The sequence below is a fragment of the Xenorhabdus anantnagensis genome (genome assembly GCF_028598555.1).
Lineage (GTDB): Bacteria > Pseudomonadota > Gammaproteobacteria > Enterobacterales > Enterobacteriaceae > Xenorhabdus > Xenorhabdus anantnagensis.
Map to the genome: position 1 here is coordinate 1 of NZ_JAQRFN010000011.1, position 115,343 is coordinate 115,343.

The following is a 115,343-nucleotide window of genomic DNA, read 5'->3' on the forward strand; positions in this document are numbered from 1 at the left end:
GTTTTAACAAATCAAAAGGGGTTTTTATAGCGGACTTAGAGCTGTAAGCTCTACGGAACCCCCAGCCTAGCTGGGGGTTTTCTATATACAAAAAACGGCTTCCTGATTGGGAAGCCGCTTAATACTAAGTTATCTTTCTTAGCCTTAACATCACGCTTGACTTACCCAGCGTGATATTTGAATTTGGCTCCTCCAGCTGGACTCGAACCAGCGACATACGGATTAACAGTCCGCCGTTCTACCGACTGAACTATGGAGGAATTGGGGTGTTCCTGAGAACGGAGCGAATATTAGCGATGAACTAGAACAGTGTCAACGCAAAAATTCTTTTTTCTTACCGTTTGCTCGTCATGTGAGCTTTCTGGTTTGTCGTTGTACTATTTTATTAAATCCCTGCGTTTTTATTAACCATATTAATAGGTTGAACATAAGGTGACTGTTCTGAGCAGGCAAGCATAAACACATCATAAAAACAAATACTCTGTTTTCTATGCATAATATGTTTTATGTCATCTTTGATTTCATTAGGTATTCTAGGATGAGTAAGTATCTTATTGATAGCTTTTTTAGAGACTTGCTCGTTGACAAACCACTCACCATTATAACAGACACGTAAATCGAGCATGTCAATATCTTCGAAATGATAGATTGGTTTGATATCAAATAGCAGAACGGCTGCCATAATGATAAAGGCTAGAGTAAAGGTAAAAAGAGACCACGTGCCAAAATAGGGCGCGTACCACATGAGCATAGCAAGAAAAGCATAAGCGATAACCATCGCCAGACACAGGTAGGGATGGTGGCGAATAAAAATGCTGTTGAAATGCACTTTACCATCACGATGCTCTTTAAGATTGATCCGCTCAAGATCCTGAATCAATATCTGTTTTATGATTTTCATAATACTAACCCACTTATTTATAGACTCATTTGTAGAAATAGTGTTGTAAAAAGTGCTGTAAAATTCGTAATCGAATTGAAAATTATGACATTTTCAAGGTTAGCATGTCCTGAACCAACATCTGTATAGCAATTGCTTTAATTTATTTGGCAAATTGTTATTGTTGGCGAGCAATATCCGTATTTTCGAGGAGACAAAAATTGAATATATCAAATAAAATTATAAAAACATCTATTTATTATGTTATTTTGTTCTAATATTGAGCATCTGAGTTTTTTTTAAAACGATAATACACAAAAAGGTTGCTATTCGTGTGCGTTAATGCGTTAATGCGTTTGGCCTGATTAACAGACCTACTTTATGTACGACATCTTGAGTTAATGAGTTATGTGTAAGTGCTATCCCTGGTAGCCTTTGTTGACCGTTTCCTTCTTAGTGCCTCCATAAGTAATAGCTGATAATGGCCAACACATGCCCGAGGTGGCGAGTTTTTTTTGATATATAGGAAAGTCAAATGTCTGACAAAATGAAAGGTCAAGTGAAGTGGTTCAACGAATCTAAAGGCTTTGGTTTCATCACTCCAGCTGATGGCAGCAAAGACGTATTCGTACACTTCTCTGCCATTCAAGGTAACGGTTTCAAAACTCTGGCAGAAGGCCAGGATGTAGAATTCACCATTGAAAGTGGTGCCAAAGGCCCAGCAGCAGCAAACGTAACTGCTATCTAATTTTGCCTTTATGCCTTACTAAGCTCGCCAGCACAAAATGCCGTGGCGGGCTTTTTGTATTTTTGTGCCATGAAATTTATTCCACGAAATTTATCTTACGTATTTGATTCTAAAGTTTTCTAAGTTTATTTATTATTGTGATAAAAATAACGGAATGAAAATAATAGAATATCAACCATGAATTAAAATCAGTTGTCATTGAGTGATTGAATATTTTACAATTAAAATTGTATGGGGCTGTTACTATTCAGTAAAATAGAAAACCATCACTGTTTTGCAAAAATCTCCCCGGATTAAAATCTTTACTTGGTAATTATAACTATACTCAAAAAATCTATCGGATATCGATTAATTAGACAGTCAAAGTTTTAGATTAAGTAAAAAATGATCCAGTAATCTGTTCATTTCCCTTTCAATTTTCTGCTTGCCTAAAATGGTGGCAGTACTACTTCAATTTCATGAGCCGTACCAACCCGAAGGAAAATTATCTGATATTAGGGATCTACTGAGCTGGGTTCTTAGTGAGATATTAACTGACGGTATATAGGGCATATATGATGTGGTCATAACTCATTCCTTATTCTCTCCGGGATAGTATAAATAAACGAATTAAATATTCGTCATCAGCATATTTTATGTACGATGAGGAGATGCTCTCTTTAGGCTATTCTTTGTCTGTTAGTTTTATAATGAATAGTTTTATAATAAATAGTTTTAGTGGTTGAATTTTTCATATGCAACAAATAGGGGGAATTTTCCTGCTTGTAGTAATAATATTATGGGTAGTAATAATCCTATGCGTAATAATTCTATTACGTGCGGAAACCATTGTAAAAACTAAGCCAATAAGAGATCAGTAGATAAAGTTAGCTGATCCAGCGTTTACATCTATGTACAGTACATGATTTTCTATATCTAATTAATTTCAAGTTATACATTAATCAATCAAGTGAAAAGTCAATAGGATTAGGTGATTAGAGTGTATTTATCCATTTGATGTAATGGAGGATGTCATGTTGTTAACATCCATTGCAATGAGTGCTTTTGAGGAAATTCCAATCAAATATCAGGTTCCGAGAGATATTATCTATCTACCGGAAAGGTGATCCCGACAGATTTGTTCTTAATCGAATCCAGAGATTTATTTGCCAGTCAGGCAGTTTTTGACGAGGGAAACGATCCTTATTGAGAAATATGATGTGATAGCTCATGTTAGTGCTAAAACGGCTCGTCCCACGAGCTTGATCCACTTAATTATCAGAAATCGCATTTGATCGTGGAATTAGTAGCGTTAGGATGCTTCTGTATTTCACTGAACTTGGTTAAGTAGCTTCTACCAAAGTGGTCCTAATAGCTTAATGGATCAAGCAATCGTTAGGTATGGATGAGGTGATTCAGATATTGATTATCTCCTCAGCTACAGAAAAATTGATGAGTCACCTTTTGATTTTGTTAGGCGCAGGTTGTCAATTTTCATACAGGATTTGTATGGAAATCATCAGTTGATCTGCAAGGGTGCCACGGAAGAAATGCTATCAATTTGCTCATCTATAAGGGCAAATGAGAAAACTATTCCTCTCACTGAAGAAAGCCGTAACAATGTAATAGAACTAGTTAAAAACTATAACGAACAAGCTTTCAGTGTGTTAATCATAGCAAGGAAGAGTTAAGTCACGATGAAGTGAAATCCCCACGTTCTGTTACTGACGAAAAGGAGATGGTACTACAAAGCTTATTAGCATTTTTAGAACTCCCAAAAGAAAGTGCTGTAATGGCAAGTCTGGCATTAAGGGAAAATGGTGTTTCAGTTAAGGTGTTTACCGGAGATAATCCTGTTGTTACCGCTAAAGTTTGTCGAGATATAGATTTAGATTCTGGAAATATTCTTATTGTCTCTGATATTTAACTAATGAGCAATGAAGACCTTTCAAAAAAAGTGGAATTAAGTTCGGTCTTTTGTAAGTTAACCACCCTGCAAAAATCACGCATTTTAAAGCCATTACAAAATAATGGTCATGCGGTTGGTTTTCTTGGCGATGGAATAAATGATGCGTCAGCATTACGGGAAGCTGATGTTGGAATTTCAGTTGATACAGCGCTGGATATTGCAAAAGAGTCATCAGATCATTCTGCTTGAAAAAAATTTGGTGGTATTAGAGGAAAGGGTGATTAAGGAAAGTGGAATGTTTGGGAATACCATCAGGTAATTAAATATGATGGCTAGGTCAAATTTTGAAAACGTATTTTCTGTATTGGTTGCCAGTGCATTTATTCTATTTTTACCGATGTTAGCCATTTATTTGCTTGTACAAAACCTAATGTACGATATTTCACAACTGTCTTTGCATGGGACAAAATGGGCAAGGAGTTTCTGAAAAAGTCTCGTAAATGGGATGCAAAAAATATGTGTTCTCTGTTTTGGATTGGCTTACATTATCTATCTTCAATATCACGATTTATGCTGTGATTTGGTATGTATTTGCAGCGAACAGCATAGAAAATCAAGTATTATTTTAATCGGGGGTGGCTTGTGGAAAGACTGTTGTCACAGACTTTGGTTGTACAAATGTTTTGCACACAAAAAATTCCCTTTGTGTAAAGTATGGCAATATCCCCTTTTTTATTAATGATAATAATAATAATTGCACTAGGCATTTACATTCCATTCTCCGCATTTTACTCCCTAATTGGGTTACAGCCACTACCATGGGAATATTTTTCATAGTTAATTGGGATAGTAATTAGCTACTGTATCATTGCCCAAATGATGAAGTGGTTCTACATTCATCGATTTGGTGGATGGTTGTAAATAATTCTCATTAATTTATATCTTATTCTGTATGGGTTAAGGAATGAGTCCATACAGAATGTATGTCTTTATGACTCTTATCATGGTGAACTTTTTTCAGATATTTAGAATAGGTCTTGATGTTATTCTTTGAACTTGAATCGTCTATCACAATATAAATGAATTTAAGGAGATAATAGAGTTATATTTACCTGTTATTTTTTTTATTTGAAACGCCAATTTAATCCATCTATTGTTGTTTTTTTAAAGTCAAATAGGGTAAATTACTTTTTTATATCTGTTTTTATATCTGTTTTTATATCTTTTTATTTCGGGTTTTATTATTCTTTTAATTGGGTTTTATGTAATAAGATATTGTTACCAAATTTGCATTTGGGAATTATTTTGTATTTATATTTTTTGTTATTTAAGCAAATTAATTTTTAGCCAATACACTACCTTGTTTTTGAGTTTGGTAGCCGGTTTGTTTGTTTTAGAAAGCTGGGAAAAACATTTGTTATTCTTATCATTAGAGAGGTGAGCGAGAAATAAAAGCATTAATTTAATTAATGTTTTGTGTGTATAAGCTAGGCAATGGGAGGAAATAATCAGCAAGAGTTGCTTAGTTAAATTTATGTCACAAACTGGCTATGTAAGCGTTTACTTTGTTTAGATAAACTTATTAATTGTAATGGTGCGGGATAGTCTGTATAGCTCTCAGGAAGCTTGAATTTTGTTTAATTAGCAAAGTATTGCTGATTTTTTTTGCTAGATGATAGAGATGTAGATGTTTTTTTATTTCAATATCATACTGTATTTTATCTTATTTTTGTGATCTGTGTGATGTTTGCGTTCAAAGTGAGGGTGAGAGCTTTCTTTCTTCTGTTTGAAAATAACACGATCATAAACTAAAAATGATCAGACTGATAGCTTTTTAATAACTAGTATTCACATATAATTAATAAATTAAGCATGACAATGATCTAAATCAAGTTATAGTGGAAGATGAGTGCCTACCCACATTATCAAGACGCAAATTTTACTAATATACTGATAATTTAGCTAAAGGAGATATTTTTTATCGTTATTTTAAATTTATAAGTTTAATAGATCGTATAAAATAAAAAACAGTCCCTAATATTTTTATTTAGATAATTTAACTTATTAATTGTAGACTATTTCTCGTTTTTTGTTGCTTGAATAGTTAATGAGCTAGAATCATAATAAAAAGTGTAAGTTTTGTGATCTTGATCACATAGTATTTAAAATGACATATATTCTCCGTTGTATAAGTTGATGATTCAGGAGTAAAGTTAATTAGCATTAAGAATATTCTTAATCAATTTTGGCAAGTGCATTACCCAGATGACGCAATAATACTTTCACAATCCATTACCGAAATATTTTAGAAATTGGGCGATCCCAAGAGTAATACAAAGGACAGTTACTGCTCTGGCTAAAGATGTATATTTCAGTTATGTCGGAGATTATTGAATCTCATGCTACTGGTAATTTTGTCGTGAGTGATTCTTTGATCACTTAATTTAATTTTTTCATGTAATCGGACGGGATATATAGAAATGAGTACGGTTGAATTGCTCAAACATATTTATGACATAAATTTATCGTATTTGCTTTTAGCACAACGGCTAATTAACCATGAGAAAGCATCTGCGATGTTCCGTTTAGGTATTAGTGAATCGATGGCTGATACGTTGGCCGAGCTGACATTACCTCAGTTAGTAAAATTAGCTGAAACAAACCAACTGATTTGCCATTTTCGGTTTGAAGACCACGAAACCGTGCAGCAGTTAACTAAGGAATCGCGAGTGGACGATCTGCAACAAATTCATACAGGTATCTTGCTGTCTACTCATCTTTTTCAGCAGTTATCTGCTCAGGGTGACACTTCAATCAAGAAAAGAGCGTAAAGATGGTTGAAAAAAGTATTGTTCAGGAAGCGAAAGATATTCAGTTGGCAATGGAACTCATCACTTTAGGCGCGCGATTACAGATGCTTGAAACTGAAACGAAACTAAGCAGAGGCCGACTGATCCGGTTATATAAAGAATTGCGGGGAAGCCCTCCGCCTAAAGGGATGTTACCTTTTTCGACGGATTGGTTTATGACTTGGGAACAGAATATTCATTCGTCAATGTTCTACAATGCTTATCGTTTTCTGTTGAAAAGTGGACATTGTGAAGGTGTAGAGGCTGTTGTCAAAGCTTATAGGCTGTACCTTGAACAATGTCCTCCAAATAGTGAAGAGGGGCCTATTTTGGCGTTAACCAGAGCTTGGACATTGGTTCGTTTTGTTGGTAGTGGGATGTTACAGCCAACACAATGTCGCTGCTGTGGTGGAACTTTCATCACACATGCTCACCAGCCCGTAAATAGCTTTGTTTGTAGCCTTTGCCAGCCACCTTCACGGGCAGTAAAAAAACGTAAACTTTCCCCTCAACTTGCCGATACTAATTCACAACTGCTGGATGGATTTGCTCAGCGAGCTATGTGAATTTAAATGGGAAAGTAAATGCAGGTTACAGGTTTGATAATAAACTCTGTGACCTGCTATCATATCCTTCTTCATTTGTCAATTCGCCCTGTTCAAATCCCATCTGCTCACCAATTTAGCTAAAGGATATCGCGTGTTAGTACTTTTAGGATATATAGTGGTTTTTGGTGCGGTAATTGGTGGCTACCTACTTGTCGGTGGTCACATGGGCGCACTTTATCAGCCAGCGGAATTTTTAATTATTGCAGGTGCGGGAATAGGCGCTTTTATCGTGGGCAATAATGGCAAGGCGATAAAGGCAACACTGCGTGTTTTACCAAAAGTATTGCGCAGATCAAAATACAATAAGGCGATGTATATGGATCTTATGGCGTTGCAATTCCGCCTATTGTCCAAGTCTCGCCAGAATGGGCTGCTGGCTTTGGAGCGAGATATTGAAAATCCACAGCAAAGCGACATTTTCACACAATATCCCCGTTTGTTGAAAGATCAGTATTTGATGGATTTCATCACTGATTATATGCGCCTGATCATCAGCGGTAACATGAACCCCCATGAAATTGAAGCCTTGATGGATGAAGAAATCGAGACTTACGAACAGGAAAGTGAAGTACCAGCAACCAGCTTGGCAATGGTAGGAGATTCACTGCCTGCATTCGGAATTGTTGCTGCCGTAATGGGAGTTGTTAATGCATTGGGATCTGCAGATCGTCCGGCAGGAGAATTGGGAGCGTTGATCGCACATGCGATGGTGGGAACATTCCTGGGGATTTTATTGGCTTATGGTTTTGTTTCTCCTCTGGCGACCCTTCTTCGTCAACGTAGCAGCGAACAGGTCAAAATGATGCAATGTATCAAAGTGACATTGCTTTCCAGTTTGCATGGTTATGCACCACAAATTGCGGTTGAATTCGGCCGTAAAACATTATTTCTTACAGATCGTCCTTCATTCACAGAACTTGAAGAACATGTTCGTCGGGTTAAATCTCCTGTACAACAGGAAGTTGAAGAATAACTATGAAAGCGAATAATGTTTCCGTCATCAGAATAAAAAAGCGTAAAAAACATGATCCAGGCCATGCAGGCGGATCATGGAAGATTGCTTACGCTGATTTTATGACTGCAATGATGGCATTCTTCTTGGTCATGTGGCTGATATCAATTGCCAGCCCACAGGAATTGACCAGCATTGCAGAATATTTCCGTACCCCTTTGCAGGTAGCGATCAACAAAGGACAGAAAAGCAGTGATAGCACCAACCCGATTCCTGGGGGAGGGGATGATGTTTTCCAACAGGATGGGGAAGTTTTCCGTCAATCCAAATCCGTTGAAACCAACGAAGAAACTCATCGCTTAAATCGATTACGCCAGCAACTTGATCAGTTGATTATTACCGATCCTCGTCTTAAAGAATTACGTCCTCATCTATTGATTGACATGATGGATGAAGGTTTACGCATTCAGATTATAGATCGGGAAAATCGCCCAATGTTCATGATTGGCAGCTCAAAGGTCGAAAGCCACATGAGCAATATCTTGCGGGCAATTGCACCGATCCTGAACGGTATTCCAAACAAAATTAGCCTTTCTGGTCATACCGATAGTTTACAGTATGCCAACGGTCAGCGAGGTTACAGTAACTGGGAGCTTTCTTCTGATCGTGCCAATGCGTCAAGGCGTGAATTGCTGATAGGTGGTCTGGATGAAGTCAAAATCCTGCGGGTTGTGGGTATGGCATCCACTGTCAGTATGCAGAAAGGTATTGATCCTAATGCACCAGTTAACCGTCGTATCAGCATCATTGTTTTGAATAAAGATGCAGAAAAAAGGATTGAGCAGGAAAATAGTGGCGGTAACGCCATAACCGCTAACAATAGTATGGATATGCAAGAAGTCATCAGAATGGATTCGAATGAGGGAACGACTGCTCAGCAACCCACCGAACAATCCCATGTGACCATAAAACATGAAATCATGAGATCGGAACAGCCATCGGCTGAACCGTTGAGTGATACTAAGATGACAGAGTAAGTAATGATGGATATTACCGCGTTTTATCAGACTTTCTTTGATGAAGCAGATGAACTATTGGCTGATATGGAGCAGCATTTATTGCTGCTCAATGCCGATGAACCTGATCGTGAACAGCTGAATGCAATATTTCGCAGCGCCCATTCCATTAAAGGAGGCGCTGCGACTTTTGGTTTTACTAAGCTGCAACAGACTACGCATGTTTTGGAAAATCTGCTCGATAGTGCCAGACGTGATGAAATACGTTTGACCATTGACATTATCAACCTGTTTTTAGAAGCGAAAGATATTATGCAGCAACAATTGGATGCCTATAAAAGTTCTCAGGAGCCGGATGAAGATACATTCAATTATATCTGCGAGACACTGCGTCAGCTTGCATTAGAACTACAGCAAGAGCAGCAGGAAGAAGCATTGTTTGTAGCAACATCTGCAATTCAGTCTGAACTTATTACAGAAGACGTTGTAAACGAAGTTGAGGAAAAACAACCGGTAGCATCAGCTCAGTCCAAAGAAAATCAGCCAGAAGAGAAACATGTCTCGGCAGAAAAATCCAATCATGGGCGGATACGTGTTCATTTATCTGGACTGAAAGAACGCGAAGTCAGTTTAATGAAGGATGAGTTGGGGCATCTTGGCGAGATTTATGATGTAGAACAGACTACAAACAGCCTTGAAGCATCATTGGTTACATCTGCGACAGAAGACGATATCACGGCTGTATTGTGCTTTGTTATTGAGCCTGAGCAGATAACTTTTTTACCAACAAATGAATCTCAATCGGAAAACACGGACATTGAGACGGAACAAGATGCTGTAGCAAAAAGTGATGCTGTAGTAAAAACTGTGGCAGAAAATAGTACAGCAGCCAGAGGTGCGGAAAATAATAATACGGAAAACAATCATGCAGTAAACAGCAGCACAGCAAAAAATACGGCAGCAGAGACTACCACAGCAGCAAATACAATAAATACAAATAATCCACAGCTGGCTAATATTCCGAAAAAAACAGATGTACATGAAGTCGGGCGTCCAGCTCCACGTCCAGCTGCGGGATCGCCACGTCAACGTGCGGAATCGTCCAGTATCCGTGTTGCCGTTGAAAAGGTTGATCAACTTATCAATCTAGTGGGTGAATTGGTCATTACCCAATCTATGCTGGCACAGCACTGTAACGGTCTTGAGCCGACAAAACACAGTGAATTACTCAGTTGCATGGCTCAATTACAGCGAAATTCCCGCGACTTGCAAGAATCTGTCATGTCAATCCGCATGATGCCAATGGAGTACGTTTTTAGCCGTTATCCACGCTTGGTGCGGGATTTGGCTGGGAAACTCAATAAGAAAGTGGAATTGACACTAATTGGTAGTTCGACAGAACTGGATAAAAGTTTGATTGAACGGATTATCGATCCTCTAACGCATCTGGTACGCAACAGTCTTGACCACGGTATCGAAAGTCCTGAAAAACGTCTCTCGGCTGGAAAATCAGAAACTGGTAATTTGACTCTGGCAGCTGAACATCAGGGTGGAAATATCTGTATTGAAGTTATTGATGATGGCGCTGGTCTAAACCGAGAGAAGATCTTGGCAAAAGCACAATCTCAAGGTCTTAACGTCAATGAAAACATGAGCAATGAAGAAGTGGCTATGCTGATTTTTGCTCCCGGTTTCTCTACCGCAGAAGTGGTAACAGATGTCTCCGGTCGCGGTGTTGGCATGGATGTGGTCAAGCGCAATATTCAAGATATGGGCGGACAAATTCAGATTAACTTCCAAGAAGGGAAGGGAACTGTTATTCGCATTTTGCTGCCACTGACATTAGCGATACTGGATGGCATGTCGGTCAAAGTTAATGGTGAAGTTTTCATCCTGCCATTGAGTGCCGTGGTCAGTTCATTGCAGCCACAGGATGAAGATATTTATCCGCTGGCGGGTGATGAAAAGCTATTGCAGGTACGTGGTGAATATTTACCGCTACTTGAACTGTATCGCATATTCGATATCCCGAATGGAGTGACTGATCCAACGAAAGGTATTGCTGTCATTGTGCAGAGTGCTGGGCGTCGTTATGCATTGCTGGTGGATAAACTGGTGGGACAGCATCAAGTTGTTGTTAAAAATATTGAGAGCAATTACCGCAAAGTACCGGGCATTTCGGCTGCCACCATTATGGGGGATGGTAGTGTTGCGCTCATCATTGATATTCCTGCTTTGCAGAAACTTAACCATGAGCAGTTGGCTGAGCGCAAAGCGGATTTGGTGAATAACAAATAAGATTATCCAATCACACTAAAAGGTAACATCATGTCAGCCATAGAAGAATTAAATAAATTATCGGGCGAAACGACCGGAAAGGAATATCTGGTTTTCACCTTGGGTGACGAAGAGTATGGAATTGAAATACTGAAAGTGCAGGAAATTCGCGGTTATGACCAAGTTACCCGCATTGCGAATACACCTGATTTTATAAAAGGGATCACCAACCTGCGCGGAGTGATTGTTCCCATCATCGATTTGCGGATCAAATTCTCGCAGGAAGATATCACGTATAACGATAATACCGTGGTGATTGTCCTGAACTTGCTTAACCGTGTTGTTGGGATTGTCGTTGATGGTGTGTCTGACGTGCTGGCCCTGAAAGAAGATCAGATTTGTCCTGCACCAGAATTTGCGGTTACTTTATCAACAGAATACCTAACAGGGCTTGGTTCTCTTGATGAACGTATGTTGATTCTGGTTGATATCGAAAAACTTCTCAACAGTGAAGAAATGGCGTTAGTTGATTCAGTCGCCAAAGTTTGATGTTTTGGGCTGCTGCAATAAAAAAACAGCAGTCCTTTTGTTTTAGATCAAAAAAATGCTGTAAAAAATCAATTTTTAGAATTACGCGTAAAGTTCCCTTTAAGCGTGCCGATAACACTGGCATAGCAATTTATTACAAAAGGGAAGTCATGTTTAACCGAATGAAGATAGTGACGGGACTCATCTCAGTCATCATATTGTTTGGTGCTTTGCAACTTATCTCCGGGGGATTGTTCTTCAAAGGGTTGAAGAATGATATAGAAGCTTTTGATTTAATAGATAAAATGCGACAGCAGCAAATCTATCTGGATGAAAGCTGGGTTAACCTGTTGCAAGCCCGTAATAACCTGAACCGTGTTGGCATTATGGCTGTGATGAAAGGCCGCGGTGTTGAAGGCAGTTATAAAGCTGAAGAAGCTCTGGCGGAAGCCAAAGCTAATATTGCCCGTGCCGAACGGCACTTCGAGCAATATGATCAGACTGAAAAACTGTCTTTTCATGATCAAGAACATCTTCAACGTTTGAAACAGACCCATCATGATTATCTCAATGCACTTAAAGAGTTAGATAACATGCTGGCGAATGAAAGGTTTGAAGAGTTTTTTCTCCAGAAAACGACTGATTATCAGAACGCTTTTAATGAGGAATTTAACTTTTATCTGTCCCAGAGCGCAAAATTTTATGATCAGGTGTCACAGGAAGCTGACAAGGCTTACAGCAATGTCATCGTTTCGTTGATCTTTGTGATGATTCTGCTGGTTGTGGCCATGATAATCAGCTGGGTTGGCTTACGTAAGGCATTGATCGATCCATTGAACCAACTGCTGGATAATATTAAGGCCTTCTCAAAAGGGGACTTGACCCAGACGATCACCGTATCTGGTAATAATGAAATGGGCATGTTAGCCGTTGGGCTTATGCACATGCAGACGGAATTGATCAATACGGTCAGAAGTGTCCATCAAAGCACCGAAACCATTTATACCGGTACTAGTGAAATTGCTGCGGGTAACAACGATCTTTCTTCTCGTACTGAACAGCAAGTGGCTTCTCTGGAAGAAACCGCTGCCAGCATGGAAGAGTTGACTGCAACAGTAAAACAAAATGCTGATAATGCTCGTCAAGCCAGTAACTTAGCTGATAATGCCTCTGAGATCGCCCGTCAGGGAGGTAAAGTGGTGTCCAATGTCGTTCAGACCATGCATGAGATTGCAGACAGCTCTCGCAAAATTTCCGATATCACCGGTGTGATTGATGCCATTGCTTTCCAAACCAACATTCTTGCACTTAATGCTGCTGTAGAAGCTGCCCGTGCTGGTGAGCATGGACGTGGTTTTGCCGTGGTTGCCGGTGAAGTGCGTAATCTGGCGCAGCGCAGCGCAGAGGCGGCCAAAGAAATCAAGGCACTGATTGAAGATTCTGTAAACCGTACTGATACAGGCTCTGAGCTGGTAGGAAGTGCTGGTGAAACCATGAATAAGATTGTCGATTCTGTGACTCGCGTGACTGACATCATGGGTGAAATTGCGTCGGCTTCTGATGAGCAAAGTAGGGGAATTACCCAAGTTGGTGTTGCTATTTCTGAAATGGATAGAGTTACCCAACAAAACGCGTCATTGGTTGAACAGTCTGCTGCTGCTGCTGCGGCATTGGAAGAGCAGGCCAAAATATTGACCAAAGCTGTCGCGTTGTTCCAGTTGCCGGAGCAGGCAGAAAGGATATCGCCTGAAAATAGAAAACATGAAGTTTTATTGACGAGAAAATCGTCAACTCCTCCAGCTAATAAAACGAATACTCCTGTACTGAAAAAAAACAGTAGCATGGAAGACCCATCTAATTGGGAAACATTCTAAAAAAATAATAGCGATAATCACGGCTGCATAATGCAGCCGTTAAACGAGGTGATTACATGTTAGGCAAGCTTCGCATATCAACCAGTTTGTATCTATTACTGATGATGTTTTGTGTTATGCAAATTATTTCGAGTGGTTTATCTCTGGGAATAATTCATACGGACCAGTCATATATTGAAAAAATTGATCTGGGCACTCAACGGAGAGATACCCTTGGCTTGAGTTGGGCGGCATTGTTACAAACGCGTAATACTTTGAACAAAATCGCAATTGCTCAGAAAGTGGGACAGCCACAGTCTCAAATAGATGCAATGGAAGCATTGCTCAAAAGCGCACTGAATGAGGCAGACAGGAATTTTGCCAAATTCAGTTCATTACCCCAGATGGAAAAAACTGACAATAGCGTAATTTTATTGTCTGCGGTTGAACGTTCTTACCAAGAATATGTCAACGCATTGAAAGAGCTAAAAACTTATCTCTATGAAGGTAATTTTCAGGCTTTCCTTGATCAATCTACAGAAGATTACCAGCGTGCAATGGAAGTTGCATATAACAATTATATGCAACACCTCGGCTCTAACATTAGAGAAGCGGTTTCTGATGGTGCGTTTTATTACAAAGTATCCATTGCCATGTTCTTTGGCGCTATCTTGATGGTATTTATTGTTTCCGCAGCGGCTCATTGGTGGATGAGACATAACCTGCTTAGACCGTTTTCGAATATGAGAGCTTGCTTTCAGGATGTGGCCGAAGGTCGCTTGGATAAAGAAGTTGCCGTGACCACCAATGATGAAATTGGTGATATTTTCCGAAAACTGCGTGATATGCAGACCTCATTAATCAAATCCATTGCCTCTGTGCGTGAGAATACCAACCAGATGTATTCTGGCATTCAGGAAATCACACAGGGCAATACAGACTTATCTTCACGTACAGAACAACAGGCGGCATCATTGGAAGAAACGGCTGCCAGTATGGAAGAGTTGACCGTTACTGTTAAACAAAATGCAGAAAATGCACGCCAAGCCAGTGAACTGGCAGTATCTGCTTCCCAGACTGCTTCAAAAGGTGGTGAACTGACCACAAGTGTTGTAGCAACTATGGATGAAATTGCCAAGAGTTCGAAGAAAATCAGCGCCATTATCAGTGTTATCGATGGCATCGCCTTCCAGACCAATATTCTGGCACTGAATGCAGCCGTTGAAGCGGCACGTGCTGGTGAACAGGGGCGTGGTTTCTCGGTAGTAGCTGGTGAAGTACGTGACTTGGCACAGCGTAGTGCTGAAGCAGCGAAAGAAATCAAAACCTTAATCGACGAATCTGTCAACCGTGTTAATCAAGGTTCAGAACTGGTTAACAATGCAGGACAGACTATGGATGCGTTGGTTAGATCGGTGAATCAAGTGACTGATTTAATGGCCGAAATTGCTGCTGCTTCTGATGAGCAAAGCCGTGGTATTCATCAAGTTGCCCAAGCCGTCAGTCAAATGGATCAAGTTACACAGCAAAATGCTGCATTGGTGGAACAGTCTGCGGCTGCGGCTTCTGCCCTTGAAGATAAGGCAGACATATTGGTGAAAACTGTCGCTCAATTCGAGCTGCCTAGCAGCTTGGGAAATGAGCACGATTATCAAACGCCTTCTGCATCAAACATGGCCGATGAGTATGTTGTAAGCCAAGTACGCTGAGGTCAGATGAAATCTAATTTAATAGCTTCAGATACTGATGCTACCGCACCGCTGAACTTTATGCTTCAGCGGCATGCTTTGTCGGATGCGCAATTTGAGCGCATCTGCCAGTTTATCTATCAACAGGCTGGCATTGTACTGGCAAAAAATAAACGTGAGATGGTATATAACCGCTTAGTCAGGCGACTTCGTGTATTGGGGTTTAATGATTTTGGTCAATACCTGTCAATTCTGGAACAAGATAGCCACAGTAAAGAGTGGGAACTGTTCATCAATGCATTGACTACCAATCTTACGGCATTTTTCAGGGAAGCCCATCATTTTCCCATTCTGGCGGCACATGCCGGCAGGAAAAATGGAGGAACATACCGCGTTTGGAGCGCCGCCGCTTCAACGGGAGAGGAGCCGTATTCTATTGCAATGACCTTGTGTGATGCGCTGGGGCATCGGTCAAATCGGATAAAAATCATTGGCAGCGATATTGATACCAGTGTGCTGGAAAAAGCCCGGCAGGGTGTTTATCGACTGGAAGAATTACAATATCTGAGTGAAAGCCAAAAGAAAAAATATTTTTTCAAAGGAGTGGGTCTTTTTGAAGGATATGCTCGAGTTCGCCCTTTACTGGCTGAATTGGTGAATTTTCAGCACTTGAATCTATTGGATTCTGATTGGGCGCTCGAAGGCAAGTTTGATGCAATATTTTGCCGTAATGTCATGATTTATTTTGATAAAAAGACACAGGAAAGGATCTTGCGCCGTTTTGTCAATTTCTTAAAACCGGATGGTTTGCTCTTTGCGGGGCATTCCGAAAACGTCACTCAAATCAGCCGAGAATTCTACTTGCAAGGACAGACTGTTTACGGTGTAGGTCGGGCAAGGAGGGGGTCATGAATAAAATAACTGTTCTTTGTGTGGATGATTCGGCGCTGATGCGTCAAATCATGCGGGAAATCATCAATAGCCACCCCGACATGGAAGTCGTGGATTGTGCACCAGATCCATTTGTTGCCCGCGATTTAATCAAAAAACACAGTCCGCAGGTATTAACATTGGATGTCGAGATGCCGCGCATGGATGGAATTGATTTTTTGGAAAAATTAATGCGATTACGCCCTATGCCTGTCGTGATGGTGTCTTCTCTGACAGCAAAAGGTTCAGAAATCACATTAAAGGCACTAGAGCTGGGTGCTGTGGACTTTGTGACTAAGCCCCAACTGGGTATCCGTGAAGGTATGTTGGCTTATAGCGAACTGATTGCCGAAAAAATCCGTGCCGCAGCCCAAGCCAAAGTCAGTATTGCGGCACCCGAATCTGTGAGTGCTGCCCCCTTGATTTTCAAGCCGCTATTATCCAGTGAAAAACTGATCGCAGTAGGGGCATCAACAGGGGGTACAGAGGCAATCAAAAATCTGCTGCAACCCTTGCCAGTTACTAGTCCGGCTTTACTGATCACTCAACATATGCCCCCGGGTTTCACTCACTCTTTTGCCGAAAGGCTTAATAAACTGAGCCAGATTACAGTAAAAGAAGCTGAGGATGGAGAACGAGTCCTGCCGGGACATGCTTACATTGCTCCAGGGGATCGCCATATGGAGCTTTGCCGCAGTGGTGCCAATTATCAAATCATGATAACTCATGCGCTACCAGTTAATCGCCATCGTCCTTCTGTTGATGTTTTATTTCGTTCCGTTGCCAAACATGCAGGACGTAATGCCGTGGGCGTTATTTTAACCGGTATGGGCAGTGATGGTGCTGCGGGGTTGCTGGAAATGAAGCAAGCAGGAGCTTATACGTTGGCCCAGAGCGAAAAAAGCTGTGTAGTATTTGGCATGCCACGCGCAGCAATCCAGTTGGGGGCAGTAGATGAAGTCATGGATATTCAAAAAATCAGTAAAACTATGCTGGCCAAAATCAGCGTGGGGCAATCGATTCGTATTTAATTGTTATATTTGATGTTAATTTTTGCAGCGCTGTGCTGCCGGGTAAGTGAAATTCCAAGGAGTTTTTATGGCAAGTAAGGATCTGAGATTTCTGGTAGTCGATGACTTTTCAACTATGCGTCGAATTGTGCGTAATCTACTGAAAGAGTTGGGCTTCAACAACGTAGATGAAGCACAGGATGGAGCAGAAGCGTTGACTAAACTTCGCACTACCGAATTTGATTTCGTTATTTCTGACTGGAATATGCCAAATATTGATGGCCTCGAATTGCTGAAAACGATTCGCAGTGAAGAAAAACTGGCTGCCTTACCTGTTTTGATGGTAACGGCAGAGGCGAAAAAAGAGAACATTATTGCAGCAGCACAGGCCGGAGCCAGCGGTTATGTTGTGAAACCGTTTACTGCGGCCATTTTGGAAGAGAAACTCAGTAAAATTTTTGAAAAACTGGGGCTCTAAGGAGACAAAATGAGTGAAAATCCAGTCATGCCGAGAGATACGGCGATCCCAACCAGCGAAATAATTAGTCGTATTGGGCAGTTAACGAGAATGCTGCGTGATAGTTTACGTGAACTGGGATTGGATCAAACTATTGCTCAAGCGGCTGAGGCGATCCCAGATGCGAGGGAGCGATTAAATTACGTTGTCCAAATGACGGCACAGGCGGCTGAAAGGGTGCTGAACTGTGTTGAAGTAGCACAGCCCCGTCAGAATGAATTGGAGGCATCTGCGAAAGACTTGACCCAACGCTGGGATGAGTGGTTTGCAAACCCGAACAATTTGGATTTAAGCAATGCCCGCTCATTGGTAACAGACACGAGAAACTACCTGAATATCGTGCCTGATCATGTCTCATTTACCAATACCCAATTGCTTGAGATCATGATGGCGCAGGACTTTCAGGATCTCACTGGGCAGGTAATCAAGCGGATGATGGAAGTTATTCAGGAACTGGAAAAACAGTTGGTTATGGTATTGATGGAAAATATGCCCTCTGACCAGATGGCTAAGGCGAAAAAAGAGAACGACAGTCTTCTTAACGGCCCTCAGGTTAACCAGAGTAGTGCTGGCGTTATTGCCAACCAAGCACAGGTTGATGATTTGTTGGATAGTTTAGGTTTTTGATAACGAGTGCGAGTGCTTTAACGAACAGAATTTTTATATTTTGAGTGCGTTTGGGTGAGCCAGATGGCTGGCCCAAACGTCTGCTCCGTCATTATTTTCCCCGTCACTTTTTTATACTCATTATTCTTGAATATATTGGAAATAAGATCAGATCACAGTGTTATTCATTTAGATTAGTGTATGTTTATACACTAATCTAAATTATGCAGAGGAAAACACTGTGAAGTCGATTGATAAGGTCATTAAGTTGAAAAATTCATTTATTTCTTATCATAAGGAATTTCAAGAAAATCAGCAGAGTAACAAAAATCCAGTCGTCTTCCTGCATGGCACAAATAGCAGTGGCAGCAGCTTTGGAGAAATAAAAACAGCTTTTGGCGGTGACCGAACCGTTATAATCCCTGATTATGCAGGATGTGGAAATTCTGGATTACCATCAGGAACGGTGACTATTGAGCATTTGGCGGAACAAGTTGCTGCTGTAATAGAAGATAGCAGTAGCACGCCTGTTGATTTAGTCGGCGTTTCTTTGGGGGCCGTGGTTGCGGCTGTTGTGGCAGCCAAATATCCAACTCTCATCAATAAATTAATACTGACAGCACCGTGGGCGACAAATAATGATCCTCGCCATCAATTAATATTTAATACTTGGTTGCATCTGGAGATGAATGATAAGGCATCAGCGATGGCTTTTGGTTTATCACATGCCTTGAGTGCAGAATTTCTCTCATCTCTGGGACATGAAACTATACAGCGAATCTGCTCTCAACCGGCAGAGAAAGAGATAGAAAAACGTATTGCTTTAGGATTAACCATAAATATAAAAAACTATCTTAATCAAATAGATAAAGACACGCTGATTATTGGATTAAGTAGAGATACGTTAATTCCACCTTATTTGGTACGTGAAGTTTATCAAAATGTGAAAAACAGCACATACAAAGAAATTAATAGTGGTCATGCAGTGCAAATTGAGAAGCCAAAAGAATGGATTGACTTAATCAAAGATTTCGCTTTTTCAACACCGATGCATTCTCATTAATTTATTAATGATGAAGTGGGAAATTAACCACTTTTCCTACCGGTAAATGCTTATAAATCGTTGATAACGACACATTGTAAATAATCGACAACTGTTTCCGGGTATGACCTTTATTCAGCAATCTGGCAGCTTGTTGTCGATCTTCCTCGGTAAATACCACTGGCCGACCACCAATTCGCCCCTGTTCCCGTGCTGCAGCCAGACCTGCATTGGTTCTTTCTACAATCAGTTCGCGTTCCATTTCTGCCAACGCACTCATTACATGAAAGAAAAATCGTCCCATTGCTGTGCTGGTATCAATGCTATCAGTCAGGCTTTGAAAATGAATTCCACGTTCATGCAACTCTGAAATGAGCGTCACCAGATTTTTCACACTGCGCCCTAGTCGATCCAATTTCCAAACCACCAGCGTATCACCGGACTTAAGATGTTTTAAAGCGCGTTTGAGCCCAGGGCGATTAGCTGTTTTTCCACTGATTTTGTCTTCAAAAATCAACTCACAGTTGATATTGACTAAGGCATTTCTTTGTAAGTCACTATTTTGATCATTTGTTGACACTCTGATGTAACCAACTTTTGCCATTGAAAATCCTTTAGTTATCTAAGAAACTATTTATTAGGAAATAATACCCATTTGCTCGATATAAAAAACCTTTAATTTTTCAAAAGGAGAGATAAAAGTTTGGTGAGAGAAGGTTAATATCATAATAAGTGATATTAAGGGATTGGATTGTTATTGATAAGATTGATAAAAAGTAACTAAAACGAGTGATTTAACTCACAGTATCAAATTTTTCTTACCAACAATAGCTAATTAGTCCTCGCTTATTTCCCCAAAATGCTCTTTATTTAATTGAAATGATTTTGTTGCCAATTTGTTATATAAACTGCCGAGGGTGTATATGGAACTGATTACACAATGGTTAGGTGCAATAAACGAAATAGTATGGGGAGTCCCCATGCTAGTTGGGCTTCTGGGTATTGGTATCTTCATGCAAATTCGCCTGTCCTTCTTACCAATCCGTAAATTGGGGACGGGGTTCAAATTACTCTTTCAAAAAAATGAACAACGGGGTGAAGGGCAAATCTCACCTTTTAACGCATTAATGACCGCCTTGTCAGCAACAATAGGGACAGGAAACATAGCCGGTGTAGCGACAGCTATTGTGATGGGTGGGCCGGGAGCGCTGTTCTGGATGTGGATGACCGCATTAGTAGGCATGGCGACAAAATATTCAGAAACGGTATTGGCGGTGCGTTTCCGTGAGACTGATAAAAACGGTAATTACGTTGGCGGCCCGATGTATTACATCAAAAATGGCTTGGGGAAAAAATGGGTTTGGCTGGGAACACTCTTCGCCTTCTTCGGCAGTATTGCGGGTTTTGGTATTGGCAATACCGTACAGGCCAACTCCGTCGCTGACGTACTGCAAAGTAACTTTGGTATTGAAAAAACCATAACTGCGGGAATTCTGGTCATTTTAGTTGGTGCAGTGCTGATTGGTGGCATTAAACGCATTTCTGATGTTGCAGGTAAACTAGTGCCTATTATGACAGTTGGTTACTTTGGTGCTGGAGCTATCGTTTTGGCATTCAATGTTACAGCTATTCCCGATGCGTTTGCTTTAATCATCAAATCAGCTTTCACTCCTGTAGCGGCACAGGGGGGATTTGCTGGTGCAGCAGTTTGGGCGGCAATCCGCTTTGGTATTGCTCGTGGCGTATTCTCTAACGAGGCGGGTATGGGCAGTGCGCCTATCGCTCACGCGGCAGCAAAAACCCAAAACCCGATTCGTCAGGGATTGATTGCCATGCTGGGAACCTTTATTGATACGATCATCGTTTGTTCTGTAACGGGCTTAACTATTATTATTACGGGTGGGTGGCTGACAGGCGAAACAGGTGCAACACTGACTGCGGCTTCCTTTTCATCCGTGATCCCGGGAGGTAACTATATTGTTGCTGTTGCCTTGGCGCTTTTTGCTTTCACAACTATTTTGGGATGGAGTTTCTACGGTGAGAAATGTATCCAATATTTATTGGGGCCAAAAGCTGTAGTACCTTTCCGTATTATCTGGATTATTGCGCTGCCGATTGGTGCTACTCAGTCGTTGACTTTTGTCTGGTTACTGGCAGATACCCTTAATGCCATGATGGCGATCCCTAACCTGATAGCGATTGCGTTGCTCAGTCCGGTTGTCTATCGTTTGACGAAAGACCATATCCGTGATGTTAATGCCGATAGTATTGATATTAAGCCGCTGGTTAAAACAGATTGAAAAACGATTGGTATGGAATGAATCAAAAAAGAATGAATAAAAATAGTGAAATGGCTGATGCCAGCCATTTCAGACTACTTTTTAAGTGATGGCTTTTTCAATTTATGGCCTTAGCCAGTTTAAGAAGCTTATGCTTCTTAAACATAAAACCACCCGCATAGCGGGGGGAGTTCAAGGGTTATACCAAGAAAAACACCTTTCCGTTACGATATAGATGTTCAAGCTAAGATATGTAACTAAAAGAAGGAAAGGTGTTTATGGGAATTAAAGCACAAAGCTCAGCCCATACAAAGTGGCTCTGCAAATACCATATCGTCTTTTCGCCGGAATACAGACGAAAAGTTATTTTTGCGAGTTTACGTTCAAGTATAGGTGAGATTTTACAAAGCCTTTGTAACCTGAGCTTCGCTTAAGAAGGGAACTAAAGTGCCTGAGGCACGAGCAAAGTTTTTGCTAAAGAAAACAAAATAGTGGAGATCCTCAGACATGGTTAATTTAGAAGAACTTTACTGCTGCGTCGATGACTTTTGCCAAAAATTTATCCCTCTCTGGCATCAGCAGCTCATGGAAAATGGATTACGTAAACGGCATCAAGAAGCTTCCCTCTCGCTCAGTGAAGTCATGAATGATCATTATTTTATTCCCTATGAGCCATTATCGTGATTTTAAAACATTTTATATTGAACATGTAAAACAATATCTTATGGATGATTTTCCCGGATTAGTCAGCTATACCCGCATGCTCACCCTGAAGAAAAGAGCTCTTATTCCTTTATGCGCTTTTCTTTCGTCACGCAAGGCGAAAACCCAAGGGATTGCTTTTATTGATCCCACCAAGATTGCCGTTTGCCACAACCTTCGTATTTCCCGTCATCGGGTATTTGAGGGAGTTGCACAACGAGGTAAAATGAGTACCGGTTGGTTTTATGGCTTTAAACTTCATCTGGTTATCAATGATTGTGGTGAATTGTTGGCAGTGAAGTTAACTGCCGGAAATAAGGATGATCGTCATCCAGTCAACGCGCTGACAAAAGGGTTAACGGGATGTTTGTATGGTGATAAGGGATATTTATCGCAGGCGTTATGCGATGAGTTGGAAGCGGAAGGCATCACGTTAGTCACTCATGTCCGGAGTAACATGAAGGCCAAAGCATTATCTCTCTGGGATAGGCTAATGTTAAGACGGCGATTTTTGATAGAAAGTGTGCCGCAGGCATACAAACTGGCAGCATAGGGAACGCAGCCAGTATGTAGCATAAGCGCAGGAGGAGATGGTGGCAGGCCCACAGAAGTCCGCTGTCGGAAGCCGGCTTCAAACCCCCTCAAGCGGCTGCCGTAAAGAGCGGTGATCGTGAGCGTTGAGGTCAAAGCGCGAACAATAGTTCGGCAGGTAGGGTACAAAGAGACGAGTAAAACCGAACCCATGTGGACGCGTCGTAAAGAAGAGATTTGACATCAAAACCGGGGGCGTTTCTATCTTCCAGGATAAATCTGTGAGTGAATTCCGCATGCTGCGCAGGTGGTGTCCGGCGTAGAGTGGGCGTGACTTTGTATCGGGCTCTTTCTGGGAACGGCGGGAACCCGTCATCACGATGTCAAGGGAGAAATGCCAGTCACTAAATTGACAAGTATGAGAGTACCGATGGGTGATACGGGGGCGGAGTGACTCGTAGTAGTGAGGAAATATGTGTAATGAATGTGGCGCGAAGGGGTCACGTCAGGCAGCCTTACCCGGTATCCAACTGTCAGGCAGGAGGAGATACGGAGGTTAAGGCAAAACCGTTTCTCATTGAGAAAAGGGCTGTGTATCCCCGGATTGCCTACTGCAAGGATGGGGACCGAAAGGGCAGGTATGAACACATCAGTTTCGATTTCCTTGGATACACATTCAGGCCAAGATTGGTGAAGAACCGCAAAAGGAACAGCCTGTTTGTGAGTATTACGCCAGCAGTCAGCAAAATGGCGCAAAAGGCCATGAGATTCAAAATTCGCAAGTTGAAGATCCGAATGCGGACAGAACTGAACTTAACACAGATGGCAAACTGGCTAAATCCCATGATAAGTGGATGGTTGAGCTATTATGGTCAATTTTGTCGTTCAGAGCTGTATAAGGTATTCAGGCAACTCAACAAAGCCTTAGTGCGCGGGGCCAGACGAAAGTACAAGGCACTGAGCAGGCATAAAACCCAGGCTTCAAAACTGCTTCAAAGGATTGCAAAGCAGCATCCGGGGTTGTTTGCCCATTGGCGGGCAGGAATGACAGGCACGTTTGCTTGATGGGAGCGGTATGAGTCGAGAGGCTCACGTACCGTTCTGCGAGAGGCTGTGGGGGGCAGTTCCCGCGGTCTACTCAACCAATTAATGGGCAATTAAAAATCATTTCTCAAATAGAACACTCGCGCCACCGAAGTATAAAAGGATTTCTGTTAACTGTTTTAGGGGGTGTGATTGCTTACTGCCTTAAATGGAAGAAACCGTCACTGAAAATTTTCTACTCAGAAGAAGGTTTCCTAGTGACGGCTTAAACGGAATTCGGGTTATTTACGTAAATGTTGTCGAACGGTTTTCATGTTTGCTTCGCTGTGAACGAAGATCCCCCACGGTGTTCTACGGCACTCCAGCCAAATTTTAACTTTTTCATTAAATTGAACCAGATAAGGCGCAATTTTAATTAATTCTGGCTGGAGAGGTTCACCATAGAGGCAGGTGGAAGGCGGATCATAATGTTCGAGCATCAAAAATAGGTCAGGCTCTGCTGCGCCGTCAATAATAGCATAAAGGGTTTCCTGACTCATTCCTGATTCTCCTTATCTTTCATTGGACAATGAGCAACGAACATTGAACCTTCACTCGCTGCTGCAAGTAAAATAGCGGGATTAGCGGGTGCCAGTAAATCACCGGGACTACCACCGGAATTCAGATTAATAGACGGGCCTTTGATATCAACACCGCCTGCATGAAGTACAACAAAACTCCCGCCAACACGTAGGGTAAGTTTGCTGCCACTTTGTAGTGTCAGATCTCCTTGCGCATCAACACTGACGATACCCTGAATTTTTTCAGCCAGATCGCCTTTAATTTGCAACGAGCGGTCACCGTCAATCTGCTCAAGATAGTTTCCTGTGGTTTTATGATCTTGTTGACCTTCTACTGTGATTTTACGATTGTTGGCGATAACCAATTCATTGTCATGCCCGATGCTGGTTGTACGGTCATAGTTAATGCGTTCGTCGCGTGAATTGAGCACCTTAATGGCAAGATTTTTTTGCGCATGAATAAAGACCTCTTCACGATCTTTCTCATCCTCAAAACGCAGTTCGTTAAACCCCTGGCCTTTATGCGTCTTCGAGCGGATTGACATCTGAGTTTTTGCCATCGGCAGGCGGTTTGGCGGAATATTATTGGCATGATATGCCCGCCCGACAATAATCGGCTGGTCGGGATCTCCGTGAATAAAATCCACTAACACTTCATGACCAATACGGGGAATGGCAATCACTCCCATCAGTTGACCCGCCCATACCTGACTGACACGCACCCAACAGGAGCTCTGATCGTTAAATTGACCATACCTATCCCAGTCAAATTGAACGCGAACGCGCCCATGCTCATCACAAAAAATTTCTTCGCCTTCTGGTCCGACAACGGTAGCAATATGCGAGCCTTCCATTTTAGGTTTTGGGTAAGGTGAGGGGCGATAAGAATTTTTACGGCTGGTGAAAGTAAACTGATTGGAAAGCCAAATGCCGCTACCGCCGAATTGAGTTTCATCGGCTTGTGGTTGTTGCCCTGAATGAGTTATCTGAATTAATTGCCATTGATCGTTAAAGGTTTCTTTTGGATGATCAGTTAGGTCAACCAATTGCCCAGGCCACATAGCAAAACAATCGCCCTGACCGTTGCCAAGTTGAGTATCTCGGCGCAGATATTCTAAGCGATACTGACTAGCTCGTTGCCCCAGCTCATCATCTTTAAAACGACTGGGAAAATCGTAATAGTGGTAGCTTTTCAGGATACGCTGGTTGGCAAGATTACGTCCTTCATACCAAAATTCCCGATTCCAATGTGGATTCTTGAAAGTCCGGTCTTTGGTGGTAATATTGGCCACCCCAACCTGTTCTGACCAATTTAACTGTTGGATACAGGTTGTCGCTCCTGTTACATCAGTTTCTGGACGATAGGCCACACTAATAACCTGATTGAGGGACAGACAGGAATCGTAAAACATGATGTGTTGTTCCTGATCGAAAGTGAAGTAATAAAAAATGCCTTCATCAGCCAGCAAACGCTGAATAAAAGCCAAATCACTTTCATCATACTGAACGCAAAATTCCCGTGATGGATGTTTATAACCGAGCGCAAAGGAAATGTTTCGGACGCTATTTTCTTTGAGCAGAGTTTCTACGATATCCACAACGGATTGGTTCTGGAATATACGGCTATTCACCTGTAATGAGGCACGCCATAAAGGGGGGATGAATGATGATAGGATAGAGGCTGGTGTGACGTCCGGTAGAAAGTTGCGAAAATTGTGTCACCATACCAGTAATTTGTCGTTCAACTTTTCCATTGCGATGCACGGCAAACGCGACATTGTTATCAAGAACATCAGAGAAGTCAATGTCAGGTGTTTTGCTGGTCAATGTGGCTTCCAACCGGAAAGGAGAGGACAGTGATTCATTTAGAGAAAAATCGACAATGGCAAAGGTTTGTTCAGGTAATTGTTCTGTAATGAGTGTAAATACCAAACCTGAGCGATCAACTAGTTGAGTCATTTTATCCATTATTCTACTCATTTGTTATCTCCATAATACTTAGGTATATCAAACCTTTAATTAACTATTTAACAATAAAAGTAGCTTTTAAAAATTTCAGGCAATAATGATTTTATTATTGTGAATTTAAAAGATTGAATGATGATGATTCCAAGAGGTTTTTTTAATTATTTTCTATATATTTTAAGCTATTGCAGTATCTGTGTCTTTGTTATTCGATTTGGTAAGGATTTTTTGCAATATAGTTTTTTTAGGGCGTTTATTGTAATGTTCTTTATTTAACTCACTCTTAGGAAATGGTGCTGGAACTGATTTTATATGAGGAATATTATTATCTACTTTCATATCACCCTCGAATGTTCCCATTGCTTTATTAATTGAGTTAATTTCGCTAAAATCATTCCACGTCGGTCCGGGATTCAAACCAGCACTACGCAGTGCTTTCCAAGTAAAATCAATACAGCTATTGCTTGTGCCAATATAATAAAGATTAAAGTCCGGATTATTTCTATTTCTTGCTAATTCTCCATATTTCATTAATTTATTATAATGTTCTTCTGAAATTTCTAACGTACGGCTATATCGAGGATTTTCATAATGTTCAGTATCATATATAGTTACCTCTCCTGGACCTAATGCGCCTGATTTTATGGGAGCAAATCCATAGGCATTATTAACTTTACCATCTGAAATTTCATACCACATATGCCCAGCGGATGAGGTTATTCTTTCTCCCGTTTCATTATCAAATTTAGGCTTTCCTGAATTATCATTAAGAGGAGTGCCTGGGTGAGCAGCATAAATAGTAACAGTATATCTTTTATCTAAAGATTTAATTAAATTTTCCACAAATTCAGGTCTTGCCTGTGGTGGTGGGCATACAGCACATGGTTTTCCCGCAGCATAATTTATATCTTGGTTTGGATAAGCCACTTCATTGATAACTATTTTTTTATTTTCTTTTGATCGATAATTATCATTAGCAATATCAACTAATAATCTTTCTGTAGCATTTTCTGGTGTCATATCATAAATATCCTTTTATTTTATTGCGTGCTGTCGAATATAAATGGAGTAGCTTAAATCATCCATTTTTAATTCTGGCCAATTGGCTAAAACTTCAATTACTAGTCGATATTGCCCATAATTATAAGAGTGACCAAAATCAATAATATCGAATAAAACTCCATCCATGCCACCATAACCAGCAATAAGTTTTGTGAATTCTTTTTCATATACTAACATTTCTGTTAAATTTTCATTGATCTTATAGATTTTTACATCTAAAACAGGTTCGCCTGTAAGTTTAGGTATAGGCCCCTTTCCTTCAAAAATATTACTAACATAGAAGCCTAAATTGGCTCCATCTCTCTCATTAATTTTCAGCATTATTTGAGGTGATGGAGTATTGGCAGGAAAAAGATAGAGAAGTTTAGGTTTGGGTTGAGGAACCTTCCAAAACACCAATTCTACTTTTTCCCCTTTTTTATACAGTTCAATCGGAGTTTCGATTGCGTGGTAACCACCAAATGTAGTTGGTTTAGGATTTAAAAAAAAGTAAGGATCATCTGTAGGCGGGCGCATCCATTGGATTAACAGTACAATGCCTGCTCCTAAAAAAGCAGCCAGAGATAATAAAATAGTGCTTTTCACCATAATTTTTTGTTCCATCAGAAGTAAAGAAAATGTAGGGTTCCGTTTCACAGCTAAGTTAAGGTGTATATAGAACAAGATATAACAGAATTATTTATCTATTCAAGTCTGGATATCAACACATCAAGAGAATTGTGATTAAGCTATACACTTAAATAAAATTCGTCAATTAATGAATTTTAATTTTGTGTAATGCAGAAGATTAAAGACAAGCGTAGCGCGTAAGCTTGTCTTCTCCGAACTACCGGGTTAATGTATTAACCCGGTAGTTCGGAGATCTGAAAAAATACCAACCAGAAAAAATTCTTATTTAGACCACCCTATAAAAGAATTAGTGATAAAACGGTTATGTATTAAATAGTTAGATCTCTTATTAAAAATAGTTCTCACGCTTAATGAAAGTGCCAATCACTTTATCGTGCATTTCCGCCGATTTAGAATACCCTATCGTTTTTCGATTCAGTCTTTTTATCCGGGTTCGATGCGTTAAATTATTTCTTTCTAAACGTTGGGTGAATGTCTTCCCAGTCAGGTGTTCTTCCTCTGGGAGGCTGTCATACACAGCATAATCATCCGTACAATAAAACCGGACATTAAAGGGCGATAAAAGGGTAAGCAATTTGTCTAATGTTTTCCGGCTGCGATCCCCAAAAACAGGCGCTACTATCCGTTTCAGGCGGGGTTCCCAAGCATACCTGAGCCAGCGTTGATTTTTCTTGTTCCCCGCAAACGACCATTGCTCATCTATTTCACAGATAAGCTGAATGTTATCCCCGTCAAGAGGAAGCGTCGTCACGTTTCGGGGGGTAAGTTTTTAGCGTTGTCATGACGGTACTTGTGGCCACTTTCAGGACACGGGCGGTATCGCGGATCCCTCCGTTATTCATTGCCATATCGATAATCTGTTCTTTAACACCGGGTTTACAGGCTTGATAGGTGTATTCCAACTGAAAGACCTTACAGCAGGCATAACAGCGATAACGGGGATGGCCGCCATTTCCTTTTCCATGTCCTTTGACCTGTTCTGATGTGTGACAATAACGACAATAAACGTCAACTTTAGCCATACTCCACCCTTAAAAAGTTAGAGCATATCACAATAACTAACTATTCAATACATGACCAGAAAACTAAAAGACATGACTAACATTTGTGTTGTTTTGATCAGTGATGATGCTAAACAATGGGATACTTTCTTTAAAATTAACAGTCAAAAGTAAATGATTTTTTTATCTAACCTCATGGCCAGAATAATAATTTTGGCTTTATTCTTTTTGTTACAAAAAATTTGATGGAAGAAAGAACAACGATTCTAAGTTTGAGGTCTCCCCAACGTCTGCTTCTGACACATAACCGATTACCAAGTTAAGTGTTAGCCACTACAGCTGATTTGTTGTGTGCGTAAGTGTTATTTTGCTCAGCAGTAATCTTTACCCTCAAACAGGCTACGATAATTTTACAGCGTATAAATGCAGGCTTGTCGCAGTGCAGGGCGACAGAGTCCCTTAAATCTTTCACCGAAAAGAAGGACCTCTTTCACTGGTTCATAGGTAAAAGGCTTTCGTCAGCCTATTCCGCTCAGCATGTTACAACGGCGGATGGCGTTGCGCTAACCCGATATGGAAGACCAAAAGCCGCACCGTACCAATCACCTTGTCCCTTTGGGGGGAGAGACAGGATGAGGGAAGAAAGAATGGAGCAATATTTTGAGGCAGTACAATGCTCTCTATTACTCAGGGTCAGTTACGGGGATTGGATATTTCAGCTCTATCACCGGCGCATCAGCCAGTTGCCTGCCTGATCTAACCATTAAATATCCGGCGATTTCTTCAGCTGTCAGCTCGACATGCAACATATCAGGGTCCTGGAACCACTCATTTGGCCAAAAGATAAGATCTGATGGATTGCCATCGAAATTTTTTTCAAGGAGTGCAAGAGCGAAATTTTGTTCTGATTCTTTCCCTTCCGCGTTACACAAACAGTTGATCGTTTGAACAAGCTCTTCCCAGGAAAAATCCTCATAGAATTTTTCCTGGTTGAAAGCAATTCGAGTAAATTCCTTAGCGTTGGTCCAGGAAGAGTAGTCCCTAAAATCTGAAAACTTACAGTGACATATAACCTGGCTGTTCCATTCCGAAATCATCATCTTTAATGTGTCGTCTTCTTCACTTACATCTTCATCAATTCTTGAAAGAATATCCTCAGCTTTTTCTGCTAGCTCTTTTATCTTCTGACGGCTAACTTTAGTGGGTCTCATGCGTTCTGGAAGAGGCATTTCTTGGTTCCTTATAAAAAAACAATTAGGAAAATCAGTAACAGCGAAACCAGATTACTTCAAATCCATTATTGACTCCATGTAAGTCATGGGATTAATCGATTATTGGTATTTGCGATAAACAATGCACTCTGCTTTATGAATATGGTTTCAAGTTGGCTTTATTTAAAAATCAATCTGAATTGCTCCGGGGGAGTCCAGGCACTTTTGAGTTGATGCTACTCACTATGGTTTTCCAGGTATCACTACCGCTGGCCTGCTCCCTGTTCACACACCGTGGTATTAGTGAAGCCCGCTTCTGGCACTATCCGGTTTTCAGAAATGCCAGGCACTCGCTGTCACGGGCACGACCACGGCTTAACTCCTGCTAACAGTGCCGCAATGATGTTGTCAGTTACGGACTGGTAAATATCAGTTCGGATTTTAGAAAATTTCGTTTTTGAGGAGCCTGACGGGTCCAGCGGGGATACTCTGGTTACCGCTTAATGCGACAGAACCCCCTGAGGTTATCGGCTCCATCCGATAAGAACGTAATTTATTGATTCACCTGCATTCCCTGTGAAAATAACTGGGCAATGAGTTTTCTTCGGGGATGATTCTCCAGACATTGCACAAAACCAAAACGTTTGGTCGGAACATTAGCCGCGAATGATTTTCCGGCGATGACTTCGAAATGATGTTTTCTGTCGTCCCGATTTCTGACGTAGCCTCCATCAATGCCAACCGGTCATCGGTTTTCCCGGTTTGGGTAATTTACCGTAAGGTTGAGCTTCATACCCAGTTCACAAGTACCATTTAAAAAATATTCTCAATACATAAGGGATGGCTCGTAGTAGCGAACCATCCCTCTTATTAAGTTTGGTTTTACCTTCCAAAACCGCTGAAAAATTAACTGTAAACATAGAGATCAATGCTAATATCTGCATTTAATGCATTAACTTTTCTGAGTAATACATTATCTAGGTGCATAGCTGGTGTAACTTCGTCCTTTACCTTGATCACGACATTGAACTGATATTCAAGCTCATACTGACAACCCATTTCTATTAAGGTATTTTCTTTACCTTGCAGGTAAGAAAATACCTTATTGAATTGTTCATTGATATCAAGGGATTTCTCATCGCCAGTACCTATAGACCAAAAACTATATTCTCTACGTCTATTTGTTTCGGGAATAAGATCTCCTTTCATCCAGCTCTGGATTGGTTGTAACGATAATTCATGTGTAATATCTGTTGGATTTATATCTTCTCCTGAAACCGCAAAATAAACTCGTACTGTTGATTTGTCCATACTACTTTAATCCTATTATCTATATACACCTGTTCGAATCCCATCACCTCTACCACCTTTGAGATAAATAATCAATTCCCCCGTTTTTTATCTCTGTAAATATCATAGTGCGCGATATTTGCCTTCTTACCTAGATATATTCATGTGCATCAATACCATTTTCTTCCAGATATTTATTATCTACCTTATTTATATTGGATTTTTTTGCTTTATCATTTTTCTTGTCTTTCTTCTTATTTTTTTCTTTATGTTTATGTTTTAAACTAAAATTTATTTGTTCATAATGCAGTTGATTTTGATTTTTATTATTTAACTGGTAGTTAAGCTCACCATCTTTTTGTTTAGCATGAGACAGTGAACCGAACGTCACGCAAAAGATTGTTAGGATGACAACGAATAACCTTTTCATTGATTACTTCCTCTTTTAAAACGAATGTTCATATCACTTTGATATGAGGTATTTATCAGAATATGCGTAATTCGCAGATGTGAGATTAAAAATTACGACATTAATTTAAATAAAGTAAATAGTTTTTTAGATTTGTTTTTAAATAACAACCTGAATTTAATTTATAATAAATTAAATTCAGGTTGATTTATAAATATTAATATTATGATTTATAATAATTTTAACTGCATTTAATAAATAAATTAACTCGGCAATTGATAGGAAATAAAATAACAGAGAAAGTTAATGCCTGTAGAAAAAATCCTTGGTATTACGGGTAATAAAGTTCTTGATAGTGATTTTTCCATCAATAGATGAAATAAAAAATATAAATAATTACCCTTTAACCTAAACCGATCCCTTTTCTGTGCTCTGTAACCAATTGACACAGTTGAACGTACACCTTAACTAAATCTGCGCAATAACTGTCATTTTCAGAAGACGACTGCACCAATTGACAAGGCTTAAAGTCGAGTGTGCATATGGCTTCTGATAAAATAATTTCAGAAATGACATTCCGTAGAAAAATTAGCACATTTAAATATCCATATACACTGTTTAGCATTAGGAAGTATGGATTTGACTAGTGCTGCGGGAAAAATGACAATGCAGGTTATTAGTGCTGTAGCTGAATTTGAACGTGATTTATTATTAGAACGCACTCATTCAGGTTTAGAGCGTGCCAGGGCAGCAGGCAAACGACTCGGACGTCCTCCAATTTTGGATACTCAACAAATTCAAAACGTACTTAATTTATTTTTTATTGTCATCTGGTTACCTGTATTAACTAAAAACAAAAATTAGTGGATTAATAATTTAAATAATTCATTTTGTCAGGTTCTGTCGCATTAACAGCGAAAGTCTGTGCAAAAGTGAGGTTGATTAATAATTGCGCATTCAGTTGGGGTTTTTACACAGGACCCCTAATTAATTCTTTTAAAATACATTTCCTTAATGTTAATTCTTTTTATATTAATATCTGTACTTATGACTATTAATCTAATCAATAAATATTAGTGGATAAAATTCACCTACGGCGTATTTCTCAAATGACTTAAGATATTAATTTATTAAAATATGGGGCTAGACACCTAGTTTCATGTTGATACTTTATTTCCATATTAACCCGTTAGTGTCTGTCTTTTGATCTTTCGTTCAAAAACAGGAGGATTATCAATTTATTAATCCGGTTTTGTTACATGTTGAAGGAAAAATGTAATGCAATATAAATTAATGGATATTGTGTCAAGGTGAATGTAATTAATAAAATAAAGCTTTCTAATTATGATGCAAGTAACTATGAACAGATTACAGGTTTTACCTCTTACTCAGTATCAAAAAGAAATCTACTATGAAGCTCAACGTAATCCAGAAAGTAGTCAATTCACTATCTCCATAGCAAGGATATTAAAAAAAGATATTAACTTTGAGCGATTTTTTCATTCAGTTAATAACTTCCTTAGTCATAATGTGACATGTCGATTGCGCATCATTGAACAAGCCGATGCGTTGAGTCAACAGATACAAAATATTCCTGCTAATCAAGTAGAAGTCATTGATGCTGAAGGTGAGGACGTTACTGTACTCTTCAAAAAATGGTCAAGGCGAGTTTTTAATCTAGATGATAAATCACTTCTTGAGGTTGCTCTGTTACGAAATCTGAAAGATGGTTGCGCGGCTATTTTTCTGCGCGCCCATCATATTGTTTGTGATGGTTGGGGAATAAATCAGTTAGCAGAAAAAATTTCCAAATATTATCAGGATAATGAGGTTAATCTGGGAATATTGTCTCACAATTCAGAGGAATATATCTCAGCAATCTTTGAGCAAGAAACAATTCTGTCACAACCAGAAATAGAACGGCAAATAACCGAGTTGGCTGTACTTACACAACGTCATGAACCCGTTTTTTTTAACCGGGGAAAGAAGGCTAATGCTTCTCGCTTTATGCAGCACCGGTATATCTTATCTAAGACTAAAGTCGCAAAAGCCTTGTCTCAAGGGATCAATCCCCACCAAGTCGTTATGTCTGCACTAGCTGTCTTATTGTCACGGATACATAATAATACCCAGCTAACAATAGGTGTTCCTTTGCTCAACCGCCGTATTAATCAACTTAATATTGCGGGCCAATGGGCTAATACGCTGCCACTGGCTGTTGCGGTCAATGCAGAGGATACCCTTATTGAACTGGCAGCTCGTATTAAAACAGAAATTAAAAAGCTAAAAACGTTTGAGCATATTCCTCTTGGGCGTTTGCTTAAGTGTATGGGAACAAAAAGGCGTCAATGGTTTGATGTCACGGTATCTTATAATTACTCATCTATAACTGATGCTTTCCGTGATACCTATAAAAGCGAAGATATTTATGCAGCGACTACCGCTCATGAAGATGATGCTATTGCGATCCATGTACATACTTATGGTAGCAATAATGATGTTGCTATTGATATCACCGGTGCGGTAGAAGTTTTCGATGAAGATTATCCATTCGAAACATTTACGGCTGCCTTAGCGCGTATTATCGAACAAGTTATTACTTTACCCACACAAACCGTCTCACAAGTGAATCTTTCTTCGGCAGAAGAAATGGCTCAACTGGCTCTTTTTGAGAAAGGGCCAATTGCAGAATTCTCGGCGCAAGAGACTTTATCAACGTTATTTGATACTCAGGTTTCATTACACGGGGAAGCAGTCGCTATCGCAAATGCTGGCGGGCAACCCGCTCTTACTTATATTCAGTTCCAAACCCGTATAGACAATATGGTGGCTGTTTTACTGAAGGAGGGAGTGAGGAAAGGGGACATAGTTGCGATTTTGATGGATCGCAGCACGGATATGTTAACCGCTATCTTTGCGGTATTGAAAGCAGGTGCTGCCTATTTACCCATAGACTCCAATTATCCGCAGGAGCGGATTGATTATATGTTGAAGGATAGTGGTGTCACGGTCATCATCTCCGACAAACTTAACCAGTCTTTAATCGCTCAGGCTTATATTGTCATTGACGGAAATAATATTGTCATTGACGGGAATAACATTTCAGCACAAGAGCAGGTAAAACAGCCCAATTTATCTACAGCAGATTCTCTGGCATATATGATTTATACATCAGGCTCCACCGGGCAGCCTAAAGGCGTGATGATCAATCATTACTCAGCGGTAAACCGGATTGAGTGGATGCAAGAACGTTATCCACTGGATAACACAGATGTAATATTACAAAAGACACCAATTTCATTTGATGTATCTGTCTGGGAATTATTCTGGTGGTCGATCTCTGGGGCATCTGTCCATTTATTACCCCCTGGTGCTCATAAGGACCCATTAGAGATAATAAAAGCAATCAGTACACATAATGTGACTACATTGCACTTTGTTCCCTCTATGCTCCAGCCTTTCTTAGACATTTTGGAAGCCGAACCTGAATTAGTGGATAAGTTAACCAGCTTGCGCCGTGTGTTCACCAGTGGTGAAGCGCTTCCTCCAGTACGGGTTAATCAGTTCCGTGAGATCTTTTCTAGCTTTGGCTTAAATGCACCCGCCCTGATCAATCTATATGGTCCAACAGAAGCCACTGTAGATGTATCGTATTTCGAATTTCTTTCTGAAAACAATGATGTGATCAACCGGGTTCCCATTGGTTTTCCGATCAACAATACCTCACTGAGAATTATGTCTCAGCATGACACTCGACAACCAATTGGCATTGCGGGTGAGTTGCAGATTGGTGGTGTTGGATTGGCGCGTGGTTATCACAATAAGCCAGAATTGACGGCAGAAAAATTCATTTTGGATGGAAGCGAGCGCTGGTATCGTACAGGTGATTTAGCAAGGTGGTTACCTGACGGTAGCATTGAATATTTGGGAAGAATCGATAATCAGGTGAAGATTAGAGGTAATCGCATTGAATTAGGAGAGATACAAAACACGCTTGAGCGCATTCAGGGAATTAGCCAGGCTGAGGTTTTACCACAAAAGAACAATAATGATGATACTTACCTTTGTGCATACTATGTAATAGCTCACCAGAATGTAACAAATAACCAGAGTTTTACTTCTGAAAAACTGCGTAAAACCTTACTGGAATCTTTACCTGATTTCATGGTTCCTCTGAAATTCTGCTGGGTTCCTTTTATTCCTCTTACTCCTAACGGTAAAGTTGATCGTAAGGCACTTAGTTCGTTGGTGAAAACAGAAGTTTCGAGTCTCCATGATGATGCTCAAACTGAAACGGAATATCAATTGGCAGAAATTTGGAAACGGGTATTAAAGATTGAACAACTTAGTGTGCAGGATAATTTTTACACATTAGGTGGTGATTCAATCTTGATGCTGAAAGTTCGCTCTGAAGCTGAAAAGATGGGAATGAATGTAACCCTTTCTGAGTTATCACAATATTTAACGATAGCCGAGTTGAGCCAACAAATTGACACCAGCCTTAAAGCCAAAAGAACCATTGAGTTATCTCCGTTTGCACTGATCAAAGAAAAAGAACGTGCAGTGCTTTCTCAATATGCGGATGCCTTCCCTGCGACCCAGCTTCAACTCGGCCTGATATATCACAGCCAGCAGAGTAAAGATTCTGCGACTTATAAGGATGTTTTCCGTTATACGCTGAAAGGAGAATGGAAACCTGAGATCTTTTGTAGAAGTACAGAAGCCATTATCCAACGTCATCCTGTTCTTCGCTCACACTTTAATCTGGCTGATTTCAGCGAGCCTTTGCAAGTCATTAATCACAGTATCGATATTGATGATGCCGTGGCGATTAAAGATCTTAGTTCACTGACATTGATTGAGTCTGAACAACTTATTAAAGGGCACATGAAAAAAAGAAGTCGTCAGGACTACCATTTTGATTGTGCGCCTTTGTATCACCTCTGTTTGTTCAAGACCGTAGATACGATAGAAATGGTATTTAGTTTCCATCATGCCATTCTGGATGGTGGCAGTGTGGCAAATCTGGTGCGTGAACTCTTCTCCCGTTATTTGAATGAGGGGCGGTATTTTTCTGAAACAGATGTACTTCCATCACCTGCTTTATATATACAAGATGAACTTCACGCATTACAACATCAGGAACACAGTGAGTTCTGGAAAGAAATGTTTAATGGACTTCCCCGAACACAATTCCCTGGTTACCGATTGTACGAAAGCCTGCCCCAAAATCGAATTTTCACAAAATGGGCCACTATTTCAGACGAAATTGAAACAAAACTGAAAACGCTGGTACAGCAAGAACATGTTTCGGTTAAGTCTGTTTTCTTGGCTGCACATTGTTTAACGGTAGCGATGTTTACGGGGCAGGATGAAATTGCGACGGGATTGGTGACTCATGGCAGGCCTGATGTACAAAACTCAGAGCAGATGCTGGGCTTGTTTCTTAACACACTACCGGTACGTTTCTCTGTATCTGACAAAACATGGAAAGCATGTATTCATGCTGTATTCAGTGCGGAACAGCATCATGCACCATACCGTAAATACCCGCTTAACGCTATCCAGCAGATGGCAGGCGAAGGAGCAAGAATAAGTTCCGCATTCAACTACGTTCACTTCCACGTATTATCTGACGTATTTAGCAGTCCTGATTTGTCTCTTATCGCGTTTGACCCGTGGGAAGAAACTAACTTTGAAGTACTACTCAATGTCATGACTGACTTCATCACAGGTCAGTATCGTCTGCGATGTGATTTTGACGGAAATATTTTCTCACAAGTGCAGGCTGAGACTTATATGGATATCTATATGTCCATATTGAACAAAATGGTCAGTCATGGTGACCAACCAGCAACCCTGAGCCAGCCACTCACACAGAGAAGCAAGGCAATACCCTCTCAGGGATTCATGTCAGCGCTGGCTATGATTGTGAAAAATGTACGGGAGCAACCTGATGCAATCGCGATTCGTTATCACAGTCTGCAATGGAGTTACGAAAAACTATGGTCAGAGTCTGGGAAAATTGCGTCCGCGTTGATTTCCGGGGGAATTGTTCAAAATACGCCTGTCGCTATTGCGCTTGAGCGTTCTCCTACACTGGTTGCATCACTGATTGGTGTGATGAGAGCAGGAGGAGTATGTTTGCCATTGGATCTGAGTTATCCGGCTCAGCGCATCGAAGCTATGCTGGAACAAGCTCAGCCAATACTGGCTATTGTTGATGATAAATCTGATAAATTACTCAACGTGATGGCAGTCCCGACAATGAGAGTGGACACGTTGATAAACGAAAATACGCGTGTACCAGATAGAGAAATAACCCCTGAACAATTGGCTTATTTGCTGTTTACCTCCGGTTCAACGGGTAAACCCAAAGGTGTGGCAATGCCGCATCGTAGCCTGTCAAATTTAGTTATCTGGCAGAATGAAACGCAGACTGGTAAGAATATTCGTTCTACCTTGCAGTATGCACCGCTGAGCTTTGACGTTTCATTTCAGGAAATCTTCTCTACGCTCACTTCTGGTGGAGAATTACACCTTATTAGTGAAGATGAACGGCGTGATCCTTTGCAGTTACTGCGTATTATCGCTAATTACCAGACAGAAAGAATTTACCTGCCTTATGTTGCACTTCAGCAATTGGCTGAAACAGCAGTCGCATTGGAAACTTACCCGAAAAAGCTAAAAGTTATTATTTCATCTGGTGAACAACTCCGGGTCACCGAAGATATTCGTCTGCTTATTGGGCAAATAAATAACGGCATCCTTGAAAATCAGTATGGGCCTACGGAAACGCATGTTATCACTGCATTTACTATGCAGGGTGATCCGGCGTCTTTCCCAGCACTTCCGCCTATTGGTAAAAGTATCAACAACTCAGATGTTGTACTCCTTAACAGTCAATTAGACGAAGTTACTCCGGGCGAACAAGGTGAAATTTATGCCCGTGGTTTACCTATCGCGCAGGGTTATTACCGTCAGCCAGAATTAACCGCTGAACGCTTTATTATGATCAAAGACAGCGATGAACCGCTGTATCGTACTGGTGATCTGGGCGTGAAGCTTAAAGATGGCAATATTCTCTGCTTAGGCCGCAAGGATACCCAGGTTAAAGTCCGTGGTTATCGTATTGAGCTGGCGGAAATAGAATTAGCGGTATCGGGTACTCCCGGTGCTGCCGAAATACTGAAAGACGTTGCTGTTGTCGTTCAACAGCACGGTGAAAGTGATGGTTTTCTGGTTGCATTCCTGATCGGAGAAAAAAACGAAGCATTTACTGTGCGCGTACAGCAACATTTGTCTGAAATACTGCCTAAACATATGCTGCCTTCCCAGATAGAGTGGTTGGGATCACTGCCTAAGACCCCGAGTGGAAAACGTGATGATGCGGCGTTACGCAGTATGCGGATCATGCAGGTGCGTAATGAGGTAGAGGATATTGCTCCGCGAGACAACTATGAGCAGGTATTGTGTGATTTGGCGGCGGATTTGTTGAAAATACCCAGTTTATCTGTTCATCAAAACTTGTTTGATATCGGTGGTACTTCATTGACAGCCATGAGAATGGTCGTTTTAGTAGAAAAATATTTCAGTACCAGCATTCCTCTGTCTCTTTTCATTAGTAACCCGACCGTTGCACAGTTAGCTGCACATATCAGAGAAAAGGGAGGATATCCAAAATTCAGCCCTGTTGTCCCCATGCGTACAACAGGTCATAAACAGCCCTTGTTTTTTGTCCACCCAATGGGGGGAAATGTGTTGTCCTATTTGCGATTAGTGAAGCATTTCCCCGAGGATCAACCGTTCTATGCGTTGCAGGCCCATGGCGTGGATGCGGGATCTATGCCATTGACCAGTGTGCAGGAACAAGCGGCAAATTATCTGGAAGCCCTGCGTCAAATCCAGCCACATGGCCCATATTCAATCGGCGGCTGGTCTTATGGCGGATTTGTTGTATTTGAGATGGCACGCCAGTTGAAAGAGCGTGGGGAAGAAGTTGCAGATCTTTTCGTCTTAGATACGGTTGTTCTTAACACGGAATCGCAGGGAAAAGCGAATGAGGAAGCAATACTGCGATGGTTTTTCTGGGAATTATTGTGGCTGAATGAAGGGGCTACCCTTCCTGAGCAAATTGTACCGGAACATATTACTTCTTTGCAGGAACGATTCGAATATATCACGGAGCATGCAATTGCCACAGGCGCAATTCCACAAGGCAGCTCGCGTGCTGTCGTCCAAAGATTATTTGATGTGTATAAGGCCAATTGGAAAGCGGCTGCGGATTATGCGGCTTATAAGGCAGATATCAATATGACGTTATTACATGCAACACGCCCATTACCTGAGGTACTACGCTCTATGCATGATGCGGTACGAAGTGAATACCGCGATCCTAAAAATGGTTGGGGGCATAAGACAACGGGTCGTATCAATGTCATTGATGTACCCGGTGATCATTTGGAAATTATGGAAGAGCCATATGTGGAGGAAGTTGCAAAAGTCATTCTTCAAGAAATGAATCAATCCTCTAAAAAACAAGTATTGTTAGCTTCGGAGGAAGTATGAGTCGTCCATTAAAAGTGATCATAGTTGGAGCGGGCATTGGTGGATTAACAGCGGCTGTCGTTTTACGGCAGATTGGCTGTTGTGTTGAAGTTTATGAACAAGCCCCCACTTTACGTACAGCCGGCTCAGGTTTGTCTGTCATGTCCAATGCTGTCGCTGCCTTATCTTCTATTGGTGTGAATCTGAAATTGGAGCATTTTGGTGCTCCGGTTAAATGCTTTGAAATCAGAAACGTCAAAGATCGACTGATACGCCGATTACCAATACCTGAAATCTCATCCTCTAATGGATTTGATAGTATTTGTATATCACGTAAGGCCTTGCAGGAAGCCCTGCTACAGCCGCTTGATCAGAATATTATCCATGTCGGGGCTAAGGTCACCGGGATTACCGAGAGTGATGATGGTGTTTCTGTCCGTTTTGCTGATGGCAGAGAAACACATGGAGACTTGCTTATTGGTGCTGATGGAATTTACTCTTTTGTCCGTGACTATATTCAAGGGAATAAGCCAACGCGTACCGCCGATTATATCTGTTGGCTGGCTATCACTCGCTATCAACATCCGCAAATCACGCCCGGTTACGTTGCTCACTATTGGGGGCAAGGAAAACGAATCGGTTTGATCGATATAGGCGGAGGTGAAGTATATTGGTGGGGAACGGCAAATATGCAAATTGAGCAGGCCCGTCAATGGCAAGGAAATAATCAAGATATCTTGTCCTATTATAAGGAATGGCCAGCGATTGTTTCCGATATTATCTTACAAACACCATCCGAAAATATAATCTCTGTTCCTGCACAAGACCGGCCTTTTTCGCCTCTTTGGGGAAAGGGAAGGATCACACTTTTAGGCGATGCCGCTCATCCTATGCTGACAAGCCTTGGACAGGGAGCGGGTATGGCCATTGAAGATGCCGCTGTTTTAGGGCATGTCATGAGGCAGCAGTCAGATCCAATTTCAGTTCTGCGTCAATATGAAAAAGCTCGTATTCCAAGAGCTGAAATGTTAGTGAATGCCTCAAGAGCACTGAGTGAGACTGAACAAGAGGATCGTTTCTTTCATTGTTTGAAGAGGGATCTGTCCTTACGGTTTGCGCCAACGAGAAAGCTTAGGGAAAACCTCGAAAAATCATTAAATTTTTCTATGGAAGACGTTGATCTCTAGGCGGTATGAGACCTTGTAACTAGGCGTTTAGCCATGTAAGCGGCTAATACGGTCTGAGCCCGCCTAAAGTTTTTGAACCCAAGCATAGGGCGTGTTCGCCGTTTGGCGTTGCGATGATCCTGTTCAATCAGGTTATTGAGATACAAGATAGCCATCCTCACCCTGCCAACATACGCCAGCAGGGTGAGGGTGACCATTAATAAACCGGAGTAATCATAAATAAAATTAATGTGATGAATGTCTAATTTATTTATGAATAACTTACTAATAATGTGATTATCGTCTAATTTATACATTGATACTATTACTAAATAGTCTTAACTGTTATATACATTATTATGAATAGTATACTGGTTCCAGAGTGGAAGGATAAAAGTATGTACTCATCTTATGATGTATTAATAGTATTAAGAGGTTTCTTCAATATGAAGAAATGGTTTAATATTGACACCGAACTCGCCTTCTTTTTCCCTCAGAAATAATACCTGCTTTATTTTACTCTATCTATTTTGATTTCGCTTTTTTTGTTCATGCAAAAAGAGTCAGAAATTTTCATTTAAATTATTTAATTTCATATTAAAGGTATTGTCATGGCTAAAAGAATTGTAGAACCGTTCCGCATTAAAATGGTAGAAAATATCCGTATTCCATCAAGAGAAGAGCGTGAAGCGGCATTAAAAGAAGCCGGTTATAACCCATTTTTACTTCCTAGCAGTGCGGTATATATTGATTTATTAACCGATTCCGGCACAAATGCGATGAGTGACCAGCAATGGGCTGCGATGATAACGGGTGATGAAGCTTATGCGGGTTCAAGAAATTATTACGATTTAAAAGATAAGGTAAAAGAATTATTTGATTACGACTATGTAATTCCTGCTCATCAGGGACGTGGAGCGGAAAATATTCTTTTCCCAATATTGTTAAAGACAAAACAACAAGAAGGTAAAGCAAAAAATCCCGTTTTTATTTCTAATTTCCACTTTGATACAACCGCTGCACACGTAGAATTAAATGGTTGCAAGGCAATTAACATTGTCACTGAAAAAGCATTTGACTCTGAAAATTATTATGATTGGAAAGGCAATTTTGATATTGAAAAATTAAAGGACATTATTGCTGAACACGGTGAAGATAATGTGGTTGCCATTGTATCAACGGTGACTTGTAATAGTGCAGGCGGTCAACCGGTCGCAATGAGTAATTTAAAAGAAGTCTATGAAATAGCCAAACAACATAATATTTTTGTAGTCATGGATTCTGCCCGTTTCTGTGAAAACGCCTATTTTATTAAAGAGCGTGATCCTCAATATAAAAACGCAACAATTAAAGAAATTATTCTTGATATGTACAAATATGCTGATGCATTAACCATGTCGGCGAAAAAAGATCCATTACTAAACATCGGCGGATTGGTATGTATTAAAAATGATGAAAATATCTTTACTTTAGCAAGACAACGTTGTGTTCCTATGGAAGGGTTTGTCACCTACGGTGGACTCGCAGGGCGTGATATGGCAGCAATGGTTCAAGGATTAGAAGAAGGAACGAAGGAAGAATATCTGCATTATCGTATCGGTCAGGTGAAATATTTGGGAGATCGCCTGCGGGAAGAAGGCATTCCTATTCAGTACCCTACTGGAGGACATGCTGTTTTTGTCGATTGTAAAAAATTAGTTCCCCATATTCCCGCTGATCAGTTCCCTGCACAGGCTATTATTAATGCACTTTATCTGGAATCAGGTGTGCGTGCGGTAGAAATTGGCTCGTTTCTTCTAGGGCGTGATCCGACAACAGGAAAACAGAAACATTCTAATATGGAGTTTATGCGTCTGACTATTGCTCGTCGGGTATATACCAATGATCATATGGATTATATTGCAGATGCGTTAATTGGTCTGAAGGATAAATTCCAATCCCTTAAAGGGCTTGAGTTTGAATATGAGCCTCCGGTATTAAGACACTTTACAGCCAGATTAAAACCTATCAAATAACCATTATTAATAACGGCTCTCGTTGGTTCTGTCGTATTAACAGAGAAAGTCTGTGCAAAAATGAGGTTGATTAATAATTGCGCAGACAGTTGATGGAAAAAAGCTGCCGGTGTGTTTGGGTTTCCTTCTTCTTGCGGATATTGCCCTTTGCGCAACATGTTGGTCAATTCAATCCCAGCCAACACGGTTTGTGCTCGCTAGAGATAGCGCCACTGGCCTTTGATTTTGATAGAGGTTTCATCCACTCGCCACTGACGGCTGACTACGCCGGTAGCAGGATGGATAACCTACGATGGTAGGTTTTATCAGTCGGCGCTGCATCCAGTGATGGAGCAAGTTGACCTGCATCTGACCAAGTGGTTGCGGTGGATACGTTGTGAGTGTCTGACTTTCATCGTTCAGTCTTAATTCACATCCCCTAAATAGATAGGAGAACCAGAGGAAAAACGCTTTTCTACAACCAAGGGACGTAGAGCCGCAGGAAATAATGGCAGGTTTATAACATCCCCTAAACTAACCCATTGAGCACCTATTTGATTCCTATCCGCATTGATATCTAGGTTATGAATATCGGGGTTCTTATCGGCAAGCGAGGCAAGAAACATCAATTCGATTTGATGGACGTCTTTATCAAATTCAGCGAATTTATGATTGCTTCCTATATATTCTCTAACAAATACCAGCTGTGCAGGTTCAATCTTGTATGTCGTCTCTTCAAGACACTCCCTAATCAATGTTTGAGTCAATGTTTCTCCAAACAGTTGTCCCCCACCTGGAAGGGTATACCATTCATCTGAATCAGATTTATATCTGACGAGTAGAATCTGGTCTTTGTGAATAATAATAGCTTTTGCTGAAATACGAATAGTGGCAATATTACTTTGATCCACGAATAATACTCCTATAAAAAGGTATTTTTGTATTCTGTACACATCGTCCATCTACTCCTTTATTCTTTTTTCCATGTCCTTTGACGCCCACAAAAAACCGTGCCACCAATGGTGTAGAAACTCTTGACTAAACCTATCATCTTCACTACGCCTTTTAAGCCGGATCAAAGAAATATCTGGAGGAGACATTATAAATATCATAAGAACGATAAAACTTATGCATCAACATAGAATTTTCGTTGAATTTCATGGAAACTGTCTTTGCTGAGGAAAGCAATTCGATATTGTCGTTATTCCAGTCATTGAAAACCTATTATTTGATTTAATGCTTAAAAAAACAGGTTTAAATTAATATAACAATATCTTGGACGGTTCTGTTAATGCGACAGAACCTTTTGTATTACCCATCCCGACATGTGCTCGATGTGCAGATTTAATGACCTGATAGGTAGGGGCACTATCTTCCTGAGTCTTAAAATCTTTCCTTTGGTTCTTGTCTATTTTATTAATACTGTCGGTGTTTTTCAGGCCAGTAGCCATAATGCCCCAAATATCCCCGCAAAGTCCGCAGTGTTCCTGCCATTGAATTTCTTGGCTTTTGTCATGCTTAGCATAATTTTATCTGTCTTTTTCCAAAGGCAAATTTTCTGCATGTAATCACGAATGCTCACCAAGGAAAGCTGTGGCTGAAGATAGCGATCTCGAAAAAACAGAAGAACCCACGCCCCATAAACGGGAAAAAGCCCGTAAAGATGGGCAAATTGCGCGTTCCAAGGAACTCACTTCCATCCTGATGTTAGCCGGAGGCGTAAGCCTGCTCTGGATGAGCGGGCAGTCGATCACCCATGAACTTTCATTGATGTTATTCGAAGGATTTAATTTTGACCATAACATGGTCAGCAATGACAAACAGATGGTGCAACAAGTCGGTCGATTACTGAAGCAGGCCGTTTGGGCGCTGTTGCCCGTATTTGTGGGATTGGTATTGATTGCCCTTAGTGCCCCCATCTTGATGGGAGGACTGATATTCAGCTCAAAATCCATCAAATTTGACTTGACTAAACTAAATCCTATTTCTGGCCTGAAGAAAATCTTCTCCATGAATGCACTGGCGGAGCTGTTCAAAGCTATTTTGAAAGCGTCGTTGGTGGGAGGTGGCGCAGCCCTGTTTATCTGGATGAACTGGCCTACCATGTTGAATTTGACCGCTCAACCTCTGCTGGTGGCATTGAGCGATGCCATGATGATGCTGATTTTTGCTGGCTATATCGTCTTATTTATGTTGATACCAATGGTCGCGTTTGATGTGCTTTATCAAATTCGCAGCCATCTGAAAAAATTGAGAATGACCCGTCAGGAGATCAAGGATGAATTCAAGGAACAAGAAGGGGACCCACATGTAAAGGCGCGGATACGTCAGCAACAACGTGCGGCTGCGCGTAAACGCATGATGGCGGATGTGCCCAAGGCTGATGTCATTGTTACCAACCCAACCCATTACTCGGTTGCCTTGCAATATGACAGTAAAAAAATGGGCGCGCCCAAAGTATTGGCAAAAGGGGCAGGACTTATTGCCTTGCGCATTAAAGAAATTGGTGCGGAAAATCGTATTCCGTTATTGGAAGCTCCTCCTTTGGCGAGGGCATTATTTCGCCATGCCGAAGTCGGGGGCTTTATTCCAGCGGCGCTCTATGCAGCCGTTGCAGAAGTGCTTGCCTGGGTTTACCAATTGAAACGTTGGAAACAGGAAGGTGGCCTAAAACCGAAAACACCTGAAAATCTGCCAGTGCCGCCAGCACTGGATTTTGCTGGAGAAAATAATCGTCATGGCTAATCTGGCCTCATTACTACGTTTATCGGGAAATCGTTTACCGGGAAATATAAAAGGCTCTCAGTGGCAAATGCTTGCGGGGCCTGTTTTGATCCTTATGATCTTGTCGATGATGGTGCTACCGCTGCCACCATTTTTGCTCGATCTACTTTTCACTTTTAACATCGCACTTTCCATCATGGTTTTGCTGGTAGCGATGTTTACCCGTCGAACACTGGATTTTGCTGCATTCCCAACTATCTTGCTGTTCTCAACCTTACTGCGTTTGTCACTGAACGTTGCTTCCACGCGAATAATCCTGATGGAAGGGCATACAGGTTCAGCGGCTGCGGGACAGGTAGTAGAAGCCTTTGGTCACTTTCTAGTTGGCGGTAATTTTGCTATTGGTATCGTGGTCTTTGTGATCTTGATCCTGATTAACTTTATGGTCATTACCAAAGGTGCAGGTCGTATTGCCGAAGTAGGCGCACGCTTTGTACTTGATGGAATGCCCGGCAAACAGATGGCAATTGATGCTGATCTGAATGCCGGATTGATCGGTGAAGATGAAGCTAAAAAGCGTCGTACAGAAGTCACGCAGGAAGCGGATTTTTATGGCTCAATGGACGGTGCGAGTAAGTTCGTGCGTGGTGATGCCATAGCCGGATTGATGATACTTGTAATCAACATCATTGGTGGATTGATCGTCGGTGTTGCTCAACACGGTTTGACTCTGGGTGATGCAGCAGAAGTTTATACTTTGCTGACTATCGGTGATGGATTGGTTGCTCAGTTGCCTGCATTAATCATCTCCACGGCGGCAGGTGTGATTGTAACCCGTGTGGCGACTGATGAAGATGTTGGTCAGCAAATGGTGACCCAGCTTTTCAATAACCCAAAAGTAATGATGTTAAGTGCCGGGGTACTTGGTCTGCTTGGTTTAGTGCCGGGAATGCCTAACTTCGTCTTTTTGTTATTTACGGCTGCTTTGGCGGGCGTGGGTTATTTCCTGTTGCGCAAAGACAAAGATCCTTTTGTTGCACAACATGAAGAAATGAAAGCGGTGGAGGAACAGCAACAAACTACGGAAGCATCATGGTCTGATGTGCAACTGGAAGATCCGTTGGGAATGGAAGTCGGTTATCGCCTGATCCCGATGGTGGATTTCCGTCAAAATGGCGAATTGCTTGGTCGTATCAGTGGAATCCGCAAAAAATTTGCGCAAGAAGTGGGATATCTGCCACCTGTCGTGCATATTCGTGACAACCTTGAATTGGCCCCAGCTAGTTATCGCATCATGATGAAAGGGGTTGAAATTGGTCGTGGCGAAGCCCATCCGGGACGTTGGTTGGCGATTAATCCGGGCGGTGCCGTGGGTGAATTGCAAGGTGATTTGACGACAGATCCGGCTTTTGGTCTGGCTGCTGTCTGGATTGATGATAGCTTAAGAGAACAGGCGCAGGTGCAGGGATATACCGTCGTGGCGGCCAGTACCGTTGTTGCAACTCACTTAAACCATTTGCTATCACAGCATTCCAGTGAATTGTTTGGAAGACAGGAGGCTCAGCAATTGTTTGAGCGCGTCAGTCAGGAAATGCCGAAGCTGACGGAAGACTTCATTCCTGATGTTGTTAGCCTGACAACTTTGCATAAAGTCCTGCAAAATCTGATGGCGGAGCAAGTACCGATTCGCGATATGCGTACCATTATTGAAACACTGGCAGAACATGCTCCGGTACAGAAAGATCCTTATGAATTGACTGCCATGATCCGAATCGCACTTGGCAGAGCGATTGCCCAGCAATGGTTCCCGGGAGCAGATGAGATCAAAGTCATTGGTTTGGATGCAGGGTTGGAAAGATTGCTGCTTCAAGCGCTGCAAAATGGTGGAGGATTGGAGCCGGGATTGGCGGAAAGTCTAGAGCGCCAGGCAGCAGAGGCATTGGAGCGTCAGGAAATGCTGGGTGCGCCACCTGTATTATTGGTTAATCACGCATTGCGTCCACTTTTGTCTCGTTTCCTGCGTCGTATACTGCCTCGGCTGGTTGTGCTGTCTAGCCTTGAAATCACCGATAATCGTCAGATCAGAATGACGGCAACGATTGGTGGTGCGAGGTAATATTAGCAACTAAGTATTTTGACGAGTAAGAATAATGGATATAAGGTGATCGCTACGGTGATCACCTTTATTATGGAATGATAACGTATAATTAATCTTTAGGCCCTTGCCATTGTAGCTTTTGTTTCATTTTATCTGGAACTAACTTAAAAAGCATTTTAATTCGTTCTTTATGGAAGTGATAATTAGCACACATCTTATCGTTAGCATTTTCTAAATAATATCTAGCTTGATTATTTAAAAAATGAATATCTTGATTACAAATTTCTGTTTCTTTCAGGGATGAAACAATATTGTGCAATAATTCTGCTTCATGGTAGCATGATTTATTTGTTCCTTTCCTTATTGGGCCAAGTGTTTGCACATTTCTGATATAAGGAAGTGCAAAGCTCAACATCTCAATATATCTATCAATACGGTTCATGATCCTATTCTAAGTATAAAAATCATCTTTCATTCATAAAAGGTATGTTGTACAGCTGCGCAACACTAATGCATATTTTTATTTTGATGAAAATAGGAGAAATATTATATGACTATTTTTAACTAAAAATAAATCTTATATAAATTTTTAATTATTCATTGCATGAATATATGATGGGAAGTGTTTTAATCTAACCAAAAGTTCAGCTTATTAGTAAAGTACTAATACCTCATAATAGTTATTATGAAATGTAGCCTAACTGAAATTATGACTATTTTATGCTAATAATTAATAATGTAATTTTTGGAAGTTTAAAGCCTCTAGAATGGTGTCGTACATAAACTCAAAAGCGCCTTGAGTGATGTCCAGATGAATTTCCAAACCGGTTAAATGATTATTATATGAACTGAAATTCAATGATCTTGAGTGATTGACAGTATATAACGATCGAAATGAGAGTTTTAATAGTTTTTGCCTATTGATTATTGCTAATAAATAGTTAATAACAATTTTAATGGTAATATGAGTTAGTGTATCTTGCTTCCTTTGATAATAGAGAATTTATTATTTTAGTTCATAGGATACGTTGATATAAGTCAAACTTATCTAATAATATCTGGCATGGAGGCTATTGCTTATGTTTTTTTCAGATACGGATATCCCTCACCCGTAGTTTTCAGATAACATTTTCATAACATGATGAATGGTATTTAAGCAAAAAATGCTTTTGTAATTTTATATATAATTGTATATATAACCGTATGAATTGATGGGAAAATAATAGAAATTATCGAGCTGATATTTGGATGAAATGTATATAGAGATAAATGCATCTCCCAATTCTATTTCGATCATTGAAAATGTATTTATTAAGGAATAATAATGTAAAGGATTATATCTATTAAATATAAATAGAATGCATTAAATTTGTTGATATTAATTTATTGATGCTTTATGGATTTTCAATCGAAAGATATTTTTATTTCGATGGATTTTACACACGTAATATAAATGGAATAAAGAATGAAGTTATTAATGAAATCGGCTGTTATCATGGCGATTTGGGGATCTATGATTGTTTCTGCATTTGCTATTAGTAATACTGGCAATATTACCTTTACTGGCAAAGTAACTAAAGGAACATGTTCTTCTACGGTAGCGAGTGATTCTGGTAATGTCACTATGCCTGACGTTGGTATAGGGGATTTTACAAATAAGGGAGATACTAAAGGTGATAGAGATTTTAAAATTACGCTGAATAAGTGTAGTGTTAATCCATCGGGTAACCCTTCAGTAAAAATAAAATTTACTGGTGCGTCAGATACAGATAATTCAAAGGTGCTGAGGAATGGCGCATCGAATTCTCCCGCAGTTGGTGTTGGTATTGGTATTTATAATAAATTAGCGGGATCGCAAATCGAAATAGGAGGTTTACCTGTGGAAATTGCTACTCTAACTTCTAAAGAGACCACTAAAGAATTAAAATTTATTGCTAAATATGTGGCGACAAAAGATAAAGCTGATATTAGACCTGGTCCAGTGCGGGCTAACGCGAATTTTACAATAGAGTACGATTAATTCCAATTCCTTACATTTTCATTTTTTTTATTGCATCTATGATATTTCCACTGTTTTTGGTGGGAATATCCCTTATTTTTAATTTATGTAGGGATGGATATCGTTATGTCAAAATATTTTTTGATCGGGTTGTTATTTTCTCTGCCTGTTTTTCTTACCGCACCCGTCCACGCTGGGATATCACTCAGTAATACTCGGGTGATCTATAAAGCCTCGCAACGTGAAGTAACCATTTCCGCCATCAATGACAGTAAAGAAAATGTTTATCTTATTCAGTCTTGGGTAGATATGTTTACTCCAACAGCTGAATCTTCTGATCAAAAAGCGCCATTTTTAGTAACCCCCCCTTTGTTCCGTTTAGATGCTGAGCAAGAAAACCGTCTACGAATTATTTTGACGAATGACACATTACCACGAGATCGTGAATCTATCTTTTGGCTTAATGTTAAGGCCATTCCTGCCCTGAACGAAAATAAAACAAATCTCTTATTGATATCGCTGAAGAATCGGATAAAACTTTTTTATCGTCCGAAGGGATTGACAGAGCAACTCGCTGCTAATGCCTGTCAACAACTCACTTTTTCCCAGAAAGCAGGACAATTGGTGGTGCAGAATCCAACGCCTTTTTATATCTCTTTTTATGACATTAAGATCGGGAGCAGTTCAGTACCGGAAGTTGGCATGGTAGCACCGTTTAGCCATCAGCAATGGGCGTTACCCATAGGTTCTGGCAATACCGTTACTTGGAGAGCCATCAATGATTATGGTGGCATCACTGAGCCTCAATACCAAACATTATCATCCATACAATAACCTATCAGTTAGAAGATATTTGGTGTCATGAATTTGATTATTCTTACTGTTTGTAAACGGCTAGCGTTGTTGATGATGATATTGTTGGTGGCATTGCTGGTGATAGCAACAGGATTCCTGCCTACCGTTGGCTATGCCCGTGAATATTTTGACACCAATGCGCTGGAAATCCATGATCCGTCTGCTCCGCCACCCGATTTAAGTTATTTTGCAGAAAAAGGAGGCAGTGCGCCAGGAACATACAGGGTTGCTATCCATGTCAACGATCAGGACAAAGGTACACAAGATATCCAATTTGTGGTGGGAGCCGAAAAAAAGCTTCAACCCGTCTTATCGGTTCAGCAATTGGTTGATTGGGGAGTCAATATATCTGTTTTTGCTGGTTTGAATTCAGAATATCAACTTACTGATTTATCTGATTTTATTCCTTATGCCAGTGCATCATTACAACTGAGCCACCAAACTTTGCTGATCACTATTCCTCAGGCAGAAATGACAACAGCAGCCCGTGGTGCAATTGATTCATCGCTTTGGCAGCAAGGGGAATCAGCGTTATGGGCTAGTTATGACCTCAGTGGTGTTGACACTTGGGGTAAAGGCTCTGGTACAAATAATCTTTATATGAATTTACGTAGTGGATTGAATTGGGGAAGCTGGCGCTTGCGGAATTATTCCACCTACTATCGAAACTTTGGCAGAAATAGTAGCGATAAAGCACATTGGGAAAATCTGAGTACATCTTTGCAACGTGATATTCATTCTCTAAAAAGCCAGCTCGTGATTGGTGAGACTAGTACACGGGGAGAGCTGTTTAGTGGATTTGCTTTTCGAGGCGTCACTCTGACCTCGGATGATAACATGCTACCAGATAGTCAACGGGGCTTTGCTCCGGTAGTGAGGGGAATAGCAGAAAGTAATGCTCAGATCACTATTCGTCAAAACGGGTACATTATTTATCAGACCAATGTTCCACCCGGTGCTTTTGTGATTGATGATCTTTACCCTATATCTTCTGGGGGAAATCTGGATGTGGTCATTCGGGAAGCTGATGGCCGTGAACGCCACTTTGTTCAACCATTTTCATCAATTCCCATTATGTTGAGGGAAGGGCAATTTAAATACAGTTTTACAGTGGGTGAATACCGCAATTCGCATGTATATGCTGATCAACCAATCTTTATGCAGAGTGAAGTTTATTATGGCCTGCCATATGCAACAACTATGTATGGCGGTGTGCTACTGTCTCCAAATTATCAGGCATATGCAGTTGGCGTAGGATACAGTTTTGGTCACTGGGGATCTTTGGCATTTGATATCACACAATCACAGGCTGATATTATCAATAAAGGTCAACAACAAGGTTGGGTCTATCGGGCACAGTATGTTAAAGACTTCGAACAGGCTGGCACTAATCTGTCTTTGACCAGTTATTATTACCCTTCACCATATTTTTATGATTTTCAGAACGTTAATAACAGAGCGACGTATCATGAGCGGTCATACCTCAATAAACATAAATTTCAGTTCACACTGAGCCAAAGTTTATCGGATTATGGCAGTCTCTATTTTTCTGGTTACTTGCAGAATGATTGGGGAAGCAGAGGCACTACCCGTAGTTTGAATGTCGGGTACAGCGTAAATTATTCCAATATCCATTACTCGCTGAATTACACCCAAAATATGAGTTCAGGCAACTCAATGGCCGATAATCAACTGGCATTCAATGTACAAATTCCACTCGAACGCTGGCAGACAAATAGCTGGGCGACTTATAGTATCAACCATAATCGTCGGGGCGATATCAACCAATCGGTTGGTTTGAGTGGTATGGCCTTAGATAAATTGAATTACTCTCTGCAACAGAGTCACAGTAATAACGGTCAGCGCACTAGCGGTAATATAAACCTTAACTATAAATCTTGTTATGGTGTGTTGTCTGGCGGATATCACTACAGTGATGACTCACAGCAGGTTAATTATGCTCTCAGAGGGGGTATCGTTGCCCATCGTCATGGCTTGACTTTGTCGCAACCGCTGGGTGAAACCATTGTTTTGGTCAAAGCATCTGGTGCTGCTGGCGTTAAAGTCACTGGTTATAGCGGTGTTGAAACTGATGGACAAGGCCATGCAGTATTACCTTATGCCAGCCCTTATCACCATAATCGTGTCGCCTTATCACCGGATTCTTTTGGGGAGGGAGTAGAAATTGAGTCTAATATCCAGACTGTTGTTCCAACCCAAGGAGCCATGGTCGTGGCTGATTTCCAAACACGGATCGGCCGCCGAGTGTTGTTTAATTTGACTTATCAGGGCAAACCTATTCCTTTTGGCGCAATAGCTACCTTGAATGAAGAAAATACATCTCGTTCCTTTACTGCGAATCAGAGCATTGTTGGCAATGGTGGGGAAGTTTATTTCGGCGGTATTCCAGAACAAGGCCAATTATCTGTGCAATGGGGAAGTCGTCAGTTTGAACAATGTAAAACGCATTTTACGTTGCCAAAAAATGAAGCTGCGGTGATTTCGATACATGAAAATTGTCAGTGATGGCAGGAGACCATCATATTTCTGTGTTAACCATTTTTTGTTAACAATGGTGACATAACAATGCTGACAAAATTAATATAAGGAAGGGCTGATGAAAGCATTTATTTATCCATGGTTATTGCTGGCTTTTATATTTTTTATTTCTGGTAAAGTGTATGCTGATTGTTCTGGAAGCGATGAAACATTGCCTCAATATGAGGGATCTATTCCGCTACATGCCCCTTTTCTTTTGCGAGTCAATGAACTAGTCATAAATACTAGCAAGACAATAACATGTGTAAATCTACCAACAGGAGTTACGGATATCTCTGTTGGTATAAAATCTTATGGGATAGATTCGGGAAAAACGACTGAAAACCGTAAAATTTTTAAACTAGGCAATAGTGGTCTTGGATATACCGTTAGAGGTACGCATAATGGTAGAGGAAATCGAAAATATATAACGGGCAGGGAAGAAATTTCTGGTCCAAATACCCGGAAAATTTATTCTGTAAAGGTACAACGAAATGGTTCTGCTAATTTGCAGTTGGCACTCAAATTTGATTTTTACAAGATTGGCCCAATAATTCCAGGCAATTATACCTCCCAGTTATTGGGGGCTGTCGTTGTTGCACCGAATCGTGGAGGGAAGAAGCAAGAATTTAAATTGACCACGAGCATGATAACAGTCCATGCACGATCGTGTTCCATTAATGACAGTAATATTCAAGTTTCATTAGATTCGATCACACGAATTCAGTTACCCCGAATTGGTTCCACCGCAGCGGAAAAAGCATTTGATATACCTTTAAATTGCGACGCACGTATTAAAGTTAACATGCTTTTGCGGGCTGGTTCTCAAGGAGCTTATGACTTCCAAAAGGGGATTATCAAACTTAATCCTAATGCCAATACGGCTAGTGGTGTTGGTATTCAAATTTTGGATGGTAAGAAATCAACTCCCATTCCTCTTAGTAAAAAAATTGAGTATATCGAAACAATAACAGAAGGACCTGTCAATATTCCTTTAAAAGCGCGTTATTATCGGTATGGCAACGTTAAAGAAGGGGTAGTTAAGGCGACAGCGACATTTACCATGAGTTATGAGTAATATCGAACTTAATTTATGATTGGAATTGAAATTCATTACATTTTAATTCTTCTAATGAGTTAATCATAATATAGTCTCCTATGTTGTTATAAGAAGAATAAAAATTATTTATCTATAATCATTATTTCCAGTAATGAAATATAATTGCTATGAAAATTTATTTTTATCTATGATTTTGTGAATAATTTCACAATGTGATACTAAAAACAGTGTAATGAGAATTATTCTCTTTTTTGTAAGGGGAAATAATATAAGTATACAGAAACAGACCCCTTATTATTACTCATGAACCAAGAGGTCTGTAAAGATTACTGCTTAAGCAGTAAACGAATAATCAAACGCTGATTTTGTGGCCTGACAATGCTGAATTGTGGCGGGCTTGGCCATCTGCACCATAAAGAGAAGGGCTGTGGTGACTTTTCAGAAAAGCAATTGCCTTACTGTTCAACTCAATATGTTGATCCAGCAAAAATCCATTATGCGAATTTAAATCGCGGATGCGTTCAATAGATTGACTAATTTGACCCCATAATACTGCCAATCTTTCATAGTCAGCATAGGGTACATTTATTTTCAGCGTTTCATTTAATTGCTGGCGTTTTCGTTCAGCGTGATCAAGTGCCGAAAGCAAAAATGTTTTTTGTTCCGTCACGCGATGTAAATGATTTGCCTCAATAAAACCTTCGCTCAGTATGCGCTGTTCTTCTGCCATAGTTTGCGAAAGCGAATTTAAGTGTGCGCTCTGCTGTTCAAGCAAGAGTTGAAGTTCTTTCATTTACGGCTCTTTATGATTTTGATGGTTTATTTATCATATTCCATGTTTTCAAGGGCCTCCCTGAATAGGGCATCAGCAATTTTACCGCTGTCCATCGTCAGTGTTCCCTTTGCAATGGCTTCTTTCAATTGTTGCACTTTCTGGATATTAATATCCTGGCTACTTGGTTGGACGAGCTTTTTCTGCGCTTCGCTCAGCTTGACTTGTGTATCGGCGCTTTTTTCAGCGACCGCCACCGTTCTGCGAGCGCTCTGAGCACCTTCATTGGCATTGCGCTGTTGTAAAGCAGCCATGGCCAGTAGAGGTTGAGTGCGTTCAATACTCATAATTGTAATCCTTTAATCAGGCATTATTTATTTGTCTTAGGTAGCAGGCGATATACCGCTGGCATGCCTGTAAATCATGGTCTGTTGATTATATCGGCTTGCAAAAATAAAACTTTAGCCATTTATAACACCATTTTTACACTGCCATTTTCTTGAGCTTTACCCGTAATAACCTGTCCAGAGTTCAGGCGGATACGGATATTATCAAAACTCGCGGCGTTGTTAATCGCTTTTCCTTCGTAACGCACCTGAAAATGATGTCCATCTACGGTGACGACCACATTTTGTCCAGCTTTAATCGCCCATGGACGCCGAATCATATTGCGTGTGATGAATTGTCCGGCAGGTATGTTGCGGATCGCAATACCATTTTGTATGGCCTTTCTGTTACGGATTATGTCGTTTGGCAGTTTATCTAAAGACCCCGTTTTTACTTGAAAATCTTTTTCTGTCAGGACGGCATTGCGGTTAATCGCGCGCTTAGAAACCAAATAAGGGCCAGTAACATTAATGTACGCCTGAAGAAAACGACGTTGCTGACCACAAGTTACAGGGACGGAAAGGTTACCCCAATTTTTGTTGCCAATTGACGGTTGTATTTCAGGAAGTTCACAGGTCGGCCATTGTTGTTCAGGCGTTTTGATTTCCACTGAGATTTTATGGCCCGGTGTGTGATGAATCTGCCTGAAATAGTCAGTAATCAATTGCGGTAAGTTATTCCCCCAAGCCAAAGAACTGCCAAAAGATAGATTAAGGAAAAAAGTAAATAACCCGATAAATTTTAACGCAGGCATTTCATCACCTTAACCTCATTAGCGAACCATGATTTCAAAAAATATTCAGGACCTGTTGGATGTTAATAGTGTAACGCGATTGATTATTCGTTAATGGGATAAATAGCAATTCAATTTGTTTCTATTCTTCGAATCACCTTTTTCTTCTACGTTTATTCTGTTAGCTGCTTGGAGCTTATACCCAGCAGATTTCATGTGCCGAGCCGTTAACCGTGCCGTTAATAAAGTGGTTACGTGAATGATGAAAAAAGGGCGATAAGCTCTTGATGCATTATTGGGGGCTACCCCCTACAGAACAGACCCAAGGGAGGAATATGCTCGATAAATTAGATGCCGCTTTTCAATTTCGACAAGAAGCGCTGGCACTCCGTAGCCAGCGGCAGGAAATTTTGTCTGCCAACATTGCCAATGCAGATACTCCTGGCTATCAGGCGCGTGATATCGATTTTGCTGATCAGCTGGAAAAGGTGATGGCACACGGTCATGTATCGGGAAATGGAATTGAGCTAACTCTGACTTCCGATCGACATATTCCCGGTCAGTATGAAAAAGGTTTGGAGATGGATCTGTTGTATCGGGTGCCATTCCAGACAGCCATGGATGGAAATACCGTTGACATGGATATGGAACGTAGCAATTTCGCGGATAACAGCCTGAAATATCAAGCCGAACTTACCATGATGAATGCACAAATTAAAAGCATGATGTCAGTTCTACAGTCACAAGGATAACGGGAATGTCTCTACTCAGTGTTTTTGATATTGCCAGCTCTGCGCTCACCGCTCAGTCCCAGCGACTGAACGTCAGCGCCAGCAATATGGCGAATGCCGATAGTGTTGTGGGGCCGGATGGCGAGCCGTATCGCGCCAAGCAAGTGGTTTTCCGTGTTGCTGCACCAGCAGGGCAGGAAATTGGCGGTGTTCGCGTCAGCGAAGTGGTGGATGATCCCACGCCTTTCCGTCTTGAGTATCAACCGGGTCATCCGCTGGCCGATGAAAAAGGTTATGTGCGTATGCCAAATGTGGATGTGGTCGGGGAAATGGTCAATACCATCTCTGCTTCCCGCAGCTATCAGGCGAATGTTGAAGTGTTGAACACCACTAAGTCCATTATGTTGAAAACGTTGACTCTGGGTCAGTAACAGGAATTCCATTATGGCAATGACCACTTCAATCAATGATTCATTGGATAATACTACGGTAGGTGAGCTTGCTCCCAAGAGTAAAATAAAACCACAAAGCAGCGACGATATTAAAGATAATTTCTTGAATTTATTAATCGCTCAGCTCAAAAACCAAGATCCAACCAATCCGATGCAAAACAATGAGATAACCGCTCAGATTGCACAGATCAGTACTGTTGAAGGTATTGAAAAACTCAATAAAACACTGGGAACTGTTGTCGGGCAGATGGACAACCATCAAGCCATGCAAACGACATCGCTGATTGGTCGTGATGTCATGATTCCTGGCGATAAGATTTTAGTCGGTTTCAGTGAAGAAAAAGGCATCGACATCAGTCGATATGGTGTTGAGCTGACCCGACCTGCCGATAATGTCAAAGTCATAATAAAAGGCAAAGATGGCGTAGTTGTTCGGGAAATGGATATTGGCAATTTAAATGCTGGTGTTCATAAATTTTTATGGGATGGCAAAGACGCAGATAGCAAGGAAGTGCCAGACGGTGCGTATAACTTCACCGTTTCCGCAAGCTATCAAGATGACGCGTTGGTGACACATCCGTTAACGTCTGCTCAAGTTTTAGGCGTTACGCGGAGTGAGGATGGCACTAAATTAGATTTAGGGCTGGCGGGTACGGTAACCATGGATAAAGTTCGTCAGATTCTTTAATTAAACGGAGGACATATGTCTTTTTCACAAGCGGTTAGTGGTTTGAATACTGCGGCGAGTAATCTGGATGTTATTGGTAATAACATCGCAAACTCAGCAACATTTGGCTTTAAATCTAGTTCTGCTGCCTTTGCGGATGTTTTCAGCGGCTCAGAAGTGGGTTTGGGTGTTAAGGTTTCTGGCATGTTGCAGAACTTTAAAGATGGCTCAACCAATAAGACTAATCGCCAGTTGGATATGGCAATTACACAGGGCGGTTTTTTCCGCATGCAGGATTCCAACGGTGATATTTTCTATTCCCGTAACGGTCAGTTCCAAATGGATGAAGAGCGTAATCTGATCAATATGCAGGGCATGAAGCTCACAGGTTATCCGGCGGTAAACGGAGAAATTCAGCAAGGCAGAGCGGTGGAGCCACTTTCGATTCCACAGGATATATTGAATGCGAAAGCAACTACAAAAGCTGAGTTGAAAGTTACCCTGAAATCAACACACTCAGCAATTGATCAGACGAATTATGCCCTTGATCCAAATAATCCAGATACTTTTAGCTACAATACATCTCTGCAAGTTTATGACAGTCTGGGTAATCAACATGATCTCAATATATTCTTCGTGAAAAAAGACAATAATCAATGGGACTTTTATGCTAAGGATATTTCTGTAACTCCTGTAACAGGTTCTGGCATTCAGAAATTGGGTGAGGTGAAATTTGATGGCAATGGTCAAATGGTCGGCAACAATAATGCATTCACATTTAATGTAGCATCTTTGAATGGTTCAAATGATGCAGAAATCACCCTCGATTTTTCGGGTAGTAAACAGCAGAATGTTGGGACAGATGGTGCCTCCAATCCAGTACAAGATGGTTATGCCGCAGGTAGTTTCTCTGAGTACACTGTGGAGGATGACGGCAAAATTTATGGTAAATATTCCAACAACGAGAGACAAGTATTAGGTCAGGTGGTACTGGCAAACTTTGCTAACCCTGAAGGTTTGGCTGCGCAAGGCAATAACGTCTGGGTAGAATCCGGTGCATCTGGCAGCCCGGTTGTGGGTGTCGCAGGTTCGGGTAACTTCGGTAAGCTGATAGGTGGTGCGCTGGAAGCCTCTAACGTCGATCTGAGCCAAGAGCTGGTCAATATGATCGTCGCCCAGCGTAACTATCAATCCAACGCCCAGACCATCAAGACGCAGGACCAAATTCTGCAAACGCTGGTCAGTATGCGTTAATAAGCTCAGGCGGATAGTTTTATGGATCACGTCATTTATACCGCTATGGGGGCAGCGCGCCAAACGCTGGATCATCAGGCTGTTACTGCCAACAATCTGGCCAATGCATCAACGCCGGGCTTCAAAGCTCAGCTTGCAGCGCTACGTGCCGTACCGATTGAAGGTGAAACCCTGCCAACACGTACATTGACCGTTGCTTCTACCCCTGGCATGGATAGCCGTCAGGGACCAATGAATTATACCTCCCGCCCGTTGGATGTGGCTGTCGGACAAGGCGGCTTTCTGGCTGTCCAGCTCGAAGATGGAACGGAAGCCTATACCCGTAACGGTAGTATCCAGATTTCACCTGAAGGGCAACTGATGGTGCAGGGTCGCATGTTGATGGGCGAAAACGGGCCGATTGATGTTCCGCCACAGGCTGAACTGACTATTGCCGCCGATGGTGCCATCTCAGCCCTGATTGCCAGTGATCCGCCAACATTGTTGGGGCAGATTGGCAAACTGAAAATCGTTAAACCGGAAGCCAACCAAGTGGTGCGGGGCGATGATGGTTTGTTCCACTTAACGCCACAAGCGCGGGAACAGCAGGGCAATGAACTGGCGGCCAGTACGGAAGTGAAAATCATGCCGGGTGTACTGGAAGGCAGTAATGTCAATCCAGTGGAAAGCATGGTGAACATGATCGCCAACGCGCGTCGCTTTGAGATGCAGATGAAAGTCATACACAGTTCCGATGAAAATGCACAGCGGGCTAATCAAATTCTCGCCATGAGCTGAATCGGGAACAGAGGATAAATTCATGATCCGATCTTTATGGATTGCCAAAACTGGGCTGGATGCTCAGCAAACAAATATGGATGTTATTGCCAACAACCTGGCAAACGTCAGCACTAATGGTTTTAAACGCCAACGCGCGGTCTTTGAAGATCTGCTCTATCAAACCGAACGTCAGCCGGGTGCAATGTCATCTGAACAAACTAACCTGCCGTCCGGCTTGCAGATTGGTACAGGCGTGCGTCCGGTAGCGACTGAGCGCCTGCATAATCAGGGCAATTTGGCACAGACCAGTAACAGCAAAGACGTGGCAATCAAGGGACAGGGTTTCTTTCAAATCCAGATGCCTGATGGCACAACGGGCTATACCCGCGATGGATCATTCCAAGTGGATCAAAATGGTCAGTTAGTGACAGCCGGTGGCTTTCAGGTCGTGCCTGCGATCATCATTCCAGATAATGCCACCAAAATGAGCATTGCCCGTGATGGTATCGTCAGCGTGAATGTGCAGGGGCAAAGTGCGCCTCAGCAAGTTGGGCAATTAACATTGACCACGTTCATCAACGAAAGCGGTTTGGAAAGTATCGGTGAAAACCTGTATCTGGAAACCAACAGTTCTGGTGTTCCGGTAGAAAACGCACCGGGTATCAATGGAGCAGGGTTGCTCTATCAAGGTTATGTTGAAACGTCTAACGTCAATGTGGCGGAAGAACTGGTCAATATGATTCAGGTTCAGCGAGCCTATGAAATCAACAGTAAAGCGGTATCGACATCTGATCAGATGCTGCAAAAGCTGACCCAGCTATAACCTAATCATTAATGGTGGGGGACAACATTCCTCCACTATTATCTACGATAAACTTAAGAGCATAGAAGATGGATACAATGCCCGTTGCCGAAAGCCATGCTAAAAACCATGTAGCTTATGGCTCCACTGGTTTACGGAAAAACCAGAGAAATAAGTGGCGTATCAGCATATCTGTGGCGATACTCACATTGTCGGCACTGACATTAGGGGGCTGTGCTTATATACCGCACAAACCGCTGGTGAAAGGGCAGACAACCGCAAACCCCGCTGAAGCGCCTGCTCCCACGCCAAATGGTTCAATTTTTCAAGTTGTCCAACCGGTCTATTACGGTTACCAACCACTGTTTGAAGACCGCCGTCCACGTAATATCGGTGATACGCTGACCATTATCTTGCAAGAGAACGTCAGTGCGAGCAAAAACTCTTCAGCCAATGCCAGCCGTAACGGAAAAACCGGTTTCGCGGCCGCCTTGACCCCGCGTTTCTTGCAGGGATTGATAGGTGGTGAGAAAACCGATTTGGGCATGGAAGGCAATAGTGAGTTTGGCGGTAAGGGTGGCGCGAATGCCAACAATACATTCAAGGGCACGATTACTGTGACCGTGAATAAGCTGCTGGCAAACGGCAACCTGCATGTGGTAGGGGAAAAACAGATTGCTATCAATCAGGGAACGGAATTTATTCGTTTCTCTGGCGTTGTTAACCCGCGCACGATTACTGGCAACAATACAGTGAGTTCCAACCAAGTTGCAGATGCCCGCATTGAGTATGTTGGTGATGGCTATATCAACGAATCGCAGCATATGGGTTGGTTGCAACGTTTCTTTATGAATATCTCACCGTTTTAAAAGAGGATGGTCAGGATGAGAAAATTAGTCACCAGCCTTTTTACGCTTTTATTGGTGTTGTCCGGTATGTTCGCGTCTACCCGTGTTTTTGCGGAGCGTATTCGCGACTTGACGACCATTGAAGGAATTAGGGATAACGCACTGATTGGTTATGGTTTGGTGGTTGGGCTGGATGGAACGGGTGACCAAACCATGCAGACGCCTTTTACCACTCAAAGCCTGAGCAATATGCTGTCACAGTTGGGTATTACCGTACCATCCGGTACGAATATGCAGCTTAAGAACGTAGCTGCCGTAATGGTGACAGCAAAGTTGCCACCTTTTGCACGTTCAGGGCACAACATTGACGTTGTGGTTTCCTCATTGGGTAATGCCAAGAGTCTGCGTGGTGGTACATTACTGATGACCCCGTTGAAAGGGGTGGATAATCAGATCTACGCATTGGCTCAGGGGAATATCCTTGTGGGGGGAGCTGGTGCAAGTGCGGGTGGAAACAGCATTAAAATCAATCAGCTTGCAGGTGGACGTATTTCGAATGGTGCGGTGATTGAACGTGAATTGCCGACGCAATTCGGCCAGAAAAGCACGTTAAACCTGCAATTGAATGATGATGATTTCAGCTTGGCCCAGCAGATTAGTGATGCGATCAACCGTCTGAAAGGCACAGGAACGGCAACACCACTGGATTCCCGTACTGTTCAGTTGCGTCTGCCAATCGAAAATAGCGAGCAGGTTAAGTTTCTGTCTCAAGTTCAGAATGTAAATATTCGTGTTAATGCTGGCGATGCCAAAGTGATTTTCAACTCCCGAACAGGGTCGGTAGTCATGAACCGCAATGTCACATTGGATAGCTGCGCGATTGCACACGGTAGTCTCTCGGTAACTGTTGAGCGTCAAACTGCGGTCAGTCAGCCTGATACGCCATTGGCAGGGGGAAATACCGTTGTGACCCGCAATACAGGCATTGGCATTCAAGAACAGGGCGGTGCATTGCAAAAAGTCAATGCCAGCGCGAATCTGGCTCAAGTTGTGCGAGCGTTGAATGCACTCGGTGCAACGCCAACGGATTTGATGTCGATTTTGCAGGCGATGGAGAGTGCGGGCTGCCTGCGTGCGAAGTTGGAGATTATCTGATGAATGATTTTCTGACGATGTCCAATGCTGCATACGATGTTAATTCTCTGCATTCATTGAAAGCTAAATTGTCACAGGAACCACAACAAGGGCTACGGGAAGTAGCCCAACAACTGGAAGGCGTCTTTGTTCAGATGATGCTGAAAAGTATGCGTTCCTCGTTGCCACAGGGTGGTATGTTGAGCAGTGACCAGACGCGTTTTTATACTTCGATGTACGATCAGCAAATTGCCCAAGACCTTTCCCAAAAGGGGTTAGGGTTTGCCGATATGATCGTCAAGCAATTCTCTAACGCTAATAATATGCCCAGTGAATTGGCAGGCACCATGCCGATGCCGTTGGGTAATGAAATCCTGCAAACATTGCCGAAGCAGGCATTGGAGCAATTTATGCGCCGGGCTATGCCTGAAGACGCATCTTCATCTTTCTCCAATGGGGCCATTAAGTCGAAGCCATTACCAATGCAAAGCGCCAGCTTTGTTTCCATGCTTTCCGTACCGGCACAGTTGGCAAGCCAGCAAAGCGGCATTCCGCATTTATTGATTATTGCGCAGGCCGCACTGGAATCTGGATGGGGACAACGGGAAATTCTGACCGCAGAAGGCAAACCGAGCCATAACCTGTTTGGTATTAAAGCAGGGAAACACTGGAAAGGGCCTGTCACCCATATTATGACGACGGAATACATTGATGGTGAGCCGAAGAAAATGCAGGACAACTTCCGTGTGTATAGCTCTTACGTGGAGGCGATAACAGATTACGTCAAATTGCTGACGGAAAATCCCCGTTACGCCAAAGTAGCGCAATCAACGACGGCTGAGCAGGGGGCGTACTCCTTGCAGGATGCGGGATATGCTACCGATCCTGGTTATGCCAAAAAATTAGTGTCACTGATCCAGCAGTTAAAAAATACCGGCAGTCAGATGGCAAAAGCCTATGCCTATGATTTAGATAACTTATTTTAATCAATCTGATTTTAAGTGGCGGGTATCGAAATCAAGAGCATTTTTGTTCAAGGAACAGGGAGCGTTGCCGATAACTGTAACAGTGAATGACCTTCCATCGATGAAGGTTTAAAGAAAACGTAAAAGGATCTACACATGTCCAATAGTCTAATGAATACTGCCATGAGTGGTATTAACGCCGCTCAGGTGGCAATGAGTGTAGTGGGTAATAACATTGCAAACTCCAAAAACGCGGACTATAACCGACAGACTACCGTGATGACGCAAAATAATGGAGCCATGTCGCCAGCGGGGTTTGTCGGCAACGGAGTGGTTGTCAGCACCATTAACCGTGAATACAGTGAGTTCATTAACCAGCAATACAATGAGGCACAAACTAAACACGCTGCATCAAAGGCCCAGAACGAACAGATCACTAAAATCAATGATCTATTGGCAGATAGAGACACCAGTCTGTCCAATTCCATCGAAGATGTCTTCAAGAGTTTGGGCGCTGTTGAAAGTAATGCGGAAGACAGCGCTGCCAGAACGACGGTGTTGGGTAAAGCGGAAGGTTTGGTCAGCCGATTCAAAGAAGCTGATGGTTTTCTGCGTCAGATAGATGACAGCATTAATTCCCAAATTGAACAAAATGTTCGAGGGATCAATCAATACGCAGAAGAAATTGCCAAGCTGAACAATGAAATTACGCGTATGCGCAGTACAGGCAGGGGCGAACCGCTGGCATTGCTGGATAAGCGTGATGAAGCGGTTAACCAATTAAATCAATTGGTGGAAGTCAATGTCATTAAGCAGGATGGTGACACTTATAACGTCTCATTCGGTGGTGGCATGATGCTGGTATCGGGCAATAGGTCCTATCAGATGGAAGCGATCCCAGCCAGCACTGACAGTGGCCGTATCACGCTGGGCTACAACAACGGTACAGTCGGTACCAGAGAAATTGACGAACGCTTTATCTCCCAGGGTGCATTGGGTGGTGCATTAAAAGTGCGCAAAGACGTGGTGGATTCAACCCGCAATGAATTGAATCAACTGGCTTTGGTGATGGCGGATCAATTCAATCAGGTGCAAAATGGCGGTTTTGACCTGCACAACGAGAAAGGTACTGATTTCTTTAATTTCACTAAACCTGAAGTCATTTCCAATAGCAAAAACAAAGGCACGGCTGAGATTACGGTGGAATATGCCGATACCACCAAAGTAAAAGCCAGTGACTATACCCTCAAATTTGAAGGCGGAGATTGGAAAGTTCAGCGTGTTTCTGACAGAGCGATGATCCCGGTGAAAAAAGGCGGAGACACGCTGGAGTTTGATGGTCTGAAAGTCAAGCTCGATTCTGCCAAGGCAGAAGAACGCGACGTCTACACACTGAAAACGGTCAGCAATGTCGTGGCAACCTTGGAAGTGAATCTGAAAGATTCTTCCCTATTGGCGACCGCCAGTGCCAAAAATGCCGGCCCAAGCGATAACCGCAATGTGAAGAAATTTCTTGAGTTGCAGGATAAGCGTTTGGTTGATGGCAAATCCTCTTTTTCTGGAGCGTACGCATCATTGGTCAGTACTGTGGGCACCTCTGCGAATAGCATTCAAGTGAATGTCGAAACGCAGGGGAACATCCTTGATAAGATAAATTCAACTCGCCAATCTATTTCTGGCGTCAATATGGATGAAGAATACAGCGAATTGCAACGCTTGCAGCAGTATTATCTGGCAAATGCCCGCGTGATCCAAACCGCAACAACATTGTTCGATGCGATTTTGAATATTCGTTAATCACCGTTTGGCTGAAGATAAAAGGAAATGATATTGTGCGTGTAAGTACGAATCAATTATATACTCAGAAAATGAATGGGATCTTTGATGCCCAATCAAAATTGATGAAATCGGGTGAGCAACTGTCGAGTGGTCGTCGGGTAATTAATCCATCCGATGATCCCTTGGCGGCGTCGCAGAACATTATGGTTTCTCAATCTGAATCGAAAAACCAGCAATTTGCCACTGTCCGTAACTTTGCCAAAAATACCATGTCAGCACAGTTGAACATTACCAACAATGTTGTCACAGCTACCACCAGTGTTTTGAGTACATGGGTGGCAGCCGCAGATAAGCTTAGTGATCAAGATCGTGCATCCTATGCACAGCAGTTGGGCGGTCTTAAACAAGAATTGCTGAATTTAAGTAATAAAACTGATGGGAATAATCGTTATATTTTTGCTGGCTACAAGACGGATGTACCGCCTTTCGTTGAAGATAGCAGTGGAAAGGTGAGCTATGTCGGTGGTCATGAACAAATCACGCAGAAAGTAGATGATAACCGTTCGATGATTATCGCTCATACCGGCCAGCAGGTCTTTTTATCCCAGCCCAGCAACCCGATCAAAGAACCTGATGGCAAAACTAACAGTGAATCAGATATTTTCGCTTCCATTGATATGGCGATCAAGGCACTGGAAGTCTCGTACAGCACGGCGAGTGAGGACGAAAAAAACGAAGCCAAGGCATTGATGGATAAAGCTAACCGTGGTATTCGCAATAGTCTGGAAAATTTCAATTCCGTGCAAGCCGTGTTGGGTTTGCAGCTTGATGAGCTGGATAAGTTAGATGCGCTTAGTGATGAACGTAGTATGTTGAATGAAGTGCGTAAAGGAGAATTGGTTAATGCCGATTTGGTATCCACTATTTCCGATTACCGCCAGCAACAAGCTGCATTGCAAGCTTCCTTCATCGCGTTTACTGACTTAAAAGGCATGTCTTTGTTTGAGATGCATCGATAACCAAAATTAGGTATATAGCACTTTTCATTATAGGCCCTTGTTTTTTCCCATTGAATTGGAAAGGTAAGGGCCTATTTTTTGCTTCCGTTATTTTAAGATTTACAGTGCGGAAATGGCTGGATGATTAGAAACTCGCTCATAGTGAACATCCAGATATTGCCAAAATTTCCACACCCAAATCGCTGCGTTTGTGCCGAACTTGTTATGACCATATGGCAGGGGAAATTGCGGTAAAAATTCATGATAGCTTGTTGGTAAATCAGTGGGTGACCAATAATTATGAATTAACGCCGATAGGCAGAGATTTTTTGACTTCTCTTGGGGTATGTTGTGATGCAGATACCTCTTCTCGACGAAAATTTGCCTGTTCCTGCCTTGACTGGAATGAACGACGATTTCATCTCGGTGGTTTTCAGTTAAGAATAAAACAGATAAAACAATCCGTTGTTTATCTGATTATATGTGATGAAATGGGGTTTTAAATAACCTTTTTTCTCAGTCAAATAAATATATTGTGCTTTGTTGTTTAAGTTTTATTTACTCGCTGATAAATTTAATAGATTATCTTAATAAAGATATATCCAGTAAAATCCAAGTTGTAGCAGGATGGGAGGGTAATAATAAAATCTGACAAAGCTACATAGTAATATTCTATTTTTTATAATATTTTTTATAGTATTGTACATATTTTGGGGTTTGATGAATTTTCGCCTTCGATTGTTAACTTACCGTTTGGATGGATCGTAATTATGTCAGTTGTCATTTTCCTTCCCATTTGTATGGCTGTGTAAGAATATTTACTCAAAGGTGATTCATTGAAGTCAGCTTTATTTTCAAAATCCTGATTAACGGCATGAACGGTTTTTCCTTTTAAATTCCATTTAGCCATTTTTATTTTCCACATTGTATCATAATCTATTGCAGGGCAGATAATATTTGCCCATGGATCACATATCCATGCGTTTTGTGGAAATACGTTAGGTTCGGATATCATGCAAAGCTCAGGTTTTGTTTCAGTGTTACTGGGAGGACAAACCATAACAAAAGCATGGCTGTAGGGTGCTTGTATGCAAAGAATTTGTAAAGTTAATAAGGAATTGAATTCAGTGTAGTCTATTGTTGGATTATAAAATAGAGCACGGAGAGAATTTTTGTGTTTTTCCTTTAAATAACAGAAGGAAAAAATAGATAATAACATACAATTTCCAACTAAATAAGAATCTTTATTCTTACGAAGATGTTTATATATTTCTTTATTAGTTAATTTTTTTTGCAGTAGCTCTTCGTGTAAATCGTCAAAAATAATATTCCTTCTTTCTATTCCTTCTTTAGTATAAAGAAATCTTTTTTCCTCTGGTAATACATTAAGATCAATATATTCAATGTTATATGATTTACCTTTAAATGTTGATTTTGTTTTTTGCACGGTATCACGCAGAATTTCTTCAATTTTCATACTAATGTCCTCGATTTAATACCTATAAGTCAATTTGTTGATTTTCCTTAAATTTCATATCAGGTATTGACTTACATAAGGATTTGTTAAGGATTTTGGCAATAAAATTTAATGATAAACATCATAAATTGATACGCCTTTTTATTATTCTAGGCAAGTGATATTTTTGTTTGTGTTATTTTGATGGTTTTTCTTATACAATAAAAATATTTATCTGTATAATAAAATTTAACTTAATTTATTATATTATATATATCCAAAGGATTTCGAGTTGCCTTATTGGGAAACTGATATAGGATTGTGCAGAATGAAACCTGCATCTGGGACGGTTCTTTGGCGGGGAACGTATTTGGGTCATACGGTGGATAACGGGCATGTTTTATTGGCTTCTTTCTGTAGCAATATTGGGTCGCGTATTCAAAGTGTGTATTATGAATTTCATTGTATTGTATCTAATGCTGTTTAGTGCATATAAATTGCAGTAATACCTTAATCTTAATTATAGAATTGTACTGCAATCACTGTTTTCAACACATTAAATACATAACCCCATTTCTGCCAATAAAATCCAATGAAGCATGAGCTGGTATTTATACTGCTTGTCCACAGGAATCCGGATTTATAGCGAGTTTTGAAAACACATCAATGAGGACAATAAAATGATTCGATTTGAAGGTAAGGTTGTCATTATTACCGGCGCAGGAAGCGGTATTGGGGAGGCTACAGCAAAGCGTTTTTCACAAGAAGGAGCCATTGTTGTATTGGCTGGGCGTGATACTGATAAGCTTAACCGTGTATTCAGTGAATTATCATCGAATAAAGCGTTGGTGATTCAAACAGATGTAGTAAACCGTGAGTCAGCCAAACACATGGTTGATGAGACGATCAGGCATTTTGGTCGGATAGATATTCTGGTCAATAACGCAGGCGTTTATGCGGTTGGCGATTTATTGAGTATTTCGCAGGAAGAGGGTAATGACGTTCTGGCTACCAATCTTAATGGCGTACTCAATTGTAGTTATTTTGCTTTGCCACATTTAATCGAAAGTAAAGGGTGTATTGTTAATAATGCCTCTGTATCAGGGTTAGGAGCCGATTGGGGAGGTGTTCATTATTGTGCGTCAAAAGGCGCCGTAGTTAACTTAACCCGTGCCATGGCGCTGGATCATGGAGCACAAGGGGTTCGTGTCAATGCGGTGTGCCCAAGTTTAGTGATGACACCCATGACTGCCCGTTTTGACGATGAAACCCTGCAACATTTCAATAATCGCATTCCGTTAAAAAGAGCGGGTCAACCTTCCGACGTCGCAGCAGCCATTGCATTTTTGGCCAGTGACGATGCCAGTTTCATTAATGGAGTGAATCTGCCGATAGATGGCGGGGTAACCGCATCCAATGGTCAGCCCAATTTTAATTGAGTCATTTTAATTGCAGATATTGCTTATTGAATAAATGACCGAAAAAGCGGCTCCAAGGATAGTGGAGCCGCTTTTTTATTCTGGTTATTCATTCCATTCCGATTAATGGTTACGGTTCGGATTATTTAATGCGGCTAAGTACTTTAGGTTTGTCGTCTTAGCCAGTTCACATACCTTAGCCATTTCAAATAGCGTGGGATGCGTGAACAGGGTTATCAATGGAATCTCCATGCCTTGCTCACGTATACGCGCCAACAATTGTATCGCTATCAGCGAATGTCCTCCCAGTGCGAAGAAATTGTCATGGCGGCCGACCTGTTCCCGTTTCAGCAATTTCTGCCAGATCTGGGCCAGCGCTGTTTCCATATCACCGATGGGAGTTTCATAGCCGGAGGCCACAGCGGCAGATTGCCCAGATGTCGGCAGTGCTTGGTGATCGTATTGACCATCAGGGGCTAATATTAACGTATCTTGTGGGTAGTCGGCTTGCGTGGCCTTGAAATCGGCCAATAACCGTTGGCGTTCGGTGGCAGACATAATGGATATGTCCATGATTGGCCGTTGGGGTTGATTTTCCAGCGCTTCAACCAGATTTGCCAAAGCCGTAGCCATATAACCTATCAGACGTGACGGATCAATTCCCGACACAGCTTGGGCAGACAACAGAAAGCTTTTGCCCAAATTATCTACAGCTAAATAGAGAGGATAGTGAGTTCTCTCTTGTCCTGTGACCAGACGTATGCCTTCCCATCCGGTATTAGTCGTATTCGATTGGCTATGTTTCGATTGGCTGTGTTTCGATTGACCATGTTTCGATTGACCATGTTTCAATTGACTATGGCGATAGTTAAGGAGTGCATTGAAGAGCGGCAAGGGAGGAGTGACTCCGCTACAGCGTTGAGCCAGCGCCAGAGGAGCCTGTTCGTGCTCAAGCAATCGCGCCAGACTGCGGTAGGCCTCTTGCACGGTTGCCTGTACGCTATTTTCGGCAAGCTGGAACCGTACAGGCAGGGTATTGATGAACAAGCCCAAAATCCGCTCGATATCGGGACTTCCCTGCATACGTCCCAGCAAGACTGTCCCGAAGACGACATCATCCCGTCCGCTTATTTCTGCCAGCACTTTTGCCCATGCGACATGGAACAGTGCTCCGGGGCTGACTCCCTGACGGTGTGCCTGCTTGCGGATCTTTCTGGACAGTGCGGCATTAAGTGGCCTGATAACTTCAGTTATCTGTCTATCTCCACTGTAAACATCCAGTATTGCGAAAGGGGCGGTTGGTGTATCCACGTCGGCGAGCATCTCACGGAAAAAGGCTTCGTGGTCTGATATTGGTGCACGCAAGGACTGGGCAATAAAGTGACGATAAGGCAGTGCAGGAGGCAATTGTCCGGTATGCTGGTGCAAAAGTTCATTGATTTCAGCAATGATAAGGCCCAGCGATATATGGTCGTTAAGTATATGGTGGCAGCAGAAGGCCAGTAGCCATTCACCTTGATGCGGGTCATGGGCGATATCGGCGGAGAATAACGGTGCCTGGTTCACATCAATACGGTGATGGTGCGGATCTGTATGCGCCAGTAACTGAGATGGCACGTCTTTATCGTTGTCTGGCACAAAGGTGTTGATGTGCAGGGAAGCCTGACGCCAGACAACTTGTACTGGCTGTGTTAAGCCTTCCCAGCAAATGGCAGTGCGCAAAATATCGTGGCGGTTAATGATCTGTTGCAAGGCCGCCAGAAAAGCATCAAGGCGATAGCGGGTGTCGAAAGCAAACAAGGTATGCAACAGATAAACGTCTCCTTGTGTTTGCAGCAGATGGTGGAACAGCATACCTTCCTGTAATGGTGCGAGTGGGTAGATATCCTGAATATTGGTGAAACCATCAGGCAGGGTAGCGGCGATAGCATCAATTTCGGGTTGCGTCAGGGAAACCAGCGGCAGCATATCGGGCGTGATGGCGGTGCAGCCATCAGGGATGAGATTGGGCGGTACGGTATACACAGTTGCATTCTCTTTAACTACTTGCATTACTTTTGCCATCTCAGCCAGCGTTGGCGAAGAGAATACTGTACGAATATCAAGGCTCCAGCCTAGGTTACGCAGTCGTTCGATCAGGCTGATTACCATCAGTGAATGACCACCTAGCTCAAAGAAATGATCATAACGTCCCACCTTTTCCAGCTCTAATAATGTTTGCCAGATCTCGGCCAGCGCTATTTCCCTATCGCCGAGCGGCGCTTCATAAGTGCGGGTCACGATTGACGCCTGATCCGGCATCGGCAGCGCCTGACGGTCGAGCTTGCCATTTGGTGCGAGTGGGAACGCATCCAGTGTCACAAATGCGCTGGGCAGCATATATTCGGCAAGATGCTGCGCGAGTTGTTGTCGCAGTTCCGCTGGCACGAGCTCTGTATTGGGTTCTGCGATCAGATAAGCAATAAGACGCTTGTCCCCCCCTGCTTTTTCATAAGAAGCAGGCTCGCGGGCAAGTACGATCGCCTCACGCACGCCGGAGCATTGCATCAATCTGGTTTCAATTTCTCCCAGTTCAATACGGAAACCGCGTAGCTTGACCTGAAAATCATTGCGGCCAAGGTACTCGATATTGCCGTCAGATCGCCAGCGAGCCAAGTCGCCGGTCTTATACATGCGAGCGCTGGGGTATTCGCTGAATGGATCAACGACAAATTTCTCCGCTGTCAGTTCGGGTTGGTTTGAATAACCACGGGCGACCCCCATACCACCGATATAGATTTCACCGCTTACGCCGATAGGAACCGGCTGACCGAGTGCATCCAAAATATAGATACGTGTATTGGAGAGTGGTCGGCCAATCGGGATGTTGTTGGTAATAGACAAAGTATTTTCTTTATCTATCACCATGTTGCTATCGACCATCATAGTTGAGGCAGTAACGGTGATCTCGGTGGGTCCATAGGCGTTGATCCAGCGGCAGGATTGTATTTCTGGGCACGACAGCCAGTCCTTTAAATAGCGGGGTTCTACTTTATCACCCCCAACAATAATGGTGCGTAGGTAGGGGCTGAAACCGCTGCGTCCTGCCCTCATTTCTTGTACCCAATGGTGCCAGAAAGCGGTCGGTATATTTATGATAGTCACTTTTTGTTCACGCAAAAAATCGACAAAAGTGATATTTGGTATTTTGATATGGGGTGGACGCAGCACCAGTGTGGCACCCGATGCCAGAGTAGGGAAAATATCCGACACTGAAATATCAAACGCAACGGTGACAAATTGCAGGATGCGATCGCCCAACTGGGGTTCGCTGACCTGAAATTGGGCATGGATGAGGCTCACGACATTATGATGTTCCAGCATGACACCCTTTGGATGTCCGGTTGAACCAGAGGTATAGATAATATAGGCCAAGTGGTGTGGTTGTAGTCCGATTTGTTTGCTGTCTGGATTATGCGCAGGCTGTTTTTTTATGTGGTTTTGGTGAGTTTCATCGTCCAACAACCAGATAGGAATGTCTTGTATGGGTAACCGTGTCTGCAAGTGTTTCTGAGTCAGCAGTATTGCAGGTTTGCAGTCGGATAACTGATAAACCAGTCGTTCGGTGGGATATTCTGGATCGAGCGGGATGTAACCGGCCCCCGCTTTTAAGATCCCGAACAGGCCGATGATCATGTCTGAGCCCCGTTCAACATGAATTGCCACACGATCATCAGGGCGCACGCCAAAAGCAATCAGGCTGTGTGCCAGTTGATTGGCACGGTGGTTCAGATCGTGATAACTCAGAGATTGCCTTTCAAAGACTACCGCGTCGGCATCCGGCGTGCGTTGCACTTGCGCTTCGAATAATTGATGAATCAGCATATCTTGTGGGATATCTGTTTGAGTAGGATTGAATTCCGCCAACAATTGCTGTTGTTCTGAAGCTGATAATATTGGCAGACGAGCAATGGTTTGTGTCTCATCGGTTGTCATGGCAGTCAGCACACGGGTGAGATAGCCCACCATGCGTTCAATTGTCGTCCGGTCGAATAGGCTTGATGCATATTCCAGATAACCACTGAGACCATCTTGGGTTTCGGTCAGTACCAGCGTTAGGTCAAAGTACGCACTGCGATGTGGCTGCTCCACCAATGAGACAGATAAACCAGATAATTCAAGATGTTGGCTGGCAGTATTGTTGAAAGCCAACATAACCTGAAAGATCGGGCTGTAACTCAGGCTGCGCTCAGGTTGCAGGATTTCCACTAATTGTTCAAAAGGCAGGTCTTGATGTGCATAGGCTGCCAGTACCCGTTCACGGACATGGGCAAGCAGATCTGCCACTGAGTTGCTTGGCTCCAATTCAACACGTAAAGGCAGGGTATTGACGAAAAAGCCGATCAGCCCCTCAAGTTCACTCTGTGAACGGTTGGCGACGGGCGTACCGATGACAATATCATCCTGTCCACTCAGGCGGGCAAGCACGATCCCCCAAGCTGCCAGCAGGGTCATAAATAACGTTGTATCCTGACGTTGTCCCAGAGCTTTGAGAGCAGACAATAAATCAGCATTCAGGTGAACGGGCACGAGATCGCCTGAGTAATCTTGCTCTGGTGGACGAGAGCGGTCGGTGGGGAGAGCCAGTAATGTCGGTGCGTTCTGAAGCTGCTTTTGCCAAAATTCCTGTTGTGCAATGAGAACCTCTCCTTGCAGCCATTTCTGTTGCCAGACGGCATAATCGGCGTATTGGATGGGGAGGGGCGGTAAAGGTGCCGCATTTTCCCCCAGTGCAGCACGATAGAGTGCGCCCAGCTCGCGGAGCAATATGCCCATCGACCAACCATCAGTGATGATATGATGCTGGGTGAGGATCAGCCTGTATTCTTCGTTCTCCAGTTGCAGCAATCGTCCCCGAATCAATGGCTCACTAGTAAAATTAAATGGAGTTTGTGTTTCGAGTTCCATCAATTCGTCAATACGGGTTATGCGAGTTGCTCTGTCTAAGCTGCGTAGATCATGGCAGGTCAAGGCAAAGCCGATATCTGCGGCATCAATGTGCTGGTAAGGTTGCTCATCAATCAGGACAAAACGGGTACGTAAACTTTCATGCCGGCTGACGAGGCGGTCAAGCGCAGCCGTAAACGCAGCATGATCGAGATGACCGCTGAGATGCAGGACTATCGGGATCTGATAGGCCAGATTGACTTCGGTATTGAGGCGGGTGAGGAACCACAAGCGTTGTTGAGAGAAGGAGAGTGGCAGTGGCTGGCTGCGATCGGTAGCAGGAACAACAATTTGGGTTGTCACAGGCGTGTCGGTGAGTTTGGTAGCCAAATCGGTAAGGACAGGGTGAGCAAAGAGTTGCTGCAAGTGCAATTCCCGCGCCAGTTTCTGGCGTATTCGTGCGGCAAGTTGGATTGCAAGCAGGGAATGACCACCGAGTTCAAAGAAATGATCATGCCGACCAACTTGTTCCAATTTCAACAGTTCTTGCCAAATCTCGGCCAGCCTTGTTTCCATGTTTCCGATGGGCGCTTCATAATTGCGGGTTACCCGTGCCGTCTGATCAGGCATTGACAGTGCCTGACGGTCGAGTTTGCCATTGGGTGTCAATGGAAAGGCATCGAGCGTCACAAAGGCACTGGGCAGCATATATTCGGCAAGGTGTTGTGCAAGTTGCTGGCGCAGTTCTGTCGGTATCAGTGTTGTATTCGGTTTGGCGAGCAGATAAGCCACCAGACGCTTTTCGCCCCCTGTTTTTTCATAAGAAGCATCCTCACGGGCAATCACAACCGCCTCGCGTACATTGTGACATTGCCCCAGTCTGGCTTCGATTTCGCCGAGTTCAATACGAAAGCCACGTATCTTGACCTGAAAATCATTACGACCAAGGTATTCAATATTGCCGTCAGGCAACCAGCGAGCCAGATCGCCGCTTTTGTATAGTCGGGCATCAGGGGTGGTAGAAAAAGGATCAGAAAGAAAGTGTTTTGCGGTTAGCTCTGGAAGGTTCAGATAACCGCGGGCGACACCGATTCCGCCAATGTAAAGCTCCCCTGTCACACCTATTGGAACAGGTTCTCCGTGGTTATCAAGAAGGTAAATTTGGGTATTGGCGATGGGTTTCCCCATGGGGACTTGTCCGATATAACGATCGGATACACACCGCCAGGCAGTGACATGAATCGCTGCTTCAGTAGGGCCATATAAGTTATGCAACTGACAGTGGGCAAAATGGGACAGACATTTCTGTTGTAAGGCGTAAGGAAACGCTTCACCACTGCAAAAGATGTGGCGCAGGGAAGAGCAGCGTCCGGCGGGAATAGCATTAAGAAACTGTTGTAACATGGCAGGCACAAAGTGGATGATAGTTATTCTGCGTCTTTCTATCTCGGACAATAAATAGTGTGGATCTTTATGACCATCGGGGAGAGCCAAAATTAATTGAGCGCCGAACATCAGAGACGGGAATAACTCCCAAACGGAAACATCAAAACTGAACGGTGTTTTCTGCAAAACACGATCCTGCGGAGTTAATTGATAAGTCTCCTGTGCCCAGAGTAAACAATTCACGACACTGCGGTGCTCATTCATTACCCCTTTGGGCAAACCTGTCGAACCAGAGGTATACATCACATAAGCCAAATGGCGTGAGGTCAGGCCAAGAGTCTGGGGATCTGGATTGTTGGTTGGCATGTCCGCAGTAAGGGAGGCAAGATTGTTGAGATCCACAATAGATACGGTGCTGGCCGGCTGTTTGAGTAATGTTGTTTGGGTAAGCAAGGCAACAGGAGCGGCATCCTCAAGTATATAGGCCAGCCGTTCGGCAGGATAGCTTGGATCGAGCGGAACATAGGCTCCGCCAGCCTTGAGGATAGCGAGTAATCCCACCACCATGACAAGACTACGTTCAGAACAAATTGCCACCCGATCATCCGGGCGGACACCTAAGACAATCAGATAATGCGCTAAACGATTGGCTCGCTGGTTCAGCTCATCGTAGCTCAGCGATTGCCCTTCAAAGACGACTGCAATCGCATCGGGATTATGTTGTACCTGCTTTTCAAATACTTGGTGAATCAATGCGTTTTGCGGAAAATCGACCGTTGTATTTTGAGAGGATGCAAGGTCTTGAGAAAATGAACGGTCTTGAGAAGATTGAATCGTGTTGAAATCCACCAGTAACTGTTGCCGCTCCCTGACAGGCAAAATAGAAATATCCAGAATGGGCTGGTGGGGTGAGGTTCCCAGCGCTTCGACCAATCCCGTCAGGGCTGTAGTCATATAGTCAATCAGACGCATCGGCTCGATGTCTGATACGGTTTGAGCAACCAAACTAAATCCATCTCCCCAATCATCTACAAACAAACCGATGGGATAATTGCTTCTCTCTTCTTGCATCAGCAGGCGTATGCCTGCCCATTTAGCCAAGGTGGTATCTGATTGACTATGACGATAGTTGAGTAGTGTGTTGAAGAGCGGCAAAGGGGGGATCACGCTACTACAATGCTGGGCCTGCGTCAGTGTCGCCTGTTCGTGCTCCAGTAACCTCATCAAACTGAGGTAGGTCTCTTGAACGGTTGTCTGTGCGCTATTACCTGTAAGCTTGATCCGAATGGGCAAGGTATTAATAAGCAGCCCCATAACTTGATCGATACCAGCACTACCCTGCATACGACCCAGCAATACCGTACCGAAGACCACATCATCACGCCCACTGGTTTTTGCCAGCACCAGCGCCAAAGCAACATGAAACAATATACTGGAGCTGACACCCTGACGCCGGGCTTGTGTGCGGATAGCTTTGGACAATGCGACATCAAGTGGCTGTTTGGTCTCCGATATCTGCCTATCCCCACTGTGAATATCCAGTATCCCGAAAGGAACTGTCGGTGCATCTACATCAGAGAACTCTTTACGGAAATAGGCTTCGTGATCTGAAGCTGGCACATACAGAGATTGGGCGACAAAGTTACGGTAAGGTAATACTGGGGGTAACTTTTCAGAAGGGCGGTTGTCAAGATGCCCGCTTTCGGTATGGCTACGTAATGTATGGCTACGCAATAATGCATCGATTTCATTAATAATACGTTCCAATGTCATATGGTCACAGATTAAATGATGGAGACACAAAACCAGTAACCACTCACTCTGATGTGGATCATAGGCAATGTCGGCAGAGAATAGTGGTGCCTGACTCACATCAAGACGGTACTGATGGGGATCAGTGTGTGATAGCAATTGAGAAGGGATATCCTGTTCGCTACTCGGTAAAAACGTATTAATGTTCAACGATGCCTGCCGCCAGACAACTTGCACCGGTTGTGCCAACCCCTGCCAGTAGATTGAAGTGTGCAGAATATCGTGACGGTTAATGACCAGTTGTAAGGCACCAAGAAAGGTATCGAGCTGTTCGCGGGTGTCGAAGGCAAGCAAATTGCGTAACAGATAAGTATCCCCCTGTCTCTGTAACAGATAATGGAACAAAATTCCTTCCTGTAATGGTGAGAGCGGATAGATATCTTGGATATTGGCAGTACCACCAGGAATCGTGGCGGCGATGGCATCAATCTCGTGCTGAGATAGGGAAACTAAAGGCAGCATGTCGGGTGTAATAGCAGTACAGCCGTCCGGGATAAGATTGGGCGGCACTGTGAACATAGCCGCATGTTCTTGTTCCACATTTCCTTGAACCATATCCTCCTGAGCTGACAGTATCGCTTTTGCCATCTCGTGCAGTACAGGCTTGGTGAATACATTTCGTATGTCAAGAGTCCATCCCAGATCGCGCAGTTTTTCGATCAGGCTAACGGCTATCAGCGAATGTCCGCCAAGCTCGAAAAAGTGGTCATAGCGGCTGACACACTTCACTCCGAGCAACGTTTGCCAAATTTGGCTCAGGGTGATTTCTGCTTCTCCTGTAGGGGCTTGGTAACTACGTGTGACGATTGCAGTATGATCTGGTTTAGGGAGCGCCTGACGGTCAAGTTTGCCATTGGGTGTCAGTGGAAAGGCATCGAGTGTCACAAAGGCACTGGGTATCATGTATTCTGCAAGATGTTGCGCGAGCTGTTGCCGCAATGCCAGTGGCTCCAGTTCAACATCCGCTTCAGGCAGCAGGTAGGCGACCAGATGCTTTTGAGCCGAACCATTTTCATAGGCCATGACCACGGCTTCACGCACGCCGTGGCATTGCCGCAGTCTGGCCTCAATCTCGCCCGGCTCAATGCGGAAACCGCGCAGCTTGACTTGAAAATCATTGCGGCCGAGATATTCAATATTGCCATCGGGTAGCCAACGCCCCAGATCGCCGGTTTTGTACATACGTGCGCTATGCGCAGAAGAGAACGGATCGGTGAGGAAACATTTGGCGGTGAGTTCGGGACGATTCAGGTAGCCGCGGGCAACACTGACACCAGCGATATAAATTTCTCCCACTACCCCCAGCGGAACGGGCTGACCGTAAATGTCGAGGATATGGATTTGGGTATTGGGGATGGGATGACCAATCGGCGGTGCATGGTTTTCCCGATTATCACTGTCTCCCTGACTTTCACTCCCGCAGCTTCTGCATAGGTAAATCGTGGCACAAACAGTGGCTTCCGTCGGGCCATAAGCATTGATCATTTGTCGTCCTTGCGCCCAGCGTTTGACCAGCGTAGGCGGGCACGCTTCTCCTCCTACGAGTAAGGTTTGCAGTGTTGCCGGAATGGTATCCATTGTTGCCAGGACGGTGGGGGACAAGAGTGCGTGGGTGATGGCATGAGTCTCTAAATAGTGGGACAGCGTTGTTCCCGGCAGAAGATTGTCCCGTTTGGCAAGGTAAAGGCCAGCACCCGCCAACAGTGCCATACAACATTCCCAAATACAGGCATCGAAACTGTTTGAGGCAAACTGCAAAATTCGGCTGTCTGGCGTGATGGCCAGTGTGTCTTGCTGAGTCGTAATCAAATTACACAAACTGCGATGTTCGATCATGACCCCTTTGGGGTGTCCCGTGGAGCCGGAGGTATAAATGACATAGGCCAGATGACGGGAGGTCAGCCCCAGTGATTGAACCTTTGGGTTTTCTTCCGATCTTTCATCCAAAACAGAACATTCTGGGGTATCAAGTATTATGGTTGGCAGGTTACTGTTCCACGTTTCCACCATCATCGTCTGAGTAATCAGAGCCACGGGAGCTGAATCATTCAGCATATACGTCAGCCGTTCGGTCGGATAAGTCGGATCGAGAGGCACAAAAGCGCCACCAGCCTTGAGGATACCCAATAAACCGACCACCATTTCCAGACTGCGTTCAATACAAATCGCCACCCGATCATCAGGGCGCACGCCAAGAGCAATCAGATGATATGCCAGACAGTTGGCTCGTTTGTTCAGTTCATCGTAGCTCAGGGATTGCTTTTCAAAGACCACGGCAATGGCATCCGGTGTGCGTTGTACTTGTGCTTCGAACAGTTGATGAACCAACATATCTTGCGGGAAATCGGCTTGGGTGGCGTTGAAATCCACCAATATCTGCTGGCGCTCAGTGTCGGGCAGAATCGACAGGTTGGCTATTTTTGTATTCGTAAGGGATGGCATCTCCAGAGAAGTAAGAGCGGCATCAAGCAAGACGGCAAGACGGGACTGGAGCGCCATAACCTCTGTGATACTCAGGTAATCAGGAGAAAAATAGAACTCAATGGAAAGCGGGAAATCGTCTTCAGGACGAGCGGTATTTGTGTATTGCTTGATTCTGACAGAAAGAGGGTAAGGAGCACCAGAATGCAGGTCGAAAAGTTTAACGTTGGTGCCCTCTCCTTCCATGTGCAGATTAGCCTTAAACGGTTCGAGAGATAAAGTCACGTCAAATAATCGGGCATTCCCGACTTTCTGCTGAATATGTGTTTGTCGGTTGAGATCTACAATGGGAAAGCGTTGGTGCTCATAGCAAAGACTCATTTCGGTCGCGGCTTTGCGCATAACATCACGGATCGTATCTTCCGGTGAAATGGTTACGCCAATGGGGATCACGGATGCGAACATTCCCATCGTGTGCTTTTGTCGCGTATTTTTACGGTTGTGTACGGGAATACCCATGACAATTTCATTCACATTCGCCGTCCGTGCGAAATAGCAAGCCAGAACGGCATACATGAAATGCAGGAGGGGCAATCCCTGACCGCCAACGGTTTTTTCGATACGTTTAAAAAGCGCCTGCTCGATTGACCAAGTCACAGGTTGGAAAACAACGGATTTGGCTTGTTTATAGTTTGTAATGTTATTGGAATAGGCAGGTTGGAGTAAGGGAGGAGGCAGATTCTTATAACGCTTCACCCAAAATTGCATATCGTGTGCGTAGTGTTCAGAAGCAAGATAATTGAGGTTATCCGCAATAAAATCCAGATAAGAGTGAGCGGAGTTATTCAGTGTTTCTCCTTTCATCAGGCGGTTATAGGCATCGATAACCTTGTCAACGAGCATGAACAGACCAGCGCCATCAATGATCAAATGATGACAGCAAAATTGCCAGTACCGACAGTTGTTGCTTACCCGTAATAATTTGGAACGCCACAGCACCTCATTCAAATGAAATGGGCGCATGAACTCGGCATTCATGTATTTTTTTACTCTGGTTTCAGCGTCTGAATACGATGAAAAATCATGTATATCCACGGCTACAGGGGGAGATTGAACAACTTTTTGGGTGGGTAAAGCATGGGTGTTGATAAGGCGCAAACGTAGAGTGTCATGACAGTAAACAACGGCTTCAAAGGCACGGGTAAATAATTCTTCATTCAATTCTCCTTCGACGCAGATAAAAAAGTAGAGATTGTAATTGGAAGAACCGGGATGAATAGCCTGATCAAACCAGACGGCTTGCTGAGGTGAGCTAAGAGGGTGTTCATGAGAGACGAGAGAACCGTCATCATCAATTGATAAGGAAGTATTTTGGAAGTGATTATGGCTGCATGTCATATTTATATCTCCTTTGTAATAGTTTGATTTAGTTTATTTATTAGAAGATAAGGAAATTATTACTTCAGTTAAACAGATCTCTCTATGGCAAAAAAATGTACTTGTTGTGGATGGTGAAATTGGATTTTTATACTGTCTATGTGGGTATTTGAGAGATAACAAAGTTAAATTAACTGAGATGATTTTCAATGTCGATACTTTTTGTTGAACTAAGGTTTTTCGCCAGTCAGGAAGGCAAGACAGTGATAATTGTCATAACCGTCATATTGTTAGGTTATTGCGGCAGTCTAACCAAGTGCAGGTGGGGGGATAGAAGCTATAGTGCTATCCATAGTGCTATCCATAGTGCTATCCATAATATTATCCATTTTAATATTGACGACTCTTTATAAGAAATTAATTTATATTATTTTATGGGAATTATCTTATTGCGTTTAATTGTTTTTATATTTCTTAAATATAGGCTTTTTATTTTATTTTGAGAATTTGAATTGTTTTCATTTCGGGTTGTGAATGGAGTTTTTAATTTATTTTCATTATCAGTTATAAATAAATTTGATTTAATGTTTGTTATTAATGATCTTTTCCTGAAGTGGTGTTTTCGATGTCGTTATTTATTAAAAACAAATAGTTGAGTTAGGCTGGTGGTGTTATTTAAATAGTGTATTGTTCTCATTGAATAAAGTGTTATGGAATTAATTCTGGGTCTAATTATTTTTATTGTTGCGCTGAATTTTTATCAATTGACAGAAATAAATGAACTGTGAGAATTTGTTGCTATTATTTCTGGGGTTAATTGTCGGGTATTTAATTGTAAATGAGGACTGTATGAATAAGTATATCTCTGTTGTCTGTGAGGAGTTATCCTCTATTCTTTTTATAGAAAAAAATGACATTAAAGAAAATTCTTCATTAATTAATGAATTAGGAGCTGATTCTTTAGATATCATTGACTTATCATTTAATTTAGGCAAAAAATTCGGAATAACAATGCCGACAAAAAGTGTTTTTGCTCATGCTAATGAAATTCTGTCTGAAAGCGTGCTGGCGAAGTTATTGAATGAGGATGTCCTCACGCAAGAAGGTAAGAGATTGCTGATTCATAGCTGTTACAATTATACAGAAGTACAGTTGGATTCTATTAATACTTTGGGGGATGTATTTGGTGAAACCAATGTACATAATTGGGCTTCATTATGTCAGAAAGTTTGTGAATCCAATGGGAAAAGTGCTGATGAAGTTATTATTGGCGAAATAGAAAAATATTGCTCAGATATTCTTAATGAATCAGGAAGTATATCTTGAAGAAATAAAAATTAATAAATTGTTATTTTAATGTAAATGAAGAGTGCGTAACTTTAATAAGGTATTGTTAAGGTAGAAATCACTATGGCTGGTATACCTACAAATAGAATTGCTGTAACCGGTTATGGTTTGATTGTTCGTAATCATGATTGCCCAAGTGATTTATTTAATTCATTGGCAGAAGGGAAATCACTTATCTGTGAAGATGAGCTATTAAAGGAATATGGAATAGAAAATGTTCCTAGTGCCAAGTTATCGTCGGAAGATATAGATAGGTTACGTAATCAATTTAATTTTTCAGGACAATTATCCAATAATCGTGTTTTTTTGATGGCCTATGGTGCAGCATCAAATAGTCTGCATATGGCGAGGTTAGCAGATAAAGCGCTGAATCAAGCTAATTGTGAATTATTTTTTGCCAATAATAAGATGTTTCTTGATAGTAAATCTCTATCCCATTACTTCAATGATGAAAAAACGTCCTATCCGTCAAAATATATTGATATTGAACATTTCGGGGAGTTAACACCTCCCTATGAACTTGTTAAGGAATTGGCAAAGCGTTTGCATGTTCCGGCCTTGCCAAAAGTTTACAGTGATGCCTGTATTGCAGGCATGAGCGCACTTTATTCTGCATGTCAGAATCTCAAAAGTGGCAAACTTGATATCGCACTGGTTGGTGCCTCAGAAGAAGCCACCCATCCGATCATGCAGATATTATTTAAGAAAGTCAGGGCACTTTATGATGGTAGGTTCGCAGATTTACATCAATGTTCACGGGCTTTCGATAAAGACAGGGCTGGTTGTGTTCTTGCCGATGCCGCTGCATTTTTAGTCGTAGAGCGCTATTCCCATGCGGTTGCCAGAAAAGCGCCAATATTGGCTGAAATTGCCGGAATATCCCGACAGTCTGAAGGGCATAGGATGACATCAACCGACTTATCCGGTCGATATTATCTCAATTCTATGTCTGCGGCTTTGCAGGAGGCTGGATTATTACCGGAAGAGATAGATCATATTAATTCCCATGGTACTTCCACGGTGAATAATGATCTTGCAGAAAGCAAAGCGATTCATGCGCTTTTCTCCCATAACCCTCCGGTTATATCCACGAAATCAGCGACAGGGCATTCACTTGCCGTTAGTGGACTATTGGAGGCCATACTTTCCATTGAGACCTTGAAGAGTGGGCTGATTCTTCCCAGCTTGAATTTTTCTGAATCGGGAAAAATGGATGACATTATTAATGTCAACAACTCAGCAAAAGCCATGTCCGTCAATTACATCATGAGCAATTCTTTTGGGTTTGGCGGTGAAAATAGCAGTCTGATATTAAAGCGGGCTGAGGGGTAAATCATGGGAATTTATATTACCAGTGGAATGAGTTTGCTTCCCGATGGCCTGAGTATAGATGACATTATTCATGGCAAAATACAAGAGGCTCATTTGTCAAACCGTTCCCCGCATTTGCCCAATATCTTGGGAGAACGGTGTATTGATGAAACGTCTTTTGTCATGCCACGTATGGATAAGATAGTTCGGCGAGTAGCAAATGCACAGAGCCGATGGGTGCTCTATACCGGGATTGAAACTTGGGAAAATAGTTTTGGCGATGAGTTTCCTCCTGAACAACGGGGCTTATTTATTGGATTGGGAACCAGTGATGCTGATGACAGTTCAATTCCCATTGCTTTTGATGCAGAAAATGATGAGGACTATGTTTCAAGGGCATTAATTGAAACCCCTCCATTGATGGGATTGACACTGTTAAATACTTCAACGGCCAGTCATTTGTCCCAGCATCTTGATATTACCGGTGATAATGGATTCTTTTCTCCTCATGTCGATGCTGGGGGAAACGCATTTTTGGAAGGTTATTACAGCATTAAAGAAGCGCGCAGCCAGTTTGTTCTGTGTGGGGGAGGTAGCCAGAAAATCTCCACATGGTACTACCTTTCCTATGAACGCCTTATCAAAGATGTTCCGTGGATACCCGCAGAAGCCGCTTCATTTATTACGTTGCACGAAGATAGCCATCATGCGGACGGTGAGGTTTCCCAAGTGTTTCGCACCACTCTTCACAACCGTGATCAAGTTGGGCGTCTTCTGACTTGGATGTCGGGAGAAAATAGATTACCTGCCCAAATTATCCATGTTGGGAAAACCAAAGCTGAATTCACGGCACAGGTTGATGACATGCTCCCGTCTGCGTTGCAATTTCATTTAGATAAAGCGATGGGATATTGCGGCGCAGCGGCCCCCTTTGTGGCGATTAACTTGCTCATTGAGATGCATAAAAAAGGTCTGGCTATCGATAACGTCAATCAAAACGCCCGCTGCCAGCACTCTTCTGATTTGGCATGGATACTGGTTCATGGACTGGATAATCAATGTATTGCCATTTTACTTCGCATGGGGATGTTTAATGGGGGAGAGCTGTGATGATTTCTGAACATCGGGTGATGGTTACAGGGATGGGGATCGTCAGTGCCTTCGGGACTGATATTGAGATTTTCTGGAAAAAACTTTGTGGTGGGGAATCTGCCGTCAAGCCGTTAGTGTGTGCAGATAATGGGGCGTTGCCAATCAAATATGCGGCTCAAATTGATTTTGATTCATTAATTGCCCAGAACCCCGCTTATTTACCGGAATCAGGCATTACAGACCGACGTGGTGTAATGGGCATAGTTGCTGCGGCCAAGGCATTGGAAGATGCAGGGCTGGCTTCCTTATTTTTATCTGAGAAACGCATGGGGATTTATGGATGCAGCGGAGTTTCTGACATCACTGAAGATGATAGGCATCTCGTTCGCCATCAGCATGGTTCGGTTATGCAGTCCATGTTTCAGCAACTCAATGATTTAGGTTCTTATTCCGGCGTAAGATGCAGTAATGATGGCATGGTGGTGGAGATTGCCCGCCGGTTTGGGTTATCTGGTCCGGTTGTCAATGTAAATGCAGCGTGTGCGGGCGCGACTCATGCTATCGGGTTGGCGTGCCAAGCCATCAAAAGGCAAGAGGCTTCCATCATGCTGGCTGGTGGGGCGGATTCCGTCATCAGTCTGCGCACATTGGTCGGGTTGAATTTGTTGGGGGCAACTGCCGTAACAGAAAAGTGGGGAAGCAGGCTTTGTCGCCCCTTTGATAAACATCGCAGTGGGTTGGTTGCGGGCGAAGGTGGGGCTTTTTTGGTACTTGAGAGTGAAGAAAGCGCGTTGCGCAGGGGAGCCAAAATTTATGCGGAGATTAAAGGTTACGGTGCCTCTCTGGATGCCTATAAACTGACGGCTCCTCATCCCGGTGGTATTGGTGCTGAAAGTGCTATCAGGCAGGCTATCAGCAGTAGTGGATTGCAGCTCCACCAGATTGATTATATCAATGCCCACGGCACATCCACGCCCCTGAATGATGAACTGGAGACGGCTGTTATCAAGCGTATTTTTGGCACTCAGCCGCCATTGGTGTCATCAATCAAATCCATGTTGGGGCATTGGATAGCCGCCGCAGGAGCTATAGAAGCTGTGGCAACGGTTTTGACCGTAAAAGAACAGTTCATCCCACCTACAATCAATCTTGAATCCCCTGATCCGCTTTGTGATTTGGATTACGTTCCACAACAAGGACGGGCAGCGCCTGTGCACAACGCGATAACAAATTCATTTGGTTTCGGTGGTATTAACTCGTGCTTAGTCATTGGGGAATATGATGAAAGGTAAGAAAATCAGACTCATTGGTTATCACCTGAACTGTGATCATCCACAATTTAATTGCCCGGTTTCTGACAATGATGAAAGTGCATTGACGATAAATAGCAAACTCAGGCGTTTTTATTCCAAAGGTACGGAAAAATGTCTGATTTCAACCAGAAGGCTATTACTATCATCAAGCCTGAACATTGACGATCCCGCAATAAAATTCGGACTGTATGCCACCCAGTATGGCTATCTTCACCCAATGCCTGGCGAACTGCTGCCAGAATGGGAACAAAATGGGGTAAGAAACGAACAGGATATTTATCAGGCCATTTGGGCATCAGAACAGGTAAATCCTTTCTTAATCACATTGTCGCTCAGTAATAACCTACTTGGCGTACTTTCTCAGGAGCTTGCCCTTCAAGGGGACTGCGCCTCTTTTTTACGTGGAAATATTGGGTTGTTATCCGCGTTTAATGAAGCGGAGTTATTGCTGAATAACGGGGTCATTGACTATGCGTTAGTGGTTGCTTCCGGCATGGGACAGATTGACCGTATCGCGCAATCTGATATTTCCGAAACGTTTGTTGAATTTGGCGTTACTTTCATTTTAACCCGTGATGACAAACCGATGCAGAAGGATTGCCCGATTGTCGATATTGCCTCTCTGAGCCGCATGTATCATGAAGGAAATTATTCAGCTGAAACACTGGATTTTATCAATGACATAGCAGAAGCCATCTCCTCCTCAGCATTGATTGAAAATTTTAATTAACAACATTTAATTAACAATAGGATTCACTATGGAAAGTTATGCTGCATTTTGTAAGCCTCTGCTTACCCGTGCTTTGGCTTCTATTGGGTTAAACAAGGCCTACCACCGGGCTTCTGGAAATTTTCTGTACTGCAAAGATGAAAATGGACAGGAAGTGCCAATATTGGATCTTCTGGGAGGGTATGGTGCGACATTACTTGGGCACAATTCCCCTTTAATCAGAGAAAAAATCAAATGTTATCTTGATGAAGAAATTCCGGTTCATAACCAATTTTCCATTAGAAAGCCCGCAGCAATGCTGGCAGAAAGACTGAATGAGTTGTTGAAAGAAGAAACTGCAACCAATGGCGATTTTGTATTCTGTTTTGCCAGTACGGGGGCAGAATCAATGGAAGTTGCACTGAAAAGTGTCGAGTTTACACGTAATGCGCAACTTCTCGCATTAGGGCAAGAAATGGCACAGGTTGCCAACATATTGGACAACGAAGCTGAGGTTGTACTGACGCAAGAGCAGAGACAGCAACTGAAATTGGAAAAAGATCCTACTGTCCAAGAAATTAAACTGGCTTTGTCTGCGTTTAATCAATTTCAATTAGACTCAAAACCGACATTCCTTGCTCTTGAACATGCTTTTCATGGAAAGATGATGGTGACGGCGAACTGTACACATGGCGCCATGTATCGTGACTATTTGAAGCGGCTGAAAATTAACACGCTTTTTCTTTCTCCTGCCCAATTAGCTGAATTTGTCGAAATGGGGGAAAAAGCCAATGACATTTTAAACAGTTGGTTATGGTTGCCGCAGGAAGAGAATGGTCAGATTGTTTTGACCAAAAAGGCATTTAGAACCGTGGCCGCATTGTTGGTAGAACCCATTCAGGGAGAAGGTGGGGTTTATCCACTCAGTACCGAACAAGTCACTGGCATCAATCGGCTAAAACAGATCCTTGGATGCCCCATTATTGCTGATGAAGTACAGACCGGATCAGGGCGGTGTGGATTTTTGGTGGCATCGAGTGATGCGGGTATTGATGCAGATTACTATGTGCTTTCCAAAGCGTTGGGCGGTGGATATGTCAAAATTGGTGTCGTTGCCATTCGTCAGAAAAGTTTTACTCCGGGGTTCGATGTAATCCAAAGCTCAACGTTCGGTGAAGATGATTTCTCCTGTCGGGTTGCACTTGATTATATCAACCTGCTGTATGCTGATCAGCGTAAGTTGCTGACGCAAGTTACCCAACTGGGAAATGAGTTCAAAACACGGCTGGAGGATTTAAAAGAGCAATATCCTGATGTCATCCAAGAGGTTCGTGGCAAGGGGTTGATCTGGGGAGTCGAATTCTGTGATGTGATTAATTCAGATTCCTACATTTTGCAAAATATCGCAGTACAAGGCAGCTTGGGCTATGTAATCAGTGGTCATTTACTGTGTGGCAGCCATATTCGAGTGGCACCCTCAGGCAGTGCAGCCAACGTGATTCGTGTGGAACCATCCGTATTTCTGGAACTTTCGCAGGTTATCCGTTTTATCGAAGCACTTTCCCGCGTTTGTCTGGCTATTCGTCATGCCAATGCTGGCTTTATTGTTGCTCCCGTGCTTGGGAAACAACTTCCGTCTGTTGTTGCGGATTATCGTCGCAGGGAGACGGAGCAAGAAGATGACAGTACGGCAGATTATAAGGCCGCTTTCGTGAATCATTTGATTTCAGCGGACTGGCTGAAAGAAGTTGACCCTTCCTTTAGCCTACTCAGCGACGAAGAAATGACATTGTTTGTCGAAAATACCAGCTTTAATCTTGCGACAAAACCGTTTAAACCCGCGCGAATTCGTTCGGCCAATGGTCAGTCTGTGAGTTTTACACTGTATCCAATCCCCGTGACTTCAAAAATGATCAAGTCAGCGCTGGCACAAAATGATTTAGAAAGGTTGCGACATGAAATTGATGTCCGTGTTGCTCAGGCGGCGCAAGCTGGTAATACCGTGGTGGGTTTGGGCATGTTTACCTCAATAATCACTAACAATGGTAAGTCTGTGAAAAACAACCAGATAAATGTGACGACGGGGAATACTTTGACTGTGGGCATGGGAATTGAAGCCTTAAAAAATAGTATGTTAAATCGAGATATTAGCCAAGTTCGCATTACGGTGATTGGGGGCGCGGGAAATATCGGCCGTGTTTATGCCGAGATTCTGGGGCCGCAATTTCTGGAGATGACATTGATTGGTAGTCATAATCATGGTTCGGTGAGAAAAATGAACGAAGTGAAATACCAGATTTATCAAAACATCTATGAACAATTTATGACTAATTCTCAGTCAGTTATGAGAGGGCTGGCAAAACGTGTAGTGGACTGCCTTTCATTAATGCCATCTGGTGCCCTTGCAGGGAAACCAGTGGGTGAAGCGATAGATCACTACTTGAACCAGCATCATTCAGATCAAGTATTTATCCGTATTTCCCAGAACATTTCTGATATTGAACATAGTGATGTCATTGTTTGTGCGGCCAACGCTTCAGAAGCATTTATTCCTGTAGACAAGATAAAAAGAGGGGGAATTGTTTGTGACATTTCTGTGCCACACAACTTGTCTGATAACGATTTAATTAACCGGCCTGACATCCAGATCCTGCGCGGCGGTATCGTCCAGACACCTTGTCATGACAGCCTTGATCCCAGAGTCAGAGCATATTTGGGAGAAGGGCAGCTCTATGCCTGTATGACGGAAACTATTTTACTGGCACTGGAACAGCACAAAGGAAATTTCTCATACGGGAATATTTCCGCCAAGCAAGTTCTCGACATTATGGCGATAGCCAAAAAACACCACTTCACTCTATCGGAAATCAAAGGAAATTCTAGCTTATGAGCGAGAAATATGCCGTTGTGACTGGCGGCAGCAAAGGTATTGGTCGTGCGATAGTTTTAAGTTTATTGGATAGGGGATACCGGGTCGCTTTTTGTTATCGCAATAATACCCCCCAAACTGCCGATTTTATTACCCAAGTCACACATGACTTCCACGACACCCTGCCTGTCAGGGTTGATCTTGCCAAGGCAGGGGATGTCAGTACATTTATTAATACCGTGAGTGAGGCATTTGGGCGTATTGATCTTCTGGTTAATAACGTCGGGATCACAAGGGATGGGTTATTGGCAACGATGGAAACCAAGGATATTGAGTTATTGATAAACAATAATTTATTAAGTTACATCCTATGTAGCCGCGAAGTGTTGAAAATGATGATACCGCAGCGCAGTGGGCACATTATCAATATCTCATCCATTTCAGCCCAAAGGCCCAATAAGGGGCAATCAATCTATGCCGCCACCAAAGGCGGTATAGAATCATTAACACGGGCACTTGCCGTTGAAGTGGCACCCAAGAATATTCGGGTCAATGCAATTGCTCCCGGAATTATTCAAACAGAGATGTCAGCGAACTTATTAAAAACACACCAAGAATTAATTAATAGCAAAGTATTGCTCAAACGCGTTGGTGTTGTCAGCGAAATTACCTCGGCAGTTCATTTTCTTATGGAAAATCACTATATGACGGGAGAGGTAATTAATGTCAACGGTGGTATTACTCTGAGTTAATAAAGGAAAATTTAATGTTGACGTTCATTGTAACCGGTGCTGCCAGTGGAATAGGCTATGCCGTTTGCCAGAAATTGCTGACGACTGGATATCGTATTATTGCCATTGATGTTAACAGCGAAGGGCTAAATAAACTGGCAGAACAATCACCGGGGTTGGTTGATATACTTCAAATTGACTTGACTGATGAAAACGCCATCGCTAATCAGTTGGTGCCTCTGTTTAAAGAGGGCAAATTACCAGAAATATTACAAGGAATAGTCATTAGTCATGGTAAAGATAATGATAATAAAATTGGAGATAGTGATATTTGGGATTCAATATTGGCTGCCAATTTACATTCAGTCCAACGCCTATTATCGAATGTCGTACCCAATATCCTTTCTGGAGGCCGGATTGTCATTATTTCATCTATTCTTGGTAAGGCAGGAAAGAAACACAATAGTGCTTATTGTGTATCCAAACATGCTTTGCTTGGATTAACGAAATCGCTGGCTCTGGATTTGGCAGAAAGGCAAATTACCGTAAATGCAGTACTGCCTTCTTGGGTGGATACACCAATGTTGTTGAAGGGGCTGGAGCCACAGGCAAAACTGCTTGGATGTTCAACATCGGCCTTACTCAGGCGCATTGAAAAACGTATTCCGCTGAAGAGATTGGTCAGCCCTCAGGATGTTGCCAATGCCGTGATGTTTTTCATTTCTTTAGACGCAGCCATGATTACGGCTCAAGGTTTGGTGATTGATGGCGGGGATGGGTGTGGAGCATAAATGTTATTTTCGTCAATAGTGAATAAGTGCTATGAACCCCCCCCTGGCTTTTGCCGCCACAATATAAAGGGAAATTTAGCCAGAAAAATACGGTTTGTTTACAGCACTATTTCACTAACGATTACCGCCAGGCGATCGAACATTTCGCCAAATAACCGTTCAGTAAATGGCACTAACATCGGGAACACCAGAGAAAGTGTGAAAATCCCCACGGTCAGGGTCAGAGGAAAACCGACCACAAACACGGAAAGTTGGGGCGTCATGCGGTTCAACATGCCCAGAGAAAAGTTCAGCACCAAAAGCAGGGTAATCATTGGCATTGCCAGCATCAAGCCATTGATAAAGATCAGGTTGGCACTTTGGGCTAATAATAAAAAACCCTTTGGATTCAATTGAGTGGGTTTAATGGGAATAGAATGAAAAGTATCTGCCAGAATCGACAATAGCCATAAATGCCCGTCAAAGGCCAAAAACAGCAATAACATCAGCATATTCAGGATACGGGCTAAAATAGGCATATTCGGGCCACCTGTAGGATCAAAAAAGGTGGCGAATGAAAGTCCCATTTGTAAGCCGAGCACTTCACCGGCATAGCGTACTACAGCAAAAGCGATCTGCATGGTTAATCCCAAAGCCATGCCAATCAATATTTGTTGTATTAGAACCCAAATTCCGACAACAGAAAAAATCGGAATTTGAGGAGAAGGGAAAGTCGGGACAAGTATGGCTGTGATTACTAGCGCCAAGCCAATTTTGACTTTTATTGGTACTTGTTTTTCACTGAAAATGGGTGCCGTGCTAAATAACGCCATCAAGCGCACCAATGGCCAGAAAAAATCACTGACGAGGCGGGAAAGTGTTTCAGTATCAAACGGGATCATAATTAACCGATAATATGCGGAATGCTAGTAAACAAGGCGCGCATGTAATCCAGCAGTAAGTTTAGCATCCATGGCCCGGCGATGATGATAGTGGTGACGACGGCCAAAATTTTCGGAATAAACGATAAGGTCATTTCGTTTACCTGAGTTGCCGCCTGTAATAAGCTGATGATCAAGCCACAAACCAAGGCAGACAAAAGGAGTGGAGCAGCCAGAGCCAACGCCACTTTCATTGCCTCAACACCAAGGGCCATTATCGATTCTGGAGTCATAATTTTCTTAAGCCGTTGTTTAGATATAAAAGCTTTGCGCCAGCGAGCCAAGCAATAATTGCCAGCCATCTACCAAGACAAACAGCATGAGTTTGAACGGTAGTGATATGGTGGCGGGTGGAACCATCATCATCCCCAATGCCATCAAAACACTGGCAACAACCAGATCGATGATCAAGAACGGGATAAAGAGCGTAAAACCAATCTGGAACGCAGTTTTCAATTCACTGGTAATAAACGCGGGGACGAGTACACGCATTGGAACAGAATCCGCAGTTTCAAATGCCTCTTGATCTGCAAGACGGGCAAATAGTGCCAGATCATTTTCTCTTGTCTGACGCAGCATGAATTGGCGCAGAGGCTTGGCACCGTTATCCAGTGCAACTTCCAGAGTAATGTCATCCTTGCTATAGGGCAGATAGGCGTTTTTATAGACATCATCGAATGCTGGCGCCATGATGAAAAAAGTCATAAACAGTGCCAAACCCAGCATAACTTGGTTAGGCGGAGCTGAAGGTGTTCCCAGTGCATTGCGCAGCAAGCCGAGTACAATGATGATGCGGGTAAAGCTGGTCATCATTAGCAGAGCGGCAGGGATGAACCCCAATGCCGTGATGAAAATCAGGGTTTGAACAGGCAATGACCAACTTTGCCCGCCATTGGCTAAGGGTTGGCTTATGATGCCAGGCAACTCAGCAGCAGCGTTCATAGGGAACAGCGGCAGCAAAAGCGCCATAAACAGAGTTGTCAAACGTATTTGATAAAGCCATGAGACAAATTTTTTGCCTGTCATTCGGTTGACTGCCATAAAAAAAACTCTATTTTTCATCATCGTCCTGGTTATTCTTGCTTTTTCGTTGGAGTGTACTTTTTAGCATCTGACCAAATGGCAGCGACTTAATCGCGGTTCCCTTTTCCTCGTTGTCAGGCGGTGCAGGCATCTGATGCAGCATGTTGATCTGTTGAGATGTGACTCCCAAGACCAGCCAGTTATCTTCGATTTCTACAACAACGACCCGCTCTTTCGGTCCGAGGGAGCAACTTGCCTTAACGTTCAGCAAACGATGATTTTTGCTTTTGGCCGGTGAAAAACCCAAACGGCGAATTAGCCATGTCATGAAGAAAATCAACAATAAAATACCACCCAGTGCACTGCTGATTTGCATCAGTGTTTGGCTGGCGGGAAGGGGTTCACTATTGCCGGTTATCGTGTTAACAGGTGCGGCATCAGATGCCGCACTATGTTGAAAAGAATTACGAACGGAAGGCTGGTTCGCCATCATGGTTAACGACTCAAGCGACGCATGCGCTCAGAAGGAGTGATGATATCAGTGATACGGATACCGTACTTATCGGATACGACCACCACTTCTCCCTGTGCGATCAAATAACCATTAATCAGAATATCCAATGGTTCACCCGCCAGTCCATCAAGGGGAACCACTGAGCCTTGTGACAGTCTCAACAGTTGTTTGATGGTCATTTTGGTGCGTCCCAGCTCGACAGAGAGCTTAACGGGAATATCCATGATCAAATCAATATCGGAGAGTTGGGCCAACGCATCCTGCGCTTCCAGATTCTCAAATATTGACGCGCCGCCGTCAGAGGTTTGCTGTGCGGCCTGTTGTTCCAGCGCTTCTGCCCACATATCTTCAGTCAATCTGGTATCTGTGGGTTGTTTAGCATCACTCATTGGGCTTTTCCTCATCCAGAGCAGTTAAAACAGGGTTAATCAGGTGTTCAACGCGCAGGGCATATTGCCCGTTCAGTGTTCCATATTGACTGGTGAGTACAGGCACACCATCAACGTGAACGATTAGGCGTTCAGGTTTTTCAATCGGCAGGACATCGCCACTTTTCAGTTCAAGGATCTTTGACAGCCGCAGGGGGATATCAACAAAATTCGCCACCAGTTCTAACTCTGAGTGTTGAACTTGTTTCACCAAAGTTTCACGCCACTGGCTATCTTCCTGACGCGCATTTTCCACAGGAGGATTGGTCAGACGTTCGCGCAGGGGTTCGATCATGGCGAATGGAATACAAATATTGAATTCCCCGGTCAATGCCCCGATCTCCACTTGGAACGGTGTGGTAACCACGATGTCGTTCGGTGAGGTGGTGATATTGGTGAACTTTATTTGCGTCTCGGAACGCACGTATTCCACGTCAAGTTTAAAGATGGAATCCCATGAGTCACGATAAGCATCCAGCGCCAGTTTCAGCATCCGGTTGATGATCCGCTGTTCGGTATAGGTAAATTCACGGCCTTCCACTTTGGTTGGAAAACGGCCATCCCCCCCAAACAGGTTATCAACAGCGATATAAACCAAGCTTGGCTCGAAAGCAAATAGTGCGGTTCCCCTCAATGGTTTCAGATGAACCAGATTGAGATTGGTTGGCACAGCCAAGTTGCGGGCAAATTCGTGGTAAGGCTGAACTTTTATGGCACCAACCGTAATATCCGGACTGCGGCGCAGCATATTAAACAGCCCCATCCTGAATTGGCGGGCAAAACGTTCATTGATGATTTCCAGTGACTGCAAACGTTCGCGGACAACACGGCGTTGTGTATTGGGATCGTAAGGGCGAACCTCATTTTCCCCAGACGCAGTCTGTTCTACGTCATCAGCTGAGGCACTGTCACCATTGAGCAGAGCATCGATCTCTGCTTGTGAAAGAATATTGTCACTCATAGTGATTATCGCAGAATAAACGTAGTAAAAAATACATCGGTGATTTCCTGATCAGGTTCACCGGGTATTAATGTCGGGTGTAGTATCTGTTTGATATCTGCCATTAAATGCATCTTGCCGTCATCTTTTGCCAGAGCAGTGGCTTTCTGGCGAGATAACAGCAGCAGCATACGGCTACGAACTTCTGGCAGATAGTCATGGAGGCGCTGACGGGTTTTTTGGTCAGGCAAACGCAATGTGATGCCAACATATAAAACACGATCGAAGTGCTCTTCGTTGTCGATCAAATTGACAGTAAAAGGCTCCAGGGCCATAAATACTGGTATATCAATGACATCAGCTTTCTCTGTACTGTTATTGGCTGACTGGCTCATTACCCACCAGCTGTACCCTCCAATGGCCGCACCAAGAACAGCAATCAGTATTAACATTATCATCCAAATTGGATTTGTGCGTTTATGCTCGTAGCTATAATCAGACATGGACAGACAAATTCCTGTTTTCCGTTGCGAATAAGTTTCCGCGCATTCCATGGCAGAACCCTTATCCATCAAATTCGATATCAATTATCCCGCGTCTTTGTTCCGGCAATGGCTGGAACAAACGAGGAAAAAACTATTAACTCACTCGTTTGTTATCGGCCCTTTTTCTTTTTATTACAGTGCATCATGAAATTAGGCGAATAATTAGGTGGATAATTAGGCAAAGGTATCAACACCTCCCCGAGTCGAGGCGAGTTGTTGAGGTGTCATCCTGATGGCTGATGAATGGGAGGTCGTGCTCCCTGTTGCAGCCGCTAAGCCATGATCTGGGTTTTCAGCATGGGAATTGGAATTATTGTTCGGGTTATTGGCGTGATTATTCGCATAGTGCTCTGATTGCCCATTTCCCTGAGCATCGGTGTTGACACTGCTTTGCGCCAATTGAATGCCATTTTCAGCCAGTGCATGGCGTAACCCCGGCAAAGCAGCTTCCAGAGCCGCACGAACGTTCTGATGGGCGGAAACAAAATGTAACTGTGCTTGATTGTCTTCAACGCTCATACGAATGTGCAGCGCACCCAATTCCTGAGGATGTAAGCGAAGTTCTGCCTGTTGAAGACCATTGCGGTTAAAGAACAGTACATGCTGGTTGAGTTGTTGCTGCCACTCTTCGCTGCCAAGATGGGCATTCAATAGAGGTGCGGTTGCGCTACTCAATTGAAATTGCCCTGTTGGATGCTGCCCGGCTGAAAGTAGGGGAGAGGTTACCAATAGCGCAGGTGAGTCAACAGACGCTGCTTCTGCCATAGGGGAAGCCGTTAATGCAGGTGCTGCCTGAATAGCCATCTGGAGCAGATTCGACTCTTTGCTGCTTGGAGCTGCATTTTTGAGGGGAGCAATACCAGACTCAGCCTTACCATTGCTATTATTAGTCGCATTAGTAACCGCAAGTTTGGTTTGTCCGGCGAGCGGAGTCCATCCAGATTGAAGATTAGCTGAACCCTCGGCCTTATTACTCAGAGACGTTTCCTGTTTAGCCGAAAGCTGAATGACTTCATCTTGCAATTCGGTGTCAGTTAATTTGCTATCTTTGGCACTTTTGCCCAGCATTGCATTTGTATTTATTGTATTTATTGTATTTACAGCGCTGCTTTCACCTTCCTGAAACTTATTTTTTAATGATTCGTTTTCCAGCAATGCATTTTCCAGCAACGTCTTTTCCAATGATTCATTGCCCATCAATCCATCAATATCTTCCGGAAGGGCTACAGAGTTTGTATGCGGGGCGAGCAGTCCCACAAGCTGGATGGGTATTGCTGCGCTTAATGCTTCGGCTGATAAAAGATCTTCATCTTTCAATACAGCAAATTCAGCATTATTTTCTTGCGGCGCTGTTTCCACTTGTGATCTACCTTCAATCACCGTGTTATTTGACGCTGATGTCAATGGCGACCCGTTTTTTGCTGTTTTATCAGAGGCAGGTTTTCCCTCTTTCAGGTTATTTTGATTTACCTGATTATTTTTATCCGCCTGAACATTCGCCTGAACATTTGCATGAACATTTACATGAACACCAGTCTGAACGGTGGGCTTCTGCATAGAGGCTGTTTCTGCATTGAGAAGTTGCCCAAATTGAGAAGAATGGTTACCGATCACGGGATTATTCAAAGTCGCCTGATTTTTGTCTGGGCCTTTGCTCGTGGGTTTTAAATCAGTAGGCAAAAGAGTGAGATTCATTGTTTCATTCTCCGTTGTGCACCACGTTGTGCGTACTCGTCCATTTGTTTTTGCTCCATGCGATTTTGGTGTAACTTCAAATTATGCTCTGCCCGTTGTTGCAGTGTGTCGAAGGCATTCAGACGTTGTTGTTTTTCTTGCCATTGTGATATGGCTTGCTCAAGACGTTGTTTCCATTGATTGAGCTGTAATTTGTGCTGTTCAATTGCCATTTCCAGCGTTTTCATAAACTGTTGATAATTTTGCCAAGTCGAGCAGGACATGCCGCTGCTGAGTGTGTCATTCAAACGGGTACGATATTCATCCTGATAATCCATTAACGCCGTGAGTTGCTGCTCCATTTGCTGGTGACTTTGCCGGATTTTTGCAAGTTGCGATGCTGCTTTTTCTGCCGCATCTTGGGCAAGTTCACGCAAAGTCACGAGAGGGGAGTGTTGTTGCATGTATTTCCTCGTTTTAATCACCAAACAGACATAAGCGTTACTGAATTACATCAATAGCAAAATTATATTGAAAAAAGTTATATCGGCACCGTACCGATAAACGTTATACCCGTCGTCTTTCAAATTGCGGCTTTATCTTGAAATCCAAAGGATATATACCTTTTAGCAAAATATTTCTCGGCTAGATCCCCGTAGGCAAAACATTATGTCGGTAATAACTGTTGAAGCTGAGAACAGGCCGGCTCGTACTCGCTGCGTTCGTCAATGCCTTGTTGCAGAAATTGGGCTATATGCGGATAAAGCTGAATCGCCTTGTCAAGCAGGGGATCACTGCCCGCTGCATATGCACCGACGTTGATCAAATCCCGATTGCGCTGATAACTGGAAAGCAACTGTTTGAAATGTTGCACCCGCCGATAATGGGTATTGTCGATCAGCGCAGTCATGGCACGACTGATGGAGGCTTCGATATCAATCGCAGGATAATGACCTGATTCTGCCAGTGAACGTGATAACACGATATGACCATCCAAGATGGCACGTGCAGAATCGGCAATCGGATCTTGCTGGTCATCACCTTCTGTCAGCACGGTATAAAATGCAGTAATGGAACCGCCATCACTGACACCATTACCCGCTCTTTCCACCAATGCCGGCAATTTGGCAAACACAGAAGGGGGATAACCTTTAGTTGCCGGGGGTTCACCGATAGCCAGTGCAATTTCGCGCTGCGCCATGCTGTAACGGGTCAGGGAATCCATGATCAGCAGAACATGTTTACCCCGATCACGAAAATCTTCAGCGATGCGGGTCGCATAAGAGGCTCCTTGCATTCTCAGCAACGGTGAAATATCGGCAGGAGCAGCGACGACGACAGAGCGTGATAATCCTTCTGTGCCCAAGATGTTTTCGATGAAGTCTTTAACTTCACGACCACGTTCACCAATCAATCCCACAACGATCACATCGGCTTGGGTATAACGCGCCATCATGCCAAGCAGCACACTTTTACCGACCCCTGAGCCAGCAAATAATCCCATGCGTTGTCCACGTCCCACGGTCAGCAGTGCATTAATGGCACGGACGCCAACATCCAGCACACTGCTGATGGGGGTTCTTTGCAGGGGATTGAGTGGGGTTGTCGTCAGGGAAGCGCGATAACCAGTATCAGGGGCAGGTAAACCATCAAGGGGGCGACCTGCACCATCCAGAACTCTGCCAAGTAATTCTGGCCCGAGAGGCAAGCGGCGTCCGCCCCCTGCATCTTCACCATAAGAACGGGCATAAACGCGGGCACCCGGCACAATGCCTTCCAATTCTTCCAGTGGCATTAACAACAATTTTTCGCCATTGAAGCCGACAACTTCACTTTCAACTTCTTCAATGGTACTGCCATTTTGGCGCTCGATCAGACAGGTGGCACCGAGGGGCATATGCAAGCCGGTGGCTTCCAGCACCAAGCCTGTGGCGCGGGTCAGGCGCCCATAGCGGCGTACTTTTGGTGTTTTTTCCAGTCGCTTCTCTAATGAATCCAAGGTTGCCAGCCAGCGACCAAGTCTTGCCGTCATCATAATTCTCCCGGTGCTGCCAGACGGCACATTTCATGCCAACGGGTTGCTAAACTGGCATCCATATCGCCTTCATCGGCACTGATTTTACAACCGCCCGGATGCAGTTTGTTATCGGCAATCAAGCGCCAGCCGTGCAGTGCCAAAAGTTCCCCCAGTTGCTGTTCAACCAGAGGAATGTTTTGTGGATGAACACGCAATTGTGGTTTCCCGCTGAACATAGGTTCTTGCTGGATAAATTCGCGGATCTGATTCAATAGGGCAGTGCCATCACAGACAGCGGGCTGCCCCAGAATATGGTGGGCAGCGGTCAATGAAAGTTGCATCAGCCGAGAAGCAATAACGGTATCCAATCCATCCATTGAATGGCTAAAGTCCGTTAGCAAGGCTTTCCACTGGTCGATAACAATTTGCTGTTGTTGTTGGGCTTCCTGCAAACCTTGCTCCAGTCCTGCCTGCCGGCCTTCCTGAATCCCTTGTTCATAACCCTGCGCCTGACCTTCTGCAAAGCCCTGCGCATGACCAGCTTGACAAGCTTGTTCTTTCAGCTCGTCCAATATTCTCGCTTGTTCCAGCAGCCGATCCTGTTCGCTTGGCTCCTGTTCTTCATCCATGGGTTCCAGTTTTGCCCGCAGCGTTTCCCACTGAGTCAGTTCGCCCGGCTGCCACGGCCGCCAGTTTCCATTATTCGACTTATCAGACATAGGTATCGTCACCACCATTCAGGATCATTTCGCCATTTTCTGCCAGACGACGAACAACAAGCAGAATGGTTTTCTGTTCAGCTTCCACTTGGGACATGCGTACAGGGCCACGAGTTGCCAAATCATCACGCATGATTTCAGCAGCACGTTGTGACATATTGTTGAGGAAGTGATCGCGCAATGCCTGATCGCAACCTTTCAATGCCACCAGCAAGGAGTCGGTTGAAACTTCCTGTAGCAAGCGTTGGATACTGCGATCGTCCACGCCGATAAGATTTTCGAACAAGAACATTTCATCAATGATTTTCTGTGCCAGTTCACCATCGTAGGTACGAACCGCATCAATGACACTTTCTTCCTGTTGGCTTTTCATCAAGTTGATGATTTCTGCCGCAGTACGAACACCACCCATTTTGCTGCGTTTCAGGTTCTGACCGTCCAGCAGGTTGTTCAGCACTTCTGTCAATTCCGCCAGAGCGGATGGCTGTACACCGCCAAAAGTGGCGATGCGCAGCATTACATCGTTGCGCAGGCGATCATCCAACAGGGCAAGAATATCGGCTGCCTGACCACGGCTCAGATGAACAAGAATGGTGGCAATGATCTGCGGATGTTCATCGCGGATCATATCGGTCGCCATCTGCGGCTCCATAAAGTTGAGGGTTTCGATGCCCGTTGTGGTATCTCGGGACTCAAGAATATCCTCAAGCAAGCTGGAAGCTCGTTCTTCACCCAATGCTTTGATCAGTACGCTGCGCAGATAGTCGTTGGCGTTGATGCTGAGGGCGGTATATTGCCCTGCATCTTCTTCAAATTCTGCCAGCACATCAACCAGTTGCTGATTGGAGACTTGTCTCATCCCCGCCATGACAATACTCAGTTGTTGTACTTCCCGGGAATTCAGGTGCTTGAACACCTCGGCCGCCTGATCTTCTCCCAGGGTCATTAACATGACGGCGCTTCTTTCTGTTCCGGTCAGGCTCATTGTTCGTTACTCATCCATTGACGGATCACCAGCGCGACGACGCGTGGATCTTTTTCTGCAAGTTCACGGATACGCTGGCTTTGAAGCTCAGCATTGACACGTTGGCGAGACAGCTGGCGGCGCATTTTTTCGTCCATTTCAGCATTGACTTCTGTTTGCGGTTTATGCTGTTTTTTCTGCGCTTGCAATGCGGCTTTTTCCGCAGCACGTTTTTTGGCGATTTGTGGCACGATCATTTTGCGCCACAGTAACCATGCAACCAGAGCCAACAGTAACCAACGGCCTACTTCCAACAGTTTTTCCAGTAGGACAGGGTGCTGCCAGAATGGCAGAGGTTCTAACGTTTCGGCTTTGTTATTGAATGGTGTGTTAACCACATTCAGACTATCGCCACGGTTAGCAGAGAAGCCCATAGCTTCACGGGTCAGAGCCTCGATCTGTGAAAGCTGTTCTGGTGTCAGTGCTTGTGTTTCAGGGCCATTTTTCCCCTGAACAGAGGCATAGTTAACTACGACTGCAACCGAAAGACGCTCCACTGCGCCAGCCTGTAATTGAGTATGGCGAATGGTGCGATCCACTTCATAGTTGATGCGTTCGTCATAACGATTATTGCGATTGTTACTTACCATGCGCTCGTAACTGTTGTCACTGTTAGCGTTTTTGCGCTGCTGACCAGATTTTTCGTCACCGTTATCTTTGGCATTTGTGTTCGATTTTTCAATCGGGGCTCTTGGTGCCGCATTTGGCTGATTCGACAATGCACCCGGCACACCACCCAACAATGGTCCACCACTTTGCTCGCTGGAACTGCTCTGTTTGGAGCGAATGGAAGCCTTATCTGGTGGCTGATTCGGTTTATACTCTTCCGCTGTTTCTTCGCGGCGAGAGAAATCAATTTGAGCTGTTACCTGCGCATGTACATTGCCACGACCAACCACAGGCGCCAGAATGGTTTCAATGCGGTGCTGGAAACGATTTTCCACTTCCTGCGTATATTTCAACTGCGTGGTATTTAAATCGCGGCCAGTGGCATCGCTCTGCGTTAGCAGACGTCCTGATTGATCCACTATCGTGACATTACCTGCTGGCAGGCCGGCAACACTACTTGAAACCATATGCACGATGGCGTTGATTTGTCCTTCGTCCAGCACACGGCCTTGCAGCAATCCCACGGTCACTGAAGCTGATGGCGATTTTTGTTCACGAACAAACAGAGAAGGCTTAGGCAAGGCCAGATGAACTCGGGCACTCTGAACCGGGCCGAGTGATTCCACGGTACGGGCTAACTCACCTTCCAGCGCCCGTTGGTAATTTACCTGCTCACTGAACTGGCTGATACCGAATTTCTCTTTATCCAATAGTTCGAAACCGGCAGCTCCCCCTTTAGGCAGTCCTTGCTGGGCCAGTTTCAGGCGAGTCTCATGCACCTTCTCGGTAGGTATCATGAGAGCTGATCCATTTTCGGAAAAACGATAAGGGACGTTCATTTGAGTTAATTGCGTAACGATTTCGCCGCCATCCTTATCACTCAGATTGCTGTAAAGCACCCGATAGTCGGGACTGCGCAACCAGAGAAACAGGGCGACGACGATAGTGATGGCAGCAGAGCCAGCAACTAATAACGGAACTTTTGGATCAGCCTTTATCCTGCTGATAATAGCGTTGAAACCTTTTTGGTTTTCAACGTCGGTTGTTGCTGCACTCATAGACGATCCTTGCCTTGCTGGTCAACATGAATACTAAAAGCGTGGCGTAACAAAACAGACTCCCCATACGCAAGCGAAAAGATTCTTCCTATTATTAATTTCATCATTATTCGCTGTTCACACCTCTTTTAATGGCACAATAAGCTTCGAATTTTTACTTTAATTACCCGCTTTAGTTTGGAAGGGCTGTGTTACGGTGGCTGCGTGGAAAACTGCCAACCAGCCCACGGCTAATATGGCACTTAATCACGTAATCAATAGGGTGATTTAACGCGAGGTTTTTATGTCAATTCAGGCAATTGAAGGTGTACTGCAACAGATGCAGACTCAGGCATTACAAGCAGCAAATATTGCCAAACCTATTTCAGTACAGGGCGGTTTTGCCAGCCAACTCACTGCCGCAGTAGGAAAAATAAACGAAACACGCTTGAGCGCAGAGAAGAAAACACAAGATTTCACACTGGGAGTTCAGGGTGTGGAGCTAAATGATGTAATGGTTAATATGCAAAAAGCGAGTATTTCGCTGCAAATGGGCATTCAGGTAAGGAATAAGCTGGTTAATGCGTATCACGAAATTATGAATATGCAGGTTTGATTCGCGAACATAATTAGTGTTCATGGCAGAGCTGTCTTATATTTTATTATGCAGAGCATTAATTTCTCATTTTTTAATTTTAGACGAAAGCATCTTGCAAAAGTAGAAATACATTGTTTGAGATGCTTTTTATTTATTGCTGAATTTTATAACTAATAAAATAGCTTCTACTTTTATTCATATGAAGTATGCAGAAGGATATTGGAATCCCACCTTGATGCCTGATTGCCTTGATTTTCTGCTCTTCAAATAAAAATCTCAAGGTATCAATTCCCCAACCAGAAGTTTGGTTATTGCCTTGCTCATCTTTATTATTCATCTTTTCCTGAGATAGCCAATATTTACTCCAGTCCGTTCTCTCAAAACAGCAAAATTTCCTGCTTCAATGGTGCCATGTTCATCTTGAAATTTAATTTCACAGGTTTTAGTTTACTTATCATCATTTTTCTTTAATTAAAAATAATACGTAATGATGTTACCTCCTGTTGACTGCTTTAAAAAGCCTCAATTATCATTTTTTGGTTAATTCTTTGTTAAATATTATATGTAAGTTATCTTGATTGTTTGCAAAATATAAATACAATAAAATGCCGAATTAGATTAATCAAAAAAGCGATGGTGACAAATTGACACCACCTAAAATGAAGCAAATGAATGACACCATTAATCAGTGTTATTCTTAAATAGAATCACTGGCCCGTTGTTATATTTATTTTGATTCTGTTGTAGTCAACTCCATTTCATATTTGCTAACAGGGAACTGCCCGTATGTATCATGTAAGAGTTGTTTACAGCTTTCCTGTTTAATCAGGTCGCTGAGTTCATTTAACCTTTTTTGCAACAATCTCTTAGTCTCTTTTTCATTATCCAAGACAGTTTGCAAAATTTTGGTCAATTGCTGCTGTAATGAAAATGGTGTGTCTGAGTTTTCCGATATTAGAGTCACCACTTCTACTGCCTTCAGATAAGTGATTTCCATCTCAACAAGTTTGTCCCACTTTTCATTTCTGGCTAAATCAATCATTTGCTCACTTAAACTAAGGATCCGTTGGTAAGCTGACAAAAGATCCATATCATTTTTCATTAAACAATATCCTGACTGGCGTTGTAATGAGAACCTATTTGCCGCCAAGAATCTGAAATCTCGGTAAGTAAATTAATCACTTCGGTAATGGCCTTCTCATCATTGCGTAAATTGGCATGGAGTAAACGGCGACCCATATAATCATATAAATCAAAAAGATTCTGAGCAATCTCGCCGCCTTTCTCGAAATCTAATCCTTCTTTGAGACCATTATCAATGATATTGATCGCCTTTGAAATAGCTAAACCTTTCTCTGGGATATTACCCTGTTGCATCAGAATAATTGCACGGCGTAGGGCGCTGAGCGCCCCATTGAACAATATCTGAATCAACTGATAGGGAGAGGCATTCATAATTTCGCTCTCAAGATCTACCTGAGCATATAATTGGCTTGCCGAACGTTGATACATTAGTGTCCTTTTTTATTTTAAAAGCTGGGCCAGGAATAAACTGGTTTGATTCATTGAACTGGAGACTTTATCCAGTGCTGTATATTCTTTTTTAAGGCGTGCTATTTTGGCATCAATGTTTATGTTGGTCTGTTCTGCCTGTGTTTTCAGTGTCTTCAGTTTCTTATTGATACCATCGGTTGCTGTTGCGATAGTCCCTTCATGGCTATCTAACGTTTTTTTCAATAAATTATACGTCTGGGTTGCAAAGCCGGTTTTTTCCCCATCTCCCATAAAGAAAGCCTTAACGTTGGCAGGTTTCTCTTTCAGGTTTTTTTCCAGTTTTTCGTTACTGATTTCCAGCGTACCATCCAATTTTTGTTTGATGCCCAATTTATTCAGGGTGGCAATATCAGCAACATTTTGTGCTGTAAACAGTTGTTGTCTTAGTTGGCTTTGAATACTTCTTAATGTACTGTCACCAAGTAAGACACCATTATCTTTCGAAGGCGCTTCACCTATTGCAACAGGCTTGAATTTTGTCAGTGAAGCACAAGTGGTCTGTACTTCATTATAAGTATCAACCCACTTTTTGATTGCTTCTTTCATTGGCTCGATATTACGAGAAACCACCAGTGTTTCTGGTATTGGGCTTTTTTCAGTTTTGCCTTTGATTTCTTCTTTTTCTGAAACTTTTTTCAGATTCAGGGTAATGCCTTCTGGTGCATCTTTTATTTCATTGGTTTGACGTTCAATTTTAATACCGTTAACCGTTAATATTGCATTTTCAGCGGCGATGGTTTCTTGCATTGCATCAGGACCACCTTTAATACCAGGCGTATAGTTAAGCAAATCGCCCAGCTTACCATCACCTTGAACCTCAATAGTCATGACTGATTTTGTGCCCGCTTTTTTCGAAGTCAGGATCAAATAGTTTTTATCATCTTCTGCTTTGATAATGCTGGCATTAACATTGCCTTCTTGTTTATTAATTGCATTACGAATTTCAACCAGAGAAGTTTCATTATCTTTCAGGGAAATGCGCATTGGCTTTTCTTTTTCTTCACCGGCTTTTTCTTCACCTGGTTGCGTAATAATAATGGTACGAGTACCGTTACCTTGTTCCCCTAATGGGACTTTTACATCAGGAAATGCCTTAGATTGCAAAGACTGAGCCTTGGCAAGCTGTTGAACTTCAATAAGATAGTTACCCGGACTGGCTTTAGAATCCGTACTCGGAGTAAATGTTTTATGATCTTCGCTGGTTTTAGTGGTATTGAGTTTATCGAATTTTTTGAGTTCTTCGGATGCACTCTTTAGCTTTTCCAAACTGCCTTTTAATGTGCCATAACCAGTTAGCTTAGCGTTATGACTGCTTTGTTCCTGCGTTATTGGTTGTAAACGTTTTCTTTCATTTGCTTCAAGTTTATCCAGTAAGTTTGGATCTATCCCAGATGCGATTCCTACTGAGGAAATGCTGGCCATATTGACTCCTTTTAATAAAAAGCATCGTTGGGTGTGTTATCGGATTAATTTACGAAAAGTTTACTGATAAAATAATTTTTTTGATGGATGGAATAGTTGATGAGAACAGGCGCTATTTGGGTTATCAGGAAATCTTGTGAAAAAAAATAAAAAAGTTTTTCAAGAAATATTAAAGGTTCTTTTTAAGGGGCCGATAAAACTGTTGGCGGTGATGAACACCGTGAGCAAATAGGCTCAGACTAATTATATCGACTTGATTTTAAAAGGAACTCTACTATGGCATCAGTCATTAATACCAACTATTCATCTCTGCTGGCTCAGAACAACCTGACCCGATCTAAAGGCGTTTTAGGTACAGCTATTGAGCGCCTGTCCTCTGGTTTACGTATTAACAGCGCGAAGGATGATGCTGCTGGTCAAGCGATTGCTAACCGTTTTACTGCTAACGTTAAAGGTCTGACTCAGGCTTCTCGTAACGCAAACGATGGTATCTCCATTGCTCAGACCACCGAAGGTGCTCTGAACGAAATCAATAACAACCTGCAACGTATCCGTGAATTGTCTGTTCAGTCACAAAACGGTAGTAACTCTAAGAGCGATATGGAATCCATTCAGAAAGAAGTTACACAGCGTTTAGAAGAAATTGATCGTATTTCTGCACAAACTCAGTTCAACGGCATTAAAGTCTTGAATGGCGATACAACTATGAAGGTTCAGGTTGGTGCCAATGATGGTGAAGTTATCAATATTGACCTGAAAAAAATCGATAGCGAAGTTTTAAAACTGAAAGATTTTAACGTAACTACTGTTTCACCTAAGGGAGCTGCAGTTGGTGACGAGATTGATAATGGTAAAGGTGGTAAGTCTAAAGTAGATTATGGTAAGACCTCTGTTACTGCCCTGAATCTGACTAATCCTAAAGCATATGAGCGTGTTGATGAAACGACAGGTGCTGTTCAAAAAGGCCAATATGTATTAGAAGGTAAGGACAATAAAGGCAATACCAAATATTATGCCGCAACAATTGATGTAGCAACAGGTGAGGTAAAAGTTGCTACTACTCCTGTCGAAATTAAAGTTAAAGAACCACTGGAAGTATTGGACAAAGCTCTGTCACAAGTTGACAATCTGCGCAGCTCCCTAGGTGCCGTTCAAAACCGTCTGGAATCCACTGTTAACAACCTGAACAATACCGTTAACAACCTGAGCGCTGCAAGAAGCCGTATCGAAGACGCCGACTACGCAACTGAAGTTTCCAACATGAGCCGTGGCCAGATCCTGCAACAGGCTGGTACTGCTGTTCTGGCACAAGCAAACCAGGTTCCACAAGGCGTTCTGTCTCTGCTGCGTTAATTTTTATTTTCCAGTTGGGCGTTTATGCAGGTTACCCTGCATAAACGACGCATACAAAATAAGGATCGGTTCGCCGGTCCTTATTTTTTGGTCATAGTTTTATAAAGACCGTCAAGGACAGCCTGAAACTTGCTATGCATTTGGGCGGACATCAAAAATTTCGCATAGGTGAAAAAGAAGTGCTTTTACTTCATTGTTCAAACGATTGTACCGATTAGGTGATTGGATAATGGTACTCAGTCTCTTATCCAAAGGTGTCTGTTGTTGTGAGCGATTTGTATACCGCCGAAGGCGTGATGGACAAAAATAGCCTCTGGAAGCGCTATGTACCCCTGGTTCGCCATGAAGCTTTGAGGCTACAGGTAAGATTGCCTGCCAGCGTAGAACTCGATGACTTACTTCAGGCCGGTGGCATAGGCTTACTGAATGCGGTGGAGCGTTTTGATTCCCTACAGGGAACCGCGTTTACCACCTATGCGGTACAGCGCATCAGAGGTGCAATGTTGGATGAGTTGAGGAGCCGTGATTGGGCTCCGCGTAGTGTGCGGCGTAACGCACGTGAAGTCACGCAGACCATCCGTAAACTTGAGCAAGAGTTAGGCCGTCCAGCCAGTGAGCAGGAAGTTGCTAAAGAATTAAAGATTAATCTGATAGAATATCGGCAAATACTGTTAGATACAAATAACAGTCAACTGTTTTCTTATGACGAATGGCACGAAATTCACGGTGAAAGTTGTGAGCCAGTGATTGAGGAAGAGCATGAGACAAATCCTCTCCAACAATTACTGGGCGGTGACCTTCGTCAGCGGGTCATTGATGTCATTGAATCATTGCCTGAACGGGAAAAGATGGTTCTTACGCTGTACTATCAGGAAGAACTGAATCTTAAAGAGATCGGCGCAGTGCTTAACGTGGGGGAATCCCGTGTAAGCCAGCTTCACAGTCAGGCGATAAAAAGGCTGAGGGCGCGTTTGAATCCAGAGAAGTAACTTTTTGCTTGTTTGTTTTTTTATTAAGACTATACACAGGGCTTTATCTCTTATGTCTGTTACAACACAAAAGAAACGGCCTCTTAGCCGTTATATCAAAGATTATAAACATAGTCAGACTCATTGTCTGCATTGTCATAAAACACTCGACCGTATTTCACTTGTTTTTAACGGTCAGGTCATCAATAAAGAAGCTATTTCTGAGATGACTGAATTGGTGGATGACAAAACCTGGAATGAGTTACAGGGTAAATTTGTAGCACTGTGCCGCTTTTGTAGTGAAATTTATTGCAATAGTCAGACTGATCATTTCGATATTATGTCATTTAAACAGTATCTGTTTGAGCAAACAGAGATGAGTCATAGTACTGTGCGTGAGTATGTGGTTCGTTTAAGGCGTTTGGATGAATTACTGACTTCAAGTAATTACCCGACAGGTGAGTTTAAGCCAAAAGAAATTCAAGAAAAACTCAGCGAGAAATTATCTCAATCCGCTTTCAGCAATTACAATATTGCACTGCGTAAATATGAGCAATATCTGAGCTGGCAACAGAGCGGTTATTGATTAATTATACCAATATATAATGTTGTCGGATTGAAAAGATTTCAGAGGGGAATGCGATTGTCACGCATTCCCCTCTATGTTTTTACGTTATTTTTACGGCTATATATTTAAATAATTATATGTTTATAAGAAATTAATCTTAATTAAATAAATTTAATTAATTTACTTTGAATTATTTAGCCTGCTTACTTTGATTGCTTTTAACAAGTTGTTTTAATCCAAAATTACTTTAACTAAAAAAGTCATATTAATCAGTGCATATATTAACCAGCGCACATATCAACCAATAGTCATCAAGCTGGCATTACCGCCTGCCGCTGCCGTGTTAACACTTAATGAACGTTCATGCAGTAAGCGTTCCAGCAGTAAATTGGTTTCACCACGGGCAAACCCCTGTACGGAGATAATCGGTCCTTTACGTTGCGCAATCACCTCGCAAACCTGACGCAGTTGATCGCAATCGCCGTGATAAATAACTGCTTCCATTGTTGTCTCTTCATTCTGCCAATCATTGACCCAATGGATATACTGATGAATTTCATCTGGTAACTGGCGTTGCAATCCTTGATGCAGTTCGTCTTTTTCCCAAATGGCCTGACAACCGACAGAAAGTACCGCAGCTAATTGCACCAATACATCTTGCTCGTTATCTGCAAGGCAAAGAACAGGCCCGCGCGGCAACAGGGTATAAGTATTGCGCTCTCCAGTTGGCCCAGGCAGTAAGCGTGTTGTTCCGCCTTGTGCCAGTAAACTGTATTTCTGAATGATCTGGCACAGTGCTTCATTATTCTGCCCGGTTGCCCAATCAGCCAGTTTATAGAGAGATGAATGCAGGGCAACACGGGCTTTGGTATCAAGCTCATATTCTGCGTCTTGTCGTTCCAGCGTTTGACTGGCAGCATTGAGAGGGCGCTGTGACAGCAAGCGATACAAATACAATGGCCCACCGGCTTTTGGCCCTGTACCTGACAGACCTTCGCCACCAAATGGCTGTACGCCGACGACTGCACCGACTATATTGCGGTTAACATATAAGTTACCGACTTTTGCTTTACTCGTGACATGCGCGATAGTTTCATCAATACGAGTATGAACACCCAACGTTAGGCCATAACCAGCAGCATTGATTTGATCCAGCAGCTTATCCAATTCATTGCGTTTAAAACGAACGACATGCAGAACCGGCCCGAAAATTTCTTTCTTCAATTCATCAAAACTTTCCAACTCAATCAGCGTTGGTTTGATGAAAGTGCCTTGTGACCATTCTTGGCTGTCCATCGCATTTTCATGTGCCGCCTGATAAATCGTCCGGCCTTTGGTACGCATGGTTTGAATATGACGCTCAATACCCGCTTTTGCTTCTGCGTCAATGACAGGGCCAATGTCTGTGGATAAGCGTTCAGTATTACCCATCCGGCATTCAGCCATTGCCCCTTTCAACATGGAGATAGTTCTTTCAGCAACATCTTCCTGAACACACAGAATACGTAGGGCAGAACAACGCTGACCGGCACTGTCAAAAGCAGAGGCGACAACATCGGTGACAACTTGTTCGGTCAATGCGGAGGAATCGACAATCATGGCATTCAAGCCACCGGTTTCTGCGATCAACGGAATTGGACGTCCCTGCGCATCAAGGCGACTGGCAATATTGCGTTGCAACAAGCTGGCAACTTCGATAGAACCCGTAAACATCACGCCGCGCACACGGTCATCACCGACCAGTAACGCACCTACCGTTTCCCCTTGTCCGGGCAGTAATTGCAGTACATCACGTGGAATTCCCGCTTGATGCAACATTTTTACCGCAACCGCAGCAATCAGTGGCGTTTGTTCCGCAGGTTTTGCCAGTACACTATTACCTGCTGCCAATGCAGCGGCGATTTGGCCGGTAAAAATTGCCAGAGGGAAGTTCCACGGGCTGATACATACGACAGGTCCCAGTGGGCGATGGGTATCATTGGCGAAATCCTGACGAACTTGGTCTGCGTAATAATGGAGAAAATCCACCGCTTCACGTACTTCAGCAATCGCATTATTGAATGTTTTACCTGCTTCACGAACCAGAGTGCCGAGCAAGGATTGCAGGTTATTTTCCATCAACTCCGCTGCACGTACTAAAATCGCGGCACGCTCGGATGGTGGGGTGGCAAACCAAATTGCGCCGGCATCAGTCGCTGTATCCAGCGCATGACTGACTTCCTGTTCAGTCGCTTCACGAACATAACCCACTATATCGGAAGGTTTGGCTGGGTTGTTCACAGGCTTAGTTGCGGGTAATTCTCCTGTATATTGATAATCGCCACCCAGTAGCGGTTCTCCGCTCCACATTTCCATTGAAGAACTGAGCAGGGCACTGGAAAGGGAGGCCAGACGATGTTCATTCGAGAGATCCAGCCCCGATGAGTTAACACGGGTTTTGCCGTATAAATCACGTGGGAGAGGGATCTTGGGATGTGGCAGGCCGATTTGTCCTTCGGTTTGAGCCAATTCTTGTACGGTTTTTACCGGATCAGCGATCAGTTCATCAATTGGCAGGGAGGTATCCGCAATACGGTTGACAAACGAAGTATTGGCACCATTTTCCAGTAAGCGACGTACCAGATAAGCCAGTAGAGTTTCGTGTGTCCCCACGGGTGCATAAATACGACATGGGCGATTGAGTTTACCTTCTGCGATCTTACCGACGACTTGTTCATAAAGCGGCTCACCCATGCCATGCAGGCATTGGAACTCATATTGCCCCGGATAGTAATTTTGTCCGGCCAGATGATAAATGGCAGACAACGTATGGGCGTTATGGGTAGCAAATTGCGGGTAGATCAAATTAGGGACAGAAAGTAGTTTGCGAGCACAGGCGAGGTAAGAAACATCAGTATAGACCTTGCGGGTATACACCGGATAACCTTCCAGTCCGTCGATTTGAGCACGTTTGATTTCACTGTCCCAGTAAGCACCTTTTACCAGACGGATCATCAATCTGTGACGACTGCGCTGCGCTAAATCAATAATGCTGTCAATGACGAAAGGACAACGTTTCTGGTAAGCCTGAATGACAAAACCAATACCGTTCCAGCCCTCCAGTTTCGGCTCGAAACACAGTTTCTCCAGTAAGTCGAGAGAGATTTCCAGACGATCGGCTTCTTCTGCATCAATATTAATACCGATGTCATACTGACGAGCCTGTAAAGTCAGAGAAAGTAGGCGAGGATAAAGCTCATCAATGACACGTTCATATTGGGCACGACTATAACGTGGATGCAAGGCTGAGAGTTTGATGGAAATTCCCGGCCCTTCATAAATGCCACGACCATTTGATGCCTTACCAATGGCATGGATCGCTTGCTGATAGGAAACCATGTAGGCTTGCGCATCTTCTTCGGTCAATGCGGCTTCGCCCAGCATATCGTAGGAATAGCGGAAGCCTTTCTCCTCCAGTTTGCGGGCGTTGGCAAGAGCTTGTGCGATGGTTTCACCCGTAACAAATTGCTCACCCATCAAGCGCATTGCCATATCTACACCTTTGCGCACCAATGGCTCGCCGCTTTTGCTGATAATGCGGTTCAGTGATTTGGATAACTTGGCTTCGTTATGGGTAGACACTAGTTTACCAGTGAACAGCAATCCCCATGTTGCAGCATTAACAAACATGGAGGGGCTTTGGCCCAAATGGGAATGCCAATTGCCGTTACTGATTTTATCGCGGATCAGGGCATCGCGGGTTGCTTTGTCGGGGATGCGCAGCAGAGCCTCGGCAAGACACATCAGTGCCACACCTTCCTGTGAAGAAAGTGAAAATTCCTGCAATAATCCCTGAACCAAACCTGAGCGGCCAATACCTTGTTTTTGTTGGCGTAATTTTTCAGTGATAGAATAAGCGAGTTTATGAGTAGCCTTGGCCTGTTCTTCAGCTAGCTGTGCATATTGCAGTAGCATTGGAACCGCTTGGGTTTCTGGGAGGCGATAGGCCGCAGTAATTGCAGAACGTTTCACCGATTGGGGTAAAATATGCTCGGCAAAATCCAGAAATGGTTGATAAGGCACCTCAATCTGTGATTCTACTTCGGAAATCTTTTCTTCTTTGTTATTCTGACCCGCTGATATTTCTGGAATATTTTCCTCATTTTCCAGACGTTCAAGATAATTAAAAATAGCTTGCTTAATTAGCCAGTGTGGTGTGCGTTCAATTCGTTGTGCGGCGGCTTTAATTCGATTACGCGTTGCTTCATCGAGCTTCACGCCCATAGTGGTACTACCCATTCTCACTCCTTAATAGGTAAGACTAAACCAAGTTGCATAACAATATCTTCTATGTTGCAACTTTGTGCAACTGTGTTAAAAGCGGTCATTCTAATTTTGTGAAATTAATCTTGTTTTTATTATTTTCTTAGTGAAATTTATTATTTATTTGACTGATATTTATGAATTTTATTTGAATCGTATAAGTTTAAGGTATAACGAGTTACTTAATTTAAAGTGCAACTTCTGGAGTGATAAATGTGATTTGGTAAGCGTTTTTTATAAAAATCCAGTTAATTAGTTGTTAAAAATGTTTTGGCTAAACTAGGATAGAATGTAATTTTAAAATAATTACAGGTGTAAATAGTTCTGATAAAAGCTAATGTCATCTTCAGGTGCAACTTAATCATCACCTGATAAAAAAATGAGGTATTACTTAAACTTGCTTCAAGCACAGATGGCATGATTTACGCAAATAACACATTTGCAGATACATGATTTATAAAAACACTATGGAGAAGAACCTGCATGACAGTAAATTCACCAATGCTCATTACCTTCATTATCTACATCGCTGCGATGTTGCTGATAGGATTTATGGCGTATCGCTCCACCAAAAACTTTGATGACTATATATTAGGTGGCCGAAGATTAGGTAGTGTAGTAACAGCATTATCTGCTGGCGCTTCTGATATGAGTGGCTGGTTATTGATGGGATTGCCGGGGGCTATTTTTCTCTTCGGCATCTCAGAAGCTTGGATCGCATTAGGCCTACTGCTAGGTGCATACCTGAATTGGCGATGGGTTGCGGGTAGATTACGTGTACATACCGAAGTTAGTAATAACGCGCTGACGTTACCCGACTATTTTACTCAT

Annotated in this window: 88 protein-coding genes, 1 tRNA gene and 10 pseudogenes (1 of these 99 running past the window's edge); 57 read left to right on the forward strand and 42 right to left on the reverse strand. The window is 42.9% G+C overall.

The window, feature by feature from the left end; translation table 11 throughout:
- Positions 1–184 precede the first annotated feature (184 nt).
- Positions 185–260, reverse strand: a tRNA-Asn gene (locus tag PSI14_RS10235).
- A 125-nt stretch (positions 261–385) separates the two neighbouring features.
- The gene (locus PSI14_RS10240) at positions 386–901 is read right to left on the reverse strand and encodes a YlaC family protein (protein ID WP_273575801.1); all 516 of its coding nucleotides are present in this window, start codon (positions 899–901) and stop codon (positions 386–388) included.
- A 514-nt stretch (positions 902–1,415) separates the two neighbouring features.
- Here PSI14_RS10240 and cspE point away from each other — a divergent pair.
- From cspE to PSI14_RS10315, 15 genes and pseudogenes are all read left to right on the forward strand, one after another.
- The gene (gene cspE / locus PSI14_RS10245) at positions 1,416–1,628 is read left to right on the forward strand and encodes a transcription antiterminator/RNA stability regulator CspE (RefSeq protein ID WP_045958852.1); all 213 of its coding nucleotides are present in this window, start codon (positions 1,416–1,418) and stop codon (positions 1,626–1,628) included.
- Positions 1,629–2,947: 1,319 nt separating this feature from the next.
- Positions 2,948–4,437 (forward strand): annotated as a pseudogene (gene mgtA, locus PSI14_RS10250) (magnesium-translocating P-type ATPase); the annotation flags it as partial.
- Between the two features lie 1,559 nt (positions 4,438–5,996).
- Positions 5,997–6,347 carry a flagellar transcriptional regulator FlhD gene (flhD, locus tag PSI14_RS10255; protein WP_273575802.1) on the forward strand — a complete coding sequence of 117 codons (351 nt, stop codon included), beginning with the start codon at positions 5,997–5,999 and terminating at the stop codon, positions 6,345–6,347.
- Positions 6,348–6,349: 2 nt separating this feature from the next.
- Positions 6,350–6,931: a flagellar transcriptional regulator FlhC gene (gene flhC, locus PSI14_RS10260; RefSeq protein ID WP_273575803.1), complete on the forward strand. Its 582-nt coding sequence runs from the start codon at positions 6,350–6,352 to the stop codon at positions 6,929–6,931.
- 133 nt (positions 6,932–7,064) lie between these two features.
- Positions 7,065–7,946: a flagellar motor stator protein MotA gene (gene motA / locus PSI14_RS10265; protein ID WP_273575804.1), complete on the forward strand. Its 882-nt coding sequence runs from the start codon at positions 7,065–7,067 to the stop codon at positions 7,944–7,946.
- Between the two features lie 2 nt (positions 7,947–7,948).
- Positions 7,949–8,962: a flagellar motor protein MotB gene (motB, locus tag PSI14_RS10270; RefSeq protein WP_273575805.1), complete on the forward strand. Its 1,014-nt coding sequence runs from the start codon at positions 7,949–7,951 to the stop codon at positions 8,960–8,962.
- A 6-nt stretch (positions 8,963–8,968) separates the two neighbouring features.
- Positions 8,969–11,239 carry a chemotaxis protein CheA gene (gene cheA / locus PSI14_RS10275; RefSeq protein ID WP_273575901.1) on the forward strand — a complete coding sequence of 757 codons (2,271 nt, stop codon included), beginning with the start codon at positions 8,969–8,971 and terminating at the stop codon, positions 11,237–11,239.
- 30 nt (positions 11,240–11,269) lie between these two features.
- Entirely contained in the window at positions 11,270–11,767 is a 498-nt protein-coding gene (cheW, locus tag PSI14_RS10280) for a chemotaxis protein CheW (protein ID WP_273575806.1), read from the forward strand.
- A 149-nt stretch (positions 11,768–11,916) separates the two neighbouring features.
- Positions 11,917–13,620, forward strand: coding sequence for a methyl-accepting chemotaxis protein (locus PSI14_RS10285; protein ID WP_273575807.1), 1,704 nt, complete (start codon positions 11,917–11,919; stop codon positions 13,618–13,620).
- Positions 13,621–13,676: 56 nt separating this feature from the next.
- Complete coding sequence (locus PSI14_RS10290) at positions 13,677–15,308, forward strand: methyl-accepting chemotaxis protein (protein ID WP_273575808.1); 1,632 nt, start codon at positions 13,677–13,679, stop codon at positions 15,306–15,308.
- Positions 15,309–15,314: 6 nt separating this feature from the next.
- On the forward strand, positions 15,315–16,199 hold the full coding sequence (gene cheR, locus PSI14_RS10295) for a protein-glutamate O-methyltransferase CheR (RefSeq protein WP_273575809.1): 885 nt from the start codon (positions 15,315–15,317) through the stop codon (positions 16,197–16,199).
- Positions 16,196–17,248, forward strand: coding sequence for a protein-glutamate methylesterase/protein-glutamine glutaminase (locus PSI14_RS10300; RefSeq protein ID WP_273575810.1), 1,053 nt, complete (start codon positions 16,196–16,198; stop codon positions 17,246–17,248). The genes cheR and PSI14_RS10300 overlap by 4 nt, the downstream gene beginning before the upstream one ends.
- 67 nt (positions 17,249–17,315) lie before the next feature.
- Positions 17,316–17,705 (forward strand): chemotaxis response regulator CheY, encoded by a 390-nt coding sequence (gene cheY, locus PSI14_RS10305; protein WP_092518981.1) that lies wholly within the window; start codon positions 17,316–17,318, stop codon positions 17,703–17,705.
- 9 nt (positions 17,706–17,714) lie between these two features.
- On the forward strand, positions 17,715–18,371 hold the full coding sequence (gene cheZ, locus PSI14_RS10310) for a protein phosphatase CheZ (RefSeq protein ID WP_273575811.1): 657 nt from the start codon (positions 17,715–17,717) through the stop codon (positions 18,369–18,371).
- A 220-nt stretch (positions 18,372–18,591) separates the two neighbouring features.
- Positions 18,592–19,413, forward strand: coding sequence for an alpha/beta fold hydrolase (locus PSI14_RS10315; protein WP_273575812.1), 822 nt, complete (start codon positions 18,592–18,594; stop codon positions 19,411–19,413).
- A gap of 4 nt (positions 19,414–19,417) precedes the next feature.
- Here PSI14_RS10315 and PSI14_RS10320 read toward each other — a convergent pair whose 3' ends face one another.
- The gene (locus tag PSI14_RS10320; RefSeq protein WP_273575813.1) at positions 19,418–19,996 is read right to left on the reverse strand and encodes a recombinase family protein; all 579 of its coding nucleotides are present in this window, start codon (positions 19,994–19,996) and stop codon (positions 19,418–19,420) included.
- 319 nt (positions 19,997–20,315) lie between these two features.
- Here PSI14_RS10320 and PSI14_RS10325 point away from each other — a divergent pair, with 319 nt between their 5' ends.
- The 5 genes and pseudogenes from PSI14_RS10325 to PSI14_RS10350 all read left to right on the forward strand — a co-directional run.
- Entirely contained in the window at positions 20,316–21,692 is a 1,377-nt protein-coding gene (locus tag PSI14_RS10325; protein ID WP_273575814.1) for an alanine/glycine:cation symporter family protein, read from the forward strand.
- Between the two features lie 257 nt (positions 21,693–21,949).
- A pseudogene (locus PSI14_RS10330) lies at positions 21,950–22,087 on the forward strand (transposase); the annotation flags it as partial.
- A gap of 91 nt (positions 22,088–22,178) precedes the next feature.
- Positions 22,179–22,914 (forward strand): annotated as a pseudogene (locus PSI14_RS10340) (IS982 family transposase); the annotation flags it as partial.
- Between the two features lie 440 nt (positions 22,915–23,354).
- Positions 23,355–23,969, forward strand: coding sequence for a group II intron maturase-specific domain-containing protein (locus PSI14_RS20180; RefSeq protein ID WP_273575816.1), 615 nt, complete (start codon positions 23,355–23,357; stop codon positions 23,967–23,969).
- Between the two features lie 74 nt (positions 23,970–24,043).
- Positions 24,044–24,217, forward strand: a pseudogene (locus tag PSI14_RS10350) (IS982 family transposase); the annotation flags it as partial.
- A 12-nt stretch (positions 24,218–24,229) separates the two neighbouring features.
- Here the strand turns inward: PSI14_RS10350 and PSI14_RS10355 are convergent.
- From PSI14_RS10355 to PSI14_RS10405, 11 genes and pseudogenes are all read right to left on the reverse strand, one after another.
- Positions 24,230–24,487: a DUF4123 domain-containing protein gene (locus tag PSI14_RS10355; RefSeq protein ID WP_273575817.1), complete on the reverse strand. Its 258-nt coding sequence runs from the start codon at positions 24,485–24,487 to the stop codon at positions 24,230–24,232.
- On the reverse strand, positions 24,484–26,139 hold the full coding sequence (gene tssI / locus PSI14_RS10360; RefSeq protein ID WP_273575818.1) for a type VI secretion system tip protein TssI/VgrG: 1,656 nt from the start codon (positions 26,137–26,139) through the stop codon (positions 24,484–24,486). Before tssI ends, PSI14_RS10355 begins: the two co-directional genes overlap by 4 nt.
- Positions 26,132–26,488, reverse strand: coding sequence for a contractile injection system protein, VgrG/Pvc8 family (locus PSI14_RS10365; protein ID WP_273575819.1), 357 nt, complete (start codon positions 26,486–26,488; stop codon positions 26,132–26,134). The genes tssI and PSI14_RS10365 overlap by 8 nt, the downstream gene beginning before the upstream one ends.
- A 162-nt stretch (positions 26,489–26,650) precedes the next feature.
- A complete protein-coding gene (locus PSI14_RS10370; protein WP_273575820.1) occupies positions 26,651–27,493 on the reverse strand; it encodes a hypothetical protein in 843 nt (280 codons plus the stop codon).
- Between the two features lie 15 nt (positions 27,494–27,508).
- Positions 27,509–28,123 (reverse strand): hypothetical protein, encoded by a 615-nt coding sequence (locus PSI14_RS10375; RefSeq protein ID WP_273575821.1) that lies wholly within the window; start codon positions 28,121–28,123, stop codon positions 27,509–27,511.
- 370 nt (positions 28,124–28,493) lie between these two features.
- Positions 28,494–29,187 (reverse strand): IS1 family transposase gene (locus tag PSI14_RS10380; protein ID WP_273575822.1). Its coding sequence is split into 2 segments (ribosomal slippage): positions 28,494–28,935 and positions 28,934–29,187, totalling 696 coding nucleotides; the frame shifts between segments, so codons are not numbered across the junction.
- A 662-nt stretch (positions 29,188–29,849) separates the two neighbouring features.
- Positions 29,850–30,395, reverse strand: a complete 546-nt coding sequence (locus PSI14_RS10385) for a hypothetical protein (RefSeq protein WP_273575823.1) — start codon at positions 30,393–30,395, stop codon at positions 29,850–29,852.
- A 341-nt stretch (positions 30,396–30,736) separates the two neighbouring features.
- Positions 30,737–30,877, reverse strand: a pseudogene (locus tag PSI14_RS10390) (DNA primase); the annotation flags it as partial.
- A gap of 56 nt (positions 30,878–30,933) precedes the next feature.
- Positions 30,934–31,156 (reverse strand): annotated as a pseudogene (locus PSI14_RS10395) (ISKra4 family transposase); the annotation flags it as partial.
- A 127-nt stretch (positions 31,157–31,283) separates the two neighbouring features.
- The gene (locus tag PSI14_RS10400; RefSeq protein WP_273575824.1) at positions 31,284–31,688 is read right to left on the reverse strand and encodes a DUF4279 domain-containing protein; all 405 of its coding nucleotides are present in this window, start codon (positions 31,686–31,688) and stop codon (positions 31,284–31,286) included.
- Positions 31,689–31,818: 130 nt separating this feature from the next.
- Complete coding sequence (locus tag PSI14_RS10405) at positions 31,819–32,097, reverse strand: hypothetical protein (RefSeq protein WP_273575825.1); 279 nt, start codon at positions 32,095–32,097, stop codon at positions 31,819–31,821.
- 555 nt (positions 32,098–32,652) lie between these two features.
- Between PSI14_RS10405 and PSI14_RS10410 the strand changes: the two are divergent.
- From PSI14_RS10410 to PSI14_RS10420, 3 genes and pseudogenes are all read left to right on the forward strand, one after another.
- Positions 32,653–32,886 (forward strand): annotated as a pseudogene (locus PSI14_RS10410) (recombinase family protein); the annotation flags it as partial.
- A 549-nt stretch (positions 32,887–33,435) separates the two neighbouring features.
- A complete protein-coding gene (locus PSI14_RS10415) occupies positions 33,436–40,644 on the forward strand; it encodes a non-ribosomal peptide synthetase (protein ID WP_273575826.1) in 7,209 nt (2,402 codons plus the stop codon).
- Complete coding sequence (locus PSI14_RS10420; protein WP_273575827.1) at positions 40,641–41,810, forward strand: FAD-dependent monooxygenase; 1,170 nt, start codon at positions 40,641–40,643, stop codon at positions 41,808–41,810. Before PSI14_RS10415 ends, PSI14_RS10420 begins: the two co-directional genes overlap by 4 nt.
- Here PSI14_RS10420 and PSI14_RS10425 read toward each other — a convergent pair.
- A pseudogene (locus PSI14_RS10425) lies at positions 41,807–41,959 on the reverse strand (DDE-type integrase/transposase/recombinase); the annotation flags it as partial. The gene PSI14_RS10420 and the pseudogene PSI14_RS10425 overlap by 4 nt on opposite strands.
- A gap of 228 nt (positions 41,960–42,187) precedes the next feature.
- Between PSI14_RS10425 and tnaC the strand changes: the two are divergent.
- Together tnaC and PSI14_RS10430 are read left to right on the forward strand one after the other, a co-directional pair.
- Positions 42,188–42,292 (forward strand): tryptophanase leader peptide, encoded by a 105-nt coding sequence (tnaC, locus tag PSI14_RS20185; protein WP_370688843.1) that lies wholly within the window; start codon positions 42,188–42,190, stop codon positions 42,290–42,292.
- A gap of 108 nt (positions 42,293–42,400) precedes the next feature.
- Entirely contained in the window at positions 42,401–43,804 is a 1,404-nt protein-coding gene (locus PSI14_RS10430; protein ID WP_273575828.1) for a tryptophanase, read from the forward strand.
- A gap of 83 nt (positions 43,805–43,887) precedes the next feature.
- Here the strand turns inward: PSI14_RS10430 and PSI14_RS10435 are convergent.
- The 3 genes and pseudogenes from PSI14_RS10435 to PSI14_RS10445 all read right to left on the reverse strand — a co-directional run.
- Positions 43,888–44,001, reverse strand: a pseudogene (locus PSI14_RS10435) (IS6 family transposase); the annotation flags it as partial.
- 207 nt (positions 44,002–44,208) lie between these two features.
- The gene (locus PSI14_RS10440; RefSeq protein ID WP_273575829.1) at positions 44,209–44,694 is read right to left on the reverse strand and encodes an NUDIX domain-containing protein; all 486 of its coding nucleotides are present in this window, start codon (positions 44,692–44,694) and stop codon (positions 44,209–44,211) included.
- A gap of 348 nt (positions 44,695–45,042) precedes the next feature.
- Positions 45,043–45,234, reverse strand: a complete 192-nt coding sequence (locus tag PSI14_RS10445) for a hypothetical protein (RefSeq protein WP_273575830.1) — start codon at positions 45,232–45,234, stop codon at positions 45,043–45,045.
- Positions 45,235–45,376: 142 nt separating this feature from the next.
- Here PSI14_RS10445 and flhB point away from each other — a divergent pair, with 142 nt between their 5' ends.
- On the forward strand, positions 45,377–46,528 hold the full coding sequence (gene flhB, locus PSI14_RS10450) for a flagellar biosynthesis protein FlhB (RefSeq protein ID WP_273575831.1): 1,152 nt from the start codon (positions 45,377–45,379) through the stop codon (positions 46,526–46,528).
- Positions 46,521–48,623 (forward strand): flagellar biosynthesis protein FlhA, encoded by a 2,103-nt coding sequence (flhA, locus tag PSI14_RS10455; RefSeq protein WP_273575832.1) that lies wholly within the window; start codon positions 46,521–46,523, stop codon positions 48,621–48,623. Before flhB ends, flhA begins: the two co-directional genes overlap by 8 nt.
- Before the next feature lie 91 nt (positions 48,624–48,714).
- On the opposite strand, the gene PSI14_RS10460 is transcribed toward flhA, so the two are convergent.
- Entirely contained in the window at positions 48,715–49,047 is a 333-nt protein-coding gene (locus tag PSI14_RS10460) for a hypothetical protein (RefSeq protein ID WP_273575833.1), read from the reverse strand.
- A 1,023-nt stretch (positions 49,048–50,070) separates the two neighbouring features.
- On the opposite strand from PSI14_RS10460, the gene PSI14_RS10465 reads away from it, so the two are divergent.
- The 4 genes from PSI14_RS10465 to PSI14_RS10480 all read left to right on the forward strand — a co-directional run bounded on the left by PSI14_RS10465 (position 50,071) and on the right by PSI14_RS10480 (position 55,075).
- Positions 50,071–50,625, forward strand: a complete 555-nt coding sequence (locus tag PSI14_RS10465) for a fimbrial protein (protein ID WP_273575834.1) — start codon at positions 50,071–50,073, stop codon at positions 50,623–50,625.
- Between the two features lie 105 nt (positions 50,626–50,730).
- Positions 50,731–51,438, forward strand: a complete 708-nt coding sequence (locus PSI14_RS10470; protein WP_273575835.1) for a fimbrial biogenesis chaperone — start codon at positions 50,731–50,733, stop codon at positions 51,436–51,438.
- Between the two features lie 27 nt (positions 51,439–51,465).
- Positions 51,466–53,985: a fimbria/pilus outer membrane usher protein gene (locus tag PSI14_RS10475; RefSeq protein WP_273575836.1), complete on the forward strand. Its 2,520-nt coding sequence runs from the start codon at positions 51,466–51,468 to the stop codon at positions 53,983–53,985.
- 91 nt (positions 53,986–54,076) lie between these two features.
- On the forward strand, positions 54,077–55,075 hold the full coding sequence (locus tag PSI14_RS10480; RefSeq protein ID WP_273575837.1) for a fimbrial protein: 999 nt from the start codon (positions 54,077–54,079) through the stop codon (positions 55,073–55,075).
- Between the two features lie 334 nt (positions 55,076–55,409).
- On the opposite strand, the gene PSI14_RS10485 is transcribed toward PSI14_RS10480, so the two are convergent.
- From PSI14_RS10485 to flgA, 3 genes are all read right to left on the reverse strand, one after another.
- Complete coding sequence (locus PSI14_RS10485) at positions 55,410–55,850, reverse strand: flagella synthesis protein FlgN (protein ID WP_273575838.1); 441 nt, start codon at positions 55,848–55,850, stop codon at positions 55,410–55,412.
- Between the two features lie 26 nt (positions 55,851–55,876).
- On the reverse strand, positions 55,877–56,176 hold the full coding sequence (flgM, locus tag PSI14_RS10490; RefSeq protein WP_273554154.1) for a flagellar biosynthesis anti-sigma factor FlgM: 300 nt from the start codon (positions 56,174–56,176) through the stop codon (positions 55,877–55,879).
- A 122-nt stretch (positions 56,177–56,298) separates the two neighbouring features.
- Positions 56,299–56,970, reverse strand: a complete 672-nt coding sequence (flgA, locus tag PSI14_RS10495; RefSeq protein WP_273575839.1) for a flagellar basal body P-ring formation chaperone FlgA — start codon at positions 56,968–56,970, stop codon at positions 56,299–56,301.
- Between the two features lie 314 nt (positions 56,971–57,284).
- On the opposite strand from flgA, the gene flgB reads away from it, so the two are divergent.
- From flgB to PSI14_RS20190, 12 genes and pseudogenes are all read left to right on the forward strand, one after another.
- Positions 57,285–57,701: a flagellar basal body rod protein FlgB gene (gene flgB / locus PSI14_RS10500; RefSeq protein ID WP_273575840.1), complete on the forward strand. Its 417-nt coding sequence runs from the start codon at positions 57,285–57,287 to the stop codon at positions 57,699–57,701.
- A 5-nt stretch (positions 57,702–57,706) separates the two neighbouring features.
- Positions 57,707–58,111 carry a flagellar basal body rod protein FlgC gene (gene flgC, locus PSI14_RS10505; protein ID WP_273554157.1) on the forward strand — a complete coding sequence of 135 codons (405 nt, stop codon included), beginning with the start codon at positions 57,707–57,709 and terminating at the stop codon, positions 58,109–58,111.
- A gap of 13 nt (positions 58,112–58,124) precedes the next feature.
- Positions 58,125–58,820, forward strand: coding sequence for a flagellar hook assembly protein FlgD (locus tag PSI14_RS10510; RefSeq protein ID WP_273575841.1), 696 nt, complete (start codon positions 58,125–58,127; stop codon positions 58,818–58,820).
- A gap of 15 nt (positions 58,821–58,835) precedes the next feature.
- A complete protein-coding gene (gene flgE, locus PSI14_RS10515) occupies positions 58,836–60,053 on the forward strand; it encodes a flagellar hook protein FlgE (protein ID WP_273575842.1) in 1,218 nt (405 codons plus the stop codon).
- Positions 60,054–60,074: 21 nt separating this feature from the next.
- Positions 60,075–60,830, forward strand: a complete 756-nt coding sequence (locus tag PSI14_RS10520) for a flagellar basal body rod protein FlgF (RefSeq protein WP_273575843.1) — start codon at positions 60,075–60,077, stop codon at positions 60,828–60,830.
- 22 nt (positions 60,831–60,852) lie between these two features.
- Positions 60,853–61,635 carry a flagellar basal-body rod protein FlgG gene (flgG, locus tag PSI14_RS10525; protein WP_273575844.1) on the forward strand — a complete coding sequence of 261 codons (783 nt, stop codon included), beginning with the start codon at positions 60,853–60,855 and terminating at the stop codon, positions 61,633–61,635.
- Positions 61,636–61,703: 68 nt separating this feature from the next.
- Positions 61,704–62,483: a flagellar basal body L-ring protein FlgH gene (locus PSI14_RS10530; RefSeq protein ID WP_273575845.1), complete on the forward strand. Its 780-nt coding sequence runs from the start codon at positions 61,704–61,706 to the stop codon at positions 62,481–62,483.
- A 15-nt stretch (positions 62,484–62,498) separates the two neighbouring features.
- Complete coding sequence (locus PSI14_RS10535) at positions 62,499–63,617, forward strand: flagellar basal body P-ring protein FlgI (RefSeq protein WP_273575846.1); 1,119 nt, start codon at positions 62,499–62,501, stop codon at positions 63,615–63,617.
- Positions 63,614–64,582 (forward strand): flagellar assembly peptidoglycan hydrolase FlgJ, encoded by a 969-nt coding sequence (gene flgJ, locus PSI14_RS10540; protein WP_273575903.1) that lies wholly within the window; start codon positions 63,614–63,616, stop codon positions 64,580–64,582. The genes PSI14_RS10535 and flgJ overlap by 4 nt, the downstream gene beginning before the upstream one ends.
- Before the next feature lie 135 nt (positions 64,583–64,717).
- Positions 64,718–66,358 (forward strand): flagellar hook-associated protein FlgK, encoded by a 1,641-nt coding sequence (gene flgK, locus PSI14_RS10545; protein ID WP_273575847.1) that lies wholly within the window; start codon positions 64,718–64,720, stop codon positions 66,356–66,358.
- 35 nt (positions 66,359–66,393) lie between these two features.
- Positions 66,394–67,359: a flagellar hook-associated protein FlgL gene (gene flgL, locus PSI14_RS10550; RefSeq protein ID WP_273575848.1), complete on the forward strand. Its 966-nt coding sequence runs from the start codon at positions 66,394–66,396 to the stop codon at positions 67,357–67,359.
- A 158-nt stretch (positions 67,360–67,517) separates the two neighbouring features.
- A pseudogene (locus tag PSI14_RS20190) lies at positions 67,518–67,638 on the forward strand (transcriptional regulator); the annotation flags it as partial.
- A 391-nt stretch (positions 67,639–68,029) separates the two neighbouring features.
- Here the strand turns inward: PSI14_RS20190 and PSI14_RS10560 are convergent.
- The gene (locus PSI14_RS10560) at positions 68,030–68,815 is read right to left on the reverse strand and encodes a hypothetical protein (RefSeq protein WP_273575850.1); all 786 of its coding nucleotides are present in this window, start codon (positions 68,813–68,815) and stop codon (positions 68,030–68,032) included.
- Positions 68,816–69,474: 659 nt separating this feature from the next.
- Between PSI14_RS10560 and budC the strand changes: the two genes are divergently transcribed.
- Positions 69,475–70,233, forward strand: a complete 759-nt coding sequence (budC, locus tag PSI14_RS10565; protein ID WP_273575851.1) for a meso-2,3-butanediol dehydrogenase — start codon at positions 69,475–69,477, stop codon at positions 70,231–70,233.
- A 102-nt stretch (positions 70,234–70,335) separates the two neighbouring features.
- Here the strand turns inward: budC and PSI14_RS10570 are convergent, their stop codons facing one another.
- Positions 70,336–82,155: a non-ribosomal peptide synthetase gene (locus tag PSI14_RS10570; RefSeq protein WP_273575852.1), complete on the reverse strand. Its 11,820-nt coding sequence runs from the start codon at positions 82,153–82,155 to the stop codon at positions 70,336–70,338.
- Between the two features lie 828 nt (positions 82,156–82,983).
- Here PSI14_RS10570 and PSI14_RS10575 point away from each other — a divergent pair.
- From PSI14_RS10575 to PSI14_RS10610, 8 genes are all read left to right on the forward strand, one after another.
- The gene (locus PSI14_RS10575) at positions 82,984–83,460 is read left to right on the forward strand and encodes an acyl carrier protein (protein WP_273575853.1); all 477 of its coding nucleotides are present in this window, start codon (positions 82,984–82,986) and stop codon (positions 83,458–83,460) included.
- Positions 83,461–83,544: 84 nt separating this feature from the next.
- On the forward strand, positions 83,545–84,813 hold the full coding sequence (locus PSI14_RS10580) for a beta-ketoacyl-[acyl-carrier-protein] synthase family protein (RefSeq protein ID WP_273575854.1): 1,269 nt from the start codon (positions 83,545–83,547) through the stop codon (positions 84,811–84,813).
- A 3-nt stretch (positions 84,814–84,816) separates the two neighbouring features.
- Positions 84,817–85,902 carry a hypothetical protein gene (locus PSI14_RS10585; RefSeq protein ID WP_273575855.1) on the forward strand — a complete coding sequence of 362 codons (1,086 nt, stop codon included), beginning with the start codon at positions 84,817–84,819 and terminating at the stop codon, positions 85,900–85,902.
- A complete protein-coding gene (locus tag PSI14_RS10590; RefSeq protein WP_273575856.1) occupies positions 85,902–87,176 on the forward strand; it encodes a beta-ketoacyl-[acyl-carrier-protein] synthase family protein in 1,275 nt (424 codons plus the stop codon). The genes PSI14_RS10585 and PSI14_RS10590 overlap by 1 nt, the downstream gene beginning before the upstream one ends.
- Positions 87,166–87,927, forward strand: a complete 762-nt coding sequence (locus PSI14_RS10595; protein WP_273575857.1) for a hypothetical protein — start codon at positions 87,166–87,168, stop codon at positions 87,925–87,927. Before PSI14_RS10590 ends, PSI14_RS10595 begins: the two co-directional genes overlap by 11 nt.
- A gap of 28 nt (positions 87,928–87,955) precedes the next feature.
- Positions 87,956–90,796: an aminotransferase class III-fold pyridoxal phosphate-dependent enzyme gene (locus tag PSI14_RS10600; RefSeq protein WP_273575858.1), complete on the forward strand. Its 2,841-nt coding sequence runs from the start codon at positions 87,956–87,958 to the stop codon at positions 90,794–90,796.
- Positions 90,793–91,527 (forward strand): SDR family NAD(P)-dependent oxidoreductase, encoded by a 735-nt coding sequence (locus PSI14_RS10605; RefSeq protein WP_273575859.1) that lies wholly within the window; start codon positions 90,793–90,795, stop codon positions 91,525–91,527. Before PSI14_RS10600 ends, PSI14_RS10605 begins: the two co-directional genes overlap by 4 nt.
- A gap of 14 nt (positions 91,528–91,541) precedes the next feature.
- Positions 91,542–92,297 carry an SDR family NAD(P)-dependent oxidoreductase gene (locus PSI14_RS10610; protein ID WP_273575860.1) on the forward strand — a complete coding sequence of 252 codons (756 nt, stop codon included), beginning with the start codon at positions 91,542–91,544 and terminating at the stop codon, positions 92,295–92,297.
- Positions 92,298–92,395: 98 nt separating this feature from the next.
- Here PSI14_RS10610 and fliR read toward each other — a convergent pair whose 3' ends face one another.
- From fliR to fliF, 13 genes are all read right to left on the reverse strand, one after another.
- Positions 92,396–93,178 (reverse strand): flagellar biosynthetic protein FliR, encoded by a 783-nt coding sequence (fliR, locus tag PSI14_RS10615; RefSeq protein WP_273575861.1) that lies wholly within the window; start codon positions 93,176–93,178, stop codon positions 92,396–92,398.
- A gap of 2 nt (positions 93,179–93,180) precedes the next feature.
- Positions 93,181–93,450 carry a flagellar biosynthesis protein FliQ gene (fliQ, locus tag PSI14_RS10620; protein ID WP_086108283.1) on the reverse strand — a complete coding sequence of 90 codons (270 nt, stop codon included), beginning with the start codon at positions 93,448–93,450 and terminating at the stop codon, positions 93,181–93,183.
- Between the two features lie 19 nt (positions 93,451–93,469).
- The gene (fliP, locus tag PSI14_RS10625; protein WP_370688845.1) at positions 93,470–94,186 is read right to left on the reverse strand and encodes a flagellar type III secretion system pore protein FliP; all 717 of its coding nucleotides are present in this window, start codon (positions 94,184–94,186) and stop codon (positions 93,470–93,472) included.
- Between the two features lie 82 nt (positions 94,187–94,268).
- Positions 94,269–94,733, reverse strand: coding sequence for a flagellar biosynthetic protein FliO (gene fliO / locus PSI14_RS10630; protein ID WP_273575862.1), 465 nt, complete (start codon positions 94,731–94,733; stop codon positions 94,269–94,271).
- Between the two features lie 2 nt (positions 94,734–94,735).
- A complete protein-coding gene (gene fliN / locus PSI14_RS10635) occupies positions 94,736–95,143 on the reverse strand; it encodes a flagellar motor switch protein FliN (RefSeq protein ID WP_273554182.1) in 408 nt (135 codons plus the stop codon).
- On the reverse strand, positions 95,136–96,143 hold the full coding sequence (gene fliM / locus PSI14_RS10640; protein ID WP_092519025.1) for a flagellar motor switch protein FliM: 1,008 nt from the start codon (positions 96,141–96,143) through the stop codon (positions 95,136–95,138). Before fliM ends, fliN begins: the two co-directional genes overlap by 8 nt.
- Positions 96,144–96,148: 5 nt before the next feature.
- Complete coding sequence (gene fliL, locus PSI14_RS10645) at positions 96,149–96,625, reverse strand: flagellar basal body-associated protein FliL (RefSeq protein WP_273575863.1); 477 nt, start codon at positions 96,623–96,625, stop codon at positions 96,149–96,151.
- 216 nt (positions 96,626–96,841) lie between these two features.
- The gene (locus PSI14_RS10650; RefSeq protein ID WP_273575864.1) at positions 96,842–98,362 is read right to left on the reverse strand and encodes a flagellar hook-length control protein FliK; all 1,521 of its coding nucleotides are present in this window, start codon (positions 98,360–98,362) and stop codon (positions 96,842–96,844) included.
- A complete protein-coding gene (gene fliJ, locus PSI14_RS10655; protein WP_273575865.1) occupies positions 98,359–98,805 on the reverse strand; it encodes a flagellar export protein FliJ in 447 nt (148 codons plus the stop codon). Before fliJ ends, PSI14_RS10650 begins: the two co-directional genes overlap by 4 nt.
- 203 nt (positions 98,806–99,008) lie before the next feature.
- Positions 99,009–100,373 (reverse strand): flagellar protein export ATPase FliI, encoded by a 1,365-nt coding sequence (fliI, locus tag PSI14_RS10660; RefSeq protein WP_273575904.1) that lies wholly within the window; start codon positions 100,371–100,373, stop codon positions 99,009–99,011.
- Positions 100,373–101,077 (reverse strand): flagellar assembly protein FliH, encoded by a 705-nt coding sequence (gene fliH, locus PSI14_RS10665; protein ID WP_273575866.1) that lies wholly within the window; start codon positions 101,075–101,077, stop codon positions 100,373–100,375. Before fliH ends, fliI begins: the two co-directional genes overlap by 1 nt.
- Positions 101,070–102,062 (reverse strand): flagellar motor switch protein FliG, encoded by a 993-nt coding sequence (gene fliG, locus PSI14_RS10670; protein WP_273575867.1) that lies wholly within the window; start codon positions 102,060–102,062, stop codon positions 101,070–101,072. Before fliG ends, fliH begins: the two co-directional genes overlap by 8 nt.
- Entirely contained in the window at positions 102,059–103,768 is a 1,710-nt protein-coding gene (fliF, locus tag PSI14_RS10675; RefSeq protein ID WP_273575868.1) for a flagellar basal-body MS-ring/collar protein FliF, read from the reverse strand. The genes fliG and fliF overlap by 4 nt, the downstream gene beginning before the upstream one ends.
- A gap of 283 nt (positions 103,769–104,051) precedes the next feature.
- Between fliF and fliE the strand changes: the two genes are divergently transcribed.
- The gene (gene fliE, locus PSI14_RS10680) at positions 104,052–104,363 is read left to right on the forward strand and encodes a flagellar hook-basal body complex protein FliE (protein ID WP_273575869.1); all 312 of its coding nucleotides are present in this window, start codon (positions 104,052–104,054) and stop codon (positions 104,361–104,363) included.
- A gap of 133 nt (positions 104,364–104,496) precedes the next feature.
- On the opposite strand, the gene PSI14_RS10685 is transcribed toward fliE, so the two are convergent.
- The 4 genes from PSI14_RS10685 to fliD form a co-directional block, all read right to left on the reverse strand.
- A complete protein-coding gene (locus tag PSI14_RS10685; RefSeq protein WP_273575870.1) occupies positions 104,497–104,682 on the reverse strand; it encodes a hypothetical protein in 186 nt (61 codons plus the stop codon).
- Positions 104,683–105,072: 390 nt separating this feature from the next.
- Entirely contained in the window at positions 105,073–105,447 is a 375-nt protein-coding gene (fliT, locus tag PSI14_RS10690; RefSeq protein ID WP_273575871.1) for a flagella biosynthesis regulatory protein FliT, read from the reverse strand.
- Positions 105,447–105,857, reverse strand: a complete 411-nt coding sequence (fliS, locus tag PSI14_RS10695; protein WP_273575872.1) for a flagellar export chaperone FliS — start codon at positions 105,855–105,857, stop codon at positions 105,447–105,449. The genes fliT and fliS overlap by 1 nt, the downstream gene beginning before the upstream one ends.
- 12 nt (positions 105,858–105,869) lie before the next feature.
- Positions 105,870–107,321, reverse strand: coding sequence for a flagellar filament capping protein FliD (fliD, locus tag PSI14_RS10700; RefSeq protein ID WP_273575873.1), 1,452 nt, complete (start codon positions 107,319–107,321; stop codon positions 105,870–105,872).
- A gap of 276 nt (positions 107,322–107,597) precedes the next feature.
- Here fliD and PSI14_RS10705 point away from each other — a divergent pair, with 276 nt between their 5' ends.
- From PSI14_RS10705 to fliZ, 3 genes are all read left to right on the forward strand, one after another.
- On the forward strand, positions 107,598–108,674 hold the full coding sequence (locus PSI14_RS10705) for a FliC/FljB family flagellin (protein WP_273575874.1): 1,077 nt from the start codon (positions 107,598–107,600) through the stop codon (positions 108,672–108,674).
- Between the two features lie 266 nt (positions 108,675–108,940).
- Positions 108,941–109,663, forward strand: coding sequence for an RNA polymerase sigma factor FliA (locus tag PSI14_RS10710; RefSeq protein WP_273554195.1), 723 nt, complete (start codon positions 108,941–108,943; stop codon positions 109,661–109,663).
- 52 nt (positions 109,664–109,715) lie between these two features.
- A complete protein-coding gene (fliZ, locus tag PSI14_RS10715) occupies positions 109,716–110,228 on the forward strand; it encodes a flagella biosynthesis regulatory protein FliZ (RefSeq protein ID WP_092519038.1) in 513 nt (170 codons plus the stop codon).
- A gap of 279 nt (positions 110,229–110,507) precedes the next feature.
- Here the strand turns inward: fliZ and putA are convergent, their stop codons facing one another.
- Entirely contained in the window at positions 110,508–114,488 is a 3,981-nt protein-coding gene (gene putA / locus PSI14_RS10720; protein ID WP_273575875.1) for a trifunctional transcriptional regulator/proline dehydrogenase/L-glutamate gamma-semialdehyde dehydrogenase, read from the reverse strand.
- Positions 114,489–114,995: 507 nt separating this feature from the next.
- Here putA and putP point away from each other — a divergent pair.
- Positions 114,996–115,343: the 5' end (the start) of a sodium/proline symporter PutP gene (gene putP, locus PSI14_RS10725; RefSeq protein ID WP_273575876.1), read on the forward strand. Its footprint extends 1,137 nt past the window's final position; the window shows 348 of its 1,485 coding nt (coding positions 1–348); it begins with the start codon at positions 114,996–114,998; its stop codon lies off the right edge, out of view.

Bases quoted from the DNA above. Each gene is read 5' to 3' on its own strand.
- flhD (WP_273575802.1), top strand. From the start codon at position 5,997: ATGAGTACGGTTGAATTGCTCAAACATATTTATGACATAAATTTATCG.
- cheW (WP_273575806.1), top strand. From the start codon at position 11,270: ATGTCAGCCATAGAAGAATTAAATAAATTATCGGGCGAAACGACCGGA.
- PSI14_RS10595 (WP_273575857.1), top strand. From the start codon at position 87,166: ATGAAAGGTAAGAAAATCAGACTCATTGGTTATCACCTGAACTGTGAT.
- fliG (WP_273575867.1), bottom strand. From the start codon at position 102,062: ATGAGCCTGACCGGAACAGAAAGAAGCGCCGTCATGTTAATGACCCTG.
- PSI14_RS10520 (WP_273575843.1), top strand. From the start codon at position 60,075: ATGGATCACGTCATTTATACCGCTATGGGGGCAGCGCGCCAAACGCTG.
- PSI14_RS10375 (WP_273575821.1), bottom strand. From the start codon at position 28,123: ATGGTGAAAAGCACTATTTTATTATCTCTGGCTGCTTTTTTAGGAGCA.
- cheZ (WP_273575811.1), top strand. From the start codon at position 17,715: ATGAGTGAAAATCCAGTCATGCCGAGAGATACGGCGATCCCAACCAGC.
- PSI14_RS10535 (WP_273575846.1), top strand. From the start codon at position 62,499: ATGAGAAAATTAGTCACCAGCCTTTTTACGCTTTTATTGGTGTTGTCC.
- PSI14_RS10325 (WP_273575814.1), top strand. From the start codon at position 20,316: ATGGAACTGATTACACAATGGTTAGGTGCAATAAACGAAATAGTATGG.
- flhC (WP_273575803.1), top strand. From the start codon at position 6,350: ATGGTTGAAAAAAGTATTGTTCAGGAAGCGAAAGATATTCAGTTGGCA.
- PSI14_RS10465 (WP_273575834.1), top strand. From the start codon at position 50,071: ATGAAGTTATTAATGAAATCGGCTGTTATCATGGCGATTTGGGGATCT.
- PSI14_RS10575 (WP_273575853.1), top strand. From the start codon at position 82,984: ATGAATAAGTATATCTCTGTTGTCTGTGAGGAGTTATCCTCTATTCTT.
- PSI14_RS10405 (WP_273575825.1), bottom strand. From the start codon at position 32,097: ATGAAAAGGTTATTCGTTGTCATCCTAACAATCTTTTGCGTGACGTTC.
- budC (WP_273575851.1), top strand. From the start codon at position 69,475: ATGATTCGATTTGAAGGTAAGGTTGTCATTATTACCGGCGCAGGAAGC.
- flgE (WP_273575842.1), top strand. From the start codon at position 58,836: ATGTCTTTTTCACAAGCGGTTAGTGGTTTGAATACTGCGGCGAGTAAT.
- cheA (WP_273575901.1), top strand. From the start codon at position 8,969: ATGGATATTACCGCGTTTTATCAGACTTTCTTTGATGAAGCAGATGAA.
- flgC (WP_273554157.1), top strand. From the start codon at position 57,707: ATGTCTCTACTCAGTGTTTTTGATATTGCCAGCTCTGCGCTCACCGCT.
- fliD (WP_273575873.1), bottom strand. From the start codon at position 107,321: ATGGCCAGCATTTCCTCAGTAGGAATCGCATCTGGGATAGATCCAAAC.
- PSI14_RS10605 (WP_273575859.1), top strand. From the start codon at position 90,793: ATGAGCGAGAAATATGCCGTTGTGACTGGCGGCAGCAAAGGTATTGGT.
- PSI14_RS10300 (WP_273575810.1), top strand. From the start codon at position 16,196: ATGAATAAAATAACTGTTCTTTGTGTGGATGATTCGGCGCTGATGCGT.
- PSI14_RS10285 (WP_273575807.1), top strand. From the start codon at position 11,917: ATGTTTAACCGAATGAAGATAGTGACGGGACTCATCTCAGTCATCATA.
- PSI14_RS10590 (WP_273575856.1), top strand. From the start codon at position 85,902: ATGATTTCTGAACATCGGGTGATGGTTACAGGGATGGGGATCGTCAGT.
- fliO (WP_273575862.1), bottom strand. From the start codon at position 94,733: ATGATGGCGAACCAGCCTTCCGTTCGTAATTCTTTTCAACATAGTGCG.
- PSI14_RS10585 (WP_273575855.1), top strand. From the start codon at position 84,817: ATGGGAATTTATATTACCAGTGGAATGAGTTTGCTTCCCGATGGCCTG.
- PSI14_RS10420 (WP_273575827.1), top strand. From the start codon at position 40,641: ATGAGTCGTCCATTAAAAGTGATCATAGTTGGAGCGGGCATTGGTGGA.
- fliM (WP_092519025.1), bottom strand. From the start codon at position 96,143: ATGAGTGACAATATTCTTTCACAAGCAGAGATCGATGCTCTGCTCAAT.
- motB (WP_273575805.1), top strand. From the start codon at position 7,949: ATGAAAGCGAATAATGTTTCCGTCATCAGAATAAAAAAGCGTAAAAAA.
- fliN (WP_273554182.1), bottom strand. From the start codon at position 95,143: ATGAGTGATGCTAAACAACCCACAGATACCAGATTGACTGAAGATATG.
- PSI14_RS10480 (WP_273575837.1), top strand. From the start codon at position 54,077: ATGAAAGCATTTATTTATCCATGGTTATTGCTGGCTTTTATATTTTTT.
- flgM (WP_273554154.1), bottom strand. From the start codon at position 56,176: ATGAGTATTGAACGCACTCAACCTCTACTGGCCATGGCTGCTTTACAA.
- PSI14_RS10385 (WP_273575823.1), bottom strand. From the start codon at position 30,395: ATGCCTCTTCCAGAACGCATGAGACCCACTAAAGTTAGCCGTCAGAAG.
- PSI14_RS10415 (WP_273575826.1), top strand. From the start codon at position 33,436: ATGAACAGATTACAGGTTTTACCTCTTACTCAGTATCAAAAAGAAATC.
- fliQ (WP_086108283.1), bottom strand. From the start codon at position 93,450: ATGACTCCAGAATCGATAATGGCCCTTGGTGTTGAGGCAATGAAAGTG.
- PSI14_RS10530 (WP_273575845.1), top strand. From the start codon at position 61,704: ATGGATACAATGCCCGTTGCCGAAAGCCATGCTAAAAACCATGTAGCT.
- PSI14_RS10430 (WP_273575828.1), top strand. From the start codon at position 42,401: ATGGCTAAAAGAATTGTAGAACCGTTCCGCATTAAAATGGTAGAAAAT.
- fliL (WP_273575863.1), bottom strand. From the start codon at position 96,625: ATGTCTGATTATAGCTACGAGCATAAACGCACAAATCCAATTTGGATG.
- fliF (WP_273575868.1), bottom strand. From the start codon at position 103,768: ATGAGTGCAGCAACAACCGACGTTGAAAACCAAAAAGGTTTCAACGCT.
- PSI14_RS10485 (WP_273575838.1), bottom strand. From the start codon at position 55,850: ATGAAAGAACTTCAACTCTTGCTTGAACAGCAGAGCGCACACTTAAAT.
- PSI14_RS10470 (WP_273575835.1), top strand. From the start codon at position 50,731: ATGTCAAAATATTTTTTGATCGGGTTGTTATTTTCTCTGCCTGTTTTT.
- PSI14_RS10460 (WP_273575833.1), bottom strand. From the start codon at position 49,047: ATGAACCGTATTGATAGATATATTGAGATGTTGAGCTTTGCACTTCCT.
- cheY (WP_092518981.1), top strand. From the start codon at position 17,316: ATGGCAAGTAAGGATCTGAGATTTCTGGTAGTCGATGACTTTTCAACT.
- PSI14_RS10650 (WP_273575864.1), bottom strand. From the start codon at position 98,362: ATGAATCTCACTCTTTTGCCTACTGATTTAAAACCCACGAGCAAAGGC.
- flhA (WP_273575832.1), top strand. From the start codon at position 46,521: ATGGCTAATCTGGCCTCATTACTACGTTTATCGGGAAATCGTTTACCG.
- cheR (WP_273575809.1), top strand. From the start codon at position 15,315: ATGAAATCTAATTTAATAGCTTCAGATACTGATGCTACCGCACCGCTG.
- PSI14_RS10600 (WP_273575858.1), top strand. From the start codon at position 87,956: ATGGAAAGTTATGCTGCATTTTGTAAGCCTCTGCTTACCCGTGCTTTG.
- fliS (WP_273575872.1), bottom strand. From the start codon at position 105,857: ATGTATCAACGTTCGGCAAGCCAATTATATGCTCAGGTAGATCTTGAG.
- fliI (WP_273575904.1), bottom strand. From the start codon at position 100,373: ATGACGGCAAGACTTGGTCGCTGGCTGGCAACCTTGGATTCATTAGAG.
- PSI14_RS10560 (WP_273575850.1), bottom strand. From the start codon at position 68,815: ATGAAAATTGAAGAAATTCTGCGTGATACCGTGCAAAAAACAAAATCA.
- fliZ (WP_092519038.1), top strand. From the start codon at position 109,716: ATGTCTGTTACAACACAAAAGAAACGGCCTCTTAGCCGTTATATCAAA.
- PSI14_RS10610 (WP_273575860.1), top strand. From the start codon at position 91,542: ATGTTGACGTTCATTGTAACCGGTGCTGCCAGTGGAATAGGCTATGCC.
- fliJ (WP_273575865.1), bottom strand. From the start codon at position 98,805: ATGCAACAACACTCCCCTCTCGTGACTTTGCGTGAACTTGCCCAAGAT.
- PSI14_RS10475 (WP_273575836.1), top strand. From the start codon at position 51,466: ATGAATTTGATTATTCTTACTGTTTGTAAACGGCTAGCGTTGTTGATG.
- PSI14_RS10705 (WP_273575874.1), top strand. From the start codon at position 107,598: ATGGCATCAGTCATTAATACCAACTATTCATCTCTGCTGGCTCAGAAC.
- PSI14_RS10570 (WP_273575852.1), bottom strand. From the start codon at position 82,155: ATGACATGCAGCCATAATCACTTCCAAAATACTTCCTTATCAATTGAT.
- fliP (WP_370688845.1), bottom strand. From the start codon at position 94,186: ATGGCGCTTTTGCTGCCGCTGTTCCCTATGAACGCTGCTGCTGAGTTG.
- PSI14_RS10355 (WP_273575817.1), bottom strand. From the start codon at position 24,487: ATGAGTCAGGAAACCCTTTATGCTATTATTGACGGCGCAGCAGAGCCT.
- fliH (WP_273575866.1), bottom strand. From the start codon at position 101,077: ATGTCTGATAAGTCGAATAATGGAAACTGGCGGCCGTGGCAGCCGGGC.
- PSI14_RS10685 (WP_273575870.1), bottom strand. From the start codon at position 104,682: ATGAATAATAAAGATGAGCAAGGCAATAACCAAACTTCTGGTTGGGGA.
- flgK (WP_273575847.1), top strand. From the start codon at position 64,718: ATGTCCAATAGTCTAATGAATACTGCCATGAGTGGTATTAACGCCGCT.
- fliE (WP_273575869.1), top strand. From the start codon at position 104,052: ATGTCAATTCAGGCAATTGAAGGTGTACTGCAACAGATGCAGACTCAG.
- PSI14_RS10445 (WP_273575830.1), bottom strand. From the start codon at position 45,234: ATGGCTACTGGCCTGAAAAACACCGACAGTATTAATAAAATAGACAAG.
- PSI14_RS10580 (WP_273575854.1), top strand. From the start codon at position 83,545: ATGGCTGGTATACCTACAAATAGAATTGCTGTAACCGGTTATGGTTTG.
- PSI14_RS10290 (WP_273575808.1), top strand. From the start codon at position 13,677: ATGTTAGGCAAGCTTCGCATATCAACCAGTTTGTATCTATTACTGATG.
- flgB (WP_273575840.1), top strand. From the start codon at position 57,285: ATGCTCGATAAATTAGATGCCGCTTTTCAATTTCGACAAGAAGCGCTG.
- PSI14_RS10400 (WP_273575824.1), bottom strand. From the start codon at position 31,688: ATGGACAAATCAACAGTACGAGTTTATTTTGCGGTTTCAGGAGAAGAT.
- fliT (WP_273575871.1), bottom strand. From the start codon at position 105,447: ATGAAAAATGATATGGATCTTTTGTCAGCTTACCAACGGATCCTTAGT.
- PSI14_RS10510 (WP_273575841.1), top strand. From the start codon at position 58,125: ATGGCAATGACCACTTCAATCAATGATTCATTGGATAATACTACGGTA.
- PSI14_RS10365 (WP_273575819.1), bottom strand. From the start codon at position 26,488: ATGAGTAGAATAATGGATAAAATGACTCAACTAGTTGATCGCTCAGGT.
- PSI14_RS10320 (WP_273575813.1), bottom strand. From the start codon at position 19,996: ATGGCAAAAGTTGGTTACATCAGAGTGTCAACAAATGATCAAAATAGT.
- PSI14_RS10240 (WP_273575801.1), bottom strand. From the start codon at position 901: ATGAAAATCATAAAACAGATATTGATTCAGGATCTTGAGCGGATCAAT.
- cspE (WP_045958852.1), top strand. From the start codon at position 1,416: ATGTCTGACAAAATGAAAGGTCAAGTGAAGTGGTTCAACGAATCTAAA.
- tnaC (WP_370688843.1), top strand. From the start codon at position 42,188: ATGTACTCATCTTATGATGTATTAATAGTATTAAGAGGTTTCTTCAAT.
- putA (WP_273575875.1), bottom strand. From the start codon at position 114,488: ATGGGTAGTACCACTATGGGCGTGAAGCTCGATGAAGCAACGCGTAAT.
- flgG (WP_273575844.1), top strand. From the start codon at position 60,853: ATGATCCGATCTTTATGGATTGCCAAAACTGGGCTGGATGCTCAGCAA.
- PSI14_RS10370 (WP_273575820.1), bottom strand. From the start codon at position 27,493: ATGACACCAGAAAATGCTACAGAAAGATTATTAGTTGATATTGCTAAT.
- flgA (WP_273575839.1), bottom strand. From the start codon at position 56,970: ATGCCTGCGTTAAAATTTATCGGGTTATTTACTTTTTTCCTTAATCTA.
- fliR (WP_273575861.1), bottom strand. From the start codon at position 93,178: ATGATCCCGTTTGATACTGAAACACTTTCCCGCCTCGTCAGTGATTTT.